Below are 113,203 nucleotides of genomic sequence, written 5' to 3'. Positions count from 1 at the left end.
GTTGTACGACGCGCTGCACGACCCGGACAAGCAGGCCGTGCTGACCGCGCCGACCGACACCGGCAGCAGCGGCTTCACGCACCCGTTCTTCCGCACGCCCCGCAGCAGCGCCGACCTCTACGCCGACCGCGCCGCCATCGCCGAGTGGGCGCGCATGACCTACGGCTGGATGGGCCGCAGCCCCGACTACAAGGCCGCGTTCCTCGGGACCCTGGGCGCCAACGCCGACTTCTACAACCCGTTCGCGGACAACGCGCGGCGCTGGTACCAGGAGTCGCAGGAGAAGGTCCTGTACTGGAACCACGCGATCATCAACCCGCCGGTGGACCGCGACCGCAACCCCGACGAGGTCAGCGACGTGTTCATGCACGTCGAGGAGGAGCGCGACGACGGCCTGATCGTGTCCGGCGCGAAGGTCGTGGCGACCGGTTCGGCGATCACGAACTACAACTTCATCGCGCACTACGGCCTCCCGATCAAGAAGCGCGAGTTCGCGCTGGTGTGCACGGTGCCGATGGGTGCGCCGGGCATGAAGCTGATCTGCCGCAACTCCTACTCCGCCAACGTGGACAAGACCACCGGGCCGTTCGACTACCCGCTGTCGTCGCGGTTCGACGAGAACGACACGATCTTCGTGCTGGACCGCGTGAAGATCCCGTGGGAGAACGTCTTCATCTACGGCGACGCGGAGAAGGCCAGCACCTTCTTCCCCGGATCCGGCTTCCTGCACCGCTTCACGTTCCACGGCGTCACGCGGCTGTCGGTCAAGCTCGACTTCATCGCCGGGCTGCTGCTGAAGGGCGTGGAAGCCACCGGCGTCAAGGACTTCCGCGGCATCCAGACCCGTGTCGGCGAGGTCATCGGGTGGCGCAACCTGTTCCACGCGCTGTCCGAGGCGATGTGCGCCCGTCCCGACGAGTGGGTCGACGGCGCGGTGCTGCCACACCTGGACTTCGGGCTGGCCTACCGGTGGTTCATGACCGTCGGCTACCCGCGGATCCGCGAGATCATCATGCAGGACATGGGTTCCGCGCTGATCTACCTGCCGTCGTCCGCGAAGGACTTCCAGTCCGAGGAGACGCGGCCGTACCTCGACAAGTACGTGCGCGGGTCGAACGGCATGGACGCCGTCGAGCGCGTGAAGCTGATGAAGCTGATCTGGGACTCGATCGGCAGCGAGTTCGGCGGCCGGCACGAGCTGTACGAGCGCAACTACTCCGGCAACCACGAGGGTGTGCGCGCCGAGATGCTGTTCGCCGCGCAGCAGTCCGGCATGGCTGATTCCATGAAGGGCTTCGCCGAGCAGTGCATGGCCGAGTACGACCTGAACGGCTGGACCGTTCCCGACCTCTTCAACCCCGGCGCGACCTCCCTGAACGGAAGGTGAGATGTCCCGATGACCGCAGTCCACTCCCCCACCGCAGCTGACTCCGGCGCTTCCGCCAGCGCCAACTTCCGCTCCACAGCGCGTTCTTCTGTCGACGTCTCCCCTGAGCGGGTGTCCACTGTGGTCACCGCCGTCCTGCAGGGCGTGCACGAGGCCATTCGCGCCCACGACGTCACCTATGCCGAGTTCCAGGCCGCGAAGCAGTGGCTGATGGACCTCGGCGAGGGCGGCGAGTGGCCGTTGTTCCTGGACGTGTTCGTGGAGCACGTCGTCGAGGAGGTCGCCGCCCGCACGCAGGACGGCACCAAGGGCAGCATCCTCGGGCCGTACTACCTGCCGGACCAGGTGGTGCTGCCCTCCGTCGCGACGCTGCCGATGCGTGCCGACGAGCAGGGCGCGCCCCTGGTGTTCTCCGGGCGGGTGGCCGACCTCGCGGGGCAGCCGCTGGCCGGCGCCGAGCTCGACATCTGGCACGCCGACTCCGAGGGCTACTACTCGGGCTTCGCGCCGGACATCCCCGCCGCCAACCTGCGCGCGGTCGTGGTGACCGACGCCGAGGGCCGGTTCGAGATCTCCACCGTGCAGCCGGCGCCGTACCAGATCCCGACCGACGGGCCGACCGGACGGCTGATCGACGCGGCAGGCTGGCACCCGTGGCGGCCCGCGCACCTGCACCTCATCGTGCGGGCTCCCGGGCATCGGCCGATCACGACGCAGCTCTACTTCGCCGGTGGTGAGTACGTCGACAGCGACGTCGCCGAGGCCGTGAAGCCCGAACTCGTGCTCACCCCGGCCGACCAGCGCGTCTCGTACGACTTCGTGCTCGAGCCCGCATGAACGACCTGGTGATCGACGGCGTGGACACCGTCCTGCTCGACGTCCCGCTCGTCCGGCCGCACCGCTTCGCCCGCACCGGGATGGACGCGCAGCCCGTGCTGCTCGTCCACCTCCGGACCGCGGGCGGGGTGGTCGGCCTCGGCGAGGGTGTCGTGCCGGGCGGGCCGTGGTGGGGCGGTGAGTCGGTCGAGACCATGAAGGTGGTCATCGACCAGTACATCGCCCCGCTGCTGCTGGGCCGTCGAGTCGACGACATCGCGGGCATCACGCAGGCTGTGAACGACGTGGTGAACGCCAACCTCTACGCCAAAGCCGCTGTGGAGGTCGCGCTGCACGACGCGTGGGCGCGGTCGTTGGGCGTTCCGGTGCACACGTTGCTCGGCGGGCTCGCGCGCACGTCGATCCCGGTGACGTGGGCGCTGGGCACCGAACCCGCCGCCGTCGTCATCGAGGAGGCGATGGCCAGGCTCGACGCCGGGCACCGCAGCTTCAAGCTCAAGATGGGCGCGCAGGACCCGGCCGACGACGTGCGCCGGGTGTGCGCGATCGCGGAGAAGCTGCAAGGGGTCGCGGGTGTGCGCGTGGACCTGAACGCGCGCTGGGACCGGCTGACCTCGTTGCGGTACCTGCCCGCACTGGCCGCCGCGGGGGTCGAGCTGGTCGAGCAGCCCGTGCCGGGCGCCGAGGTCGAGTGGCTCGCGGAGATCAACCGTTCCCTGCCGATCCCGGTGATGGCGGACGAGTCGCTGCGCACGCCGTCGGACGCGTTGCGGCTGGCCGGTCTGCGGGCGGCGGACGTGTTCTCGCTGAAGACCACGAAGTCCGGCGGACTGCGCGCCACCGCGGCCATCGCTTCGATCGCGGCCGCGGCGGGTATTCCCTGTCACGGCGGCACCTCGATCGAGAGCCCGGTCGGCACGGCGGCGTCGCTGCATCTCGCGTGCGCCTCACCGGCGGTCACGTGGGGCAGCGAGCTGTTCGGGCCGTTGCTCATGCGCGAGGAGCTGCTGGCCACGCCGCTGCGCTACGACGGCGGCGACCTGCACCTGCCCGCCGGACCGGGGCTCGGCATCGAGCTGGACCCCGCGGCCGTCGCGGCCTTCACCAGGAGGTGACCGTGCTCTTCCACGTGCGGATGGACGTTTCCCTGCCCCACGACATGGACCCGCAGCGTCGTGCCGAGTTGGTGCGCGCCGAGAAGGAACGCGCGCTGGAGCTGCAGAAGATGGGCGTGTGGCCGCACCTGTGGCGTGTCGCCGGGCGGTACAGCAACATCAGCGTCTTCGACGTGCCGTCCAACGACGAGCTGCACGCGTTCCTGTCCTCGCTGCCGCTGTGGGAGTTCATGACCGTCGAGGTGACGCCGCTGGCGACGCATCCCTCCGACCTGGCGGCGCAACCATGACCGCCGTCCAGGAAGGTCTGGTGTGGCGGTCGCTCGCCGAGGTGCCGCGCGACTGGCCGGGGTGCGTGGTGACGATCGGGGTGTTCGACGGCGTTCATCGCGGGCACGCGCACCTGATCTCCGCCGCACGGGAGGTGGCCGGGTCGCGGCCGGTGGTGCTGGTGACGTTCGACCCGCACCCCGCGCTGGTGCTCGGGCTGCCCCGCGACACGTCCGCGCTGAGCACGGTCGACCGGCGGGCGGAGCTCGGGCGTTCCCTGGGGGTCGAGGCGACCCTGGTGCTGCCGTTCACGCGCCGGTTCGCCGCGTTGTCCCCCGCGGGGTTCGTGGCGGAGGTGCTGGTCGGGACGTTGCACGCCGAGGCCGTGGTGGTCGGGGCGAACTTCACGTTCGGCCATCGCGGTGCCGGGACCGTGGAGACGCTGCGGGAGCTGGGACTGCCGGCGATCGGCGTGGACCTGGTGGACGGGTGTTCGTCGACTCGGGTGCGGGAGTTGGTGCGGGGCGGGGATGTTCTCGGCGCCGCCGCGGTGCTCGGGCGGCCGCATCGGGTGGAGGGTGTGCTGTCCTCTGGTGTGGCGGTCGTGCCGCCGGGGACCGCGTTGCCGCCGGACGGCGAATACCTCGGCACGCTCGGGGGTGTGGCGGCCCGGTTGGTGGTAGTGGGAGGGTCGGTGCTGGTCCGCGGGCCGGACGGGCCCGCGGTGGTCGAGTTCGTGGACCGGGTGTGAGGGGAGCACGGGTGATCCACTACGCCGTCGACGGCCCGCCGGATGCCGAGGTCCTCGTGCTCGGCCCGTCGCTGGGCACCGATCTCGGGCTGTTCGACGCCCAGGTCGCCGGGCTCGCCGACCGCTGGCGCGTGGTCAGGTTCGACCTGCGCGGCCACGGCGGGTCCCCGGTCGTTCCCGGGCCGTACTCGATCGCGGACCTCGCGTCCGACGTCGTGGAGCTGCTCGATCACCTGGGTGTGCGGCGGTTCCACTACCTCGGGGTGTCGATCGGCGGCGCGATCGGCCAGTGGCTTGCTCTGCATTGGGGCTCAAGGGTGTTAACGCTCACCATCTGCGCCTCTGCCGCGCGGTTCGCCGATCCGCCGCAGTGGCCGGTGCGGGCGGCGACGGTCCGTGCCGAGGGCACCGCGGCGATCGTGTCGTCGCGGACCGGCACCTGGTTCACCGAGGACTTCGCCGCTCGCGAGCCCGCGGAGGCCGAGCGGCTGCTGGACATGCTGCGCGCGACGTCCGCCGAGGGATACGCGGGCTGTTGCGAGGCGATCGGGACGTTCGACGTGCGCTCCGAACTGAGCGCCGTCACCGTGCCGACGCTCGTGCTCGCCGGTGCCGACGACCCCGCGACGCCACCCGAGCTGGTGCGGGAGATCGCGGACGGCATTCCCAGCGCGCGGTTCGAGATCGTCGCCGGCTCCGCACACCTGTTCACCGCCGAACGCCCTGAGATCGTGAACACCGCGGTCGCCGGGCATCTCACGAGGAGAGTTCATGCGTGACGCCGTCATCTGCGAGCCCATCCGCACACCGGTGGGCCGCTACAACGGTGCTGTGAAGGACCGAACAGCCCAGGAGCTCGGCGCGATCGTCGTCCAGGAGCTGATGCGCCGCACCGGTCTCGATCCGTCCTCGGTGGACGATCTGGTTCTCGGCCACTGCTACCCCACCATGGACGCGCCGGCGATCGGCCGGGTCGTGGCGCTGGACGCCGGGCTCGGTGTCGGCGTGCCGGGCGTGCAGCTGGACCGCCGTTGCGGTTCCGGGCTGCAGGCCGTGATCAACGCGGCGATGGCCGTGCAGACCGGCGCACAGGACCTGGTGCTCGCGGGCGGCGTGGAGAGCATGTCGAACGCCGGTGCCGAGGCCCTGGCACGCGGCCGTGTGACGGCGGGCGGGCAGAACTTCCCGGTGCCGGGCGGCATGCTGGAGACCGCGGAGAACCTGCGGCGCGAGTACGGCATCTCGCGCACCGAGCAGGACGAACTGGCGTTGCGCAGCCACGAACGCGCTGTCGCGGCCCAGACCGAGGGCCGGTTCGCCGACGAACTGGTGCCGGTCGGCGAGTTCGCGGCGGACGAGCACCCGCGGCCGGGTTCGACGCTGGAGAAGCTCGCGTCGTTGAAGACCATCATGGACGTCGAGGGCGCCACGGTCACCGCGGGCAACGCGTCCGGCCAGAACGACGGCGCGGCGATCTGCGTCGTCACGCATCCCGAACGGGCCGCCGAGCTGGGCCTGCGTCCGTTGGCGCGCCTGGTGTCCTGGGCCTCGGCAGGGGTCGAGCCGGCGCGGATGGGCATCGGGCCTGTGCCGTCGTCCGCCAGGGCTTTGCAGATCGCCGGCCTCAAGCTCGACGACCTGGACCTGATCGAGCTGAACGAGGCGTTCGCGGCGCAGGTGCTCGCGGTGACGCGCGAGTGGGGCCTGACGGACTTCGACCGTCTGAACGTCAACGGTTCCGGCATCGCGCTGGGCCATCCGGTCGGCGCGACCGGCGCGCGAATCCTCGCGACGATGCTGCGCGAACTGGAGCGCCGCGACGGCCGGTACGCGCTGGAGACGATGTGCATCGGCGGCGGGCAGGGACTCGCGGCGGTCTTCGAGAGGGTGTCATGAACAAGGTCGTGGCCTCCGCGGCCGACGCCGTGTCCGATGTGGACGACGGCGCCACCATCGCGGTCGGCGGCTTCGGGCTCAGCGGCGTGCCGAAGTTCCTGATCAACGCGTTGCTGGACAAGGGGGTCGGCGAGCTCGGCATCGTGTCGAACAACTGCGGCGCGCTCGACCAGGGCCTCGCCGTGCTGCTGTCGGCCGGCCGGATCGCGCGTGTCACCGGTTCGTACATCGGGCAGAACAAGGAGTTCGCCCGCCAGTACCTCGCCGGCGAACTGGAGGTCGAGCTGATCCCCCAGGGCACACTCGCCGAACGGCTGCGCGCCGGAGGTGCCGGCATCCCCGCCTTCTACACGCCCGCCGGCGTCGGCACCCTCGTCGCGGACGGCGGCCTGCCGTGGCGCTACCACCCGGACGGCACGGTCGCGAAGTCCTCGCCGCCCAAGGAGGTCCGCGAGTTCGACGGCCGCGAGTACGTGCTGGAGCAGAGCATCCGCACCGACTTCGCGCTGGTCCGCGCCGCCAAAGCCGACAGGTTCGGGAACCTGGTGTTCTCCAAGTCGTCCCGCAACTTCAACCCCCTGGCCGCGATGGCGGGCCGGGTCACCATCGCCGAGGCCGAGGAACTGGTCGACGCCATCGACCCCGACGAGGTGCACCTGCCCGGCATCTTCGTCCAACGGGTCGTGGCGCTCTCCCCCGCCCAGGCCGCCGACAAGAGCGTGGAGTTCAGGACGGTGAGCGATGCCCTGGAATCGTGACGGGATGGCCGCCCGCGCGGCCCTCGAACTGCGCGACGGCGAGTACGTCAACCTCGGCATCGGCGTGCCGACGCTGATCCCGAACCACCTGCCGCCCGGCGTCGAGGTGGTGCTGGAGTCCGAGAACGGCATCCTCGGCGTCGGCCCCTACCCCACCTCCGACGAGGTCGACCCCGACCTGATCAACGCGGGCAAGGAGACCGTGACCGTGCTGCCGGGGGCGTCGTTCTTCGACTCGTCGCTGTCGTTCGGCATGATCCGCGGCGGTCACGTCGACGTGGCCGTGCTCGGCGCGATGCAGGTCTCGGCCGGTGGTGACCTCGCGAACTGGGCCGTGCCCGGCAAGCTCGTCACCGGCATCGGCGGCGCGATGGACCTCGTGCACGGCGCGCGGCGCGTGATCGTCGTGATGACCCACTCCGCCAAGGACGGCAGCGCGAAGCTCGTCGGGGAGTGCACGCTTCCGTTGACCGGCAAGGCGTGCGTCGACCGCGTGATCACCGACCTGGGTGTGTTCGACGTGACGCCGGACGGCCTGCGGCTCGTCGAACTGGCACCGGACGTGACGTTCGAGAAGGTCCAGGAGCTGACGGGGGCGCCGATTTACCGCTGACCAACCGGTCCGCGCCACCGTGGGGCATGCGCAAAGTGATGTTGATCCTCCCCGCGGTGGCGCTGACCGCGCTCGCCTCCGCCGGCACGGCGCAGGCCGAGCCGGCGCCGGGATGTGCCGGCACCGTGCAGATCGGCTCCACGGGGTACGTGAAGAAGAACGGCACGATCATCGCGTCGGTGAAGCAGTTCAAGGGTTGCGGGAAGAACTGGGCCTACACCTACGTGTGGGACTCCCACGCCGCGCAGCCCGGCAGCTTCAGCTCCAGCGCCGCTATGGTCGTGAACGGGTCACGCGACTACAACAGCAACGTCAACGGCACCAACAAGCAGGACGTCTGGTCCAAGGGCACCAACACGCTCACCAAGTGCACCCGCGCGTACGGCGAGGTGTGGGGCGACGGCAACGTCTACTGGGGGCAGACCGACGAACGCTGCTAAGCCTGTTGCCAGAATTCGTGTTCGAACCCGCTCGGGCCCGGCTTGTCGATGAGGGGAGCCTCCAGGACATGGGGCTGCGGTTGTCGGTGCTGGACACGTCTCCGGTCGTGCAGGGGTCGACGCCGCGCGAGGCGTTGCACGACACCGCTGATCTCGCGGAGCTGGCGGAAGAGCCAGGGTTCCACCGGTACTGGGTACCGGAGCACCACGGCATGCGCAGCCGCCGGGAAGGCAACCGAATCCTGTTGCCCGGCCCCGACGACGCGCACCGCCTCCCCGACGACGGCCGCGTGCTGGCCGGCGGCCCCGAGACGATCACCCGCAAGCTCCAGGCGGTGCTGGACGAGACCGGCACGTCCGAGCTGATGATCACCTCGCCGTTCCACCACCACGCGGACCGCCGCCGCGGCTACGAGCTGATCGCCGCGATCAGTGGCTCGTTGACGCCCGCTGGTGCAGCGGAGCAGTGATCCTCCAGCTGAACTGGGCCCCACCGAGGTGGCGCACCCCCTGACCGGACGGCACCCACTGCCCGTTCTCGTCCAGGTTGAAGCTCTGGATGTTCACGCCCACAACCGCGTTACCGCTGATCCGGGGCCCGCCGCTGGACCCGCCGCCCATGTCGCACGGCACTCCCCAGAGGTTCTCGTCCGTCGTCTGCCCGGGATAGCCGGGGTGGTGGGCGGGCGTGCCCCAGCACTGCGCGAGCCGCTGACCGGTGAACTCCGGCCTGCCCTGGTGACCGGGCTGCCCGGCGGCGCGCGGGTAGCCGTACTCCCGCGCGAACCGGGTGGCGGGCCGGTCGAAGGCGATGTTCTCGCTCACGTCAGAGGGCTTGTCGAGCACCAGGAACGCCTGGTCGTACTCGGACCGCTGGTCGTCGGTGATCCACATCTGGTTCACGATCGCCTTGCGCACCACGAACTGCCCGAACGGCTTGGTGCCGTCACGGAACCCCGGCACGAACAGCAGCTTGGAATGCCACCGAGGGTCCTGGCCGATCAGGTTCGCCGTGTGCACGCAGTGCCCGCCGGTCACCGCGGTGCGCCTGTTGGCGCTCACCACGACCGTCGCCGTGCAACTGGAGTCCTCGCCGTCGCGGTCGACGAAGAACAGGCGCCCGATCGTCCGGCTGTTCGGCGCGGGTGCGCCGGTCGGGTCGTCGACGGCGGGCGTGCCGGGCGGTGCGGACGGCCCGGTCGGCATCGCCGCGATGCGCTGCGGTGTCCAGTAGTCCGCCACGCCGTCGGTGTCGAGGTCGTGCACGACGACGTCGGTGTCGGAAGGAGAAGCCGCCGCCAGGCCCGGCACACCGAGGAGCAGCAGCGCGACCACGCTGAGTATTCGCATGGAGCCGACCGTGGCAGCCGGTTGTGAGGATCTTGTGCGGAACGAGTCCTCATCCCGTGCGGCGCGAATGATCAGGCGGACGCGAGCTCGGTGAGTGCGGCCACGGTGCTGGAGACGATCTTCTCCTGCGCTTCGGCGCGGGAGGTGGTCGGCGTGCCGTCGCCCGGCTGGTCGCCGTAGTCACCGAAGTAGGAGTGGACCGCTCCCGCGACCGGCTCGAACCGGGTGTCCGCCGGCAGCAGGGTCCGCGAGCCGGCGATGTCCTGCGGCGTCGTGAAGCCGTCTCTTTCGCCGTGGATCGACCACGCCCTGAGCCCGCCGCGTTCGGACAGATCGTCGATCGGGTAGGACGCCCACAGCACCAACCCTCGCAGCGACGGGTCCGCGCTCACGTCCCGGCCCGCGGCCACACCACCCAGGGAGTGCCCGCCGGCCGCCCACACCGCCACCTCGGGATGTGCGGCCCGCAGAGGTGCGGTATCGCCGCTCAACAACGCGATGTTCAGCGGTTCCTTCACCACCACCACAAGAAACCCTTGTGCGGCAACGCGACGCAGCAGGGGGAGATAGGCGCGGTAGTCCACTCTGGCGCCAGGGTGGAACACCAGTCCGGCACGCGGGGGTCCGTCCGGTCGCAACACCGTCGCGCCGTCCCCGTCCTGAGTGGCCGCGAACGGCTGCAGGTAGACCAGCGGCGCGAGCAGGACGGCCGCGAGCACCACAGCCAGCCACGACGGCACCCGCCGCCACAGCGCGACCGCGACGCCCACACCCGCGACCACTCCCAGCAGCACCAGATGAACGGGGTGCCCCGCGGTCAACGCCCCCCATCCGGTGATCAGGAGGACGAGTGGAACGCCGACGCTGGCAGCGGCCGCCAGCCATCGCGGCCAGGTCGCATTGTTCAGCACGCTGAACATTATGCCGACGACCGGCACGATCGACAAACGCACCCCGGTCGTTGTGCAGGATCAGGCAGCGGATGCTTGGCTGGGACAGTGCCGAAGAGAAGCGTTTCCGTCACCCGAACCGTGCACGCGCCCGCCGAACGGATCTTCGAACTGCTGACCGACCCGTCCCAGCACCCGCTGATCGACGGCTCCGGCTCCGTCCTCGCGCCACGGCCGGACGCCCCGGGCAAACTCGTGCTCGGCTCCACCTTCGGCATGGACATGAAGATCGGCCTGGCCTACCGGATCGAGAACACCGTCGTCGAGTTCGAGGAGAACCGGCTCATCGCGTGGCGCCACTTCAACGGTCACCGCTGGCGCTGGCAGCTCACGCCACTCGGCGACGACACCACCGAGGTGACCGAGACGTTCGACTGGTCGACCGCCCGCCTGCCGCTGCTGCTCGACCTCTCCCCCGTGCCCCGGCGCAACCGGGCGTCGATGGACCGGTCCCTGGATCGCTTGTCAGCGCTCTTCAGCACGGCCTCCTGACCAGTGCCGCCGGACCTGACCGGGTCCGGCGGCAACGGCGTCCGTGGTCAGCCCACGTACTCGGCGACCACCGCCCGCAGGAGCAACGGACTGGTCCCCGGCAGGTCCGCGTACCCCACGCCGATCACCCGGTTCGTCCCGGGCACGGCAGCGATCGCGTTGTAGGTGGTGCCGAACGACCCCGCGGGAGCAGGTGCCGGAACAGTGGCCCACCCGGTCGGACCGTAGGAACTGAAGGACGCCATCGGGAAACGCCCGATGACCCACGGGACACCGTTCGCCCCCACCGCGACACCGGGGGTGGACGGGGTGCTCAGCCCGCTGACGGTCTGCCAGGTGGTGCCGTCGCCCCGCAGCACCACGTTGCCCGATCCCATCCCGCCGCCGTCGCCCACCGCCCAGATGTCACCGGAAGACGTGCCGTCCAACGACTGCATGGTGAGCTGCTGCTGGTTCAGTCCGATCTGGACCGCCCGCCAGGCCGTGCCGTTCCAGTGGAACAGCAGCGGTCCCGAGTAGCCGTTCCACATGCCGTTGCCGGCCGCCCAGACGTCGTTGGGCGCGAAGGCCTTGACGGCGTTGATGAAGCAGAAGTTCACGAATCCGCCGCCGGCGACGCATTCGGTCGGAGGCTGGTGTTCCTGCCAGGAGGTCCCGTTCCACTCGTGGAACACCGGGGTGTTGCCCTGGTGACCGACGAGCCAGGCGTGTCCGTCCACAACGGACAGATCGCGGATCGACAGCGTGCTCGGGGTGGCGCCCGGCGGGTAGGGAACCTCGGTCCACGTCCTGCCGTTGTAGCGCCACACCAGCGTGACGTTGCCGTCCGAAGACCACGGGGCTCCCGTGACCCAGACGTCCCTGGCGGACGATGCCGCCACGCGCTGGAACGAGACATGTCCCTGCACAGCGGGAAGTGACGTGCGGGACCATCTGCTCCCGTTCCACCGCAACATCATCGGACTGCCGGACGTGCCCTGCTGGTCCGGGTGGTAGCCCTCGAAGCCGACGGCCCAGGCGTTCCTGGAGTCGACCGCGGCGACGTCCCAGAGATTGCTCGTCGCCGTGCTCTGCGGGATCGAGGCCAGGCGCCACGCCGGCGCCGCGGCGGCCGGGCCGGCGGCACCGGCGACGACCACGACCGACAAGGCGACGGCTGACCAGTAACGAACTCTCATAAGTCCCCCAAGCTGTTCGACCTTGAACAGGACCGTGCGCGGCCGATCATTCCCGAGGTCGGCCCGCCCACCAGGGGTTCTCGGCGTCTTGACCTAGTTGAGCGGTGTTCGTGACCCAGACGTCGCAGCCGAGTAACCCGAATGGGATTCAGGTATGCCCTTGTGATCTAGCTCACGGACCAGGTAGAACTGAACGCACGGTTACCGGAAATCACGCCTCACGGATCTCCCTCCCTGCCAACCGAATACTTGTGAGGACCTGTGCGAACCGCAGTCGTCGCCGCCCTGCTCGGACTCGGCGCCTTCGCAGTGGCGGCCGGATTGGTGCTGCAACTGCACGCCCATCCCCTGCTCGCCAAACTGCAGCACGACATCGACACCGTCTCCATCTCCGAGGGAGAAGGGGTCACCGCTGTCGTGTACCCGCCCGGCAGCGCGCCGGAGGTGCGTCACAACCTCAGCCTGACCGCGACCACGCACGTCGAGGGTGACCTCGCCGCGCCGGAGGTCCAGAAGAACGGCGACGTCACCGTGTGGAAGCGGGCGACCATCGTCAAGGAGAACTCCGGCGAGCTCGTGCTCAGCGCCGAGGTCCGCCGGATCTGCCTCGACCGCCGCACCGGTGAGGCGGTCGCGCCCTGCCGCGGCGAGTTCTACGAGACCGAACAGGGCAGGCGGGTCACCGCCGAGGGCAGGCAGTTGTTGCAGCCCGGCCTCAACTTCGTGTTCCCGTTCGGCACCGAGCAGCGCGACCACCGTTGGTACGACACGGTTCTCAAGCGCCCGGTCGACATCCACTTCGCCGGAGAGCAGCTGCTGCAAGGACTTGAGGTGTACCGGTTCGCGCACACGGTCCCGCCGACGGCACTGGACCGGTTCGCGGTGCCGGGTTCGCTGGTCGGCAGACCCGAGCCGTCCGTCGACGTCACCCAGTACTACGGCGTCACCCGCACGCTGCTGGTCGAGCCGAGGACCGGCGCGGTGCTCTCGGTGCGCGAGGACCTCCGGCAGGAGCTGCGCACCGACACGCAGGACGAGGGTGAGGGAACCCCTGTGTTCGCCGGGGAACTGCACCTGACCAACGCCTCGGTCACCGCGAACGTGGACCAGGTCAAGCAGAACCTGCCGCGACTGTTCATGATCACCGCCCTGCCGGTGGCCCTGTGGGTCGGTGGCGCGGTGCTCGTCGCGATCGGGCTCGTCCTGCTGCTCGTGTGGCGGCGCGGGCTCGTCGCCGGGGCGCTCGCGCTGGTGATCGGTGCGTGCCTGGCGGGCACGGTCACCTACGGCGTCACCAACGCGAGCGACCCGGACGACTCGCTCGACCTCAAGAACGTCGTGTCGTCCTCCAACGTCGACTACGGGCTGCGATGAGCACGGCGTTCCTCCTCGATGATCCCGGCGACCCTGAGCAGTTCGCCCTCCGCCTTCGGCACCGCGATCAGGGTGACCGGCAACGGGTTCCCGTCGGCGTCCGAGCCCGCGCGCACGGACACGGCGGGGTAGCCGCTGACCCGCCAGAGCGGGGAGAACGGCGAGGTGGCGCTGTTGCGCACCAGCACGCCTCCCGGCAGCGACATCGTCTCGGCCGGGCCGGTGTGCCCAGGTGTCACCAGCAGGTCGAGGTCGGTGAACATGTGCTTCAGCATCACCCGCTCCGCCGCGCGCATCGACTTGCAGATGCCCCGGAACGGCCATGGCACGAACCGGTCGAGCAGGTCGAGCTCGCGCGGGCCCGCGGCCAGGTGCGGCGCCAGCAGGAGCCTGGACTCGCTGGCGAGCCGCGGGTCGTGGTCGACCACTTCACTGACGTGCATCGACAACAGCGCGGCGACGTCCTCGACGGCCCGGCGCATGGGCGCGCGGGTGCGGGTGGTCATCGCGAGGCCGCGCAACGACACACCGATCCTCAGTGGACGGTTCGCGGGCTCGGCTGCCCACCCGATGCCCCGCACGACGTGCGAGACGTCGGCGACGGTCCTCGCCACCACACCACGTCCGCCGGAGGTCTCGAAGCCGACCACGCCGGCCCCTCCCGCGGGCACGCCGCCGGCGCCGGGGGCACGGCGTGCCAGCACCGCGGACACCACACCGGTGGCGACGGCAACGGCGGTGCCCGACACCTTGGGATCGAGCATTGTGGCCGCGATGCCCTGCGTCGGGTTGCGATGCGTCTCGGCCGCCGACGTCCGCCCGACCACGACGGCTCCCGCCGCCACCAGGGCGTCGAAAGCCGAACGCGGCAGGGAGTCCTCGACCGCCAGGGGCAGTCCCAGCAGGCTTCCGCCCTCACCGCCCGCCAACCGCCGATCGGCCTCTTCCGCACTGCGCCGGGCGGCGGCCAAATCGACATCTGTGAAGACGTGCCTCGACGAGTTCAGCCGCATCTCGGTCGTCGCAAGGAGCTCTGCTGCGGTCGTCGCACCGCGGGCGAGCAGCCGGGCCTGCTCAACTGCTCCGGGATAGCACACAGGGGTTTCTTCCACGTGTCTCTTCCTCCGGCATCGTCGCCGACGAGTAAGGAGCTGCTTCCTTCAGTCGCTACCCGTTGGACAGCAGGGGTTCCGCCGAACGGCTCTGCGCGTCGGCGGCCGAGTAGCTTCTTTCTCCACGCGGACCGATCAAGATGACCTGAGTCACCCCGACCGAAGGGTTGCGCAGAGGTTACTGTCCGGTAGTTTCCACGCCACTGTGACGTCCCTCTCATACGCGGAACACATCCAGAAGGAGGACGAGTGCGACGTGTTGCGAGCCTCGTGCTGGTAGGACTGGGCATCTTCTCGCTGGCGCTCGGAGCAGTCCTGCGCTTCTACGTGTACCCCGAGCTCGCAGTCGTGCCGCTCGACCAGAAGACGGAATCCGTCGCGGAAGGTTCCGCGAAGGTCTTCTACCCCAAGGAACTCGTCGTCAAGGACGCGCGCCTGACGGCAACCCGCAAGGTCGAGAGCAACCTGACCCTGCCGGAGGCCAAGGTCGACGGTGACGTGATGGTGTGGGACCAGGGCCTGGTCGTCACCGACTCCGAGAACCAGCTCGTCTCCGCGTTGAAGCACCGGGTGTGCCTCGACCGGCGGACGAACATGGCCCTCGACAAGTGCACCCAGCAGTACGTGACCGACGCCGAGGGTGACCCCACGACGGCCGACAAGGCGGTGCACCAGGAGGGACTGAACTACAAGTTCCCCTTCGACACCCAGCCGCAGGACTACGAGTACTTCGACACCACCCTGCGCAAGGCGACGACCGCGCGGTACGAGGGAACGGACGAGATCGGCGGCCTCGAGGTCTACAAGTTCGTCCAGAAGATCCCGTCGACCAAGTTCCGCGACCAGGAGGTGCCCGGCACGCTGGTGAACAGCACCGAGGCCTCGGTCAAGGCGGAGCGCCGCTACCAGAACACCCGCACCATGTGGGTCGAGCCGGTCAGCGGCATCATCGTCAAGGGTTCGGAACAGCAGAAGCAGGCTTTGTTCGGGCCCGACGGAAAAGAAGGCACGGTGCTGCTCGACGCCACCTTGACCTTCAACGAGAAAACCGTCAAAGAATCCGTTGAACGCGCCTCCGAGGCACGCGGGAAATTGACGCTCATCAGCAACACCGGTCCGATCGTTCTTCTTTCCGTCGGCCTGGTGCTGCTGCTCGCCGGAATTCTTCTCGGCGTGTTCGGACGGCGGGCTAGGCACGTCGCCTGAGCACGATCACGAAGTTCCACGAGGCGATCTCCCGGACCCCCGGGACACGGGTGATCCACTTCGCCCACCACGGGTGGTACCGGGGGAACGTCTCGACCACGTCGGCGACGGTCTGGCGGTGAACCCACCGCTGGACCGCCCCTACGCTCACCGGGAACAGCGAGGTGCCGAACGAGTTCTTCGGCGGCTTGCCGTTGCGGCGCTCGTAACGGCGTCGCGCGTAGTGGCCGCCGAGGAAGTGCCACGGCGCGGTCTCGTGGCCGCCCCAGGGTGAGAACCACGGCGTGTAGGACATGAAGACGGTGCCTCCAGGCCTGGTCACACGCACCATCTCGGCCAGCATCAGCCACGGGTCGTCGACGTGCTCCAGGACGTTGGACGAGTAGCAGACGTCCACCGAGGCGTCGCGGAACGGCAGCGCCGTGCCGCTCGCGCGGATCATGCCGGGGTCGGGTTCACCGCGGGCGGAGAGCTCGCCGACGTCCGGGTCGAGGCCCACGTAGCGGGCGCCGGCACCGCGGAACGCCTCGGCGAAGTAGCCGGGGCCACCACCGACGTCGAGCACGACGGCCCCGCCCAGGGGCACGTACGACGACACCTGGGCCACCGAGTCGTCCGCCAGGATCCGGTAGAAGTGATCCGGGTCGGACTGCTCTTTCAGAAATGCGCGAAAAAGCCGAACGGAGCGTTCGAGCGTTGGCTTTCGCAACTTTTCAGGGGCCGAAACTGAACCGATCTCGACCATTGCCATCTCCCGCATTCCGTCTACCATGGCTACCTGGCAGTAACCTAGCATCGGGAGAGGCAGATGTCGCGTGGTCCCCATTACCGGCCGAGCATTCTGCTGGTGAATTGGCGCGACACCAGACACCCCGAGGGCGGCGGTTCGGAGCGCTATGTCGAGCGCATCGCCGAGGGTCTCGCGCGGCTCGGCTACCGGGTCTCGATCCAGTGCGCGGGCCACGACCGCGCCCCGTCCGGCGACTGGGTGGCGGGCGTCCGCTTCCGCAGGCGCGGCAACAAGTTCACGGTCTACCTGCACGCCCTGCTGGCGATCCTGCGTTCCGACGCGGACGTCATCGTGGACGTGCAGAACGGAATGCCCTTCTTCAGCCGCCTGGTGGCGCGCTGTCCTGTCCTGGTGCTGGTGCACCACGTGCACCGCGAGCAGTGGCACAGCGCGCTGGGCCCGTTCTTCGGCCGGATCGGCTGGTGGATCGAGTCGTGGCTCGCGCCGCGGCTGTACCGCAAGTGCCGCTACGTCACCGTCTCCAACGTCACGCGGGACGAGCTGGGACTGCTAGGGGTCGAACTGCGCCGCACGGTGGTCGTGCCGAACGGGCTGGATGCGCCTCCCGCCGTCACCGCGCGGCGCACCGAGGCACCCGTCCTCGTCGCGGTGTCCCGGCTGGTTCCGCACAAGCGGCTGGAGCACGCGATCGACCTCGTCGCGCGGCTCCGTCCACAGTGGCCGGACCTGCGGTTGGAACTCGTCGGCGAGGGCCCGTGGAAGGACGTGCTCCAGCAGCACGCTGTCGACCGCGGGGTCCAGGACAGCGTCATCATCCACGGCTGGGTCGACGAGCAGACCAAGCACGAGATCCTTGCCGGGGCATGGGTGCACGTGTGCCCGTCGGTCAAGGAGGGCTGGGGCATCGTGATCATGGAGGCCGCCAGCCACGGCGTACCCACTGTCGCCTACCGCTCGGCGGGTGGCGTGGCCGAGGCGATCGTGGAGCACCGGACGGGTCTGCTGGCGGACGACTTCGACGAGTTCGTGCGGCACACGGACACGCTGCTGCGCGATCTGCCGCTGCGCAAGGAGATGGGCGAGGCGGGCAGGCAGCGCGCCCAGGAGTTCAGTTGGGAGGAGAGCCTCGACGCGTTCGAGAGCGTCCTGCACGGCGCCCTGCGGCTACCGCCGCGCCTCGCGGCCAGTGACGACCGCGTCGCATAACAGGTCGAGCAGCCCTGCGGCCGCGACCGCGTCGAAGTCCTGACGCCGCACGCGCACCGTGACCGTGGTGACCTCCCCTGTCGTCACCACGCCGAACGTGACGCCCGACCGTTCGCTCGCCGCGAGGAAGAAGCGCAGGGCCCTGACCATCCGCCTTGACGACGCCAAGATCCGACATGAGGAACGTCGAGACGGGACGCCAGCAGCACGCCGACGTCCTCCATGGTCGCCCCGGCAGGCAGGCGCAGCCCAGCGGGGCGCTGTCGACCTCGGGGCGTGGATCAGCGCCACCTCGCCGGGAGGCTGACGGCGGCAATAATCTTCGGCGGATTCCCGCCGCCGAGTAAACGCGCGTTAACCCAGGCTGATAATGACGCCGGTTTGCCCATCGGGAACCGGTCCGAAGAAGTAGATCTGCTCCCCTGGCGAATATGTCACGATGGTCAGCATGGGCAAGTCGGGTTGGCCGTAGAAGGAGCAGCTTCGCCCCTTGCCGCAGGGGGGTTTGGGCGGTCGGGTGTATCCCGCGGAGACGGCGGCATTGATCTGCGCCTGGGCAACCTCGTTCTCGAAGCCGGGGCGGAGTGTCATGATCACCAAGCCGACCGGCGAGCTCCCGATCCCGGCCCCGCCGGTGTGCTCCTCCTTGAGCACCACTCCCCGCCTTGCGCCGACGCTGTCCGCCACCTCCGAAAGGCGCAATCGCCGGGCCTTGACTTTGCGGCGTTCGCGAAACCACATCATTCGCCGCCAGCCTCCTGTCACTTTTGATCAGCTGACAAGGTCCTTGCCTACTTCTTGTCCTTCAGCTCTGTCATCCTGTTGCCGAAGCGTCTGGGCAGACGATCGGCTTGGGGGCCGACGGCAAGGCCTCGACGCCTGCCGAGGTGGAGGCTCCGTGCCGCTTCGAGCGCTAGCGCCGCGCCTCGTGACCGCTGAGGACCGCTTCGCACAGCAGGTCCAGCAGTCCCGCGGCGGCGGCCGCGTCGAAGTCACGGCGTCGCACGCGCACCGTGGCCGTGGTGACCTCCCCTGTCGTCACCACGCCGAACGCGACGCCTGACCGGCCGCTCGCCGCAGGGTAGAAGCGCAGGGCGGCAACATTCGCCTTGACGACACCGAGGTTCGACACCAGGAAGGTGCTGCCGAGCCGGGACGCCAGCAGCCGCATCCCCCACTGCGCCACCGGGTTGTGCGCGCTGGGAAAGCCCGCCTCCGGCGCCGCCGCCGTCAGCAGCGCGCGCACGTCGTCCTCGGTGGCCCCGGCCGGCAGGCGCAGTCTCAGCAGCGCGCTGTCCGCCACGGGACGCGGATCCGCGCCACCACGCCAGGAGGCACCGACCGCGGCGACGACACGGCCGTGCGCGGCGCCGCGGGAGGCGTTCCACTTGCGGGTCGTGTCCAGCGCGGCAGAGGTGAGCCTGGCGCTGCCCAGCTTCACGGCGGGCAACGCGCGCGACACCAGGTGGTCGCCGGACTCGGTGCCCTGCAAGGAAGGTTCGATGCGCGTTGGAGGCGTCCACACGGCTTCGCGCACGCGGTCGAGCGCGTTGAGGACGTAGGGGCGATCGGGGCTGCGCAACGCCACGCCGGTCGCCGAGCTGTGCACGGGTTCGCCGAGTGCGATGCCGAGCAACGCGAGCAGGCCGAGCCCGTCGACCGCGCCGTGGTGGGCCGCGATCATCAGCGAGTCACCGGCGATCGCGACCCGGACGAGCGGATCGCCGACCCTGTAGTGACCGTCGGCGAACTCGGCCCGCGCACCGTCCCAGTCGGACGGACGGAGCACGAGCGCGGCCGGTCCGAGATGGGGGAACTCCGTGCAGGCGAACGACATCCGTGCGGCCACCGCCGAGAGGTCCTGCGTCTCGCTCAGGCTCGCCTCCAGCAGGATGCTCCAGGAGGAGGCCGGGTCCCCGGAGAAGGCCACTGTCACCCGGTCAGCGGGAGCCGTAGTCGAGGACGACGGGCTCCTGGGCCTTCTGGCCTTCCTCGATCCGCTGCTCGACGGCCTTGTCGGGGCTGTTCTGCGCGACGACGACCACGCCGACCCCACCCGCGAGCGCGGCTCCGGCAACGATCGCGACCAGCACCGAAACCAGTTCCACGTCTTACTCCTCAGGTCGGGGTGCCGCGAATCTACCGACCGGTAACCGTCTCCACAACAGGCTGGCGCCGATCAGTGACCCAGCCGCGACCCAGGCGAGCACAACGGGTGCAACGGGTGGGCCGTTCGGTTCAGCGGGCACTGCTCCAGGCACCCGGTAGAGCGCCAGTTCGGGCCCGTCGTGGACCTTCTCCAGCCCCGCCAGCAGGTTCTCGTCCACCCGGCCGGGCGTCCCGCGCTCGACCAGCACCCAGCCGATGCCGCTCAGGTCACCTGCGCGCAGCCGGGCCGCCCGCGAGTCCTCCCCCGCCACGACCTTCCCGCCGACCGACAGCGAGTCGTCGACAACGGTCGTGCCAGGCAGGAAGCGCGGCGCGGGGTCGAGCTGGGTGCGCCCGTCGTTCCAGTCGAACCGGCGGAACGCCGACAGCGGGTACACCGCCACGTCACCGGGCTGGTCGACGAGCTTCTCCCGCACCGCGGCCCAGTCCGCCGGGTAGTGCACCGGCTCGAGACGCCCGAACCCGCCCCACGCGAGGTCCGGCAGCACCCCGAGCAGCAGCACGGCCACGAACAGCCGCGCGCGCACCCGTTCCACCGCGGCGGCGAGCCCGATCGCGAACGGCAGCGCGAGCCACGCCACCCACTTCTGGCTGTCGCGCAACAACCCCGCACCGGGCACGTGCTCGATCAACGCCTCCAGCACCGCCACACCGCCCGGCAGCACCGCGAGCAACGCCAGCACCGCGCCGAGCACTCCCAGTCCCGCCAACGGCCACACGGGCATGCGTTTCGACAGCTGCCGCAGACCGAAGGCCGCCGCTCCGAGGAGCAGCACGGTGAGCACGGGCAGCATCGGGTTGGCGCGGCTCACCGGGACGACGTCGGCGTTCCAGATCCCGCCCAGGCCCAGCACGCTCAGCACCGGCCCGCCCCAGTTCTCCGCGCGTGCGCTGAACGCCTCGACACCGGCCGGGTCGGAGAGCCCGTCGTGCAGCAGCGAGGGCACCCACCACGGCGCGTTCAGGACGACGCCGATGCCGAGGACCTGCCACGCCTTGTGCCGCCCGGCGGTGGCCAATGCCGTGCCCAGCGCGAGGATGCCGCCGGGAGCCGAGAGCACGGCGGGCAGGCTGGCGAGCACGAGCCGGGTCCAGGCGTGCGGTTCGCCGGCGCGCATCCTCAGCCCGGCCATCGCGACCCACGGCAGCGCCGCGTAGCCCAGCAGCAGCGTCCAGTGGCCGATGAAGAGCCGTTCGGCGACGTAGGCGTTCCACGAGTACGCCACGGCGGCGACGATCCGCACGCCGGTCTTGTCCGTCGGCACCAGCAGTCCGGCACCCAGAGCGCCCGCGAAGACGATCGCCAGCAGGGCGGCCTTCTGCACCAGCTGACCAGGAACGACCTGGGTCACCAACGCCACCACGGCGTCGACCGGCACGGCCCGCGGCAGCGCGTCCCCGAGCCCGAACGCACCGGCGTTGAGCGGCTGCTCTGGCGTGAACACCATGTCGTAGACGAGGACGTAACCCGGCCACAGCACGGGAGCCAGCGCCGCGAGCGCCAGCAGCGCGCACGTGGCGTAGAGCTTCGGTCCGTTCGGCCGCACTTGCTCCCTCTCCGGTCGAGCCGGGGCTACAGTCGCCGAAACTACCGGCCAGTAGTACTCGCGGGTAGTACCGCGGCAGACCCGGCCACCGGAAGGATCCCGCGTGTCCGCTCCGGCAACGACGACCACCCGCCTGGACGCCCTGCTGATCACGGGGGCGCTGCTGGGCGCCAACGCCGCCAGCTACGTGCTGACCATCGCAGCCGCGCGGGCCCTGACGCCCGCGGTCTTCGGCGAGCTCAGCGCGCTGCTCGCGCTCGTGGTCATCGGGGTGGTGCCGGCGATGAGCCTGCAGACCGTCGCCGCCCTGCGGGTGACGAGCCTCGGCCCGCGGCCGTTGTTCGGGCTGGGCCTGAGCGTGAGCGCGGGCATGACCGTGCTGACCCTGGCGCTCGTGCCGCTGCTCACCCGCCTGCTGCACCTCGACGGGCCGTGGCCGGTCGTGTGGCTCGCGCTGTCGCTGGCCCCGCTGACGGTTCTCGGCGTCCTGCACGGACTCCTGCAGGGAACGCACCGATTCGGCGCCCTGGCGTTGCTGGTGTCGCTGGAAGGGCTCGGCAAGGTCGGCGGCGGCGTGATCGGGTTGTGGCTCTCCCCCTCGTCGACCTCGGTGCTCGCGGGCACGGCCATCGGCTCGTTCCTGGTCGTGCTGACCGGGTGGCGGCTGTGCGGCTCCCCCGCACCGGCACGGCCCGCCGGCGGCGCCGAGGTGATGCACGCGTCCCAGGCGATGCTGGCGCTGGTGCTGCTGGTGAACCTCGACCTCGTGCTCGCCCGGCACCAGCTCGCCGACCAGGCGGGCGGCTACGCCGTGGGGGCGGTCGTCACGAAGATCGCGTACTGGCTGCCGCAGGCCGTGGGCGTGCTCGTGCTGCCCCGCATGGCCGACGCGGACGACCGCCGCCGCATGCTGCCGAAGGCGCTGGCGGTCTGCGCGGGCCTCGACGCGTTCGTGATCGTGGGCTGCGCGCTGTTCGGGCCGTTGGGCGTGTCGCTGATCGGTGGCGCGAACTACCACGGGGACGCAATCCCGTTGTGGCAGTTCGCCCTCGTCGGTTCGTGCCTGGCGCTGGTGCAGCTGCTGCTGTTCTCCCGGATCGCGAGCGGTGACCGGCGGTCCACCCTCGCGGTGTGGATCGCGGTCGCCGCCGAGGTCGCGCTGATCACGTTGTGGCTCAACGGCTCCGTCAGTCAGGTCGTGACGGGTGCGCTGCTCGCGACGGCCGGCCTGGTGGTCGTGGGCACCGTCATCGAGGCCCGCCGGGCCTGATCACGGCCCGATGGTCTCCTGCCGCTGGCCGAACGGCCCGAACGCGGCCGCGACCACCGCCGAGACCGCCACCAGGAACGCGGCCTGCACCAACGGGATGTACGCCCACTCCTGCCCGTGGCCGAGGATCCGGCCGAGTACGGCGACACCCGACCCCAGCGCGACACCGCTCACCGCGATCACCTTCGGCGCCGCCGCCCAGAACTCCCGTGCCAGCAGGCACGCGATCACCGCCACGATCGGCAGCATGCCGCCGAGAACGGCCAGCAGCACCAGCATCGCGACCATCAGCCACCGGCTTGCCGACGGCGCCACGAACGTCACTCGCCGCCGGACGGGGAGCGCGGCGAGCAGGAGGACCGCCAGCACTCCCAGCACGCCGACCAGCAGGCCCGCGCGGTACCGGGTGTCCGGGCCGAACTCCAGCGCGACCACGCCGCCGTCGCCCTCGGGCAGGACGTAGGCCTGCTGCCAGCCGTCGACCCGGACCTTCTCCAGCACCTGCCCGTTCAGGGTCGCCGTCCAGCCGTCGTTGACGTTCTCGGACACCACGAGCAGCGCCTTCGCCCCCGGTGCGACCGTGACCTCCCGTTCGGTGGCGTCCCAGGTGCCGATGGTGACCTCTCGATGCGTCGCAACGGGTTTCGCGAGTTCGAGGTGGGTCACGGACACGTCCTGCACGACGAACGAGTCCGATCGCGACGTGGTCAGCACGTGGTCGCCCGCGGGCAGCTCCAGGGCGGTCGCCAGGTCGTCGTCGCACAACACCGCCTTGAGCGGGCGGTTGGCGACGACGTCCCCGAGCACCCCGGACACCGAGCTGTTGATCTTCTTGCCGTCGACGTCGATGACCGGACCCTTGCCGCACGGCACGGTGAACGGCGTCGTCGCGGGCACCGGCTTCAGCACGCCGTCGAGCGCGGGCACCCGAAGCTCACCGATCTCGGCCGGTCCGGCGCCACCGGACTCGCGCACGACGATCTCGAGCTTCTCGGTGCCCGCCGGTTTGATCGTGACGAGGCCTTCCGGGCCGACGCGCACGACCTCGGTGCCGGCGTCCGTGCGCACTTCCAGCTCGACAGGCGTTCTGGATCCCTTCGCGCCCTCGATCCGGAACTCCGAGAGAGTTCGCTTTCCCTTCCACGCCACCGTCAGCGTCGGCCGCAGGTCCGTCACGTCCGGCACCCACGACGTGCCAAGGTCACCGTCCACAGCGGACAGAGGACCGGCCGCGACGTCGCCCGCGAGCGAGCTCGACCCCGTGATCGTCAGCCCTTCGGGCGCCACCGGGTTCTTCGCACCGGCCGCGGGCACGACGGTGGCGTTCACCGCGAACTTCCCGTCGGCCGAGGTGCGGAACAGCCGCGTGAGCCCGTTGATCTCCTCGCCGAACCGCGACAGCGACGCGTCGCAGCGCACGGTGTCGCCGGTCCGGTAGCAGGCCGGGCGCGACTGGCTGCCTCGGGTGAACGAGAAGCCCGGCTTGGCCGCATCCTCGTCGCGCGGCACGCGCAGGGCCCGCTGCGCGGTCATGCCCGGCACGCTCAGCTCCTTGACGCCGACGTTGCCGTCCTGCCGCTCCGCGGCCACGCCGAGGAACGTGACGCGCACGCTGCCCGTGAGGCCGGGGCGGACGGGGTAGGCGTGCGGGCCGCCGCCGGATGGGACGTCGTGCTCGCTCTCCCCCGCGTCCGTGGTGAGCCTGATCCGGGTGACGGCCCAGCCCACGCGCAGGTCGTCGACCAGGTCGAGCGTCACCTCACCGACCGAGCGCGGGGTGTCGAGGTCGATCTCCAGCCACTGCCCGACGGGCCCGGTGAAGCTCGACGAGTGCCAGGCGGACCCGCCGTCACCGTCCACGGCCGCGAACGGCGAGTTCGCCGGGTCGATCGCCCCCGCCGCGTCGGCGTACGCGGTCGACGTGGACGCCCTCACGGTCCGGATGCCCCGGTACTCGGCGACGGTCTGGTGCTTCACGTCCTGGAACGGCGACACGTCCAGCGCCACACGGCCCTGCCGGGACGCCTCACCCGCGGACATCGTCTGGCTGAGGTTGTCGGTCACCCTGCCGACGTTGCGTTCCTTGCGCCTTAGGCCGTCGGTGACGAGCAGATCCCCGCCGCGCCCTTCCGCGTCACCCGCGAGGATCGCCGGCTGGTCCGCCCTGATCAGTCCCTGGGACAGCAGCGGCAGCAACGACTCCGGGCCGCCGCTCACCGTCGGCACGTTCGCCTCGTCGACCGCGGTGACGACGGGGACGGCCCGTTTCACCTCGAAGATCTCCAGCGCCTGCCCGGTCTCGGCGGCGTCGACCGAGCTGACGAGCCGCTGGTCGCCCATCCGCACCTCGGGCCCGAACTGGGCGACGCGTTCGATGCCGGGCGATCCCTGGAGTGCGTGACGCAGCACGGCCAGCGGCGGCGAACCGGTCGGTTCCCGCGCGATGTCGTTGCGCAGCAACAGGAACCGGTAGCCGCCGCGGGCGAGGAAGTCCGCCAGTCCCGCCGAGCCGCGCCCGTCGGAGAGCGCGTCGTAGACGGCGTCCATGTACCGGGTGTTGCCCTCGGAGCCGAGCGGCACCTGGTTGCGCACCGCCCACGGCGCCTCCGCGAGCGACTGCATCGGCTCGTCGACGGTCCTGCCCCACGTGTACTGGCCGAAACCCGTGGCGGGCAACAACAACGTCCTCGCCCGGCTGTCCTGGGCGGCGAGCCAGCCGGCCGCCTCGCGCCAGTGGTCGGGGACGTCCGACCAGCCCTGGCCCGGCCGCAGGGTCAGCAGCCACGCGGGTGCCGCGACGACCGCGATCAGCACGAGGGCCACGCCGGTGCGGACCCGCCGCCGCCAGTGTTCGGGAGCGGCCTTCATCCCGACCGGGCGGGACAGGTGCAGCCCGTGGACGAACCCCAGCACCAGGCACAGCCGCAGCACGGGTTCGAACTTGTGCACGTTGCGCAGGGGCGCGAGCGGCCCGTCCAGAAGGCCGCGCACCACCTCGGCGAGCGGCGAGTCGAGCGATCCGACGTACCCGACCGTCAGCAGCGTCAGCCCGGCCAGCGTGCCCAGCACCAGGAAACGGCGCTCCGGCAGGCCGAGCCTGGCCAGTCCGACGACCCCGATCAGCGCCACCAGCGCGGTACCGGCCATCAGCACCGGGTTGTCGACCAGGATGAACCCGTTGGGCCACCACGGTTCGCCCTGCAGCACGTAGGCGACCCACTGGTTCGTCCCGCGCAGCACCTGGAACAGCGACATGGGCGCGGTGGTGTTCGCCGCCGACTCGATGTAGTCGAGGAACGGCAGGCTGTACCGCCCGAGCAGCAGCAGCGGGAAGATCCACCACAGCGCGACCGCGATGACGCAGCCGGACCACCACAGCACGAGCTTCACGTGCGCGCGGTTCCACCGGCGCGTCAGCAGCCAGATCCCCGGCAGGACCAGCGACATCACGACCATCGCGCCGTTGATGCCGCCCATCGCCAGCACCGCGAGCGCCGACAGGGCGGCGGCCCGGCGCGGTGACCCGATCCGGTCCGCCAGCACCAGCGGCAGCAGCACCCACGGCAGCATGACGGCGGGCAGCATCTCGGCGGACAGCGGCCCGATCTCGGTCAGCACGCGAGGGGCCAGCGCGTAGGCCAGCGCTCCGGCGTACCTGGTCGGCTCGTGGCCGATGCCGAGCGCGCGGGCCAGCCGCAACACCCCGTAGAACGCGAGGCAGAGCAGGAGCGCACACCAGAGCCGTTGGGTGACCCACACGGGTATGCCCAGGATCTGGCCGGCCGCGAAGAACGGCCCCATCGGGAAGAAGTAGCCGTAAGCCTGGTTCTGCAGCTCGCCGGCCGTGGCCTCGGGGTTCCACAGGTGCAGCGCCCTGGCCAGGAACCCGACCGGGTTGACGGCCAGGTCGAGCTTCGTGTCGAAGGTGGCCGTTCCGAAGCGTTGCGCGAACGACAGCACCGTGAGTGCGATGAGCACCCACGTCGTCGGGTTCCGGTGTGCGATCTTCAGGCTCTTGATGGCGCAGGAAGTTACCACCGGGTAGTGCTCGCGGGCGACTGTCGCTATCTTGGGCGACCACGACCGTTCTGGGGCGTTGCTCAGGCAGGTGGCGATGACATCTTCGACAGCGTTCGAGCAGGCATGGGAGCTGGGTGACCAGGTTCCCGGGTGGTTGACCGTCGACCAGGCCACGATGTTGTGGAGAGCCGCGCTGCGGCTCGGTCCCGGCGCGCGGATCGTGGAGATCGGCAGCCACCAGGGACGATCCACCACGGTGCTGGGCATCGCGGCGCGGTCCGTCGGGGCCACGGTGGTCGCCGTCGACCCGTTCGTCGAGGGCAAGCTCTTCGGCGGCACGCCGACCCGCGTCCGCTTCGAGAAGAACGTCGCCCGCGCGGGCCTGACCGACGTGGTGCGGCTCGAGGCGTCGTACAGCACCGCGTTGCGCCGTCAGTGGGACGAGCGCATCGACCTGCTCTACATCGACGGCAAGCACGACTACTGGACCTACACCGACGACATGCTGTGGTCGGAGAACCTCGTTCCCGGCGGCGAGATCCTGGTGCACGACGCGTTCTCGTCGATCGGGGTCACCAGCGGCATCCTGGTGAAGGTGTTGTGCGGCAAGCGCTACACGTACGTCGACCGGGCAGGCTCCCTGGCGCGCTTCCGTTTGGCCGAGCCGAACTGGGCCGATCGCAGGCGCGTACTCGCCGAGATGCCGTGGTTCCTGCGCAACGTGTGGATCAAGGTCCTGCTGCGTCTGCGGCTGCGGCCGGTTGCGCGGCTGTTCGGCCACGACGGCCCGTACGACCCGTACTGACCTACTGGGGGCGGCAGGCGGGCGGCTGGCAGAGCATGGTGCTCAGGGCCTGCGCGAAGATGTCGCTGATGCCGGCGGGATCGACGGTGGTGAAGGCCCGCCCGCCGGTCGCGTCGGCGATCCGCGTCAGTTCCTCGACGTCGACGTCCGGGCCCATGCCGATCGCGATGACCGGCAACGGCCTGCGCTTGTCCTGCAGCTTGGCCAGCTCGTCCAGCAGCTCGCGCTGACCGATCGAGTCCGGGTCCTCGTTGCGGCCGTCGGTCATGATCGCGACGATGTTGATCCGCCCGAGCTCCCAGTTCTTCCTGGCCTCCCGGTAGGCGGCCAGGGTGGTGTCGTAGAGGCCCGTGGCGCCGTTCGCGGTCGCCCGCGTCGCCCGGACCGCCGCGATGGCCTGGCCGCTCGCGAGGTGGTCCTTGACGGACGCGAACGGGATGATCTCCTTGTAGTCCTTGTCGCCGTCCAGCCTGGTGGAGAACTTCCACAGGCCGATCTGCGTACCAGGCTTGAACAGGCCGAGACCGCGCTCGGCCGCGCCGACCGCCAAGGCCATCCGCGTGGTGCCCGTCCTGGGCACGATCTGGTTCATCGAACCCGACACGTCCAGGACGCCCAGCACCCGCGCGGTCAGCGTGAGGCCGCTCCACAGGCGCAGCGTCTCGTCGACGAAGGCCTGGTCGAGGCCGGGTGCCTGGTCGTCGGGCGCGCGCAGGCCGAACCGGTCGAGGTCGGTCACGGACCGCAGGCGGGACAGGAACTTCTCCGCCCCTGCCCGCTGTGCCTCGCCCGCGTCGGGCAGCACGACGTACGGGAAGTCCAGCGCCGGCACCGGGTTCTCCGGGTTGACCGCTGTCAGCCGGGTCGCGCCGGGCGTGGAGTTGTGCCGTTCTAGTGCCTGTTCGGACGTGGGGAACACGTCCAGCGGCCGGGTGAAGAGGTCCTCGGCCCGTTCGGCGTAGTCACCGGACACGGGCCTGATGGCGGCGACCGTCGCCGACGCGGGGTCCTTCTCCGCCGACGCGAACCCGCGCAGCGCGAGCAGCGCGGACAGGCTGGCCGGGTCCTTGGCCGGGTCGGCGATACCGGCGCGGGCGGTGGCACCGGGCCCGATCAGCTCCCGCCAGTTCCTGCCCTTCGCGGACTCCTTCGCCGCGAGCACGACCGGCGAGCGCGCCACCGAGATCCCTGCCTCGGGCACCCGCCACGCACCGGAGTCCCGCGCCTGCCGCAACCACGTCGTCGACTCGGGCACCCACACCGAGGGCGACACGTCCCCGGCGACGAGCCTGGTCATCGTCTCGCGCGCGGGTTCGGTCCTGACCTCGACGCGGTAGCAGTCGTCTGTTGCGTTCACCTGGTCCGCGACCTCGGTCAGGGCCGGGGCGACCGCGGGCGCCGCGGTCACGAGGACCGTGGCCGGGTCCGTGCAGCGGGCCGCGTTGAGCCGGTCGATGACGACGTCTCCACCGATCCAGGCGACGATCGACAGGACGAGCAGAACCGAGAGCCCGACGACGGGCGCCGTCACCCGCCGTGGTCGCACCATGGCGGACACCTTAGGTCTGCTCGCCTCCCAGCACCATGCCGGTTGTGAGGATTGTGTGCGGAAGGAGTCCTCCTGCCGTGCGGCGGCGGCACGAATGACTATGTTGCGACGCATGGGCATGTGCGTGCTGGTGGCCGAGGACAACGTGATGCAGGCCGACATGCTCGGGCGGTACCTGCGCCAGGAGGGCTACCGGGTGCGGATCGTCCACGATGGAGCCGCCGCGCTCGACGAGGTGCGCCGCGATCCGCCCGACCTGCTGGTCCTCGACGTGATGATGCCGAGGATGGACGGCCTGGAAGTCGTGCGGGCGTTGCGCAACGAGACGGACATCCCGGTGCTGATGCTCACCGCGAAGTCCACAGAGGACGATCTGCTGCACGGGCTCGACCTCGGCGCCGACGACTACGTCACCAAGCCCTACAGCCCGCGCGAGCTCGTGGCGCGCGTGCGCACGTTGCTGCGGCGGGTCCAGCGCACCGCCACGAACGACATCGCGCTCGGCGAGCTCACCGTCGACCCGGACCGCCACGAGGTGCGGGTGCGCGGCGACGTGGCCGAGTGCACCGCGTCGGAGTTCCGGATCCTGCACACGATGGCGGCCAGTCCCGGCCGGGTGTTCAGCCGCGCGCAGCTGCTCAGCGCCGTGCACGGCCTCGACGGGTACATCACCTCCCGCACGATCGACGCGCACGTCATGAACCTGCGCAAGAAGATCGAGGTCCACCCGCGCAAGCCCGCGTACCTGCTGACCGTGCACGGCGTCGGGTACAAGCTGGTGGACGGCTCCGGTGCATAGCGTCCTGGCGCGGCTGCTGGCCGCGTCCGTGCTCGTCGCGCTCTGCTCTATCACCGCGACCGCGTGGCTCGCCGCGCAGAGCACCTCGACGTCGATCAAGCAGGAGCTCGGCAACGCGCTGGCCGGGGACGCCGCCACCTACCGTTCGCTGATCACGTTCGCCGTCGAGCACCGCGACTGGAACGGCGTCTCGCTGCAGCCGGGCAAGGCCCGGTTGATCCTGACCACGGCCGATCGCTTGGTGCTCGCCGACACCGGTACGAACCTCGACCCGAGCCAGCTGCCGGCCGTGCCGTCCGCGGTGATCAACCCGCTGGAGCTCGACCTCGCCCAGGCCCCTGACTCCCCCGCCGACCGGATCGACGCCAGGATCACCGGCCCGTTCGCGCTCACCGAGCGCGAGAAGGGCAGCCTGGCCCAGGACGCGGAGATCTACCGGGCCCGCTGCCTCAGGGCGGGCGAGGCGGCGCAGGCGGAGACGGCGGCGACGACGGCCTGGGGCCGCCCGATCGTGAACGTGGACAGGACCGTCTCCGCCCCGGCAACGGAGTCCTGCAGCGAGATCGAGAACCGGCTGAGCACGCTCACACTGGGCGAGTCCGCCGCGTTCAACGAGCTGGGCCTGCTCGTCGACGACTGCCTGAAGCAGCGCGGCCTGCCTCCCGAGCAGATCAAGATGACCGCGTCCTGGCAGCCCACCGCCACCAACACCGAGTGCCTGCTGAACGCGCGCAGGACCCAGCTGCGGCCTTACGTGGCACCACCCGCGCTCCTGTTCGTCACCGACGCCGCCGGCAAGACCACCCAGGCGACCGTGGTGAGGTTCGACGTCGGCCGCATCGTGCTGGTCGCCGCGATCGTGCTGGTGCTGACCGTCGGCGTCAGCGTGGTGGTCGCGCTGCGGATGACCAGGCCGTTGCGCACGCTCACAGCCGCCGCCGAGCGGTTGCGGCACGGGGACGACGCCCAGGTCGACATCCGGTCGCGCAGCGAGATCGGCCAGCTCGCGCGGGCGTTCAACGACATGGCCGCGCACCGGGCCCGCACCGACGCCCAGCGCAAGGCCATGACCAGCGACATCTCGCACGAGCTGCGCAACCCGCTCGGCACGATCCGCAGCTGGCTGGAGGGCGCCCGCGACGGTGTGGTCGAGCTGGACCGCACCACGCTGACGTCGTTGCTCGACGAGGCCCTGGTGTTGCAGCGCCTCATCGACGACCTGCAGGACCTCGCGCTGGCCGACGCCGGCGAGCTGCGGCTGCATCCCGAGCCCGTAGACCTGCGGGACCTGTTCGACCAGCTCGTCGCCGCGCATCCCGGGCTGGTCGCCGTGGGCGGCGGCGTGGTGACCGCGGATCCGGTGCGGCTGCGGCAGGTCCTCACGAACCTCGTCACCAACGCGTTCCGCTACACGCCTGCGGACGGCACGGTCCGGCTCGTCTCGTCGGGCGGCAGGATCACCGTGAGCGACACCGGCTCCGGCATCTCCGCCGAGGACCTGCCGCACGTGTTCGACAGGTTCTGGCGCGCGGACCGCTCCCGCACGCGCGACACCGGAGGCAGCGGCCTCGGTCTGGCGATCGTGCACGCGATCGTGAGCGCTCACGCAGGCACCATCACCGTGGACAGCGAGGTCGGGCGCGGGACGACGTTCACGATCACGCTGCCGGCACGCTGAGCGCACATCTTCCTCACAACCGCCCGGCAGCATCGCCGCCATGAACCCCAGGCTGGTGATCGGCGCCGCCGTGCTGCTGCTTTCCGCGTGCAGCCAGGCCGCGCCGCCGTCCACGAACGTCGCGTCCCTGCAGTCCTCCGGCGTGGTCGCGCCCTCCTCCTCCACTGCCGCGAAGCCGGACGACGGCGAGCAGCCGCGGTTGCGCATGGACATGACCGAGGAGGAGAAGAAGCGGTTGCACGACGCTCACACCGCCTGCCTGGCCGAGAAGGACCCGGACGCCAAGGGCGAGATCCCCACCCGCAGGCAGTACAGCGAGGAGGCGTGGAAGGCCTGCGCGAAGAAGTGGCCGCTGCCGCCGTGGGAGATGGACTCGAAGAACCCGGCCTTCGCGGACAACTGGCACAAGAACGTCCAGTGCCTCAACAGCCGCGGCATGAAGGTCATCGAGACCGAGCCCGGCAGCTGGACCTACGACGGCGAGCAGACCCTGCCGGAGGACCAGCGCCGCAAGATCGAGGAGGACTGCGAGCAGGAAGTCTTCGGCGGGGGACGTAAGTGAAGCGGTGGATCATCGCCGGTGTCGTCGCGCTAGTCCTGGTCAGCGGAGTGTTAGCGCTCACCTGGACGCGTCGCGCCCCCGCTCAGTCCGCTCCCCCGCCTGCGCCGCAGACCGTTGCCGTGGTGAAGACCGATCTGACCGACGTCCGCGAGTTCAAGGCCACTCTCGGTTTCGGCGCCGCGCAGGAGGTGACCGGACGCCGTCCGGGGACGCTCACCTGGCTCCCGGCCCCTGGCACGGCCGTCGACCGCGGTGCCGCCGTGTACAAAGTGGACAACCGGCCGGTGTGGTTGTTCTTCGGTGACACCCCGTTGTGGCGCAAGCTCGACAAGGCCGGGATCAAGGGCCCGGACGTCAAGATCGTGAAGGACAACCTGGGTGCGCTCGGGTACAAGCTCGGCGGCGCGGCCGACGAGCTGACACAGGCCACGATCGACGCGGTCAAGCGCTGGCAGAAGGCCGAGAAGGTCGAGGAGAGCGGTGTGCTCGACCCCGGTGACGTCGTTGTGCTGTCGGGGAAAGTGCGCGTCGAGACGGTCACCGCGAAGCTGTCGGCGTCCGGCGAGGGTCCGCTGATGAGCGTGACCGCGACGGGCAAGGCCGTCGACGCCTCGATCGACGCGCGGCAGGCCGAAGTGTTCAAAAAGGACCTGAAGGTGACCGTGGTGCTGCCCAACGGCACCGAGACCGCGGGCACCGTGCGGTCGGTGAGCACCGAGGCCAAGTCCGAGAAGAGCAGCAGCGGCGAGGAGACCCCGGTGATCGCCGTGGACATCGGCCTGGACGCGGAGGTCGGCGAGTTCGACTCCGGCCCGGTGCGTCTGCGCGTGACGAGCACCGCACGGCAGGGCGTCCTGGCCGTGCCGGTGACCGCGCTGCTGGCGTTGCGCGAGGGCGGCTACGCCGTGCAGACCGAGGAAGGCGGGCTCGTCGCGGTGAAGACCGGCCTGTTCGCCGGCGGCCTCGTAGAGATCAGCGGCGGTGGCGTCAGCGAGGGCATGCAGGTGGTGACGACGTCATGATCCCGGTCCTCCAGATCGTCAACGCCGTCAAGGAGTACGCGGGCGGCGTGCGCGCTCTCGACGGCGTTTCCCTGACGCTGCACGAGGGTGAGGCCGTCGCGATCGTCGGCCCCTCGGGTTCGGGCAAGTCGACGCTGCTGAACCTGCTCGGCACGCTCGACCGCCCGTCCACCGGCACGGTGATGCTGGACGGCCACGACATCTCGACGCTGTCCGACCGGCAGCTCTCGGCGTTGCGCGGGCGGCGGATCGGGTTCGTGTTCCAGCAGTTCCACCTCGCGGACGGCCTCACGGCCATCGACAACGTGGCAACCGGCCTGCTCTACGCCGGCACCCCGCGCAAGTGGCGCACGGCGATGGCGACCGAGGCGCTGACCCGCGTCGGTCTCGGCCATCGGCTCAGGCACCGGCCGCACGAACTGTCCGGTGGCGAACGCCAGCGCGTCGCCATCGCACGGGCCGTGGTGAACCGCCCCGCGCTGGTCCTGGCCGACGAACCGACCGGAGCCCTGGACACGGCGACCGGAGGCGCGGTGCTGGACCTGCTGCTCGACCTGAACCACGAGGGCACGACGCTCGCCGTGATCACGCACGACCGCGAGGTGGCGGCCCGGTTACCGCGCCAGGTGGAGATCCGCGACGGCCGCATCCGCGCGGAGGTGCCCGCGTGACCCGCGCCAACCCGCGTGACGTCAAACCCACCCGGCTCAGCGTGGCCGACCTCCTGCTGCTCGGCCTGTCCCCGCTCCGGACCAGGCCGATGCGGGCCGTGCTGTCCGCGCTCGGCATCTCCATCGGCATCGCCACCCTCGTCGTGGTCACCGGCATCCCGGCGTCGAGCCGCGCCGCCCTGATGGAGGAGTTCGCCGCGCTGGGCACCAACCTGCTGCGCGCCGAGGCCGCCACCGGCACCGACAACGAGGCCGCCTCACTGCCACCGGACTCCGTCGCGATGGTCGAGCGCATCGACCCGGCCGACCAGGTCAGCGCGGTCGCGAACACGCACGCCGTGATCCGCCGCTCCGACCGCATCCCCGACTCGGAGACGTCCGGGCTGACCGTGCTCGCCACTAAGCTCAACCTCCTCGACACGATCAACGGCCGCGTGCGCACCGGCTCGTTCCTCAACGAGGCCACCGAGAAGTTCCCGGCCGTCGTGCTCGGCGACATCGCCGCCACCCGGCTCGGCATCACCGAGCCGGACGCCCAGATCAGGATCAACGACACGTGGTTCACGGTGATCGGCATCCTCGACCCCCTGCCGCTCGCGCCAGAGCTCGAACGATCGGCGCTGGTCGGCTGGGAGTCGGCGAGGAACCTCGGCTTCGACCAGCGGCCGACCGTGCTCTACCTCCGGGCGCAGGAGCCCGTGATCGACGACGTGCGGGCGGTGCTGCCGCAGACCGTCTACCCGCAGCAGCCGTCCCAGGTGCGGGTCAGCCGCCCGTCCGACGCGCTCACGGCCAAGCGCCTCACCGAGAACACCTTCTCGGCGCTGATGCTGGGTCTGGCCGGAGTGGCGTTGCTGGTCGGCGGCATCGGGGTCGCGAACACGATGGTGATCTCCGTGCTGGAACGCAAGCGCGAGATCGGGCTGCGCCGGGCGCTGGGTGCCCACCGCGGCCAGATCCGCACGCAGTTCCTGACGGAGTCGGTCGTGCTGTGCCTGCTCGGTGGCGTCGCAGGCGTGTTGTTGGGGCTGACAGGAACTGCCGGATACGCGTTCGCGCACAACTGGCCCGCGGTGATCCCCGCCGAGATGGTCCTGGCCGGGCTCGGCGCGGCGGTCGTGACGGGCGTGGTCGCCGGGGTCTATCCGGCGGTGCGGGCGTCGCGGCTCACCCCGACGGAGGCGCTCGCCGCGCCATGAGCCCATCCGACGCATCCGGCCGAGTGGAGGTAGAAAGGCTGTCATGACCTCCACGGCAGACAAAGCCAAGCGCCTTCAGGAACTGCACGCGGCACCGGAGTTGTTGCTCGTCGTCAACGTGTGGGACGCGATCACCGCGAAGGTGGTCGCCGAGACTCCCGGCACCCAGGCGCTCGCCACGCCCAGCCACGGCATCGCGGCCTCCCGCGGCTACCCGGACGGCGAGAAGATCCCCCGCGACGAGATGATCGCCGAGGTCGCGCTGATCGTGCGCGTCGCAGGGGACCTGCCGGTCACCGCCGACCTGGAAGCCGGCTACGGCGACCCCGGCGGCACGATCGCGCGGGCCATCGACGTCGGTGCGGTGGGTGCCAACCTCGAGGACCAGATGAAGCCGCTCGACGAGTCGGTGCGCGCGGTCGAGGCCGCGGTCGCCGCCGCGCAGGCCGCCGGGGTCGACTTCGTGCTCAACGCCCGCACCGACGCGTTCGTCAGGGCGGGCGACCGCGACCCTGAGGACGTGCTGGCCGAGGCGATCGCCCGCGGCCGCGCCTACCTCGACGCGGGGGCCTCGAACGTCTTCGTGCCGGGCAAGCTCGACACCACCCAGGTCGAACGGCTGGTCGAGGCGCTGGGTGAGCGCAAGGTCAACCTGATCGGCGTCCCCGGCTCGATCCCCCTGGCCACGGCGCAGAAGCTCGGCGTCTCGCGCGTGTCCTACGGGCCGTGGAGCCAGAACGTCGCACTCACCGCGCTGGCCCAGCTCGCCGAGGACGTCTACGCGGGCGGCGGACTGCCCGACGGCACCCGCAAGCTGAACTGACAGTCCTATCAGGACGCAATCCGATCAGCCTGTGGCTACGAAGTAGAGGTGTGAAACCGGGAGAGACACGTGCGACCAATCCGCACCTGCTGACCGGTGCTCACGCGCTCGGCGCGCTGACGGCCGCCGAGCGCGCCGAGTTCGAGGCACACCTGGACACGTGCCCTGGTTGCACGGCCGAGATGGCCGGACTGACCGAGACCGCGGCCCGGCTCGGCAGCGCCGTGGACCACGTCGTCCCCACAGCCCTCCGGCCGGAGGTGCTGCACGCGGTCCGGCGCACTCGGCAGGTGCCGCCGACCCCTCAGTTCGAGAGAGGTCCTTCGCGGCGCCAGAGCTTTCGACGCGCTGCGGTGCTCATCTCGGCTGCCTGCGTGGTCGCCGCGGCGGTGGCCGGTGTGCACGGCGCGCTGACCCCGTCGGTGATCACCCCGGTGGCCGCCTCTCCCCACACTCGGATCGGCGATCTGCTGGCAGCGCCTGACCTGCGGATCGTCACGGCAGGAGAGCCGGCGGCCACGGTGGCGATGTCACTCAGCCGCAACGAGATGCTCTTCCTGGCACACGGCCTGCACACGCTGTCGCGCGACCGCGTCTACCAGCTCTGGTTGAACGACGGCCACGGTCCACGATCGGCGGGCATCGCGCGTCCTGCGGACGACGTGACGTCCTTGCTCGTGAGCGGGGTCGAGGGGGTCGGCGAAGCCGTTCTCACCGTCGAGCCGGCGGGCGGTTCCCCGAGCCCGACCGGCCAGCGGGTCCTCACCCTCGCCCTTCGCTGAATCGGACGCAATCCGGTCGGGGCAGCACGCCGAATCCCGCTTGTGACCGATCACATCCTCGTCATCGGCTATGGCGACACGGGACGCAGGGCGGTGAACTCCGTGCTGGCGTCACAGCCGGACGCCCGGCTGACGGTGCTGGACACCGACTTCCTCGCTGTCGCCGAAGCCACGGCCAACGGTGCCACCGCGTTCGTCGGCGACGGGCGGGACAGATGCGCGCTCGACCGGACATCCGCCGACAGCGCCGACCGTGTCATCGTCGCGGTGCCGGACGACCTCAACGCGTTCCTGATCACGAGAGCGGTCCGGCCGTACAACCCCGACACCCTGATCGTGGTCGTCCTGCGCGAGCCGGAGAACCACGCGATCTTCGCGTCCGGCGGGATCGTCACCATCCACATGCGACAGAACACGGACGACCAGCAGACGTGAAAACTCCGGAAACCGCCTGTACAGCGCGGTTCCCGGAGTCGCGGTACTGATGCCCTGGAGATGTCAGGCGGGCATCAGGACCGAGTCGATGAGGTACACGGTCGCGTTGGCGGTCTTCACGCCGCCGCAGATGACATTGGAGTCGTTGACCTTGATGGCGTTGCCGGAGCCGGTGACCTTCACGGTGCCGGTCTGCACGGTCTTCTGGTCGCCGGCGATCTTGTCGGGCGTGATCTGGCCGGGGACGACGTGGTAGGTCAGGATCTTGGTCAGCAGCGCGTCATCGGTCTTGAGCTTCTCGATCGTCGCGGGGTCGATCTTCGCGAACGCCGAGTCGACCGGCGCGAACACGGTGAACTCGGCGCCGTTGAGCGTCGAGACCAGGTTCACCTTCGGGTTGAGCTTGCCGGACACCGCCGCGACCAGGGTCGTGAGCAGCGGGTTGTTGCTCGCGGCGACGGCGACCGGGTCGGCGGCCATGCCGCTCACGGAACCCGAACCGGACGGAACCTGCTTCGCGTAGTCGGCACAACCGGGGCCGACGAGGTCCTTGGCCGGGTCGGCCATCGCGGCCGACGACGGCGCCGACGAGGTGGCGGAGGTCGGTGCGGTGGAGGAGCTGCTGCTCGCCATGTCTCCCGAACCGCACGCCGCGCCGAACAGCGCGAGTGAGGCGGTGCCGATGGCGAGGACGGTGTTGCGGACGGTCTTGTTCATGACGGACATCTCCAAGGTGAACGGGGGTTGTTGCCTGTGATTCGCCGCCCCTAGGAGAACGGATGGGTCTGGTTATCGATCCGTTACAAACCGGTCCCATCGTCCACAGTCGACTGTCACCGCTCACTCCTCCGTGTCACAGGTACTTGTGCCACAAGGGCAATCCGGGATGTGTCCGGCTGCGAAGCACTGACATCGCACACTTCCGTCAATCCGAGTAGGCCCCACATGTTGACCCTCGCACTGATCGGTCTGATCGGCGGCCTGGTCACCGGTATCTCGCCGTGCATCCTTCCCGTCCTTCCCGTCATCTTCTTCTCCGGCGGCACCCAGAGCGCCCGTTCCACGACGCCGGGGTCAGGCGGGGTGGCCGTGGCGACCAAGCCCGCGTCGCGCACCCGGCCCTACCTCGTGATCGCCGGACTCGTCGTCAGCTTCAGCCTCGTCACGCTGTTCGGCTCGCTGCTGCTGACCGTCCTCAACCTGCCGCAGGACGTGCTGCGCTGGGGCGGCATCGTCGTACTCGTCCTGATCGGCATCGGCCTGATCGTGCCGCGCTTCGAGCAGCTGCTGGAGAAGCCGTTCTCCTGGATCCCGCAACGCAACCCGGACGCGACCCGCGGCGGCTTCACCCTCGGCCTGGCGCTGGGCGCCGTCTACGTTCCTTGCGCCGGACCGGTCCTGGCCGCCATCACCGTGGCCGGCTCGACCGGCCGGATCGGCACCGAGACCGTCGTGCTGACGCTCACGTTCGCCGTCGGCGCGGCCATCCCGCTGCTGATCTTCGCGCTCGCCGGCCGCCGCGTCGCCGAACGCGTGCAGTCCTTCCGCAAGCGCCAGCGCGGCATCCGCATCACCGCCGGCGTCGTGATGATCGCGCTCGCGTTCGGCCTGGTGTTCAACCTGCCGCAGCTGCTGCAGCGCGTGATCCCGGACTACACCAGTTCGTTGCAGGACAAGGTGAACAACTCCGAGCAGGTCAAGCGCGCGCTCAACCTCGGCGGCCTGGTCAACGACCAGAACAAGGACCTCGACAAGTGCTCCGACGGCGCCCCGGAGCTGGAGAGCTGCGGCACCGCACCGGACATCACCGGCATCCAGCAGTGGGTCAACTCCCAGCCACTGGAGCTGAAGTCGTTGCAGGGCAAGGTCGTCATGCTCGACTTCTGGGCCTACTCCTGCATCAACTGCCAGCGCTCCATCCCGCACGTCGTCGCCTGGGACAAGGCCTACCGCGACGCCGGCTTGGAAGTAATCGGCGTCCACTCCCCCGAGTACGCGTTCGAGAAGGAAGCGGACAACGTCGAGGCCGCCGCGAAGAACTTCGGCATCACCTACCCGGTCGCCCTGGACAACAACCTCGGCACCTGGACCAACTACCGCAACCGCTACTGGCCCGCGCACTACCTCATCGACGCCCAGGGCACCGTGCGGCACATCAAGTTCGGCGAAGGCGACTACAAGGTCACCGAGAAGCTCATCCGCCAGCTGCTGATCGACGCCAACCCCGAAACGAAACTCCCGGCCGCCACCGAACTGGCCGACGACACCCCGGACAACGCCGACATCACCCGCGAGACCTACCTCGGCTCCACCAAGCGCGTGAACTTCGCCGGCACCGAGCAGTACACCAGCGGCGACAAGTCCTTCCAGTTCCCCGAGAACCAGGCCACCGACACGTTCGCGCTCTCCGGCGCCTGGAAGCTCGACACCCAGTCCATCACCCCCACCGGCGACTCCGGGCAGATCAAGCTCAACTACCGCGCCAAGGAAGTCCGGATGGTCCTGTCCGGCAAGGGAACCGTCACCATCCAGAACGGCGACCAGACCAAGACCATCCAGGTCGACGGCACCCCGAACTCCTACCAGCTCCTGGCCACGACGACGATCCAAAGCGGCTCGCTCACCGCAACGGTCGGCCCCGGCGTCCAGGCCTTCTCCTTCACCTTCGGATGATCAGGAACATCACCATGACACTCGCCGACGTGACCACCGATTCCTTCGACAGCGACGTTCTGGGCGCGGACAAGCCCGTGCTGGTCGACTTCTGGGCGCCCTGGTGCGGCCCGTGCAAGTCGCTGAGCCCGGTCGTCACCGACATCGCCCAGGAACACCAGGACAAGATCTCCGTGGTGAAGGTCGACATCGATGCCCACCCCGACATCGCGGTCCGCTACAGCGTGCTCAGCATCCCCACCCTGATGCTGTTCTCCGGCGGAGAGCCCGTCGCAACTCTCACCGCACCACGCAAGCGCGCCGACATCGTCAAGGCGCTGTCGACCTGGCTCTGAACACCAGCGACCACACCGCGATGGTGCGGACCGGGGTCGTGGGGCCTGGTGAGCCACCTCGGTCATCAGGCGAACGAAAGCGGAATGCCGCCAGAGCTGGGATCTACCAGCCCCAGCGCGATGCCCGCTCGCCCGGTTGGCGCGGGTGTTGTGGTGCCAGGTCGAGAAAGTGGAACGCGGGCAACGGACCGGTGCAGATCGCTGTGACGCCGTCCAGTGCGGCGACAACGTCTCGCACGGCCTCGACCTTGCCGAGCGGAACCAGGTACGCGCGGTGTTCCTCGGTGTGCACAGGCGGGTCGAGCAGTGCCACCGCGAGAGCGATGGCTGACACTGCTGCGAGCATTCCGTCGGCCTGGTTCCGACGCCAGGCCACGATCTGTCTGGCGATCCGTTCGCCCTGTGCGATGGTGGCGGCGAGATCGGTCCCGCCGCCGGTGAAGCCGCTCTCGTTGTGGATGGCGCGTAGTGCGGTGTCCTCGTCGAACACCAGGCGCACATGCATCTCCGCCACACCGTCGAGCTGGTTCAGCCGGTCTCGTACCGTCGGCACGGACAGCGCGTGCACGGCGGCACGGGCGGCGGTCTCGTCCACAGCGGTGGTGCCGATGCGCAGCGGCACCACCGGTCCGTCCGGTAACAGCGCGCACAACCCTGCCAGGTCGTCGACGGCCTCCTGCTCGGTCAGCACGCGGCCATCGGGATGCTCGCTGACGACGACGGCGACGTCCTCCAGCTCGACCAGCCGGAACGACGAACCGTCCGGCAGTCGATGGGTCGCGCGGACGACGGCGTGCAGGTGCAGGCTCACGGTTGGACTTCCTCCGCTGGCACCGGGGTGACCACGGCGGGGGTGACCATGGCAGGGACCGCGGAGGCCAGCAGGCCGTAGGTGCCGCCGATGCCCTGGGAGACGGGCGGCGGTACGACCGCTCCTCGCCGGACCGTCTCCAGGCGGTGCATGGCCTCCAGGTACCGGATGTAGGTGTCGACGCTGGCGATCACGACCTTGATCTCGATGGCCAGGATCTCGATGCCGATCAGCGAGACGCGCACCGACGCGTCGATCACGAGTCCCTTGTCCAGCAGGACGTTCAGCACGTCGGCCAGGCCGCCCGAGTTCTGCGTGGCGGGAGCGGTCACGATGATGTCCTCTCTTCGTGCAGCAGGCTCGCGATGTCGACGGGAAGCCGTACCGCGGAGGTGTCCGGTTCTCCGAGTGCTTCGCGCAGCGCCACGAACTGGCGTTGCAGCGAGACCAGCGCCAGGCCGAGGTTCTCGACCTCCACGTCGGTGAGGGTGCCGGCGTCCACCCGGCGCAGCGCTTGGCGTTCGAGCAGTTCACACACGATCTCCAGGACCGCCACGACGATCCGGCCGAGCCCTTTGCCCGCGTCCTGCGCGCTCACCGGGCGCTGCCCAGGCCGATCAGCAGCAACCGCAGGTCGAGCCGGATCAGCTCGACACCCGCGAGCGTGATGACCACGTCGCCGCGCACGACCGCACCCCGGTGCACGACGCGGTCGAGCAGGTCGACCAAGGTCGTGGTGCTGTGTTCAGGCATCGGCGAACTCCACTCTCGTGAACGAGTACGGCGGCCACGGCCCGGTGATCTCCGCCGACAGCCCCAGTTCCCCGGTCAGCCGGTGGACCTCGGCTCGGAAGTCCTCCTCGCTTCCGGTGTCGACCAGGTACGCCGCCTCGAGGAGCAGATCGCCCGCGAGCTCGCGGAAGGTGCTCTCGGCGGCTCGCCTGGACAGTTCCTGATGCACGACAGCGACGTCACGACGGGCGTTCTCGGCGGCGGCCAGCAGTGCACGCCGCTGCACCAGGTAGGCCGTTCCCGACACCCCGTCCAGGTTCACCGGTTCACGCGCGGCCGCGCGGACCCGCACACCCCACTCCTGCCGTCCCTCCACTCCGTCCAGCCAGGCCAGCGCCTCCACGTGACGGGCACTGAGCAGTTGTACGGCGGCGTCGGCGCCGTCGAGGACGGTGCCGAACCGCAACGGCAACACCGGTTCGTGCCGGAACACGGTGCGCACCACGGCGTCGTGCTCGCGGACCAGCACGGCCAACGGGCTGTCCTCGTCGAGTTCGTCGCAGTCGAGCCCGGTGAACCGGTCGAGGTCCACCTCGGCCACGACCAGAGCCAGGCCCCGATGGCTGATCAGCCAGGCCCCTTCCAGGTCGATCTGGCGGGCCCTGGTGATCGCGTAGGCGTACAGGCCGCGTCTCACGCCCGTTCCTCCCCCAGTGCCCGCTCCAACGCCGCGACGCGGTCGCGCAGGTCGGCGTTCGCCTGGGCCAGCTCGTTCTTCCCGATATCCGGATCCACTGCTTTCGGCGTGAAGAACGGATCGTTCGTCCACCAGTCCATTCCCATTTCACGCGCTGTCTGCGCGGATGCGATGAACAGCCGAACCCGCAGCGTGAGGAGCTCGATGTCCACCACGCACACGGCAATGTCGCCGACGATCACGACGCCTTTGTCGAGAACCCGTTCCAATGTGTCGGCGAGCGAACTGGATGTGTTGTTCACCTCTCGCGACCATCCCGTCACATGTCAGTAGTTCCACGGGTGTAGCGCCTGAGTCGCTCGCAGGCGCACAGCTCACCGGTCGGGTCGACGTCGACGCGATAGGTGGCGATGATGCTGGTGGTGGCGGGGATTCGTTCGAGCTCGACGACGTCGACCAGCACCGACCAGCCGCCATCCGGCAGCGCGCGTATCCCCGAAACAGCTTCCGGCGCCCTGCCGAACAGAGCACCGAACTGCTCAGTCGCAGCGCGAATGGCGAATGGCGCGCTCAACTTCTCAGGTTTGCCAGGTGGATGAGTATCGTTCGATTCTACGCCCACTAGAAACATCTTAGGCATACGGGACCGAGCGTTGCCGGAATTGCCAACAAGAACATTTGACACATTCACTCGCGCTGTCGAACGAGTCGAATACTGGTCCGGCTGTCCCTTGCCTGCTGTGCCGAAAGGCGTCTCACCCGCGTCCGTTGGAACGCACGACAGCGGCCGGCGGGGACGTGGCCGGTCGCGGTCCTGTCCTTGGTGTTCACCGGGAGGAGCAGTGCGGCGGGCGCTGAGGCCGGACCGGCCCGGGTAGTAGTACTGGCTGCCGTCGTCGACCCTGGCCCCTTCCACGGGGCGCTCGCCGCGCCGTGAGAAACAACGCGTGCTCGAATGTCGACTTCCAGAGGTCTCGTTCGTCCTCGGTAAGACGACTGGAGGGCACGCGTGCACTACATGTTCTTGATCTACAACTGCGAGGACCGCCCGCACCCCGGCGACCCGAGGTTCGAGGAGATCCTCACGCGGGTGAACGCGTTCGCCGACGAGTGCCGGCGGCGGGGCGTGTTCGTGTCCGGTGACCCGCTGAAGCCCGTGGCCACCGCGACGACGGTGCGGGTGCGGGACGGCAAGGCGCTGCTCACCGACGGGCCGTTCGCGGAGACGCACGAGCACCTCGGCGGGTACTACCTGCTCGACTGCCGTGATCTCGACGAGGCGCTGGAGCTGGCCGAGATGATCCCGCAGGCGCACTTCGGCGCGACGATCGAGGTGCGGCCCGTCGACCACATCCCCGGCCTGAACCACGGGGTGGCATGAGCGATCTCGCGTCGGCCGCGGTCGAACGGGTGTACCGCGAGCACCGGTCCCGGATGCTCGCGGCGCTGGTGCGGGCGCTGGGCGACTTCGAGCTGGCCGAGGACGCGTTGCAGGAGGCATGTTCGCAGGCGTTGCGGAAATGGCCGCGTTCACAAGTGCCGGACGACCCGTTCGCCTGGCTGCTCACCGTGGCCCGCAACCACGCCCTGGACCGGCTGCGGCACGTTCGGATGACCCGCACGAAGCTGCCCGCGCCCCCGGAGCCGGTCACGATGACGGAGAAACAGCTCGTCGACCTCGGTGACGAGCGCCTGAGCCTGATCTTCACCTGCTGCCACCCGGCACTCGCGGAGGACGCTCGGCTGGCGCTGACACTCCAAGCCGTCGCGGGGTTCACGGCGGCGCAGATCGCCCGCACGTTCCTCGTGGCCGAACCCGCGCTGGCCCAGCGATTGGTCAGGGCCAAGCGCAAGATCCGCGACGCCGGGATCACGTTCGAGGTGCCCGCCGACCACCTGCTGCCCGAACGGCTGCAGGGTGTGCTCGGGGTGCTCTACCTGATCTTCACGCGCGGCTACACGACAGCGGACGCGGCGTTGCGGCTGGAGGCGTTGCGGCTCGGCAAGCTCGTGGCCACGTTGATGCCCGACGAACCGGAGGCGCACGGCCTGGTGGCGTTGATGCTGCTGCACAACTCGCGCAGCGCCGCGCGGCTCACTCCCGACGGTGATCTCGTGCTGTTCGAGGACCAGGATCGGTCGCTGTGGAACACCGATGAGACCTCGGAGGGCATGGCGCTGCTGGACCGCGCGCTGCGGTTCGGCTCGCCCGGCCCGTACGTGCTGCACGCCGTGATCGCCGCGTTGCACGTGCAGGATCCGGTCGACTGGGGGCGGGTGGCCGCCCTGTACGCCGAACTCCTCGCGGTGGCACCGACTTCGGTGGTCGAGCTCAACCACGCCGTCGCCGTCGCGATGGCCGAGGGGCCCGCGGCCGGGCTGGCGTTGATCGACGGGATCACCGGCCTGGACTCCTACCACCTGCTGCACTCCGCCCGTGCCGACCTGCTGCGCCGGCTGGGCCGGCGCGCCGAAGCCGTTGCGGCGTACCGGCTCGCGCACGACCTGGCGGTCAGCCCCGCCGACCGCCGGTTCCTCGCCGGGCGGCTGCGTTCCCTGGAGGTCTCCTGATGCGACTGCGCGTGCTCGACCACGGCCACCGGCTGCCTGCCAGGGCGTTCTTCCGGCTGACGGGGCTGGTGTCGCGCGTCCCGATGTCGGACGTGCCGAAGACCCTGTTGTACCGCCCGGAGTTCTTCGGCGCGGTGTTCCTCGACCTGAGCGCGCAGGCGATGCGCGGGCCGTCGTTCTGGACGGCGGGCGAACGCGAGTACATGGCGCAGCGCACTGCTGAGCGGCTGCGCTGCCCGTATTGCGCCGTCACGCACGCCGAACTGGTCAAGATCGCCGGTGATCCTTCGCCGTTGCGACCGGAACTCGTTGCGGCGCTCGCGTTCCTGGAGGACATGACGCCTCCGCAGGGCGTGCCGCACGAGGCGATGCTGGAAGCGTTGAAGGTCGACCTGGTCTGGCAGGTGGTGAACAGGCTCGCGAACGCGTTCGGGTTCGCGCTGCTGCCGGGCCAGCTGGAGTCGGGCACCCGGTCACTGCACAGGTTCGGCTACCGGTTCCCGCGCTTCCTCACCGGACCGGGCTCCGGCTCCGCCGCCGAACTCCGCCGCGCCGTGCTGGAGGCGCCGGCCCGCACGACGACCGGGCTCCGGCGGGCGGCCGCGGCTGGTGATGCGTGGGGTTCCTACGCGGCAACGGTTCGCACCGCCTCCTACCGCCTCACCGACGAGGACATCAACCGCCTCAGGCAGGACCACACCGAGGACGAGATCTTCGAGGTCACCGTCGCCGCCGCCGTCGGTGCCGCGCTCGACCACCACGACCACGGCTTGAAGGTTCTCGGCCGCTGATGTCGAGTTCCGGCCCGCCCGCTCGTCCTTCGTTCGTCAGCACCGACAACCGAAGGAGCGATCGAGATGTCCGGACAGGTCAACTGGTTCGAGCTGCCCGCCGACGACACGGCGCGGGCACGGGCGTTCTACGCGGGCGTGTTCGGCTGGGAGACCAGCCAGATGGGCGAGGACTACCACTTCGTCACGAACGGCGCGGCCGGCGCGATCGCGGTCAGGGACGCCCAGCTCACCCAGCCGCGGATCTACTTCCACACCACGGACATCGACGCGTCCGTGCGCAAGATCTCCGAGCTGGGCGGCAAGGCCGACGACGTGCAGACGGTGCCGGACGTCGGCCGCATCGCCCACTGCTCGGACGACCAGGGCACGCCGTTCAGCCTGTACGAACCGCGGGGCTGACCCGGGAGGCAGGCGTGCCGGGTCCGTCCGTCCTCTTCGGACTCGGCCGCCGCCGGGTTAACATCATCCCCATGCCAGATGTCGGCGTCCTTTCCGCGCACCTGCTCTCGGGCTTCCAGAAGGAGCTCTTCACCCGCCTCGCCGAGGCGGGCCACGAGCACCTGCGCCCGCGCCACGGCGCCGTCATGGCCTACATCTCCGAGGACGGCACGCGGGCGAGCGAGCTGTCCGAACGTTCCGGCCAGCACAAGCAGGTCGTGGGCACGCTGATCGACGAGCTGGAACGCCTCGGCTACGTCACCCGCCAGCCCGATCCCGCGGACCGGCGCGCGAAGCTGGTCGTACCGACCGAGCTGGGCCTCGACCAGATGGCGCAGGCCCGCAGGATCATCGCCGAGATCGAGGCGCGGCTCGCCGAACTCGTGGGTGGCGCGCGGTTCGCCGAGTTCAAGAAGGTGTTCGGCGAGGTCGCGCGCTCCTACGAACGGGACTAACGGACGGTCTTCAGCATCTCGTCGACGGCGCCGGTGACGATGTCCGGGCGTTCGGTGACGATTCCCTCGTGCGAGGTGTTCTCGGCGACCACGTGCTTCCGGTTCGGTCCGGCCTGCGCGAACCGGGCCTGGCCGTCCCGCCACAGCTGCGCCGCGTCGGGCGAGTCGGCGAACGGGGTCTGGGACGCGACGATCGCGGTCACCGGCACGTCCTTCGGCCAGGCGAGCTTGTGGAAGACGCGGTGGACCTGGGCGTAGTCGGCCATCACGGCCAGCAGCTGCCGGTTCTTCTTGGTCGAGGGCTGGGCATGCAGGGCGGTCTTCTGCTTCTCGATGACCGGTGCGAACGCCGTCAGCATCTCGTCGGTGAAGAAGTCCGGCACGTTCGCGTCGACGAGAACCGCGCCGCGCACCCAGCCGGGGTTCTTGTTCACGAAGTTCGTGGCCACCTCACCCGCGATCGAGTGCGAGACCAGGACAACGTCCTTGGTCACGCCGAGTTCCTTGAGGCCGGCCTCCAGGTCCGACACCGCGTTCTCCACCCGCCACGGTCCCGACACCTCGTCGCTCTCGCCCTCGCCGGCCCGGTCGTAGGTGATGACCTTCGAGCCGGTGGCCTTGGCCAGTCGTGGTGCCAGGTCCTTCCAGTACGACGAGCTGAGGCCGCCGCCCGCGTCCAGGACCAGTGCGGGCAGCTTCCCCTCCGTCACGTGGAAGACCACTTCGTGCTCGGCATTCGTCACCTTGCGAGTGGTGGACTCGGGTGCGCTCGTCGTGCCGGAGGGGGTGCTGCTCGCGGCGTTCGGTGTGGAGCAGGCCGCGAGCGAGACGGCCACCAGGATCGTGGTGGCGGCGATCGCCTTGCGGCGCAAAGGATTCGTGTTGTCGGCCATGGCGAGAACACTAGGAATCCCGCGCCCGTTCGAGGATCCGGTCAACCACCGTTTCGTGGTAGTGGAAACTCCACTGTGCGAAACGCGGCTGTCCGGCGATGATCGGAGCGTGATGACCGACCCCGGTGCGACTCTCCTCGTGCGACTGAGGCAACTGGGCTGGTCACTGGTGCTGCTGCTGGGAGCGGCCGCGGGAGCCTCGCTGGCCACGCTCTGGATCACGTCGACGTCGGTCATCGTGCTCGGGGCCGGAATCCCGCTCACCCTGCTCGCGACGGTCCTGGTCCGCTGGTTCGCCGACCTGCACCGCCAGTGGGCCGGCGACCGTCTCGGCGAACCGGTGCCCCGCTCCTACCTACCGCTCCCACCCACGTGGAGGCGACTGTGGACGATCCTGCGCGATCCGGCGAGCTGGCGGGACTGGGCGTGGCTGGTGGTCAACTCGCTCACCATCTGGGTCACCAGCGGCCTGTCCGTCGTGATCTTCCTGCTCGGTGTGGCCGCTCTGATCTATCCGATCCTCTACGGGCTGACCCCGCCCCAGGTGCTCCGCACACCCCTGGGCGAGGGATTCCGCCTGGACAGCGTCCAGAAGTCGTTCGCCCTGGTCCCGCTCGGCGCGGTGCTGCTCCTGCTCTGGTACGCCACCTCCGCGCCGCTGGCGAACCTGAACGCCCTGGTGATCCGCTCGCTGCTCGGCCCGACCGAACAGGCGCGGCTGCGGGCTCGCGTCGCACACCTGGCCGCCACACGGGCCGAGACCGTCGACGCCCAGGCCGGTGAGCTGCGCCGGATCGAACGGGACCTGCACGACGGCGCGCAGGCCCGTCTGGTCTCACTCGGGATGAGCCTGGGCCTGGCGAAGCAGCTGCTGGACGATGATCCGCAAGCCGTCAGGCAGATGCTGTCCGACGCCCAGACGGTGACCGCCGACGCGCTGACCGAACTGCGCGACCTGGTCCGCGGCATCCATCCGCCGGTGCTGGCGGACCGCGGCCTGGACGGCGCGCTGAGGGCACTGGCCCTGGTCAACCCCATCGAGACCACCGTGGTGACGCGCCTGCCAGGACGACTGCCCGCCCCGGTGGAGTCGGCGGCCTACTTCGCCGTCAGCGAGGCCCTGTCGAACGCCATCAAGCACGCGGGCGCCGGCCACATCCGGATCGAGGTGGAGCTCACCGCGGGAGAGCTGGTGATGCTGGTGTCCGACGACGGGCGCGGCGGCGCGACCGTCGAGGCGGGCACCGGCCTGCGCGGCGTCGCCCGCCGTCTGGCGGCCTTCGACGGCACCCTGACCGTCCACAGCCCGCGTGGAGGTCCCACCGAGATAAGGATGTCGCTGCCGTGCGCATCGTCATAGCCGAGGACCTGGCCCTGCTCCGCGAGGGGCTGATCAGGATCTTCCAGGCCAACGGGTTCGAGGTCCTGGAGGCCGTCGACAACGGCCCCTCGCTCCTCCGTGCCCTGACCGCCCACCGCCCGGACATCGCCATCGTGGACGTCCGCCTGCCCCCGACCTTCACGGACGAGGGCCTGCGCGCCGTGATCGAGGCGCGCGAGGAGGTCCCCGGCCTGCCCGTCATGGTGCTGTCGCAGTACGTCGAACAGTTCTACGCCAGGGAACTCATGGCCGACCGCGCCGGGGCCGTGGGCTACCTGCTCAAGGACAGGGTCATGGTGGTCGACCAGTTCGTCGCCGACGTCCGGAAGGTCGCCGCCGGCGGAACGGTCATGGACCCCGACGTGGTCTCCGCACTGGTGACCCGCCGCTCGGCGGACCCCGACCTGAGGACGCTGTCTCCCCGCGAACAGGAGGTCCTCTCGCTGATGGCCCAGGGCCGTTCCAACGCGGCGATCGCGGCCCGGATGTTCGTCACCGAGAAGACCGTCAGCAAACACACCTTCAGCATCTTCACCAAGCTCCACTTGGAACAGTCGGATGACGACAACCGCCGCGTCCTGGCCGTCCTCGCGTACCTGGAAGGCTGAACCGCACTCAGCCGATCACGATCTCCTCGCGGTGCGCGCTCAGGAAGTCCTTGAGCGTCAACCATCCCGGCACGAGTGCGCGAGTCTGCACGGTGTCGCGGCGCGGCAGGATGTGCGTGTCGAACTCCGCGTAGTACTGGTACATGTTCCCGATCTCCGCAGCCTCGCGGAACCCGAGCGCACGGAAGTCGTCGTGCGACAACGGCTCGTAGGCGACGTCCTCCCCGAGCACCTCGCTGAACGCCTGCGCGACCTCCTGGCCGGTCAGGTGCTCGACGCCGAGCCCGATCGTCTGCCCGATGGTGGCCTCGGGGTGCTTGAGCACGCTCACCACCGCCTTGCCGATGTCCTCGGAGGCGATCCCGGAGATCCGGCTCTCCCCCATCGGCAACGACAGCTTCAGCGACCCGTCGGCCGCGCGGTGCGGCGCCATGCCCTGCAGCAGGTTGTTCCAGTAGAACGACATCCGCACGTACGTCGTCGGCAGCCCCGCCTGCTCGAACAACGCGTCCGCCTCGCCACCCTTCACGTCGAAGTGCGGCACCTTGTACTTCTCGTCGAGCGTCGGCATCCGGTCGTCGTCGAGCGAGATCACCTCGCGGGTGTCCTCCAGCGTCGACCACACGACGTGCTTGAGGCCCTCTGCGGCGGCTACGAGGTTCTGAACCTCTTCCAGTTCCTTGGCCGCGGACATGTGCGTGAAGAACGGCGTCACCAGGTAGGCGCCGTACGCGCCGTCGAACGCCTTCCGCAGGCTCTCCACGTCGTACAGGTCGGCCTGGACGACCTCGGCGCCCAGTTCGGCGAGCTTCCGGGCCGCCGGCGATTCGGGGGTACGGGCGAGAGCGCGCACCGCGAACTCCCCGTCGGCCAGCAGTTCCCTGGCGACCGCGCCGCCTTGCTCGCCAGTCGCCCCCACCACAGCAATGATCTTCTTCTCGCTCATGCGTCCACCATATAGTCACTTTTCAGTGACTATCAAGTCCGGTGACCAAGTCGTTTGGGTGTAACCCGTGCCACACCGCTGGCGATAGGGCTTCCAGTCGCTCAGCGGAGGTATGCGGATGTCGCGCCCGGCCCTGTTCTCGTACGAAGGCGCTCTGCGGGTGCTCGGCAAGTACGACCGACCTTGGCTGGACAAGGCCGACACGTTCCTGGGCGTCAGCATCCTGGTGGGCGGCGCGGTCGAGCCGAGCATCTTCAGCCTGGTGGACCCCAAGAACGAGGCCACGTCCTGTCTGCGCAAGATCCTCGACGGGGTGACCGACAAGCTCACCGGCCTGTCCGGGACTCACCGGCACGAACTGATCGCGGCAGCTCACACGATCATCGTCGTGACCTCGGTCTTCGAGGCGTTCAACGAGAGACTGGGCAAATACTTCGACAAGCTCGAGGTCACTGACAGCGAGAAGTTCCGCATTCTGCACGCGAAACCACCACACGGCCGGAAAGAAATCTCGGCCATACCCGCTCTCACCTCTATCGCCGCACCGATGCCGAGCGCCACCCGTGGCTTCTACGAGAACATCGACGCACGTGGAGCGCTGCGCGAGTTCCTCGCACACGCGATTCTGGACGTGCACAGGTTCCTGAACAAGCTGGCAAACCGACCCGACAAGGCCGACACATCCCTGGGCCCTACCCTTATCAGAGCGCGCGAAATCTATTTTCACCACTATTTAGGGATCGCTGCAGCCATACCCGAATTCAGGATCTGGGCGCTGCTCGGCGAGCACGCAGCAACGCGCGCCAGGTTCGAGCAGGGACATGCCGAGCTCTCGCGGGAACTGACCGCTGCCCGTACGGAGTCCCTGGAGCTGTTCGCTCGACTGATGGCACAGCTCTCGCCTGAGCACTCCGCACCGAGCCAGAAGTTCCGCAAGAGTTTCAAAGACCTCGCCGAGGCGGTTCTCCACAGACCGATCATCGGGTCCAACATCGATCCGTCCTCGGTCGAGGCGGTGTTTCCGACAGTCGAGGACGGCTTCATCGTCCCCGGCTATCGTCTCGCGGTCTACGACGGCGACACCGTGGCGTCATCAGGAGCCTGGTGGAACGAGAGGACCGAGGTTCGCAACGACCTCGACGTGTTCCTGGCGGCTCACCTGGCGGGGCCGGGCAGCACCGCCGGTCCACTGCTCGTCCTCGGCAATCCCGGCGCGGGCAAGTCGCTGTTGATGGAGGTGCTCGCCGCCCGGCTGCCGGAAGATCAGTTCACCGTCGTCCTCGTGCCGCTGCGCAAGGTCAGGGCCGAGGACCGCGTTCACGACCAGATCGAGACGGCACTGCGCCCGGTCCTCGGGAAGGGCGTCGACTGGGAGGAGTTGGCGGAAGCCTGTGGCGACAGCGTTCCCGTGATCCTGCTCGACGGCTTCGACGAGCTGATCCAGGCAAGTGGTGTGCAGCAGTCGACGTATCTCCAGCAGGTCAAGGAGTTCCAGCAGCAGCAAGCCGTGCTGGGCAGGCCGGTCGCCGTCGTGATCACCTCGCGCATGCTCGTCGCGGACCGGGCACGCATCCCCATCGGCGTACCGATCGTGAAGCTGGAGGAGTTCGATGACGGCCGTATCGAACGCTGGCTGAACACTTGGAACACCACGAACATCAACACCCAGGGCTTCCACCTCCTCGACCTCGCAGCGCTGAGCCACCACAAGGAACTGGCTCGGCAACCTCTGCTGCTCTTGATGCTCGCGATCTATGCGGCCGATCCAAGCCAACCGCCGCTCAACGACGAGAACCTGTCGAACTCCGAGTTGTACCGGCGCCTGATCGCCATGTTCGTCGCGCGGCAAGTCGGCCAGAAGGGCCGTGAGCCGCTGGCGCCCGCGCTCGTCGAGCAGGGCTCCGCCGAGAGTGCCTGGCGGCTGGGCATCGCCGCGCTCGCCATGTTCAACCGCGGCCATCAGTACGTCACGGCGACCGAGCTGAACGACGATCTCGCTGTGTTCGCGCCAAAACAGTCAACGAGGTCGAGCACGACCTTCGACATTCCCATCGACGACGCCGACCGCACTGTGGAGAATTTCTTCTTCATCCACTCCCCCGCGCGCAACGACGGAGCCACAGCCGAACTGCGCACGTATGAGTTCCTGCACTCAACCTTTGGCGAGTACCTCATCGCCGAAGTGACTATAAAGCTGTTGCGTCAGCTGGCCGCCGCTCAGGCACTGCCCACCGCCAACCCGTACCAGCTCTCCGCTCCGCCGGACGACTCGCTGTTGTACGCCCTGATCTCACATCAGGCGTTCATCAAACGAAAGCCGATCATCGAGTTCGCGCGCGGCTTGTTCAGCACCCTGCCGGACGGCGAGCGGGACTGCGTGCTCCGAACGCTCGACGACCTGATTCAAGCCTGCCAGCACCGCCCTCCGAACGACCCCTATCTGGCTTACCGCCCGGCCGCCTCCACGATCATCACCCGCATCGCCCGTTACTCCGCCAACCTTGTCTGTCTTCGCGTGCTGCTGGACGAGGATGTGCCGACATCGATCGCCGATCTGTTCGGTCAGGACCACGACAGCCCGTTGGCGGGCTGGCGAGCGACTGTCCATCTGTGGAAGTCCGGACTGGACGAGGAAAGCTGGAACGAGGTGATCAGCAGGCTCACTCTGTTGGAGGCCGATGCATGGTTCATCGTTCGAGAGCGCGATGACAGCACACCTGCCGTGCAAGAGGCACGGTTGCTAGGCGACCCCGCGCTGGAAATGGCCTTGCACGCCGGCGAGCTGTTCATAAGCTCCGACGCCACCACCAATCGCCAGGAACAGAGTCTCGTCACGCCACTCGTCCACCTGTTGCTCAGTGCCTCTGCATGCAGAGGCACTGAGCGGACCGTTCCCGATCCCGTGCGCACCCTTTACGGGATCCTCGACAGTCTGGACACCGGTACCCGGATGAACATCAACACGGCAAACCTCCTGGCGCTCGCGCTGTCCAGAGACGCGTCGAAGCTCCCCCGCGAAGTCGTCGAACGCGCATTAGGACATCTGGTGCCCCGAACTAAGGAGGAGATCGACACAGCCGCGCTCACCGGAACCGAACTGGTGTCGATCTTGTGCGCCCATCCGGACCTCGTCGACTCCAGCAGAGTGTCGCCGGACCTGCTGTCCCGGATGTTCGCGCAGTGGAGCGGGGCGGCGATGAACTCGGTGATCCTGGTATGGGCGACCTCGAACTCCTCGGACAGTCGGGTGAATGACGCGTTCCGGGACTTTGCACGGGTGGTTGAACAAACCGCCGCGCCGTACATCGGACGAGCCATGACCACCTACTTGCCCATAGAAGCCTTCGAATACCTGGCCGAACCGCGCACGGTCGAACCTGCGATCAACGAGTCCCTGCTCAACACGCTCAATACGAACGTCGCTGCAGCAGCCGATGAGGTGAGCCCGCCGACCATCCTCAGGTTGATCGAAAGATTTTCGGACGCGGTACCCGAAAGTCGGACAGCGGAGTTCGTTTCGCGCTACCTGGAGGGCCGCACGCTGGAAGTCAGCGCGGACGAGCAGGCTGCGATGGAGCGGTTGCGGGAACTGGCCGGCTAGGCGTCGAAGCGCTGACGAGCGCCCTCGATCTCGGTGAGATAGCGGCTGGTCCAGTTACACATCGCGTCCACCGTCGCCCGCAACGCCTGCCCCGGCTCGGTGAGCGTGTAGTCGACCCGCGGCGGCACGGTCGGGTGCACGACCCGCAGCACGAGCCCGTTGCGCTCCAGCAACCGCAGGTTCTGGGTCAGCATCTTGTGACTGATCCCGTCCACCTCGGTCTTGAGCTCCGTGAACCGCTTCGTCGTGTCACCGATGGTCTCGACGATCAACAGCGCCCACTTGTTAGCGATGTCGGAGAAGATCTCGCGCGCAAGAGAATCCGCACGGGCCAGATCGCCGCTGAGCTGCTTGCTCACCTTCAGGTGCCCCACTCTCGAAAAAGTGCGTTCTTCCAGGTCAGCCTTCACTCTCCTACGGTGACCGAGTAACCACAAGAGAGCATTCAGGAGAACCCGAAATGGCCGTCACGCTCATCAACCCCGACGCGCTGCCGCAGATCGACGTCTACCACCACGTGGCCGTCGCGAGCGGGGCGAAGACGATCTACCTGGCCGGGCAGGTCGCCTGGGACGCCGAGCCCGACCTCGCCCTGCAGACCGAGCAGGCCTATGTGAACGTTCACACCGCACTCAAGGCGGCGGGAGCGAGCTTCAAGGACCTGGTCAGGGTCCGGGTGTACGTCGTCGGCTGGACGCCCGACAAGATGCCGGAGCTCCTCAAGGGCATCGAGAACGCCATGGCCAGGGTCGGCGAGAAGGCGACGCCGCCGGCCACGTTGATCGGGGTGGCGACACTGGACGTGCCGGAGCACCTGGTCGAGGTCGAGGCGACCGCCGTGGTCGACTGATTTACCGGCGGCTAACCGGGAACGCGCAGGCTCCCGCCGAACGAGGAGGAGCACCCATGCGCAAGATCCTGGCCACGGCGGCGATCGCGGCAGCAGTCGCCACCGTGCTGACCGGCACCGCCCAGGCCGAGACCAACCGGGCCTGTCCCAGCGCCGACCAGATCGGGTCGACCGCCTACGTGAAGAACGGCAGCACGACGGTCGCGTCGGTCAAGCAGTACGCGGGCTGTGGCAAGAACTACTCCTACGTGTACGTGTGGGATTCGTGGATCTCCAGTCACGGCAGGGACTTCGTGCTTCGCACGTACGTGCAGACGCGGCCGAACAACTCGAACGGCTACAAGACCGGCGCGCGTGGGCAGCAGGAGTTGTGGTCGGGCGGGGCCGACACGCTCGACGTGTGCACGCGCGCTCACGGTGAGGTCGACGGGAGCAGCTACTTCCTGTTCGCCAAGACCAGCGAGCGCTGCTAGGCGGAACGGAACTCCGCCAGGCCGTCGATGACCTCGACGGCAGCGGTGGTGCGCCCGGCCGGACTGTGCCGGTCGGGCCCGTACTCCGGCAGCCGGGTCTTGCCGACGCGCAGACTCGTGTCGTAGGCCCGGACGTGCTGCACGCATTGGCATTCGCCCGCCAGCCGAACAGAGCAGGTGAAGGCGGCGCGCAGCCGGTCGACGTCGGCCGTGGGAAGCACCGAGGACCAGACCATCACCTCGTCGTCCTCGCCGAACACCACGAAACCGTCGTAGCTGAAGGAACGCAGCTCGCCGACCGAGCACGCGCGGCAGTACAACACGCGCGTGTAGTCGTGCGAGCGTTCGAAAGGCCCGCGTTCGCGGATGTTGACGACGAGGTCCTGCTGGCCCGAGCAGATCAGGCAGAGGTCCGACCAGCTGCTCATCGGCGCATGCTGATCAGCAACGCGAGCGCCGCCGACAACGCGATGAGAGCGCCCACAACCAGTTGGTTGAGCCAAACGGTCGCAGCGCCGCCGTCCCCTCGCATCAACGCGACGACGATCAGCCACCCGGCCAGGCCGATCGTGATCGGCCGCAGCAGCGGCACGTCCAGCGGCGCCATCGCGCGCACCATGCCGAGCAGCATGATCACGACGGCCAGTCCCATGGACACCCAGTACGGGCGGAAGGCGTGCGTCGACGCGCTGAAGTGCAGGACCGGCGGTGCGGCGATCAGCCACACTCCCGCCAGGAAGGCGGTGACACCGGCCCTGCTCTCGACGGTTCGTCCGTGAAGATCCCCCACGCGAGTAATTCTCACCTCTCGATGTCTCCGTGGGAACACCTACTATTCGTTCCGGTACGCCTTCATGCCGCGCAGCAACAGATAGGTGTCCTGCAGTTGCGCGGAGTCGCCAAGACCGCGGTAGATGCCCCACTTCGGATGCGCCTGGTCACCGCCCAGCCACGTGTCGAAGCCGGACCGCGACGCGTTGACCACGGTCGTGCCGCCGTCCTTGAGCGAGTAGCGCAGGCTGCCGGAGTCGGCGACCTTGATCTCGATCTCGACGTCGATCCACTTGTTGCGCAACGGCGCCAGCGGCGTGCTGCCGAGCTTCGCCTGGCCCGCGCCGAACAGTCTCATCTCGACGGTCTCCAGGGAACCCGAGCGGAACAACGACATCGTGACCACGGGCGAGTCCACGCCGGTGTGCTTGACCTGGAAGATGTGCGAGAAGCTGGTGGTGCCCTTCAACGACGACGGGATGTACATCTGGTAGTTGAAGCGCCAGGTCTCGCCCTTCTTCATGTCGTGACGGGTGCTGCCGGTCTGGATGGCGCGCACCTCGTTGCGCTGCCGGTCGGAACCGTCCCGATCGGACTTGTGCATCACGAACCGGTACTGGTCGCTCTCGGCGAAGATGTGCGTGGCGGAGGGATGCGAGTCCGAGCGGTCGTCCTCGATGCCGACGAACGCCTTCAGCCCCGCCGAGCCGGGGTTCGGGGCCCACTTCTGCACGAACGCCATAGCACCCACATCAGCAGACGCCACACCCGCGACCAGTGGCGTGGCCGCGATGGCGAGCGCACCTCGCATCGCGGTGCGGCGGTTGAACAACTCCATCGGTGTTCCTCCTCGAACCAGGGCGGCGATTCGAGGCAGCGGTACGAGCACCTTGCCACACTTGTGGAGGAACGGTGCAGATCCGGTGAAGGTGTTGCCGGAAACGAAATTCCGAAGGTTGACCGGGCCTAGCGTTCACATCCATGGACACCGTGGACGTGCTCGTCGTCGGCGCCGGGCTGGCCGGGCTGAACACCGCGCGCCTGCTCGCTGAGGCAGGTCTCGACGTGGCCGTGTGCGAACGCAGGACGTCGCTCGAGACCGGCATACGCACGACCGGGATCTTCGTGCGGCGCACCCTGGAGGACTACGAGCTCCCCCACCTGGGCCCGGCGGTCCGGCGCGTGCTGCTCTACCCGCCGTCGCACAAGGAACCGGTCGAACTCGTGAGCGCTCACGACGAGTTCCGGGTCGGCGACATGGAGGGCATCTACGCCACGGCCGTGCAGGACGCCGAACGCGCGGGTGCGCACGTTCACCTGAACTCGAGCTATCCGGTGAGGTCCACGAGGGCCCGCTTCACGATCGGCGCGGACGGCGCCCGTTCCACGGTCGCGAAGACCCTCGGCCTCGACGTCAACCGGCAGCTGATCACCGGCATCGAGGAGGTCTACCCGGTCCGCACCGGCTCGACGCCGACGTTCCACTGCGTCGTCGACCCGCGGCTGGCGCCCGGCTACATCGCCTGGGTCATCGACGACGGCGAGCACGCGCACGTCGGCCTGGCCGGCCGCGCCGACCGGTTCAGCGCACCGCTTCCCCAGCTGCTGCAACGCTTCCGCGACAGCTTTCCCACGCCGGAGCCCACCGGGCCGGTGAAGCGCCGCGGCGGGCCGATCCCCGTCGGTGGGCTGCTGCGCAGGATCGTGTCGCCGCAGGGGCTGCTGGTCGGTGACGCGGCGGGCGCGGTCTCGCCGCTCACGGCGGGCGGGCTTGATCCGTGCATGCGGATGTCCGAGCTCGCGGCGTCGGTCACGTTCGACTTTCTGCGCAGTGGCAACCGGTATGTGTTGGAGCACTACGACGGCGCGGCGATGCGCCGTCGCTACCTGCTGCGGTCCCAGTTGCGGCGCGGGCTGTCGCTGGTTCGGGGGCCGGGGCTGGCCGAGTTGGCGTTCACGGCGCTGCGCACGCCGCCGGGGAAGGCCGTGGCCAAGCGGATCCTGTTCAACTAGAGCGCAGGAGTCCGTCGGCGACGAGAGCCATCAGCACGTCTGCGCGCCCAGCCGGGTCGGGCAGAGACTCGACCGCCAGCGACAACCCGTTCGCGAGCTGCAGCACGTCGTCGACGGTGACGCCGGGGCTGACCGAACCCTCTGCGTGGGCGCGGTCGAGAAGCTGCTGTGCGGCAGCCCGGATCGTGGTGTGGGGCGAGAACTCCGGATCGGGTTCGTAGCCCGTCAGCGCCGGCCCCAGCCCCCGTGCGGTGGCCGCGTGCGTCACCACGGCACGCAGCCAGGTCACCAGGGCCTCCCCCGCGTTCGTGGCCGTCTGCAGGTCCTCCGCTCGATCGCGCAACGCCTGCACGCGCTCGCGGAGCACCGCTTCCAGCAGTTCGGCGCGGCGCGGGAAGTGCCGGTGCAGGGTCGCCGATCCGACTCCGGCACGGCGGGCGATCTCCTCCAGGGACGCGCCGGCTCCGGACTCGGCGATCACCGCACCCGCCGCGGCCACCAGCCGGTCGCGGTTGCGCTGCGCGTCGGCCCGCCGGACCGACGAGTTCTCTCCCATGGGTTCGACACCTGGTTGCTAAGTGGGGTGGGTCCCCCATATCGTACCGGACCACAAGTGGGGTGGTCCCTCCACTTAGGTTGCCGGACAGGTGGAGAAGAATGAAGATCGGATTAGCCGTCGGTGATGTGCGCGGTCCCGCGACCTTGGACGCGATCACCGGCCAGGTGCGAGTGGCGGCCGACGCAGGGTTCGGCACGGCATGGGCGAGTCAGGCGCTGGGCTGGGACGCGCTGACCACCATCGCGGTGGCCGGTGCCGCCGCCGACATCGCCGTGGGCACGGCCGTGGTTCCCATTCCCCAGCGGCACCCGTTGGTGCTGGCCGGGCAGGCGCTGACGGTGCAGGCCGCCGTGGCGGGACGCCTGACGCTGGGCGTGGGCGCAGGTGTCGCCGCGATGGTGTCGGGGATGTTCGGGCTGCCCACCGACCGGCCCGTACAACGCATGCGCGACTACCTGACGGTGCTCGGCCCGCTACTGCGAGGGGAAAGTGTCGACCACCGCGGAGAAACGCTCACCGCGATGGGGGCGGTGAACGTCCCAGGTGTGCCGGCGCCGTCAGTGATCGTGGCGGCGATGGGCCCGCGCATGCTGCGACTGGCGGGCGAGCTCGCCGACGGGACCGTGACCTGGATGACGGGGCCAAAAGCCTTGGGAGAGCACGTTGTTCCCGTCATCACCAAGGCCGCGGCAGACGCCGGAAGGCCGGCGCCGCGAGTCGTCGCCGGCCTGCTCGTCTGCGTCACCGGCACGGCCGACGACGTCCGCGCCCGGATCGCCGAGCAGTTCGCGCTCGCCGGCCAGGTGCCCGAGTACCGCGCGATGCTCGACCGCGAAGGCGTGGCCGGACCGCAGGACGTCGCGGTCGTCGGCACGGAAACCGAGGTGGCACAGGCACTCTCCCGGCTCCGGGACGCCGGGGTCACCGAGTTCATGGCCGCACCGTACGGAGACGCCGACGAACAGGACCGCACCATCGACCTGCTGGCCGACCTGGCTCACTGAGGCTGTTCGGCCGCCCGCTTCAGCGCCGCGTTCTCGGCCTGCATCCCGTCCTTCATCGCCTTGCCGATGAACAGGTCCGCTCCCCCGGACAGCACACCGTCCACCAGCAACTCGTTGGTCACCAACACCGTGCCGTCGGCCTGCGTTGTGAGCGTGCGACAACGCTGGCCGTAGACGAACCACGCGTTCCAGCCCGCGTCCTTCCAGCAGAACCGCTGCCCGGGAACCCCGTTGAGCACGGTGTGCTTCGCGGCCATCTTCACCGACCCGAGGAGCACGTCCACACGAACCTCATCGCCCGGCGCGGTACCGCCCGCCGCCTTGACGACCCACGGGTTCCAGCGCGCGTAGCCGGAGAAGTCCGTGATGAGCCCGTAGACGCGCTCCTGGGGCGCCGAGATGACGGTCTCGGCGCGGTAGACCACCGAGTGCGAGCCAGGCTCCCTGGGATCGAGCGGAGAGCCGCTCGCCAGCATCGCGAGCACCAGACCGGCTGCCAACACGTGACCACCTCGACGTAGAGATCCACCGGGACGCAGACGTGAAGAAAATACGCGTTCGCGTCCCGGTGGACATCGGCCGATCAGGCGGTCAGCGATCTCACGGCCTGTCACCTCCGGGTGGCGGCGTCTTGGACGTGGTGGTGGTCGTCGTCGCGCCGCACGTGGTCCCTGGGGCGCATCCCGCAGGCGGCGTGGTCGTCGTCGTGAGCGGCGGCGTGGTCGTCGAAGTGGTGCCGTTCGGCGGGTTGGTGGTGGTGGCCGGGTTGGTGGTGGTCTGCGAACTGGACGGCGGGTCGGACTTGCGCGGCTCGAAGTTGCCGAGCGGGTTCGGCTTCGGGAACTTCTCCGCCTGGACGCCCTCCAGAGCACCGTCCATGAACTTCTTCCACATCTGACCGGGCAGGCCACTGCCGAAGATGGCCTTGCCCTCCTTGTTCTTGATGGCCACGTTGCCCTGGTCCTTGCCGACCCACACGGAGGTGGACAGCTGCGGCGTGTAGCCGACCATCCAGGCCTTCGAGTTCTGGTCGAGGCTGCCGGGGAGCTCGTGCGTACCGGTCTTGCCCGCGCAGTCGCGGTTACCCGCGCACCCGATGCCGGAAGAGGCCGGGATGACCTTGAGCGTCTCGGTGACGTTGTCCGCGATGTCGCGGCTCTTCTCCTCGACCGGGTCGAACGCCGGCACCGGCTGGTCGACGTGCTGGTAGAGGACGTCACCGGTCGGGCCGGTGATCTTCGTGACGAAGAACGGGGCCCGGTACACGCCGCGGGCCGCGAAGGTCGCGAACGCCGAGGCCATGTCGAACGGCCGCACCTGCGCGTTGTCTGCGCCGATGGCGATACCCGCGTTCGGGGCCCCGCCTCCTTCACCGACCAGCGTCTGCTTGTCCTGACCGCCGATCCGCACGGTCTTCGGGATACCCGCCGCGTGGGCCGCGTCCGCCACGGCCTTCGTGCCCGTGCCTTGAGGACCCGCCACCATCTCGTAGAAGACGGTGTTGAGCGATTCCTTCATGGCCTGCTTGACCGGACACTGCTTGCCGCACGTGGTGCTGCCGGCGTTGCGGATCTCGACACCACCGATCTTGCGAGGCGTGGCGTCGTAGGTGTCGCCGATGCCCTTGCCCCGCTTCAGGTCCGCCACCAGGTCGAACGGCTTGAACGACGAGCCGGCCTCCTGGATCGTCCCCTTGGCGTAGTCGATGCCCTTCAGACCGTCCTTACCCGGGTAATAGGCCTTGACCGCGCCGGACTGCGGTTCGATCGCGCTGAGCGACGTCCGCAGTTCGGCGTCCTGGCCCTCCATCACGGAGTTCACGGCGTCGACCGCGGCCTTCTGCATCTTCGAGTCGATCGTCGTGGTGACGGTGACGCCGACCTTCTGCGCCTTCTCCATCGTCATGCCGACGAGCTCGCCGTCGATCTCGTCCTGCACCTGCTGGCTCACGCGCGCCAGCGGGCCGTCCAAACTCACGGGTTGCGTCTGCTCCAACGGCAACGGCGTCGGATACTGGCGCGCGTCGTAGTCCGCCTGGGAGATCCACTGCTTCTGCAGCATCTGGCCCATCACGAACTCCCAGCGCTTCTTGGCGTGGTCGGCCTTCTCCGACCACGACGGGAGCTGGATCATGCCCGCGATGAAAGCGGCCTCGGACGGCGTGAGGTCCTTCATCTGCTTGTTGTAGTAGACCTGCGCCGCGGCCTTCATGCCGTTCGCGCCACGACCGAAGTACACCGTGTTCATGTACGCGGTGAGGATCGTGTCGTGGTCCGACTCGTTGCTCATCTTGTACGCCTGGACGAGCTCCAGGAACTTGCGGGTCAGCGTCGCGTCCTCTTTGCCCGTCGCCTTCTTGATGTACTGCTGCGTCAGACCCGAGCCACCGGAGCTACCACCCGTCGCCTGGATCCACACCGCGCGGACGATCGCCTTGGCGTCGAAGCCGGGGTTCTCGTAGAAATCCGCATCCTCCGCGGCCATGACGGCCTTCTTGACGGTGTCCGGGAGCTCCTCGTACGTCAGCAACGTGCGGTTCTGGCCCGGTGAGGTGATCTTGCCCATCTCGGAGCCGTCCGAGTAGAGCAGGGTGATCGTCTTGTCCTGGTCGGCCGCGATCTCGTTCGGACGCGGCCATTCCACGAGCGGGTACGCGACCGCGACGGCGATCACCGGACCCAGGATGATCAGGCCGATCGCGACGAACGCACCGATCCGGACGCGCTTCCAGATCCTCTTCTTGCGCAGACGACGCTCGTCGTCCTCGCTGAGCTCCGGCTCGTCGTACTCGTCGTCGTAGTACTCGTCGTCCGGTTCGCGGTGCGTCATCAGTTCCGGCTCGCGCTGCGGTGGCTGGTTCGCCTGCGGGATCCGCGCTGTGCGCTCATTGCCGTTGGATGGTGTGTTCGACCCCATCTCCGGAGGACGCGCGAAAGATCAGGCGGTTCCACACAGGACGATCTTCGTCGCGGAACGCCTCCGGGACGTGAACGCGGCGGCGTGCGCGTTCACGTCCCGGCGGGCATCAGGCCGTCAGGAGCGTCAGCCCGTACGTGCGAAGGATCTCGTTGACGGGCTGGAACCAGGTGCGGCCACCGCTGGAGCAGTTGCCGTAGCCGCCGGACGTCACGCCCTGCGCCTGGTCACCGGTGATGAACGAGCCGCCGGAGTCGCCGGGCTCGGCGCACACCGAGGTGCCGACCATCTCGTAGACCGCGCCCTGCTGGTAGTTCACGGTCTCGTTGCGGCCCTGCACCACGCCGCAGTGCCAGTGCGTGGTCGAGCCCGAACGGCACACCGAGGTGCCGGGCGGGGCCTCCCACGAACCGCGGACCAGCGCGTCGCTCACCTGGCCCCAGCCGAGCACGACCGGCACGTTCCACCAGCCGCCGCCGGTGCGCACCCAGCCGTAGTCGTTGGTGGGGAACGAGGAGCCGACGAACTCGCCCTGCCAGGAACGGTCCCAGCCGTAGACGTTCCAGGCGCCGACGTTGCAGTGCCCGGCGGTGACGTAACCGCCGTGCACCGAGAAGCCGATCGAGCAGCGGACGTTGCCCGTGTAGAACGGGTCGCCGCCCACGGTGCCGGCCGCGAAGGGCTCCGGCCGCTGGACACCGTCGGTGTTGACGACAACGTCCTTGGGCAGGCCCGAGACGTCGGCGCCGGGCACGGCGTCGACGACCACGGCGCCGCGCTGGACGTCGACCCGCCACCCGGCGACGTCCTTCGGCACCGATCCGGCCTTCGACAGTCTGTCCATGCCGGACTTCACGGCGTTGAGCGAGGCGAGGGTCTTGGTGCGCAGCACCGGTTCGGCGCCCGCGGCCTTGACCGCCTCGACTCGCGCCGGGTCGGTCACCGCCACCTTCAGCTTGCCGTCGGCGTACCAGCTGCCGCCGAACGCGTCGGCAGCGGCCTGCTCGGCGGCCGGTGCGATCTTCAGCGCGACCTTCTCGGCGCGGATGCGGGTCAGCGCCTGCGCCTGGGTGATCCCGAAGTCGCGGCTCATCGCGTCGACGACGTCCGCCGACGCCGTCATCGCAGGGATGGTGATCGTGCTCAGCACGATCGCGGACACGGAGACTATTCGTAGCAGCACGTTCTCTCCTACGGGGTCCAAGGTGAGCTCACGGCCCAGCTCACGTCCTGGTTGTACGAGGCAGGGTTGTCGTACGTGTGTGCGCCGCCGTTCGAGGCGACCCAGACCTCCTCCGAGTAGTGCCGGATGTTGGTGCCGAGCTCGTTGACCGATTCGAGCCGGACGCCGCCGGTGCCCTGTTGCGCGCAGAACGTCGCGTCGCGGCGGAACAGGTCGGTGTTGTCGTTGGTGCCGAGGCGGACGCGGAAGTCCGCGTGCCGCAGGAACTGTCCGGGGATGTTGCGGGACTCGAACGAGTAGCAGGTCGGCTCGGCGAGTCCGCGCCGGACGACGAACGTCGCGTCCGCCTTGGTCAGCGCATCACTCGCGCTGGTCACGACGTCCGTGCGCGCCAACGACTCCCGGTGCCGCAGGTAGCGGTCCGTGAAGCCGGGTGAGGTCACGCGGAACGAGCGGGCCTGGTCCAGCGGCAGTTCCGCGCCGCTGCGCCACAGCCCCGTGCCGATCGCCCACGTGGTGTCGGCGGCGAAGGAGTTCGCGGTGTCCCAAGGGTTCGGGCCACCGGAACGGGCCAGGTACACGCCCTCGTTGTAGTGCCGCACGAACGAGCCGCGCACGTTGTACGACTCCAGCGCCGTGCCGCCGGCACCTTCGCGGGCGCAGAACGTGGCATCGGCCGCGATCGTGCCGTTGTTCACGTCGGTGCGGATGCGTCCGTTGCTGTGCCTGAGGAACTGGCCGGGGAAGTTCCGCGACTCGAACGACAGGCAGGCGGCGTCGGCGAGTCCGGGACGCGGGTGGAACGTGGCGTCCAGCTTGCCCAGGTCCGTGCTGATCACGTCGGTGCGCGCCAGCGAGTCCTGATGCCGCAGATAACGGTTGGTGTAGCCGGAAGTGGTGACGCGCAACGACACCACGTCGTCCGGACTGACGGCCGTACCGCGGGCCACCGCGAGAACACCGAGGTTGACCGCCCGCACCCGCGACTCGGTCATCTTGAGGATGCGCCGGTCGTAGGTGTAGAAGCCGTTGACCTCGTTCTCCACGTCGTACGGCTCGGTGTAGACCATCGCCGACAACCCGCGCGTGTGCACGAGCCGCTGGACCTGCTTGATGACCTCCTCGTAGCGCTTGGTCAGCGAGACCTCGTCCGGATACAGGGCTCCGTAAGCGAATCCGGCGCCCGGCTGGTACTCGTGCCCGACGACCCTGCGGCCGAGCCCGCCGAACTCGCCGAGCATCGCAACCCGGTTGGCGTCGGGCTGCCGGGTGTTGGCCGAGATCTGGTAGTGGTGGTCGTCGATCACGTCACCGTTGCCGGGATCGGGATCCGAGACGCAGCAGTTGGACCCCGAGTTGTGGTTGATCAGGCGGGTGTTGTCGATCGAGCGGATCAGGTTCACGATCCGGCCCGCGTCGTACTCGCCCCAGCCCTCGTTGAACGGCACCCACTGCACGATCGACGTGATGCCCTTGAGCTGGTCGATCATCCGGCGCAGCTCGGACTCGTAGTTGGCGTGCGAGTTCGGCGCCTCGTCGATCGCGTCGACGGCGGGCATGTCCTGCCAGACCATCAGGCCGAGCCGGTCCGCGTGGTAGAACCAGCGCGCCGGTTCGACCTTGATGTGCTTGCGGACCATGTTGAACCCCAACGCCTTCTGGCGTTCGAGGTCGAAGCGCAGCGCCTCGTCGGTCGGCGCGGTGTAGATGCCGTCCGGCCAGTAGCCCTGGTCCAGCGTGCCGCTCTGGAAGACGAACTTCCCGTTCAGCAACGGCCGCATGACGCCACCGACCATCGCCTTGCCGAGCGAGCGCATGCCGAAGTAGCCCGTCACGACGTCCCCGCCGGCCAGCGTCACGCGCAGGTCGTAGAGGAACGGGTCGTCGGGCGACCACAGCCTGGCGTTCGGCACCGGTACGCGCAGAGAGGCGCCGGTCGTGCCGGTCTGCCTGCCGACGACCTGCCCGCCGCTGAGCACCTCCGCGGTGACCGACTGGCCCGCGGTGCCCTGCACGACCAGGTCGAGCGCGCCCGCGCCGACGTTCGGCGTGGTGTCGAGACGCGTGATGTTCGCGGCCCGCACCGGTTCCAGCCACACCGTCTGCCAGATGCCGGACGCGGCGGTGTAGAAGATCCCGCTCGGGTCACGGCGCTGCTTGCCGATCGGGTAACGGCTGCCGTCGACCGTGGAGGTGACGCCGACGATGATCTCGTTCGTCCCGGTGGTGAGCGCCGAGGTGATGTCGAACGAGAACGCGTCGAAGCCGCCGGTGTGGGTGCCGATCTGCCTGCCGTTGACCCAGACCCTCGTCTCCCAGGTCACGGCCCCGAAGTTGAGCCTGACCTGGCGACCGTTCCACGCAGACGGAACGGTGAAGGCGCGGCGGTAGAACATGTTGTCCTCGTGCCGCTTGATCCCCGACAGGGCGGACTCGATCGGGTACGGCACGAGGACACCCTCGGCCAGCGGGCGGCCGATGGGCGGGCTGTTCAGGTTCGGTGCCCCGGAGAACTCCCAGACACCGTTGAGGTTCTGCCACTCGGTGCGCACCAGCTGCGGTCGCGGGTACTCGGGCAGGGCGTTCGTCGGCGACACCTGGGAGGTCCAGGGTGTCGAGAGCGGAGGGACTTTCGGCACCCACTCCGCCGCGTGCGCTGTTGGTGTCAAGAACGTTGCTGTGATCAGGATCGAGACCAATACGCCCAGGACGCGTCTGGTCATGGCTCTCCTATCTTCGCAATATTCGCTGCAGGACGACGACGATGAGCAAGAACACGCCGCTGACCACCGACTGGTAGTTGCTGTCGAGCGTGCCGATCTGGTTGATGACGTTCTGGATGACCTTGATCAGGCCGACGCCGATGACGGTGCCGAGGATCGTGCCCATGCCACCGGTCAGCAGGGTTCCGCCGATGACGACGACCGAGATGGCGTCCAGTTCGAGTCCGACGCCGATGACCGTGACACCCGACTGCAGATAAGCGGCGGTCAGGGCGCCGGCGAGACCCGCCAGCGTGCCGCTCATCGTGTAGACGAGGATCTTGGTCCTGGCGACGGGAACGCCCAGCAGGACCGCCGACTGCTCGGCACCACCGGTCGCGAACACGTTCTGGCCGAAGCTCGTGCGGTTCAGGATCATCCCGCCCAGGACGGCGAGCACGGCCGCGACGAAGATCGGGTAGCCGAAGCCGAGGACGGTGCCGCGGCCCAGTTCGACGAACGCGCTGTCCTGCGGGATCTTGTAGGTGTTGGCGCCCTCGTCGGTGATCGCGAGCAGGAGCCCGCGGGCGAACAGCAGCGATGCCAGTGTGACGATGAACGGCGCCATGTTCGTGCGGGCGATGAGCAGCCCGTTGACCAGGCCGATCAGCCCGCAGACCACCAGCGGCAGCGCCAGCGCCGCGAGGAACCCGTACTGCGAGCCCCAGGCCGCCAGCACGCCGCCGAGCGCGTAGAGCGAGCCGACGGACAGGTCGATGCCGCCCGTGATGATCACGAACGTCATGCCGATCGCGATCACCGCCAGGAACGAGCCCTGCAGGGCGAGGTCGCGCAGGTTGTCGAGGCTGCCGAAGCGCGGGAAGACCAGCCAGGACACCGCGACCATCAGCACGAGCGCGACGGCGGCGCCCTGGCGTTGCAGGACCTTGGTCCGCGCGGCCGCCCTGGGGACGGAGGGAGTGGTCGTGGTGATCATCGGCGCTCCCGTGCCACGTACACGGCGGCGATGATGATCGCGGCCTGGATCATCTGCGCGATCGAGTCCGGCAGGTTGTGCTTGATCAGGGTGGCCCTGACGAGCTGCATCAGGATCACGCCGAACACCGTGCCGAGCACCCGGACCTTGCCGCCGGTGAGCGGGGTCCCGCCGACGACCACCGCGGTGATCGCGGACAGTTCCATCAGCAGGCCCATGTCTGCGGGGTCGCTGGCGGAGAGCCGGGACGTGGCCAGCACGCCCGCGATCGCCGCGAGCACGCCGCAGATCGCGTAGACGCCGACCAGCACCCGGTTGACCGGCAGCCCCGCCAGCGTGGCCGCCTTGCGGTTGCCGCCGACGGCGACGAGCTGGCGGCCGAACGTCGTGCGGTTGGTCAGGCCGGCGATGACGAGTGCCAGCAGGCCCGCGATCAGCACGCTGATCGGGACTCCGGCCACGTCGCCGGTGCCGAGCTCCAGGAACGCCTGGTCGTGCAGCTGCACGAGCTGGCCGTCGGCGATCACCAGCGCCAGGCCGCGCCCGCCCACCAGCAACGCGAGGGTGGCGACGATCGGCTGGATGCCGACCTTGGCGACGAGGAACCCGTTGAACGCTCCGGCGAGCAGGCCTACGACGAGCGCCATCGTGATCGCCATCAGCGGGCCGGCGCCGAGGTAGAGCGGGATGATCGCGGCGGCCAGCGCCATGACCGCGCCGACGCTCAGGTCGACGCCTTCGGTGCCGATCACCAGCGCCATGCCCAGCGCGACGATCAGCACGGGCGCGGCCTGCACGAGCTGGGTCGTGAAGTTGCCCAGCGTCAGGAAGTTGGCCGTGAACAGGACGTTGAACAGCAGCAGCACGCCAACGGCGACGTAAACACCGTTGTCCTGCAACCAGCGCGTTCTCGCGGCCGCGGTGCTAGTTGCTGTTCTGGTGGCTGACCGCGTGGTCGTCTGAGCCATCCCTCACCTCCGCGGCAATGGCGCTGAGCACGTGTTCACGGGTGAGCTGGTCACCTTCCAGTTCGCCGGCGACCGATCCGTCGCGCAGCACGATGAGCCGGTCCGCTCCGTCGAGCAACTCGTCCAGCTCGGAGCTGATCAGCAGCACCGCCAGGCCTTCCCGCGCGAGCTCGTCGATCAGCGCCTGCACCTCGGCCTTGGCGCCGACGTCGATGCCGCGCGTCGGTTCGTCGAGCAGGAGGATCTTGGGTTCGGTGCACAACCACCTGGCCAGCAGCACCTTCTGCTGGTTGCCGCCGGACAGCTCCGCGACCTTCTGCTCGGGGCTGGACACCTTGATGCGCAAACGTTTGATGAACGTGTCCACGATCCGGTCCTGTTTGGACCTGCTGGTCACGCCGAAGCGGCTGAGCCTCGGCAGCGCGGCCAGCACGATGTTCTCGCGCACGGACAGGTTCGGGATGATCCCCTCGGTCTTGCGGTCCTCCGCGAGCATGCTGATGCCCGCCCTGGTGGCCGCCTTCACGTTGCGCGACACGGGTTTCCCCGCGACGAGCACCGTGCCCTGGTCGAGCGGGAGCGCACCGATGATCGCTTTCGCGGTCTCGGTGCGGCCCGACCCGAGCAGGCCGGCGAGGCCGACGACCTCGCCGGGCCGGATCGAGACGCTGACGCCGTTGATGCGCGGCTTGCTGGTCAGGTTCTGCGCCTCGAGGACCGGCTGGGTGTCGGCGTGGTGACCCTCGCCGAACGCCGTGGTGCCGTGTTTCTCGATCTCCTTGACCGACCTGCCGAGCATCAGCGAGACCAGCTCGATGCGCGGGAGCTCCTTGAGCGGACCGCTGTGGACGTTCCGCCCGTCCCTGAGGACCGTGACCGTGTCGCAGATCCGGTACAGCTCGTCCATGCGGTGACTGACGTAGATGATCGAGATGCCCGCCTCGTGGAGCTTGCTCACGACGCCGAGCAGCGTCTCGACCTCGCGCGGCTCCAGCGACGACGTGGGTTCGTCCATGATCACGACGTCCGCGTCCGCGTCGACGGCCCTGGCGAGCGCGACCATCTGCTGCTCGCCGACCGCGAGCGTCCCGAGTGGACTGCGCACGTCCGCCGTGATGCCGTAGCCCCGCAGGAGCTCCGAGGCCGCGGCGTCGCGGCGGGCGCGGTCGATCAGGCCGAACCGGTTGCGCGGCTCGCGGCCCAGGAACAGGTTGGCGGCCACGCTCATCAGCGGAACGAGGTTCACCTCCTGGTAGATCGTGGAGATGTGGCCGTTGCGCTGGATCCGGCCGGCATCCGGGGTGTGGATGCCGGTCAGGACCTTGATGAGCGTCGACTTGCCGGCGCCGTTCTCCCCCACCAGCGCGTGGATCTCGCCGCGCTGGAGCGTGAAGTCGACGTCGCCGAGCGCCTGGACGCCGGCGAACGTCTTCGTCACGCCGGCGACCTCGATGACGGGATCAGTAGGCATTGCCGAGCTTCTGCGCCGCGTTCGTCGTGTCGTACTCGTCGTCGGAGATCACGATGTTCTGCGGGATCTCGTCGCCCTTGCCGAACTTCTCCAGCGTGTCGAACGCGAGCGGGCCGAAGCGCGGGTTGGACTCGACGACCGCGGTGTAGCTGCCGTCCGCGATCAGCTGCACGGCGTTGCGCGTGCCGTCGATGGAGACGACCTTGACGTCCTTGCCCGGCACCTTGTTCGCGGCCTTGAGCGCGGTGACGGCGCCGACGCCCATCTCGTCGTTCTCGGCGTAGACGGCGGTGATGTCCGGGTTGCTCTGGATGAGCTGCTCCATCACGGCCTGGCCCTTGGACCTGTCGAACTCGCCGGTCTGCTCGGCGACGACGGTGAGGCCGGGCGTGCCGGCGATGCCGTCCTTGAAGCCCTTGGTCCGGTCGACCGTGACGTTGTTGCCCGACGCGCCGAGCAGGATCGCGACCTTGCCGGTGCCGCCGGTCGCCTTGATCATCTGCTGGGCGGCGCGTTCGCCCTGCTTGACGAAGTCTGAACCGATGAAGGTCAGGTAGTCGGTGCAGGGCTGCGAGGTGACCTTGCGGTCGATCGTCACGACCGGCACCTTCTTGGCCTTGGCCGCGTCGAACGCGGGCTGCAGGCCGTCGGAGTTGAGCGGCGCCACGATCAGCAGCTGCGCCCCGCGGTCGATCAACGACTTGATGTCGCTGATCTGCTTGTTCAGGTCGCTCTGCGCGTTCGTGTACAGCAGCTCGGCACCCCGTTTGGCCGCCTCGTCCCTGATCGACTGCGTCTCGGCGGTGCGGAACGGGTTCGCTTCCTTCTCCGACTGGGAGAAGCCGACCTTGGCACCCTTCAGGTCGACCTGCGGGTACCCCGTCTTGCTCCGCGCACAGCCGGGACCAGCGCTTTGGTTCTGCGCGGCAGAGGCGGCCGGTCCCTCACTGGACGCGGTCGTGGGCGTTTCTCTGCTGGTGCACCCCGTCACGAGCAAGGCGGTGACGGCGATGAGCAACATGCGAGACATCGTTGGCTCCTACACGGCGGGCTGTGCGTGGACGCGCTCTCAGGCGCTAGATTTGCATCGTTGTTCCAACGTTGTAAAGACCTGAGACGGTCCCGGTATCTTTTTCCCGGAATCTCCTGGAGGAACAGTTGGCCACGCTCAAGGACGTAGCCCGCCTGGCGGGCGTCTCGGTCAAGACGGTGTCGAACGTGGTCAACGGCTACTCGTTCGTCAAACCGGACAACCGCCGCCGGGTCGAGGAGGCGCTCGAGTCGACGGGCTACCGCCCCAACCTCGGCGCGCGCAACCTGCGCAGGGGCCGCACCGGCTTCATCGCGCTGGTCCTGCCCGAGCTCTCGATCCCCTACTTCGCCGAGCTCGCGGGCCTCGTGATCGCCGCCGCCCAGGAACACGAGTGGAACGTGCTCATCGAGCAGACGTTCGGCACCCTGGCCGGCGAGCGTTCAGCGCTGGCGTCGCTGGGCCCGCACCTGGTCGACGCCGCGATCCTCAGCCCGGAGGCGTTGCAGGTCGACGACTTCCAGCTGTCGGTGCCCGCGGTCCTGCTGGGTGAGCACGCGGTCGACGTGCCGATCTCCCGGGTGGGCATCGACAACGTGGCGGCCGCGCAGGCCGCTGTCCGGCACCTGATCTCGCTGGGTCGTACTCGGATCGCCGCGATCGGTGCGCACCCTCACCGCGGTACCGCTGCTCTGCGGCTGGAGGGGTACCGGGCTGCTTTGGCCGAGGCCTCGTTGCCGTTCGTGGATGAGCTGGTCGTGCCGGCGTTGAACTACCACCGCGCGGATGGTGCGGCCGCCATGAAGTCGTTGCTGGATCTGCGGAATCCGCCGGATGCCGTGTTCTGCTTCAACGATCTGCTGGCCATCGGTGCCATGCGGGCTGCTGCTGAGCGGTTTGTTCGGGTGCCGTCGGATCTGGCCGTGGTGGGGTTCGACAACAACGAGGAGAGTGTTTACAGCTCGCCGTCGCTGACTTCGGTGGCGCCGGACAAGGGGGCTATCGCCCGGGCCGCGGTCGACCTGTTGCACCGGCGGGCTGAGTCGCGGGACTCGGCGTTGGAGGACGTGGAGACGCCGTTCTCGTTGCAGGTCAGGGAGAGCACGGTGGCCCGGTGACGTTCGGCCCGAACCACGTCGTCTTCGCGGGCTACGAGTTCCCGTGGGCCAGCGTGTACCCCGACGGCGTCCTGCCCGCTTCTGCCGTCCGGGACGCGTCCACGACGTTAGATCCGCCGGAGATCCGCACCGCGGCGGGCGAGACCTTGTTCCTGTCGCGGGACGACTCGGCCGGGCTGGCCGAGTTCTGCGAGCGCCACGGGATACCGGTGGTGGGGCGCCTCGACGTGTGGGGGAACCTGTTCGAGCCGTTCCTCGACACGTCGTTCGACGCCGCGCACACCGCGGCCACCGATGCCCGGCTGCACGCCGTGGGGCTCTCGCAGGCCTCGATCGACTCCATTCGTGCGCGGCTCACGCCTTTGATGCGTGCCTACAACTTCGACAGCATGTTGTGGGACTGGACCCATCTTGGGCTGTACGACCTGCTTCGGGCGTTGAACGGGACGCTGGTCCCACCCTCGCTGCCCGCGACTCTGGGTGATCCGTTCGAGCTCTACCGGTGGGCGATGGAGATCGCGGACTACGGGCGGGTGTAGGCGTCGTAGGTCCGCTGGTCGAACAGCACGAACCTGATCAGGTCGACGGGCGCGTCCTCGATGGCGGCGTGGGCGATCCTGGCCGCGTCTTCGACCGGCCAGCGGTAGATGCCGGTCGAGATCGCGGGGAACGCGATCGTGTGCGCGCCCAGCTCCGCTGCCACCCGGAGTGCGTTGCGGTGGCAGTCGGCCAGGAGTTCGGAGCGGTCTTCGGTGGCCGACCAGACCGGGCCGACGGTGTGCAACACCCACCGCGCACGAAGCCGGCCCGCGGTGGTGGCGACGGCCTGGCCGGTCTTGAGGCCGCCGCCGTAGTGGCCTGCTCGCAGCTTGCGGCAGTCGGCGAGGATCTCCGGGCCACCCTTGCGGTGGATCGCGCCGTCCACTCCCCCGCCTCCCAGCAGGGAGGAGTTGGCGGCGTTCACGATCACGTCGACTTCCTGCTCGGTGATGTCGCCGAGGGCGTATTCGATGGTGGCCACGTCGCCGATTGGATCACGACAACGGGCAGGTGGCCACGTCATTCGGCCGCGGCAACGTCGCCGACCGAGGCGGCTCCACCCCGTCCAGCCACCGCTCCAACGCCACGAACGCCGCCCGATGGCAGGGCGCAAGGGGCCGCAACCGATCCGGATAGGCGTCCACGAGCCCATCCACGTGCGTGCCCTGCTCCACCCGGTAGTACCGGTGCAGCCGATCAGGCGTCATACCCGCGTACACGTCCGAGTTCTGACCGATGGGCAGCAGCACGTCGTAGGTCCCGTGCACCGTCAGCAATGGCCGCTTCACCTTGCCGGTCAACGAAACCCGGGACACCGCAGGCCCGGCGACACGACGGCGCTCGGCGTAGGAGTAGTCGGCGTCGCAGGAAGCCGTGCCGGGAGCGCAGAACGGCACACCGGCCTCCAAGGCCCCGTCGAACCCGGGATCGAACTCCTCGCGGTAGATCCGCTGGGTCAGGTCCCAGTAGTAGCGGTAGTGGTAGTCCCACAGGAACTCCGTGCCCGCCGGGAAGCCCGCCGCGACCATCGCCTCGTGCGCACCGGGTTCGCCTGCCAGGTAGGCCGGGTAGGCGCGCAGCACGGGTGGCAGGAACGTCAGCGGGTTCGGGCCCGCGACCGTCCACAGTGTCCCCTCCCAGTCGACGCCGCCGTCGTAGAGGTGCGGGCGGTTCTCCAGCTGCCAGCGGACCAGGTAGCCGCCGTTGGAGATGCCGGTGGCGATCGTGCGGCGCGGGGTTCGGCCGTAGCGTTGGGAGACAACGGACTTCGCCGCGATGGTGAGCTGGGTGAAGCGGTGGTTCCACTCCTCCATCGCGCGGCCGTCGCGGTAGAACTGCGCTCCTGTGTTGCCCTTGTCGGTCGAGGCGAAGGCGTAGCCGCGGGAGAGGACCCAGTCGGAGATCGCGCGGTCGTTGGCGTACTGCTCGCGGACGCCCGGTGCGCCGGTCACGACCAGGCCGCCGTTCCAGCGATCGGGAAGTCTGACCACGAACTGGGAGTCGTGCCAGCCGTGGTTGGTGTTGGTGCGCGAGGTGTCCGGGAAGTAGCCGTCGATCTGGATGCCCGGGACCGCGGCGGGGACGGGCAGGGCGGCGCTCGTGAGGCCCGCCCAGTCGGCCGGGTCGGTGTGGCCGGTGGCCACCAGGCCGGTGGTGGTGAGGTCGGCGAGGCGGGCGAGTTGCTGGTGTTCGGCGCCGGGGACCGTCATCGCGGACGTCGGCGGGGTCAGCGCGAGAACCAGCACCAGCGGAAGCAACATAGCTGGTCAAGCTAGTTGTGGCGGTGCCTCGGCGACATGGTTGCCTCCCACACAAGGCCTGCTTTGAAGGTGGTGAAGCCGAACAGGTCCAGCACACGGCGGACCTGGGGCTGGGCGCCGCGCAGGTTGAACGACTTCCCGTTGTAGTGGGCGGCGCACAGCAGGAGCAGGAGGGTGCGCAGGCCGCTCGCGGACAGGAACGTCACCTCCGCCAGGTCGACGGAGACGCGGTCGGTGGTGGTGTCGGTGAGGCTGGGCAGCACGGCGGCGAACAGCAGGTCGCAGGTCGTCATGTCCATCTCGCCCTGGCAGGTGGCCACGAAGCGGGTGCCGGAGCGTTGCGTCCGCACGGCGAACGGGCTGGTCTCACAGGCGGTCATCGCCCCACTCCACCGCACTGCCGGGGCCGAACGATAGCAGCGGGAACGAAGTCACGGCCGGCAAAACGAAGCCCTCAACGTGACCGCAAGGTTTGCGAAGGCGAGACCCCGTAGGCGGCTCGGTAGTGCGCGGCGAAGACGCTCGGGCGGGCATATCCCCAACGCGCTGCGATCACCGTGACGGACCCGTTGCCCGCCTTCAGGTCCTCGTGAGCGCACGAGAGTCGCACGCCCCGGAGGTAGGTCATCGGTGTCGTGGCGAGATGACGGCGGAAAGCGAGCTGCAACGCCCTGACGGACACACGGGCCGCGCGCGCTATGTCGGCGGCGGAGATGTCCTTCTCGGCGTTGTCCTCGATGAACGTGACCGCACGGCGCAGGCTTCTCGGGTGCGCGTCACGGCTGTCGGCAGACGTCGGTGCGGTGTGTGTGGTGTTCGGGAACGCGGCGAGGGTGGTGGTCACCAGCAGACGGATCGCGTTCGCTGTTACCAGCGCGTTGTCCTCGAACTGCGGAAGCACCTCGTCGCGCAGATGCACGCAGGTGGACCACCACACCGCCGCGCTCTCGGGCGAGACCGGCCGGAAACCGTCGAACCGAACGCCGTCGACCACCTCGTCGATCACGAACTGGGGCAGCGTGACCGTCGACAACCGCGGGTCGGCGATCGCACCGATGAAGGGGCTTTCGGGCGGTGCGCTCAGAAACACCTCGCCGGGCAGCCAGAAGCGGTCCTCGCCGCCCGAGCTGTAGTAGACGACCCCGGCGCCGCTGTGGCCGAACACGTAGTTGCGCATCGGGTCGACGCTGACTTCGAGAGAGATGTGCCCGTGCAGCTCGTCGAACCGAATGGCCCCTTGTATCCGCGACGACATCCGCATGTGCGGGTGCTCGCTACCGGCGTTGAGACGCATCTGGCCGTAAGCCGCGTTCAACACCTCATGCGCCGCTTCCAAGTCCGCCACTTCGACGACCTGTTCCACTTGCTGCACGATCCTCGTCCGTCCTGGCGGTGTCCATCGCCAAGACGGTTGCTTCCGCTCACCTGATGGGCGGGCGGAAGCAACGGTCGCCGTTAGACCCTGACGAGTGAGGCCAGCGCGGTCTGCCCCTTCTGGTTCGGGTGGAACACGGCCTCCGGCCCCTCCTGACCCGGCGCCAGCGCATCGAACCCACGCAGGAACGGCGTGCCCGACTCGCACAGGGCGTGGCCCTCGAACGTGCCGGGACGGGAGAACGGGCTGGCGTAGGTGGCGTTGACGCCGCGGTAGGCCGCCCTGGCCACGGCGGCGCGGAGGGTGGCGTCGATGCCGTCGGCCACCTGGTTGCCCTGGCTGCGTTCCGCGGTGGTGAGGATGCCCTCGCCGCAGATCGGGTCGAGGGCGACGCCCTCCGGGTTGTCCGAGGTGGACACCTGGCGGCCGTAGCCGACGACGACGATCCGCGCGTGCGGGCTGCGCTTGCGGATCTCGGTGAGGAGACCCGTGACGTTGGTGCCCATCTGGGGCAGCTTGGCCAGGATCGCTTCCGTTGGGGCGCCGGTGCAGTCCGCCTGGATGCAGATGCCGCCGTACGTGGCGTAGTCGATGTCGTTGGTGCCCACGGTGAGCAGCACCAGGTCGGTGTCGCGCTTCAGGGCGTCCAGCTGGGCCGGGCGGTCCTTGAAGGGGACGGAGAAGTCCGCGGTGGCGGCGCCGCTGCAGCTCGCGTTCGTGAACTCGCCGAGTTTGCCGGCGGTGCGGAGGCGGGCGGCCACCTGTTCGCCGTAGGAGTTGGTGCTTCGCCAGCAGTTGCCGGCGGTTCCGTCCTGGTAGGACCCCGCGCCGGTGCCCGAGGCGTAGGAGTCGCCCAGCACCACCAGCGAGGTGGAGTAGGTCGCGCTGGCTGTAGGAGCGATCCCCAGAGCAGCCAGAACGGCCGTGAGTACAACAATCGTTCTTTTCACCGGACCCCCGATGTCGATGTCGTTGCGTCCGCAATAGTGCCCGAACTCCACCGTCGTGCGCCGCCAAACGAGATGCGGGGACGGCGTCGAGCAAGAACATCGGCACAGTTGGCCTAGGAGGCCAGGACGTCGGCGATCTCCTCCAGCAGCGCGGTCTTGCGTTTGCCCGGCAGGAACGAGGTCAGCACGGCGTTTTCGGCCAACTTCGCGACCTCCGCGCGATCGAGGTCGAGTGCGGTGGCGACGGCCAGGTACTCGCCCTCCAAAGTGGCGCCGAAGAACGGCGGGTCGTCGGTGTTCAGGGTCACGACCACGCCGGCGTCGAGCATCTGCCGCACGGGGTGTGCGTCGATCGAGGGAACCTGTTGCGTGCGGACGTTGGACGTCGGGCACACCTCCAGCGGAATCCCCTTGAGCACCAGGTGTTCCAGCAACGCGGGGTCCTCGACGCAGCTCGTGCCGTGCCCGATCCGCTCGGCCCTGAGGTCCCGCAGCGCCGACCAGATGGTCTCCGGGCCGGTGGTCTCCCCCGCGTGCGGGACGCTGTGCAGGCCCGCTTCCCTTGCCGTGTCGAAGAAAGGTGCGAACTGCGCGCGGCCGATGCCCTCCTCGGGGCCGGCCAGTCCGAAGGAGACCAGGCCGTCCGGGCGTTCGGACAACGTGAACGCCAGCGTCTCGCGGCCCGCGACCAGGCCCTTCTCACCGGGGATGTCGAAGCACCAGGCCAGGTCGACGCCCAGTGCCGACGCCTCGGCGCGACCGGACGCCAGGCCTGCCAGCAGGTCGTCGCCGGACATGCCGTCGGTCATGTGGTTGTACGGCGTCACGGTGACCTCGGCGTACCTGACGTTCTGCCGGGCCAGTTCGCGGGCCAGGCCGACGACGAGGGTGTGGATGTCGTCGCGGCCCCTCAGCATCGACTGGACCGCCCAGTAGACCTTCAGGAAGTGGTCGAAGTCGCGGAACGTGTAGAAGCGCTCCAGTTCGGCGCGCTCGACGGGCACTCCGGCCTCGGGGTGACGGCGGGCGAGCTCCAGGACGGTGTCGACGCCGGCCGAGCCGACGAGGTGGACGTGCAACTCGACCTTGGGCAGCGCGTGGATGAACGAACGCATGGCGAAGCTCCCTGTGCGAGGCAAAGGTGAAAGGGGTGGCGGAGAACGCGGGGCGACTCAGGGAGCGAGGTCGCCACGTTCGGTGTCAGCGCCGTAGAGCGGCAGCTTGAATTCCGGCACGATTTTCAACGTAGCAGCTAACGTGGGGATCGTGACAGGTGAGGACGTGCTCGGCATCCTGACTGCGCTCGACGGCCTCGACGTCTGCGTCGGCGGTGGGTGGGGCGTCGACGCGCTGGCGGGCAGGCAGACGCGTCCGCACGGCGACCTCGACCTCATGCACCGCGCGGAGCAGGAGCCGCAGGTCCTCGAAGCCCTGGCAGCGCAAGGGTTCGAGGAGACGCTGTCGTGGCGGCCGGTGCGGTTCGTGCTCACGGACCACAATGGCCGCGAGATCGACCTGCATCCGTTGCGCTACCAGGAGGACGGCAGCGCCGAGCAGTCCTCGCTGACGCCGGGCGAGCCGTTCCGCTACCCCGCCAGATGCTTCGTCACAGGCACGATCCTCGGCACAAGGGTCCGGTGCCTGTCGGCTGAGCAGCAGCTGTTCTTCCACCAGGGGTACGAGCCGCGCGAACGGGATCTGCACGATCTGGCGTTGCTGCGGACGATGAGCTGAAAAACCGGTTGGATGCCTGGCTAGCGTGGGACGGGTGAAGGGATTCAACCCGAGCTTCAGTCCCGAAACGGCAAGCACCTACGACAACGCGCCCCGCGGCGATGAGGACGACACAGTCCGGTTCCTCGCCGGGTTCGGCAAGTCCGCCCTGGAGTTCGCGGTCGGCACCGGCCGCATCGCGCTGCCACTGGCACAGGCAGGTGTCGCAGTGGACGGCATCGAGCTGTCGCCGCACATGGTGGCGCGCATGCGCGAGAAACCCGGTGGCGACGACATCCCCGTCACCATGGGAGACATGTCCCGGACGGGCACCGGCCGCACGTACGACTTGGTGTACCTCGTCTACAACACGATCACGAACCTGCTCACCCAGGACGACCAGGTCCGCTGCTTCGAGAACGCGGCACGCCACCTCACGCGGGACGGCGTGTTCGTGATCGAGTGCGGCGTGCCGAGCTGGGCGGCGCGGGCGCGCAACCAGTTCATCGACGTGGAGGCCGTGGAGGTCGACCGCGTCGAGCTCGACGTCAACCGCTACGACCCGGTCACCCAGATGCTCGACGAGAACCACGTGCGCATCGGCGTGGACGGCATCCGGTTCGGCGCGATCCGGCAACGGCTGTCGTACCCGAGCGAGTTCGATCTCATGGCACGGATCGCCGGGCTGCGGCTGCGCGCACGCCACAGCGGCTGGAACGGCGAGCCGTTCGTCGCGGCCAGCACGCGGCACGTGAGCGTGTACGAAAGAGCCGCGTAACGTTCTTCGCCGGCGACCGAGTTCCTCTGTGTCCACTCAGGCGGCACAGAGGAGGCGACGATGATCGCAGTCGTTCCGGTGCGGTACACGGCCACGGACAGCGTCTGGTCGCGCGAGCAGTTCGAGAACTGGATGCGGCCGGGTGTCCCCCACAGCCTCGGTGACTTCTGGTGGCGGTCCACGCGCGGGCTCTTCGACGTGAGCAGCCAGGTGTACGACCCGGTCGAGATCCCCAACCCCGTTCCGGTGTCGGACAACGCCAAGCGGGCCAGTCTGCACGAGGCCGTGGTGAAGGCCGCCACGCAGGTCGACTGGGCGCACACCGACGTCCTGCTGATCTGGCTCGCCCAGCCGACCGGCTGGTGGGGCGGCGGCGAGGTGGACGTGCCCGTTCCCGGTGGCACGAAACGGATCCGGGTGACCGTGGTCGACTCGGTCACGCCGTTCGACGTGGCGTGCCAGGAACTGGGCCACGGCTACGGGCTCCACCACGAGCTCGACGCCCAGGGCAGGGAGTACGCCTCGCCGTACTCCGTGATGAGCGCCCGCGGTTACGGCCCGACCGCGCCGGGGTGGCAGAGCTGGGTCCGCACGTCGACGGCGCTGCCCGACGGCGGCCCGAACATGCAGTTCCCGCACGTGGGCGTGCCGGCCAACCTCATCGTCGGGCCCATGCTGCCGGGCGCGCACCTGTACTCCGACCAGCGGTTCCGCGACAGTTCGTCGGTGGTGCACGTCCGCGACCTGCCGCTGAAGACGCGGTTGTACACGCCCGACTACCGGTCGCAGGGCTCGGGCAGACCCGTGCTGATCGCCGTGCCGTCCCAGCGACGCGACGGGCGGACGTTCCTCGTGGAGCTGCGCCGCGCGACGACCGGGTCCTACGACCAGGCGATCGGGGTCGAGGGACTGGTCGTGCACTCGCTCAACCCCGACGGCGTGGTGCGCTACGACGGGGTCGCCGACCTGTCTCTCACCGACTGGGCCTGTTCCGCCGGCGACTTCTCGTTGCGGCGCACCACCGTGGGCGAGGACTTCGCCGACGTGGAGGTGCGCGCGGGGTCGGTGGTCTCGTTCCCGATCCGGGGAGTGCTGCTGGCAGGCGGGTTCCGCACGCAACGCCAGCTCAACACCATGTCCCGCGAGGACATGCGCAACACGCTGATCGTCGTCATGGCGTCGCTGAGCAAGCAGAACGACTACCAGCGCTACGACAACGACACCCTGGCCGGCATGGGCGCCGTGATGGTCTTCCTGCGCCGCAACGGCTTGCGCGACGACGCCGCGCTCAAGTCGATTACTTCGGACGACCAGCGCAACGTGATGATCGTCGAGCTCGGCGCGCAGACCGGTGCCGGGCAGGCGTTGCAGGGCTTCACGAACCTGCAGCTGGCCCAGATCGCGCTGGGCAGCGACCTCGCCACCCGCGGCAGACGGCCGGGCTCGACATCGTTCTACGGCAGGGGTGTGCTGCTGGCGGGCAGGTTCCGCAGCCAGCACCAGCTCAACACCATGTCCCGCGACGACATGCGCAACACGCTGATCGTCGTGATGACGTCGTTGAGCAACCAGACGAACTACCAGGCCTACAGCGACCCGGAGCTGGCGGGCGTCGGCGCGGTCATGGTGTTCCTGCGGGAGGCCGGGATCCGCGACGACGCGGCGCTCAAGAAGATGTCGGCGGACGACCAGCGCAACGTGGCGATCGTCGAGCTGGCCGAGCAGACCAAGCGCAACCTGCAGGGCCTGAGCAACCTCGACCTGGCGCTGACCGCGTTAGGAGTTGAACGCTTCTAGCGCCTCGGCCTTGATCTGCTCGAACTGCGCCGCCATGGCCTCGGACAGGGCCTGGGCGCCGGACAGCGGGCGCACCATCACGGTGAACTCGTCGATGAGGCCGTCGGCGTCGAGGTGCAGGAAGTCGCAACCCTGGATCTCCTTGCCGCCGACCTCGGTCCGGAACACCAGCGCGTGGTTCTGGCCGTCGATGATCTCGCGTTCGTAGCGGAAGTTCTCGAACACCCGCATCACGCCGCGCAGGATCGCCGCGGTGATCGGCTTGCCGGGGTACGGCGCGAACGCGACGGGGCTGGTGAACACGACGTTGTCGGCCAGGCACGCCGCCATCGCCTCGGTGTCGCGTGCCTCGACCGCCTTGCGGAATGCGTTCACGGTGAACCCTCGCATACTCAACTTGTTGACTAGGTCGATGCACCGTAACCTGGGAGTATGTCGCTGCGCAACGCCGTGATGGCCACCCTGCTCGACGGGGAGTCCTCCGGCTACGACCTGGCCAAGGCGTTCGACGCGTCCGTCGCGAACTTCTGGATCTGCACGCCGCAGCAGCTCTACCGGGAGCTCGACCGGATGGAGACCGACGGGCTGATCACGGCGAGGACGGTCGAGCAGGAACGCCGGCCGAACAAGCGGCTGTTCTCGCTGACGGCCAGAGGGCGCGAGGAGCTGACGAGGTTCACCGCCGCGCAGCACAAGCCGACCGCGATCCGGGACGAGCTGCTGGTCGCCGTGCTGGCGGCGGACTCCGGTGACGTCGAGGCGGTCAAGGCCTCGATCCGCGAACGCAAGCAGTGGGCGGAGGCGAAGATCGCGCGCTACGAACGGCTCAGGGCCAAGCTGCTCGGCGGACTGGACGAGGAGGAGTTCCTGGCCACGGCGGACCGGGTCGGGCCGTACCTGACCTTGTTGCGCGGCTTGTCCTTCGAACGGGACAACGTGCGGTGGTGTGCCAGGAGCCTCACCGTGCTGGAGCGGCGTGGTGCCCGGCTCGACGCGCCCACGTGGGGTTGAATCGGGTCCATGAACGGCATCTCGGTCTTGCAGGAGGCACTCAGCGCACCCGCGGCAGAGGCGCGCCACCGGTTCGCGGGGCGGCTCAACGGTTATCTCGACGGCTCCGACGTCGTGCACGCCGTGCGGTTGCAGGGCTGGCTCGGCCTGGAGGTGCCCGGTCCCGGCTGCCACGTCGGCACGGGCAGCTGGGACTTCACCCGCTTCAAGGCGACGACGTCACCGGTGACGTGCGGGCGGTGCCGTTCGGCCGGGCTGCTCACCAGCTCGTTCACCGGCGGCCCTCACCAGCAGACCCTGGACCTGGAAGGGATCTAGCCCAACGCGCCGCGGTTGCGCAGGCCCATCCCGGTCAGCGCGGACATGCCGAGGCGCTCGTAGTACGGCCGCAGCGAGTCGTCGCACGTGAGGTCCACCGAGTACAGGTGCGCGGCCTCGGCCACGATCCGCCGCATCAGCTCCGTGCCGATGCCCTGCCCCTGGAACTCCGGCCGTACCTCCAGCCACGGGACGAACGCCGTCAGGACACCGTCGCTGATCATGTTCACGAACCCGGCGACAACGCCCTGTGAGCGCGCGATCACCACGCGATAGCTCCCGTGCAGCACGGCGAGGTGCTGGGCGGGCGTCGGTGGCGCAGGCCAGTCCACGAAGAAACCGGCGAGATCGGCTTCGGTGAGGCCGCTGAGATCTGCGCTGTACGAAATCACTGTTGCATTGAACCAATTCCCCCCATCTTGCGTAGGGCTGGTTTCGACCAATTCGGACGCTAAGCTGCTGGTCGTGACCCTGCCGACTGCTCCGCTGCGCCGTGCGCGCTGTGCTGCCGTCGGCATCGTCAACGGCACGCTCGCCGTACTCGCGCACTCCAGTGCGGACGGTCAGCTACCCGACGCGGGACTGCTCTTCTCGCTGGTCGCGCTGCTGACGTGGGCGACGACCGGGTTCGCCCGGCATGAACTGACGTGGCAGCGGCTGCTCCTGCTGATCGGCGGCGGGCAGCTCGCGATGCACGTGCTGGTGTCGCTCGCCGCGTTCCGGCACGCGCACGAGGCCGAGCCGTCGCGCATGATCGCCTCGCACCTCGTGGCCACCGCGGTGGTGGTCGTCGTGCTCGCCGCCGCCGAACGGTCGGTCCTCACGCTCGCCCGCGCGGTCAAGGCAACCCTCCCCCGCAGGTTCTCCGTCCTGCCCGCCACCGCTCCCCTGGTCGTCGCCACGCCCTCGCTCGCGCCGACCGCGATCGTCTTCCTGGACGTGCTGTCGTGGCGCGGTCCTCCGGCTGAACAGGTCTGAGTCCCCCTCACAGGTCCGCTCACCGAGCGGTCCTGCCCCTGTTCACGCCCATTTGGAGCGCCATGACCACCACAGCAGCTCCGTCACGCACATCGTTCGCGTGGCGGGGACTCTTCCTGCGCCTGCACTTCTACGCCGGCGTGCTCGTTGCCCCGTTCATCCTCGTCGCCTCGCTGACCGGCGTGCTCTACGCCCTGACGCCGCAGCTGGAGTCGTGGATCTACGCCGACCAGCTCAGCGTTCCCGCCACCTCGCAACAACTTCCGCTGTCCAAGCAGGTCGACGCCGCGCTCGCGACCTCACCGCAGGGTTCGCTCGTCGCGGTCCGGCCGGCGCCGGAACCCGGTGACACGACGAGGGTTCTGTTCTCCGAGGAGGGACTGGGCGAGTCCGAACGCCGTGCGGTCTTCGTCGATCCCGGCACCGGACGCGTCACCGGCGATCTCGTCGTCTACGGGTCGAGCGGCGTGCTGCCCCTGCGCACGACGCTGGACCAGTTGCACCGCAACCTGATGCTCGGTGAACCCGGCCGCCTCTACAGCGAGCTCGCCGCCTCGTGGTTGTGGGTCGTCGCGCTGGGCGGCCTGGTCCTGTGGATCTCCAGGGCGCGCAACAGCAAGCGCATCAAGACGCACGGCCTGATCGGCGTGTGGGTGCTCGCCGGCGCGTTGTTCCTGTCCGCCACGGGTCTCACGTGGTCGGCCTACGCGGGTGAGAACGTCGCCATGCTGCGCACCGCGGTGGGCTGGTCCACCCCGACACTGGAGATGCCCGGCGCAGGCGAGAGCCACGGCGACCACGGTTCGAGCACGTCGTCCGCCGGCGGTCACAGCGAGATCGACACGGTGGTCGACGCCGCGAAGGCTTCGGGCATCGACGCGAAGGGCGTCGAGGTCAGCCTGCCGCTCACCCCCGACGGCGCCTGGAAGGTCGCCGAGATCGAGAAGGGCCTGCCCACGCAGAACGACAGCGTCGCGGTCCACGGCGGCGAGGTGGTCAGCTCGCTCAAGTTCGCCGACTTCCCGCTGGGCGCGAAGCTGACGAGATGGGGCATCGACGCGCACATGGGCGTGTTGTTCGGGTGGCCCAACCAGTTGTTGCTGCTCGCCATCGGCGGCGGACTGGTCGCGTTGGTCGTGCTCGGTTACCGCATGTGGTGGAAGCGCAGGCCCACGAGCGGCTTCGGCCGTCCCACGCCGCGCGGCCAGTGGCGCAAGGCCCCACCCGGCGCGTTGGCCGGGCTCGGTCTCGCGACGCTGCTCGCCGGGTGGTTCGTGCCGCTGTTCGGGATCAGTCTCGTGGCCTTTTTGGTCATCGACGTGCTGCTCGGCAGGCGCGCGAAAACGGCCTGACGCAACGGATCGGTGGTGGCTCGCAGTGCGTCGCCACCACCGTCCTTTGTGGACAAGGCTTGCCTGATCTGGACATTTACGGCATATTTACGGGCAGGTGAGCCGGGAAGTCTGGTCGGCCCGCACGTCACACCAGGTGGCGGCGGAGAGCTGACGAGGGGTGCCCGAATGACTCTCATCCCCCACGCCATTCCCCTGATCAACGATCCCCAGGTCGTGCACGCGCTGGCCGCGCGCTGGCGCCGCACCAGGACGTTGCTGCTGCTCTCCGCCGGTGTCCTGCCCGTCGCGATCGGCGTCGTGTGCGTCGTGCTCGCCGGGATGACCTCGGCTGGGCAGCGGATCATGCCGTGGTGGTCGGCGATCCCGGCCGTCGCCGCGGCGGCGTGCGCGTGGGCGTTGCTGACGTGGTTGCGGCGCAACGGGTTGAGCGACCCGCACTCGTGGCTGCCCGCCACCACCCTGATGACCTCGGCGCAGCTCGTGCTCGGGGTGCTGCCGGGCTCGGGCATCGCGTTGCGGCTCAGCCCTGGGGCGGCGATCGCGGTGAAGGCGTTGTGCGCGGCCGGGGTGCTCGGCGCGGGGTCCGCGAGCGCACTGGCCCGGCTGGCCCATCGCTCACTGCTCTCGGCGCCGGTCCTGGAGCTCGGCTCGACGGCGTTCCCGCTGGTGCTGGTCGGCGGCGGGACGCGGGTGGTGATCGGGACCGACCGCGTCGACTGGACCACGCGGCAGGGTTCCCGGGTCGACGCCGGGGTCTCGTTCGCCCGCATCCTGCGCGTATCGGCGCACGCGCACGCGATCGCACTGCACACCGCATCCGGTTCGTGGACGGTTCCCGTGTCGGATCCCGCGACCGCGCAGGCGTTGCTGCGCCGCCGGATCACGTGGTGGGAGGAGCGCCGGGACGCTGCCGCCGAACGCGAGCAGCGCCGCTACCTCGACCTGGTCTCACTGCTCGCGGCGGTCAGCGGCGAGGCCACGCGCGGCGGCATCAGCGTCACGGTCGACTCGAACGGCCTCACCACTGGCATCATGCTCAGCCGCGAGGTCCGCGAGCTCGAACCCGAGGTGCTCGCGGCCCAGCTGATGGCGTGCGTGCAGAAGGCTCGGGCGGACGCGCGCAAACAGGTGCAGGACCTGGTCATCGAGCACTCCGACGACCACATGGTGAAAGCCAGCCACTAGTCGCTTGTCCCGTGCCCGTCGTCCTGCCTACGTTCGGCCTGAAGGATTTCGGGAGATGGGGGACGACTTGCGCAGACGTGACTTCTTCGCAGCGGCGGCCGGGGTGGCCGCTGTCGTGGCCAATCCCGCGAGCGCGCTCGCGGCCACCGAACAGAGGCCGGGCGCCTCGCACCTGCCGGACCTGAACCTCGGCGACTTCCCCGTCGTGGCAAGGGTTCGGGCTCGCAACGCACTGGAACACCTCAAGGTGCTCAGCGACAAGATCGGGCCGCGCATCGGTGGCACCGCGTCGGAGCACCGGGCGCGCGACTACCTCGTCCGCGAGCTCAAGTCGTTGCGCTATCAGGTGACGACGCAGCCGTTCACCGTGCCGGACAAGTACCTCGCCGACGTCAACGGCAAGTGGCAGGCGGGCGCCTCCCGCTTCGGCACGCTCGGCGTCACCGTGAAGGCCCCGTTCGTCGAGGTCGTCGACGGCCAGCTGCCCGACCTGACCGGCAGGATCGCGTTCTACGTCAACGCCCCCACCGGTTCCGCGCACGTGCACGCGGCGATCGAACGCGGCGCGGTGGCGGTGGTCCTCGGCCGGATCTCCGCGACGGCCAGCAAGTCCAGCGCCTTCTCCCCCACGCTCGACCGCGACGTCGCCGTACCGGTGATCGGCCTGGCCCAGGTGCACACCGAGAAGCTGCGCGCGCAGGGCTCCGGCGAGCTGACGATCAGCACCGTCCACCACCCGAACCTCACGTCCTACAACGTGATCGCGGACCGGCCGGCGACGTTCCCGTGGCGTGACAACGGGGTCGTGATGGTCACCGCGCACTACGACACCGTGCCGGGCTCGCCGGGTGCCAACGACGACGGCAGCGGCACGGTGCTGTGCCTGGAGCTGGCGCGCGTGCTGCGGCATCTGCCGACGAACAAGGCGCTGCGGTTCGCGTTGTGGGGCTCGGAGGAGCAGGGGCTGCTCGGGTCGCGGCACTACGTCTCGCAGCTGCCGCCGGAGGAGCTCGCACGGATCAAGGGCGTGTTCCAGAACGACATGGTCGCCACCAGCCATGACCCGGCCACGGCGTACTGGCTGCTGTCCGTGGACGGCGCCGTCAACGCGACGACGGCCAACGTTCGTGCCGCGGCACAACGGCTCGGCTACGACCCGCGGGTGCACGGACCGGTGGCGCGCGGGTCGAGCGACCACGTGCCGTTCCACGAGAAGGGCCTGGCGTCGGCGAACTTCAGCTGGCGCGGCGAGGGCGGGCCGGCGCAGCTGGAGCCGATCTACCACACGCCGGAGGACACGATCCGCGACAACATCAGCCTGGAGCGGTTGCAGGTGTCGCTGGAGCTGATCGGGGCGGCGGCCTACAAGCTGGCCAGCGGCGCGGCCTGAAACGTTGCCGCGCGAATTCGCGGTCAGACGGGCGCATCGTGGTGCCGAGCGTGAATTCACCGCCACCGTTTCAGGTCGCGCCGCTAGTCAGCGGTAACGACCAGCTCGCTCAGCTTGCGGTCGGCCAGCCACGTGGCGAACTGGTCCGCGGGCAGCGGTTTGCTCAGGCAGTACCCCTGCACGATGTCGCAGCCCAGGGCGGCGAGGACGGACCACGTCTCCTCGTCCTCGACGCCCTCGGCCACGACCTCCAGCTCCAGGTTGTGCGCGAGTCCCAGCAACGAACGGGTGATCGCGCCGCTGGAGGAGTCCGAGCGCATGTTCGTGGTGAACGAGCGGTCGATCTTCATCTCGTGCACCGGCATCGTGCGCAGGTAGGCGATGGACGAGTAGCCGGTGCCGAAGTCGTCGATGGACAGCCGCACGCCCAGTTCCCGCAGCCGCGTCAGCACGTCGGTCGCGCGGTGCGGGTCGGCGATGATCGCGCTCTCGGTGATCTCCAGGGTCAGCACGGAGGCCGGGCGGCCGTGCCGTTGCAGGGAGGCGGCGACCTGCTCGGGGAAGGTCATGTCGTGCAGGCACTGCGCGCCGACGTTGACCGAGATCGGCATGTCCCAGCCGGCGAGGTGCCAGGTGTGGCACTGGGCCAGCGCGTGGTCGAGCACGTACTGCGTGAGCGGCTCGATCAGGCCGGTCTCCTCGGCCGCCGGGATGAACCTGTCCGGCCCGAGCAGGCCCAGGCGCGGGTGCTGCCAGCGGCACAGGACCTCGGCGCCGCAGACCTGTCCCGTGCGCAGGTCGGCCTTCGGCTGGTAGTGCAGGACGAGCTCGCCCTGGTCGATGGCGCGGCGCAGGTCGCTGATCACCGTGAGCTGGGCGGCGTGGTGCTCGTCGAGGCCCGGTTCGTAGACGGACGTGCCCAGGCGGGCGCGCTTGGCCGTGTACATCGCGATGTCCGCGTGCTTGAGCAGTTCGTGCGCGTCGCCCGAGTCCGTCGGGTACAGCGCGACGCCGATGCTGCAGCCCACGTCGACGGAGAGCCCGTCCAGGTCGACGGCCTCGGCCAGGGCGCGGTGCACTCGTTCGGCGACGATCAGGGCGTTCGCGGAGGTGTTCACCGACGGCAGCAGGACCGCGAACTCGTCGCCGCCGAGCCTGGCCACGGTGTCGACCTCGCGGACGGCGCCGGTCAGCCGGTTCGCGACCAGCTGCAGGAGGCGGTCGCCGAACGCGTGGCCGAGGGTGTCGTTGATCGGCTTGAAGCGATTGAGGTCGATCAGGAACAGGCCGAGCGGGTCGCCGGTCTGGTTGCTGTGGCGGATGGCCTGCTGGGTGCGCTGGGTCAGCAGCGTGCGGTTGGCGAGGCCGGTCAGTGCGTCGTGCATCGCCTCGTGCTCGCTCTTGGCGGCCTGGCGGAGGATCTTGCGGCGGTGGCCGAGCAGCACGACGCCGCACAGTCCCACCAGTCCTAAGTCGACGATGAACGCGATGAGGGCGGCGAGGCGGAGGTTGCTGTTGCGCAGCTCCGCGGTGCGCAGGTACTCGGTCGTCTCCAGGCGCTTGAGCTGCACGACCGTGGAGAGCTGTTTGCGCAGCGACACCAGTGTCAGCTCGGCCTGGTCGGCCTTCTGCAGGGCGACGGTGCGGTCGCCGGACGCGACGGTCTCGCGCAGCAGGCCGCTGTAGTCGCCGTAGAGGTCGCTGACGATCGTGGCGGCGCGGACGTCGGCCGGTCCGCCGTGCTCACGCAGCCAGCGCAGGCTCTCGTCGGCGGCACCGGCGGCGGTCGCGACGGGCTGGCTCATCACCGGTGTGCCGGACCGGACGTAGTCGGTGAGGGCGTGGTCGGCGACGTCGACGTTCTGCACGACGACACCCCAGCGGTCGCTGATCTCGTTGAGCCCGTGCAGGTGCGTGGCGGCGTGCTGCATGCTCAGGCTGGTCCAGAGCGCGAGACCGGCCAGCGCGGCGAGACCTGCCGTCAGGCTGGCGACGGTCGCCTGCACGGTCGTGCGGGCCTCGACCCAGTTGGACAACATGTACTGCGCCTCACCTCGCGTCCTTGCGAAGGTGCTATTGGTACGCAGCCAAAGGATCGCACGCAAGCCGACACCTCGTGCCGGTCTGCACTAGCCTTCTCGCCTTCTACCGGCCGACTGACAGGGACTCCCCGTGGTTCGCTTCACCCGCACCGCCCTACCTGCTGTTTTGCTCGTGCTGGCGGGGTCGGCCGGGTGTGGCACACCACAGACGTCCGATGACCCTCCCACCATCGGTTTCGTGTCGCAGAACACCAGCCGCGACTTCTCCCGGGAGATGAGCGAGGGCTTCCGGGCGGGCGCGGCCATCGCCGGCGGGGTGCGGACCGAGACGACCGGACCGGAGACGCACGACGGCCTCAAGCAGGCCGAGCTGCTGCGCGACCTCGCGACGCGGGCGAAGGGCGGCATCGGGCTGTCCGCGGTGGCACCGGAGCTGGTGGCCGAACCGATGGCGCAGGTGGCGGGCGAGGGCGTGCCGGTGATCGCGGTCGCGGGCGGCCAGGTCGCGCCGGGCAGCGGGGTGAGGCTGCTGATCGAGAACGACAACTACGAGCTCGGCCGCCTGCTCGCCGACGCGACCGCGGAACGGCTGCCGCCCGGCAGCGCGGGCAAGGTCGTCATCGGCAGCAACTCCCCCGCGATGCCCGCACTGGACCAGCGCGCGCTGGGGCTGCGCGAACGGCTCGCGGAACGGCTGCCGAAGCTGCAGGTCATCGGCCCGCTCGACACCGGCCGCGACCTGACCACGAACCTAGCCACGTGGCAGCGGCTCGCCGACGCCAACGCGGACGCCGTGGCGTTGCTGGGCGCGGGGGACGTGGACGCGATCAACCTCGCCGCCGTGCACGCCGCGAAGAACGCGACGTGGCTGGCCGCGGCGTTCAGCATCGACCCGAAGGCGCTGCAGGGCGTCAAGGACGGGCACCTGTTCGCGACGGTGTCGGCCGAGCACTTCCTCAAGGGCGCCGTGGCCGGGTGGCTGCTGGCCGAGCAGGCGGCGCGGGGCAGGACGCTGCCGGAGGGCTGGCTGGTCGCGCCGGGACTGCTGGTGCAGGCGTCGAACGTCGACGAGATCCTTCGCCGGCAGGCCGACGAGGCGAGCCGTCTGGCCTCGGCACGGCCCCAGCTCGACGCCTTCGTCGCGGACGCCGGCAAGCACCTGCGTTCTCTCGACCAGGCGAAGTGATTCCCTGCGAGCATGGCGGTTCCCTCTCTTGGAGGCCGCATGATCAACCGAAGGACACTCGCGAAATCCCTTGGCGCGGCGATGGTCGTGCCCGCCGTCTTCTCCGTTCCCGCCGCCGCTGAGGACACCCGCCGCGGCCGGTACCTGATCCGCGACGGCGCCGTCGTCACCGTCGACAGGGCTCTCGGGGTGCTGCCGCGGGCGGACGTGCTGATCGACGACGGCGAGATCATCGGGGTCGGGCGTGACCTGGGCGCGCGGGGCACGCGGGTCGTGGACGCGACCGGCATGATCGTCCTGCCCGGCTTCGTGAACACACACCACCACATGTGGAGCGCGCTGGGCCGGAACTTCGTGGCCGACGGCTTCCCGTACTTCGCGGCGAAGCGGGCGACGTCCACGCTGTACGAGGCGGAGGACGTCCGCCGCAGCGTCCTGCTCGGGCTCGCCGAGCTGGCGAACGCGGGCGTGACGACCGTGCACAACTGGTCCAACAACACCCGCTCCCCCGCGCACGCCGACGCCGAGCTGCGCGCTCACCGAGACGGACTGCTGCGCGCCCGGTTCTCCTACGGTCACGTCGACCAGATGCCGCGCGACGTGCCGATGGACCTGACGGACGTCGATCGCGTGCGGCAGCAGTACTTCGCGGGCGGCACGGCGTTCGGCGGGCTGGTGCACCTGGGCGTGTGTTTACGCGGGCTGTCGCAGAGCACGGAGCCTGCGTTCCTCGCGGACATGGAGGCGGTGGTGGCACGCGGTCTGCCGGTCGCGATCCACGCCGGGCAGGCGCCGCCGCGAACCGTGGACGCCGCGGACTACGAGCGACGGGGCTGGCTCGGCCCGAAGACGTTGCTGTGCCACTACGTCACGGCGCTGGACAGCGACATGGAGATCATGGCGCGGACCGGCACGCCGCTGTCGTGGTCGCCGCACTCGGAGTTCCGGCTCGGCACGGCGGGCGATCCGCGCGACGCGCTGCTGCGGTTCCGCAGGGCCGGGGTGCCGGTGTCGCTGTCCTCGGACGCCACGTCCATCGCGCCGTCGGACATGTTCGAGGCGATGCGGCTCGTCTGGAACACCGGGATCCCCTGGTCCGGCACGCCTTCCGCCGGGCTGCCCGAGGTCGGGTTCCGCGACGTGCTGGAGATGGCGACCCTGAACGGCGCCCGCGCGCTGGGGCTGGGCGATGTCACGGGGTCGATCACCGTCGGCAAGCGCGCGGACGTGATCCTGGTGCGTGCCAACGACGTCAACCTGGCGCCGGGCGGGTTGTTCGAGACCACGCTGGTGCAGGCGGCGACCGCTGCCAACGTTGACACGGTGTTCTCGGACGGGCGGATCATCAAGCGCGGCGGGCGTTTGGTGGCCTATGACGTAGAACGGATCGTGGGGGACGCGCGGGCTTCGTCGCTGCGCATCCGCACGGCCGCCGGTGGGATCCTCACGCCCCCGAGCTGATGTCGAGCACCGCCTTGGCGAACGCTTCGGGCGCCTCCTGCGGCACGTTGTGCCCGATGCCGTCGAGGATCCGGTGCTCGTAGCGGCCGCTGAACTGCTTGCGGTACGCCATGCCGTCCTTGTTCGGCCCGTCGAAGTCGCTGGCGATGGTGATCGCCGGAACGCTGATCACCGGCCTGGCCTGCAGCTTGCGCTCGAGCCCGTCGTAGCGGTGCTCGCCCTGCGCGAGCTGCAGGCGCCAGCGGTAGTTGTGGATGACGATCGCGACGTGGTCGGGGTTCTTCCAGGCCGTGGCGCTCTGGGCATAGGTGGCCTCGTCGAAGTTCCACAGGGGCGAGGCGATCTTCCAGATGAGCTTGTTGAACTCGTAGGAGTTCTGCTCGTAGCCCCTCACGCCGCGGTCGGTCGCGAAGTAGTACTGGTACCACCAGCCGAGTTCCGCCTGCGGGGACAGCGGTTCCTGGTTCTGCTGGAGGTTGACGACGAGGTAGCCGCTGACCGACACGAGCGCCTTGACCCGCTCCGGCCACAGCGCCGCGACGATGCACTCCGTCCGCGCGCCCCAGTCGAACCCCGCCACCGTCGCCTTGCGGATCTTCAGGGCGTCCATGAACGCGATGACGTCGCTGCCCAGCGCGGACTGCTGGCCGTTGCGCTTCGTGTGCGCGTGCAGGAACCGGGTGGGGCCGTAGCCGCGCAGGTACGGGATGAGGACGCGGTGGCCTTGTGCGGCCAGGGCCGGTGCCACGTCGGCGTAGCTGTGGATGTCGTACGGCCAGCCGTGCAGCAGGATCGTGACCGGGCCGTCCGCCGGGCCCATCTCCGCGTAACCGATGTCGAGCAGACCCGCCCTGATCTGCTTGACCGGGCCCCAGGTGGGCTGGGAGGCGTGGGCGGTCGCGGTGGTGACGAGGGGTGCCGCGAGGCCGGCCACGGCCACTGCCTGGGAGAACTGTCGCCTGCTGATCATGGCGTCGACGGTAGGGGCGGCGGCCGGGGGCTCGCGAGCGTCAGGTGACGGTGCCGGAGTACGTCACCAGTGCCTGCTTCAGCTCGGCGCGTGCGGTGACCCCGAGCTTCGGGAAGATCCGGTGCAGGTGCGTGCTGACCGTCCGGTGCGACAGGTGCAGCCGCTCGCCGATCTCCTTGTTGGTCAGCCCGTCCGCGGCCATCCGCGCGATGGTCAGCTCGTGCTCGGTCAGGTCGCCGGTGCCGCCCCGCGACTCGCCGGACGCCCGCAGCTCCTCGCGGGCCCGCCCCGCCCAGTCCCTGGTCCCGAACGCCTCGAACGCCTCCGCGGCCGCCTTGAGGTGCGGCCGGGCCTGGGCCGCCCGGCGCTGCCTGCGCAGCCACGCCCCGAACGCCAGCTGCACGCGGGCGCGGTCCCACGGCGAGCTCCCGGCGTCGAGCGCCGCCTCGAACAACGCCTCGGCCTCCTCGTCCGCCGCGAGGAGTGCCCGCGCGTACCTCAGACCGGAGGCCAGGGCGGGCGAGGCGGTGGCGGTGTCGAGCTCCTCCACGATCTTGCGGGCCTCGTCGGCGTGACCGCTGCGGGTCGCGGCCTCGACCAGCTCGGGCAGCACGTACCGGCGCAACGCGAGCTGGTAGGCGGGATCGACCGGGTCGTGGACGCGGCGGACGGCGGCGAACGCGTCGGCGTAGCGGCCCTCGCCGAGCGCGGCCAGGCTTCTGGCGAGTTGGACGGTGGCGAGCACGGGGCGTGCGCCCGCGGCGAGGCCGATCCGTTCGGCCTCGGCGGCCAGTTCTGCGGAGCGTTCGTGCTCGCCGCGCAGGGCGGCGATCTCGGCCTGGACGGCGGCGGCCAGCCCGCGCATGTACGGCTGGCAGGTCTCCTCGGCGAGGCGGGCCGCCTCCTCGGCGACGGGTGCGGCGGCGGCGATGTCGCCCAGGCGGGTCCGGCTCCACGCCTCGACGGCGAGGGCGCGGGCGAGGAGTCCGAACTGGCCCTGCGCGCGGAAACCTCCTTGCGCGGCAAGGGAGAACCGCACGGAGTCGGTGAACGCGCCGACCTGGAGGGCGGCGCTGCCGAGCAGCCGGAGGGTGGCGGAGTCGCACTCGTCGCGGGCCTCGCGCAGCCCGGCCACCACCGCGTCCCCCTGCTGCACCGGGCACACGTAGGCCGTCATCGCGAGCATGCGCGGGTCGCGCGGGTCGATCGGCAGCCTGCGCGCGACCGCCGCGATCCGTTCCCGCACGGCCGCCCCCGGCTCCACCCAGAAGCACCGCATCGCGACGCTCCAGAAGATCCGCAGGCCCAGCTCGACGTCCCCGCCGGCCACCACGGACTCGGCCAGCCCGACCAGGTCACCCGGCCCTGCCACACCTTCGCCCACGCCGTCGTCGAACGCCGTGGGCAGCCATGTCACGAGCGCGCGCTCCCGTGCCGTGAGGTCGAGTCCGCGCACGTCGAGCAGGATGCGTTCGACGTCGTCACGGCGCCCTGCCTCCGCCGCCAGTTCGGCCGCCCGCAGCAGCCGCCGGGCACGTTCGCCGGCCTCGCCCAATGCCGCGGCCCGTTCCAGAGCGCTCACCGCGGACGCCGCGCCACCGCGTTGGAGTGCGCGATCGGCGGTCTTCTCCAGCAGGCAGGCCACGTTCTCGTCGGTGCCCGTCGCGGCACCGGCCAGGTGCCACGCCCTGCGGTCGGCCTCGCCGGTCGCGAAGGCGAGACGGCGGTGGACCTCCTGCCGTTCCGCGACACCGGCCGCGCGCACGATCGCCGACCTGATCAACGGGTGCCGGAACGCGCCGTCCCGGTCGGCCAGCCTGGCCTCGACCGCGGGCGCGAGGTCTGCGTCGGACCCACCACCGAGGGCCAGCACGAGCAACGCCTCCCGCACCTCGGCGGGCAACGCGGAGGCACGCGCGGCGAACGTCTCCTCCAGCGAGTCGCCGCCGAACGGGAGCTCGGTGAGCGCCAGCGGGTTCCCGGCCGCCTGCGCGAGCACCCACGACCGGCGTTCGGCGTCCAGCTCGGGCGCCACGGCGTCGAGCACCGCGACGGACTCCGCCGGCGCCAGCGGCTCCAGGGAAAGCGCCGGAACGCCCGCGAACACCGGCGTCTGCGCGGTCACGACCAGCGCGGCGCTCCTGAGGCGGCGGGCCACGAACCCGAGGACGTCCAGGCTCGCCCGGTCCAGCCAGTGCGCGTCGTCGACCAGGACGACGGGCCGTGCGGCGCTCAGCAGCTCCAGCGCGGCGAGCCCGACGAGGTGCACGGGTGGCGCCGGGCCGTCGGAGAGTCCGAGGACGACCTCCAGCGCCCCGCGCCGCACACCGGGCAAAGCGGTCAGGTCGAGGAACGGGTGCAGCACCTGGTGCAGTCCGGCGTAGGGCAGGTCCTGCTCGGCCTCGACACCGGCGACCAGGTGGCCGTCGAGGCGGCTGAGCAGCGCGGACTTGCCGACGCCCTGCTCACCGACGATCTGCAGCGCACCGCCGGAGTCCACCAGCGCGGCCAGCCGCTCCCGTTCCCGATCCCGCCCGACCAGCGACACCCGCCGACACCCCGTTCGTTGATCCGTATGGACCAGGGTGTCAGAAAGTCCAGACCGCCCGCTTGCCCGGACCCACGACCAGTGTGGACGTGCCGAGCTGCTCGACGTGCCGTGCGACCGGGCGGTTCAGCTCGAACTCGACGCGCTGGAGCCCGATCCGCCCGATCGGCGCCTCGTCGAACCGCATCGTGGTGCCGCCGCGCGACGCCACGACCGAGCCGTCGCCGGTGCGCAGCGAGAACCCACCCGCCCGCAGCAACGGCACGGTGGCCGCGAGGTCCGCTGGGGTGACGGCGAGGTGGATGAGCGAGATGTCGCGCATCGCCTTGTGCTTGTACGCGTCCGGCAGGTACCGCTTGCGCGTCACGTCGCCGGGGAACTTCGCGGGCCCGACCTTGCCGCGCGGGTCGTCGAGGTACTCGTCGCGGTACTCCATGGCCCAGGCGCCGAACCGCTCGTACCTCTCGACCAGGAACAGCGAGTCGAACCAGGGCACGGGCTTGCCGTCGCCGAAGTCGCGGGTCTGCGTGAAGTCGATCGGCTTCTGCCCCGCCGCGCGCAGCCGGGTCTTGAGCTTCTCGATGTCGCCGTCGTGCTCGGTGGACAGTCCCAGGCCGGCGGACCCGGCCTCACCGTCCTGGCCGGGCACGTCGCCGAGCCCGAAGATCTCCAGGTAGGTCTCGTGGCCGCGCAGGTACCGGCCAGTCCAGGTCCTGCCGCCCGCGCCGGTCGTGGTGCGGACCTCGAAGTCCGCGAAGTCCCTGAGATAACGCGAGTGCTCGACCGCGTCCGCGGTGGCCCGGTCGAGCGTTCCCCATGCGTGGTTGTAGTACAGCAACTGCCGCTCTCCCGCCTGCGCCGGTCCCGCTCCCGACGCCACCAGAACTGCGGCCAAGATCAAGCAAGACACCCGTCGGATCCCCATACATTTCATCGTAAAACGGACACGCTCAAGCCAGACTCGAGCCAGACGAGGGGACCCTTGTGTTCGACACCGCCAGGTGGACGGTTCTAGCCCCGTTGCTGCAGGCCGTCACCGCCGGCCGCGACCTGCTGGACGACACGATCCGCAGGCTCACCCCCGCCGCCGTCGCCGCGGAGGTCCTGCGCGAGACCGGCGAGCACGACGTCCGCCTGGACCTCACGTTCGACGGCCGCACGACCAGCCACCTGTGCACCGACGCGGACGTGGTGGTGACGCTGGACCTGGCCGACGCCGTGCGGGGTCTCTACGGCACCGAAGACCGCCCGTGGCCGAGCCTTGCCGTCACGACCCCGGACCCCGATCTGGACGAGCGCGGGATCGCCGGGTGGTTCCAGGACCGCAAGGGCGTCGCGGAGTCCGTGCAGGAGCTGCTGTCCGCGCTCAAGCCCGCCCGGCGGGACCTGGGCGAGCTGGCCGTGGAGCACGGGTCGGACAAGTGGGGCGACCTGCACTGGTACACGCAGCACTACGAACGCCACTTCGCCCGCCTGCGCACCGAACCCGTGCGCGTGCTGGAGATCGGCATCGGCGGCTACGACGACCCCGACCGCGGCGGTGGCTCGTTGCGGATGTGGCAGCGGTACTTCCAGCGCGGACTCGTGCACGGCCTCGACATCGCGCGCAAGAACGTGACCGGGCCGCGGATCATGACCGTGCTGGGCGACCAGTCCGACGCCGCGTTCCTCGACCGGCTGGGGCGCGAGCTCGGGCCGTTCGACGTGGTCATCGACGACGGCAGCCACGTCAACGAGCACGTGCGGACCTCGTTCCACGCGCTGTTCCCGCACGTCCGGACGGGTGGGCTCTACGTGGTGGAGGACCTGCAGACCGCGTACTGGCCGAGCTGGGGCGGCCATCCCGAGGCGACCGCGGGCACGTCGATGGGGATGCTCAAGTCCTTTGTGGACGGGCTGAACCAGGCGGAGGTGCGCGATCCGCGCGGCGAGGGCTCCTACCTGGAGCGCAACATCAGCGGGATCTCGTTCCACCACAACATCGCGTTCGTCGAGAAAGGACTGAACGCCGAGCAGGGCGGGCCCGCGTTCATGCGGACCCTGTCCTAGGCGCTGTCCTGCTCAGCACGGCCATCCGGTCCCAGGCGGGCGACGAGGCACCGGCCGCCGCCATGGCCAGCGCGGCGATCTCCGGGTCCGCCATCGGCATGGGCGGCCTGGTGACCAGCCAGGCCGCGGCCCGCCGGGCCAGCGCGGGCAGCCGCGGATCCTCGGCCGGGAGCCCGAACACCTCGTCGTAGGCCAGGTAGATCTGCCGGAACTCGGGATCACCGAGCGAGTCGGTCTTGTCCGCGAGCCAGACCGCCGCCTCGTCCGGCGCGACGGCCTGCATGAGCACCCAGACCTCGCGTTCCATCCGGACGCCCCGCTCGCTGACTCCCAGCTCCCGCAACAGGTCCAGCATCGCGCCGGCCTCCGGGCTCACGAACAGCGCGGTGCCCGCCCGCAGCCGCACGACCCGTTCGCGAGCCTGCCGGATCTCCTCTTCCCTGCGGCGCAACGCCTCGTCGATCTCCGTGATCGACGAGGCGAACTCCTCCTCGCCCGCGGCGAGCAGCTCCTTCACTCGGGCGAGCGGCACACCGGCCTCGGCGAGCGTGCGGATCTTGACCAGGTCGACCGCGTCCTGGGTGGTGTAGCGCCGGTAGCCGGAGTGGTCGCGCTCGGGTTCGGGCAGCAGCCCCACCTTGTGGTAGTGCCGCACCGCCTTGACGGTCACGCCCGCGTACCTGGCGAGCCGGCCGATCGTGATCATCGCGGCATCATCGCACCCGGCCGAACATCCGACCGGCGAGATCGACACCGACGACCACGCCCTTGGCGTCGCGCGTGAAGAACCCGCGCTGCCCGGCGAACGCGCCGTCCGTGATCATGTACTCGTCGCGCGGCAGCAGCCCCATCGGGAACGGCGCGTGGTCGGCCGGCAGGTCCATCTCGGCGGACTGCCGGATCTCCGGCCGGATCAGCACCTCCAGCACGAGCCCGGTGCCGGTGTCGTCGATGGTCATGACCATCGCGTCGTTGTCGTACCCGCCCGCGACCTCTGCGGCCTTCGAGGCGTTGTACGGCAACGGTTCCGGGTCGCGGTCGAGCACGCCCGCGCAGTGCTCCAGCGCCTGCCGCACGACGGCCTGGTTGAACGGGATGCCGTCCGGCCCCTGGTTGGCGACCGACACCACGGCGAAGCCGCGTTCGGGAACGATCAGCAGCTCGGCGAACTGCCCGTTGGACGAGCCGCCGTGCCCGATGGCCCCGACGCCGTCGATCTCGCGCAGGAACCAGCCGACACCGATGGCGTCACCGAGGTTGCTGCCGCGCAACAACGCCGTCGGCCGGCGCATCTCGGCGAAGTCGATCCCGTCCCCGTCGGAGAGGTGGAAACGGGCCCACGCCAGGAGATCCGCGACCGAGGCCGCGATGCCGCCGCCGGGGTTGTTGGCGCGCCAGTGCCGCCACGGCCGGACGACCTCGCCCCTCTCGTGCCCGACGGCGAACCGGCGGGTCATCACCGCGTCCCGGTCGAAGTGGGTGTTGCCGAGACCCAGCGGTTCCAGCAGCAACGCCGTCATCGCCTGCTCGTAGGTCTGGCCGGTGACGTTCTCGATGATCCGCCCGGCCAGGTTGAAGCCGGACTGGCTGTAGGACGGCCGCTCGCCCACCGCCCCGATGAGCTTCAGCGTGGCGAGCTCGTCCACGTGGCGGCGCAACGCGTCGTCGCCCTCGCCGGTGTCCACCAGGGTGCCCCAGTCGAGCCCGGAGGTGTGGTTGAGCAGCTGGCGGACGGTGAACTCGCGGTCGTCGGCCAACCGCAGCTCCGGCACGTGCTCGCGCACCGGGGCGTCCAGCGACACCCTGCCCTGCGACACCAGCCGCATGATCGCGGTGGCGGTGTAGGTCTTGGTGATCGAGCCGAGCAGGAAGAGCGTGTCCTCGTTGACCGGCAAGGGGTTCTCGACGCTGGTGACGCCGTGACAGAAGAAGTGCTCCCGGCCGTCGTGGAAGACGCCTGCGGCGGCGCCGGGGATGGCGAATCGGGCGGCGGTGCGGGCGAGGAAGTCGTTGTCCATGCCCGTACCCTCGAACCTTGACCCAAGGGCAAGGTCAACCCCGAGTTCGCCATCCCAGGCGCACCTGGGCTACGGGATCCAGTGGTTGCCGGAGACCGTGATCATCACCTGCAGCTGGATGCTCGCGCCGAAGTACGTGTCCGTGGCGATCGGCGTGTTCACCATCTTCGTCCACAACGCGTCCAGCCAGGCCTGACTGCCCGGATCCGTCGTCGCCGCGACCGCGAACGGCGCCACGAACGCCGCGTCGGAGCCGCTGTCGATCTGCGTGCCGTTGAGCTGGTAGCCGACCGCGATCTTGGCAGGGTCGCCGCCGGTCTTGCCCTTGATCCACGAGTTCATCTTGCGGGCGGCGGCCAGCGACTTGGCGTCACCGGTGAGGGCGGCGTCCGCGCCGATGCGCCACGGGTCGCGGCACGCGTTGTACCAGTACTTGCCGTCGGTCGCGGCCTCCTCCAGCAGCTCGCCGACCGCGGGCTTGGCCGTGGAGTTGGTGTCCTGCACGAAGTCCGGCAGCAGGCCGGTGCTCGCCGCGTACTTGGACTGCAGCGTGGCGATCAGGTCCTGGTGCTTGGCGCGGATCGTGTCCCAGGCCGAGTCGCCGGTGGCGTTGCGGAACGCGCGGAAGTGGTCGGCCATCCAGTCGGAGGAGCGGGAGCCGTAGTACTTCCTGCTGTCGTCCGGGCCGGACCAGTCGCCCATCAGCAGCAGGTTCGTGCTGGGGTTGACCAGGCTCTTCTTGATCGCGTTGACGTTCTTCACGGCGAGCTGCCTGTAGTTGTACGTGCCGCTGCTACCCCACTGCTTGTCGGCGAGCAGCAGGCCGTAGGCGGTGTCCATGTCGCCGTCGGTCGCGCTGTCGCTGCCGTTGACGCTCTTGCAGGCGGTGTCCTGCTCGGCGGCCAGCAGGTCGGGGTTGTTGACCGACGGGTGCGCGAGCTTGTACTTCAGCAGGCCGTCGAAGATCTTCTTGGCGTCCGGGTCGGCGCCCGCCATCTGCGCGGTGATCACCATGCCGTAGCCCTGCGCCTCGGCCACGTACGGGAACTTCGCGTCCGGCGAGATGACCTGGTACCAGCCGTTGCCGCAGTTCTGCTTGACGAACGCGGCCTTCCAGCGCTGGTAGTGGTCGACGATCTTCGCGTCCAAAGTGGACGTGCTGCCGGACGGCCGGAGGATGCCCGGCGCGTACGGGGTCTGCCTGCTGCCGAACGGGTAGCCGAGGCCGCTCGGCGGAGTGGTCGTGGTGGTGGTCGTCGTGGTCGTCGGCGGGGTGCCGCCGCCCACGCCGTAGACCTCGAACTCCCACAACGAGTAGCCGTACGCGGTGCCACGGGCCGTGCCGTAAACCCGCACATATCGACCGGAACCGGACAACGTCAGGTCGTCGGTGCCGCCGTCGCCGGTGCTGGTCGAGTACACGTCGGACCAGGTGGAGCCGTCAGGAGAGGTCTGCACGCGGTACGACTTGGCGTACGCGGCCTCCCAGCTCAGCTTCACCCGGCTGATCGTGTGCGCCGAGCCGAGGTCGACCCGCAGCCACTCAGGGTCGTGCCCCTCCACCGAGGCCCAGCGGGTCGACGTGCTGCCGTCGACCGCCTTGGCCGCCTCGAATCCCGGCCCCTCGACGGAGGAGGCCGTCACCGCCTTGCCGCGGGAGACCAGTGGGTCCGCCGCCGATGCAATGGTCGTTCCCGCGATGAGGAGGCCGAGCACGAGCCCGGCCGCCCCCATCGCTGTCGTTCTGCCGCCCACGACCGCCTCCAGCAATTGGTTAACAAAGCTGTCAATGCGAGTGGTTGGCGACGCTATGCAGGTCAGACCCCGTCAACAAGAGGTGCAGACCTTTGTTGCTCGATCGAACAGTGCTGGTCAGGGCACCCAGTGGTTGCCGGTGACCGTGATCATCACCTGCAGCTGGATGCTCGCGGAGAAGTAGCTGCTGCCGTCGACCGGCGTGCGCAGCATCTTGTTCCACAGCGCGTCCAGCCACGCCTGGCTGCCCGGATCGGTCGCGGCCACGACCGCGAACGGCGCGAAGAACGCGGCGGCGCTGCCACCGGAGATCTGCGTGCCGTTGAGCTGGTAGCCGATCGCGATGTTGTCGGGGTTGTTGCCCGCCTTGGCCTTCACCCACGTGTTGAGCTTGCGGGAGGCCGTGAGCGACTGCGAGTCACCGCTGGTCACCGCGTCCGCGCCGATGCGCCACGGCACGCGGCAGGCGTTCCAGTAGTACTTGCCGTCGTTCGCGCTCTCCAGCACCTGCCCGGCCGGCGGTCGCGCGGAGGAGTTCGTGTTCTCCACGAAGTCCGGCAGCAGACCGGTGTTCGGCGCGTAGTTCTGCTGCAGCTGCCCGATCAGGTTCTGGTGCGCGGCGCGGATCGTGTCCCACGCCCCGTCCCCCGTCGCCTTCCGGAACGCCCGGAAGTGGTCGACCATCCAGTCCGACGACCGCGAGAGGTAGTAGTACTGGTCGCCCGCGCTGGACCAGTCGCCCAGCTTGAGCAGGTTCGTCGACGGGTTGACCTCGCTGGCCTTGATCGCGTTGATGTGCCGGATCGCCAGCTGCCTGTAGTTGTACGTCCCGGCGCTGCCCCACTGCCGGTCGGCGAGCAGCAGCCCGTAGGCCACGTCCATGTCGCCGTCCGTGGCGCCGTCACCGCCGTTGACGCTGCGGCAGTTCACGTCCTGCTCGGCCGCGAGGAGATCGGGGTTGATCGAGGACGGGTGGTCGATCTTCCACTTGACCAGGCCGTCGAAGATCTTCCTCGCATCCGGGTCGGCGCCCGCCATCGTGGCGGCGACGACCATGCCGTAGCCCTGCGCCTCGGCGACGTACGGGTGGTCGGCATCAGGCGAGATCACCTGGTACCAGCCGTTGCCGCAGTTCTGCCGCACGAACGCGGACTTCCAGCGCTGGTAGTAGTCCACCACCGCGGCGTCCAAAGTGGACGTCGCACCGGACGGGCGCAACGTGCCCGCCGCGTACGAGGTCTGGCGGCTGCCGAACGCGTAGCCGAGACCGTTCGAGGGCGGGGTCGTCGTCGTAGTCGTTGTCGGCGGGGTGCCGCCGGCCACGCCGTAGACCTCGACCTCCCACAGCGAGTAACCCCACGCCGTACCGCGCGCCGTGCCGAGAACCCGCACGTACCGCCCGGCACCGGACACGGTCAGGTCGTCGACCCCGCCGTCACCGGCGCTGGTCGAGAACACGTCCGTCCACGCCGAACCCTCCGGAGAGGTCTGCACGCGGTAACCCCTGGCGTACGCGGCCTCCCAGTTCAGCCTCACCCGGCTGACCGTGTGCGCGGAACCGAGGTCGACCCGCAGCCACTCGGAGTCACTGCCCTCCGCCGACGCCCACCGGGTCGTCGTGCTGCCGTCGACGGCCTTCGCCGCCTCCAGCCCGGCGGCCTCGACCGAGGACGCCGTGACCGCCTTGCCCTGGGACACCAGGGGGTCCGCGGCCGTCGCGCTGGTCGTCCCCGCCACCAGGAGACCAGCCACGAGCCCGCAGGCACCGACCGCCGCCACCACCGATCGTCTGTCCACAACACCTCCAGTCAATTGGTTAACAAACCTGCCTAAAGGGGCAATCGCGGCGACCTTAGGCGGGTTCGTCGACTTCGGACAAGAGGTGCGGACCAGTCATCAAGACAAAACAGGACAGAAATCGGTTGCAGGTCCTACTGCCAGACCTTCCGGACGGCCTCCGCGATCGAGACGGCCTGCGCGTACCCGGCCTCAGCAGCGGGTTTGCGCCGAGCCGGGTCCAGCAGGTTCGTACCGATGGCGGTCAGCGCGGCGCTGTCCGGGCTGATCACGATCGACGGCACCCCGAGCTTCGCGGCCTGCGCACCGGGCGTCGCGGCCGCACTGGCCGCCCGCGTGATCGGCGCGATCACCACGACCCGCTCGTAGCCGGCCGCGAGGTCCACGTTGGCCACGGACCGCATGCCACCGTCCATGTACCGGCTGCCGTTGATGGTCACCGGCGGCCACACCAGCGGGACCGCGCAGCTCGACGCCACCGCGTTCACCAGCGGCACCCCGCTGTCCCGGTCGAACGCCACGAACCTCCCGTCCGCCACGTCGACGGCGGTGACCTTCAGCGCGCGCTCCGGCCAGTCCTTAGTGGACAGTCGGCTGTCGAACACCGCGAGCCGCGACTCCTCCGACGGCGTGCGGGCCTTCAGCGCGGCCCGTCCGAGCCGGGCCCGCTTCTGCGCGGGCGACCCCGGCATCACGTAGGAAAGCGCGTACCTGACGACCATCCACGAGGTGAGACGGGCGGGAATCTCCCCGTCCGGAGGCGACAACTGGCCCGCGTACAGGTCAGCGAGCACACCGCCGCCCGCGAGCTCGGTGGCCACCACCGACCCGGCGGAGGTCCCCACGAACAGGTCGGCGTCGGTCAGGTCGACGCCCTGTTCGGCAAGTCCGTGCAGAATCCCGGTCTCCCAGGCGATTCCGGTGACACCACCGCCACCCAGCACCAATGCTCGTTCTCCGGTCACATGGGCCATCCTATGGAGTGAGACGAGTTCCTGGTGCATGAGCTAGGTTGGTAGCCTTTAAGCTGAAACCGAGAAGCGCTGCAACGGGCCGTTCGCCTGCCACGCTCGGTTCCGTTCCACCACGAACAAGGGCGCTTCCGGACTTTTCGGGAGCGCGCGTGAGTGGACTCAAATCCTTGCTGGACCAGCGGATCGCGGTGCTGGACGGCGCCTGGGGCACGATGTTCCAGCAGGCCAAGCTCTCCCCGGCCGACTACTACGGCGACGAGTACTCCGGTCACGTCCCCGACGTGGCCGGCGACCCGGACCTGCTCAACCTCACCCGCCCCGACCTGGTGCTCGACGTGCACCGGCAGTACCTCGCGGCGGGCGCGGACATCACGACCACCAACACCTTCACCGCCACCTCGATCGGCCAGGCCGACTACGGGCTGGAGAGCCGCGTCCGCGAGATGAACATCGCCGGCGCCCGGCTCGCCCGTCAGGCCGCGGACGAGTTCGGCGGACGGTTCGTCGCCGGCTCGGTCGGGCCGCTCAACGTCACGCTGTCGCTGTCGCCCAAGGTCGAGGACCCCGCGTACCGCGCCGTCACGTTCGAGCAGGTCAAGGCCTCCTACGCGGAGCAGATCTCGGCACTGCGCGAGGGCGGCGTCGACCTGCTGCTGATCGAGACGATCTTCGACACGCTCAACTGCAAGGCCGCCATCGCCGCGGCCCGCGAGGTCGCGCCCGAGCTGCCGCTGTGGATCTCGGTGACGATCGTCGACCTGTCCGGCCGCACGCTGTCGGGCCAGACCGTCGAGGCGTTCTGGGACTCGATCGCGCACGCGGAGCCGCTGGTCGTCGGCGTGAACTGCTCGCTGGGCGCGGAGGAGATGCGCCCGCACGTCACCGACCTGGCCCGGCTCGCGAACACCTACGTCGCCTGCCACCCCAACGCAGGCCTGCCCAACGCGTTCGGCGGCTACGACCAGACCCCGGACGAGACGGCCGCCCTGCTCGAGGACTTCGCGGGCAACGGCATCGTCAACGTCGTCGGCGGCTGCTGCGGCACCTCCCCCGCGCACATCAAGGCCATCGCGGACGCGGTCAAGGGCAAGGCCAGCCGCGAGGTCGTCCAGCCGCGCCACACCACCCGCTACAGCGGCCTGGAGACGTTCGAGATCGGCCCCGACACCGGGTTCGTGATGATCGGTGAGCGAACCAACGTCACCGGCTCCGCGAAGTTCCGCAGGCTGATCGAGGCCGACGACCACAACGCCGCCCTCACCGTGGCGCTGGACCAGGTGCGCGGCGGCGCGAACCTGCTCGACGTCAACATGGACGCCGACCTGCTCGACGGCGAGCAGGCGATGACGACGTTCCTGAACCTCATCGCGACCGAGCCGGAGATCGCCCGCATCCCGGTGATGATCGACAGCTCCCGGTGGACCGTGCTCGAGGCAGGGCTGCGGTGCGTGCAGGGCAAGGGCGTGGTCAACTCGATCAGCCTCAAGGAGGGCGAGGAGCCCTTCCTGCGGCAGGCCCGCACGATCCGCGACTACGGCGCCGGTGTCGTCGTGATGGCGTTCGACGAGCTGGGCCAGGCCGACACGACCGACCGCAAGGTCGAGATCTGCGGCCGCGCCTACGACCTGCTGACGCAGAAGGCCGGCTTCCCGGCAGAGGACATCATCTTCGACCCGAACGTGCTCGCGGTCGCGACCGGCATCGAGGAGCACAACGGCTACGCGCGGGCGTTCATCGACGCGCTGCCCCGGATCAAGGAGCGCTGTCCCGGCGTCCGCATCAGCGGCGGCATCTCGAACCTGTCGTTCTCCTTCCGCGGCAACGACGTCGTCCGCGAGGCCATGCACTCGGCGTTCCTGTTCCACGCGGTCAAGGCCGGCCTGGACATGGGCATCGTCAACGCGGGCCAGCTCGTCGTCTACCAGGACATCAAGCCCGACCTGCTGGAACTGGTCGAGGACGTCATCTTCAACCGCCGCGAGGACGCGACGGACCGCCTCGTCACGCACGCCGAGACCGTCAAGGGCCCCGGCCAGAAGCGCGTCGTCGACCTGTCGTGGCGCGAGGCCCCGGTCGGCAAGCGCCTGGAGCACGCGATCCTGCACGGCGTCGTCGACTTCATCGAGGAGGACACCGAGGAGGCCCGCGCCGCGCTGCCGCGTCCGCTGGACGTCATCGAGGGTCCGCTGATGGACGGCATGAAGATCGTCGGCGACCTGTTCGGCGCGGGCAAGATGTTCCTGCCCCAGGTCGTGAAGAGCGCCCGCGTGATGAAGCGCGCGGTCGCGTACCTGGAGCCGTTCATGGACGCCGAGCCCAAGGCCACGGCCGGCGGCAACGGCAAGGTCGTGCTCGCCACGGTCAAGGGCGACGTCCACGACATCGGCAAGAACATCGTCGGCGTCGTGCTGGGCTGCAACAACTACGAGGTGATCGACCTCGGCGTGATGGTGCCCGCCGCGAAGATCCTCGACACGGCGATCAAGGAGAACGCCGACGTCATCGGCCTGTCCGGGCTGATCACGCCGTCGCTGGACGAGATGGTCTCGGTCGCCGAGGAGATGCAGCGCCGCGGCATGAAGCTGCCGCTGCTGATCGGCGGCGCGACGACCTCGAAGCAGCACAACGCCGTGAAGATCGCCCCGGTCTACGACGAGCCGGTCGTGCACGTGCTCGACGCCTCCCGCGTCGTCGGCGTCGTCTCCGACCTGCTCGACGACCGCCGCGCCCACGACCTGAACATCTCCAACCGCGCCGAGCAGGCCCGGTTGCGCGAACAGCACGAGAACCGCAAGTCGGTGCCTTTGCTCAAGGTCGACGAAGCGCGCGCGAATCGCGAAGAGGTCGATTTCTCCGATCTGCCGACGCCGGAATTCACCGGAACCCGGCTGATGACGCCTTCTCTCGGTGAACTGCGCGAGTTCATCGACTGGACGTTCCTGTTCCTCGCCTGGGAGCTCAAAGGCAAGTTCCCGGCGATCCTCGAACAGCCGGTGGCGCGCGAACTCTACGACGACGCACTCGCGTTGCTGGACGAAATCGTCGAAGGCGAATTGTTCGAGGCGAAGGGCGTCTACGGCTACTGGCCCGCGCATTCCGAGGGCGACGACATCCTGCTCGACAACGGCGTGCGCATCCCGATGCTGCGCCAGCAGACCAAGAAGCCGTTGTCCCGCCCGAACCGCTGCCTCTCCGACTACGTGGCCCCCGAGGGCGACCACATCGGCGGGTTCGCGGTGACGATCCTGGGCGCCGGCAAGCTCGCCGCGAAGTACGAGGCCCAGAACGACGACTACCGCGCCATCATGGTGAAGGCGCTGGCGGACCGTCTCGCCGAGGCGTTCGCCGAGTGGATCCACCTGCGGGCGCGCCGCGACTGGTTCGAGCCGGACGCCCAGCCGGAGCTCGCTGACCTGCACGCGGAGAAGTTCCGCGGCATCCGGCCCGCACTGGGTTATCCCGCCTGCCCCGACCACACGGTGAAGCGCGAACTGTTCGACCTGCTGCGCGCGGAGGAGCAGATCGGGATCTCGCTCACTGAATCGTTCGCGATGAACCCGGCGGCGAGCGTGAGCGGCCTGATCTTCCAGCACCCCGGCGCGAAGTACTTCACGGTGGGGCGGCTGGGCCGCGACCAGGTGCAGGACTACGCGACGCGGTACGGCAAGCCGCTCGCGGAAGTGGAGCAGTGGCTGCGGCCGAACCTCGGTTACGAACCTGCCTGAGGGTTCCGGAACGTGAAAGCGCTTGCCGGTTTGGCACCAATAGATTTGGCATCCTCCTCGCCCTGAAGGACGAGGATCCCCTCCACGCCGCGCGCTGGCCGCGCGGCGTCCAGGTGGGTTACCGCTTCCCTGCGCGCCGCCGGCACGAGTGCCGGTCTTACGTGCGCTCCACGGTCGTTGAAGTCCGCCTGCCCGGCGGCCTTGATGTTCTTGGCGGCGTTGACGTCCCGGTCGTGCCCTGCTCCGCAGGGACAGGTCCACGACCGGACGTCGAGTGCCATCCTGTCGTTGACGCGCCCGCAGTCGGAGCACGTCCGGGTGGAGGGGAAGAACCGGTCCACCTGGACGAAGGTGCGCCCGTACCGGGCTGCCTTGTACTCCAGCATCCTGACGAAGCCGGACCACCCGGCGTCGTGCACGGATCTGGCGAGTCTGGTCCGGCCGAGACCGACGACGCACAGGTCCTCGAGGTACACCGCTTGGTTGTCGCGGATGATCCTCGTGGACAGCGTGTGCTGCCAATCCCGCCGGGTGTCGGCCACTCGCGCGTGAGCGCGGGCGACCTTGACCACGGCCTTCTTACGACGGTTGCTGCCTTTCGTCTTGCGGGACAGGGCTTGTTGCAGCCGCTTGAGCTTGCGGGCCGCTCGGCGCAGGAACTTCGGGGCGGCGATCTTCGTGCCGTCGGAGAGCACCGCGAAGTGGGTCAGCCCCAGGTCGATGCCGACCTCGGACCCCGTCGCCGGCAGGGTCTCGTCGTCCCCCGTCTGAACGACGAACGACGCGAAGTAGCGGCCTGCGGCGTCCTTGACGAGGGTCACCGACGACGGGTCCGAGGGCAGGGGCCTCGACCAGCGGACTTCCACGTCGCCGATCTTCGGCAGCCGCAGGTGTCCGTTGTCCAGGATCTTGAACCGCGAGTTCCTCGTGAACCGCACGGCCTGCCGGTTGTCCTTGCGGGAACGGAACCGGGGCGCGGCGACCTTGCGGCCCTTGCGTTTGCCGGTGACCGAGGCGAAGTAGTTGCGGTACGCGGTGTTCAGATCGGCCAACGCCTGCTGCAGCACCACCGCCGACACCTCACCCAGCCACACCCGTTGCGGGGTCTGCTTGGCCTCCGTGATCAGCCTGCGGGACAGTTCCCCGTCCGAGATGTACTTCTCGCCCGCCTCCCGGGCCTGCTGACGCAGCCTGAGCCCGTCGTTGAACACCACCCGCGCACACCCGAACGCCCTGGCCAGTTCTCTCTGCTGGCCAGGCGCCGGATAAGCGCGGAAGTTGTAACGGAGCTGCACGATTACGAGGGTAGCCAAGCGAATTCCGCGACAAGGGGCCCACACAAGTGGCTCCGCAATCCACCCCGCCGTCGAAGGCGGAACATTGGCCCCCTTCCGGTAGCATCGGCCGCTCTGGAGATCAATCACCCGTAGGTCGAGCGAGCCCGAGGTCATCCATGCGAGCTGCGGCACTGGTGCTGGGTCTGGTGCTGTTGTCAGGCTGCGGTGGTGCCGCCCAGTCCGTCGCCCTGCCGCACGTCGGTTTCGTGGTCAAGCGCACCGGCGGTTCCTTCGCGCAGGAGATGACCAGCGGCTTTCACGAGGGCGTCGGCAGGATCGGCGGGGTGAGCGCGACCGTGACCGGTCCTCCCGGACAGGACGGGCACAAGGAAGTCGAGTTGTTCCGGGATTTGACGATGGCGGCAAAAGGCGGAATCGCGGTGGCGACGTCGGAGCCCGCGCTGATGGCGCCGTCCATCGGTGAGGCGCTCTCCCAGCACGTCGCCGTGGTGGGTGTGGACATGCGGCTCACCGCGAGTTCCGGGGTGAAACTGCACATCGGTAACGACAACTACGAACTCGGCGAAAAGCTGGCTGACGAGTTGATGCGCCGATTGCCCCCAGAAGCGACAGGGACAGTGGTGCTGGGGAACACGGCACCGGGACTCGCCGGGTTCGACGACCGGGCCGATGGAATCCGGGGGCGGTTCGCCGAAAAGCTACCGGGGGTAGTGGTGCTGGGGCCGTTCGACACGCAACGTGACGACGCCGCGAATCGCGACGCGTGGAAACGTCTCGTGGCAGCGAATCCGGACGCCCTCGCGTTCGTTGGTACGGGCGACTGCGACGGAGTGAGCCTCGCGGCGCTGAAAACGGAGAAGTCGGCGAGGTGGCTGGTGGGCGGGTTCGGGGTCGACCCGAGAACGTTGCAGGCGGTGAGGGACGGCGCGATGGTCGCGTCGATCTCGCCGGAGCACTACCTCAAGGGCGCCGTGGCGGGCTGGCTGCTCGCGCGGCACGCGAAGGGCGGCGCGGCGCTGCCGCAGGGCTGGATCGAGACGCCGGGGCTCACGGTGACCACCGCGAACCTGGACCAGGTCCTGCACCGGCAGGAGTCCGAGAGGGCGCGCAAGGAGTTCTTCCAGCCTCAGATCGACAGCTTCGTCGAGGATCCGGCGAGCTGGGTGCGACCGTTGGAGCAGGCACGGTGAGCTTTTGGGAAGGCCGCGCCACCGCGAGGGTGGCGACGGTGGGGCTGACGTTCGGACTGCTGGTCCTCGCGGGGCTGGCGCTGTGGAGCAGTGTCAGCGCGCAGGCCACGACCGCGCACGTGCGGCAGCTCAACGCGACCAGCGAGCGGTGGGCCCGCGTGCTGGAGCACATCAACATCGCCGACAACGCCCTGCGCGACCTCCAGGTGGCGCGGACCGAGCAGACCGTCGAGCCGCTGGAGAACTCCCTCGGCTCCGCCCGCACCGAGCTGGAGTGGTTGCGCACCAACGGCACGCCGTCCGACGCCGCCGAGGCGTCGCGGCTGCTGCCGTTGTACGACCAGACCGCGGACATCCTGCGCAAGGTGATCGCCACGTCCGATCCGCTGCAGGCGGACCAGGCCGGTTTGGCGCACTCGTCGTTGCGGCGCCAGATCTCCTCGACGATCGGCACCAAGCGCCTCGACACCACCGAGTACCTGCGGGTGGCCGACGAGAAGAACGCGCGGTTGCGGGTCGCCCAGATCGTGGCGTTCGTGCTGGACGCGTTCCTGGTGGCGCTGTTCGGCGGGGTGCTGCTGGGGTACCGGCGCAAGATACTGCGCCAGGCGGCCAAGAACGAGCACGAGGCGCACCACGACGCCCTGACCGGGCTGGCCAACCGGACGCTGCTCGCGCGGCGGATGGACGTGGCCGTGGACAAGGCGCGCAAGAAGGACGAGCCGCTGGCGTTGCTGATCGTGGACCTGGACAGGTTCAAGGAGGTCAACGACTCGCTCGGGCACCACACCGGCGACCTGTTGCTGCGCCAGGTGGCGAACCGCCTGTCGTGGGCGGTGCGCGACACGGACCTGGTGGCACGGCTGGGCGGCGACGAGTTCGCGGTGCTGCTGCCCGGTGTCGGCTCGGCGGAGAACGCGAGCATGGTCGGGGAGAAGATCCTCCAGGCCCTGGCCATGCCGGTGACGCTGGAGGGCCTGGAACTGGAGATAGCGGCCAGCGTCGGCGTGGCGCTGTGCCCGGCGGACTCGGGTGACGGCCACGAGCTGCTGCGGCACGCGGACATCGCGATGTACGCGGCGAAGCGCGAGAAGTCCGGTGTGGCCGTGTACGACGCCCGCCTGCACGAACGCGGCGCGGCGCACCTGACCGCGGTGACGGAGCTGCGGCACGCGATCGACCGCGGCGAGCTGTTCCTGCACTACCAGCCCAAGGCGCTGGCCGACACGGGCGCGGTGTGCGGTGTCGAGGCACTGGCCCGCTGGCAGCACCCGACGCGCGGTCTCGTGCGTCCCGACGAGTTCATCCCGATCGCCGAGGAGAACGGGCTCATCGAGCCGCTGACCCGGTACGTGATCGACGCCGCGCTGCGCCAGTGCCGCACGTGGCAGGACGCGGGCTGGGAGGTGCCGGTGTCGGTGAACGTGGGCGCGGCCTGCCTGCACCACACCGAGTTCCCCGGCGACGTGGCCGACCTGATCAAGCGCCACGGACTGCCCGCGCGGCTGCTGACGCTGGAGATCACCGAGTCCGCGATCATCTCGGACCCGGACCGCGCGGTGGAGGTGTTGCGCGGCCTGACCGAGCTGGGCGTGCGGCTGTCCATCGACGACTTCGGCACCGGCTACTCGTCCATCTCCTACCTGCGCAGCATGCGGGTGCACGAGATGAAGCTCGACCGGTCGTTCGTCACGCACATGTGCACGGACGCCGGTGACAGCGCGATCGTGCACGCCCTGGTGGCCCTGGCCCAGAACTTCGGGCTGCAGGCCGTCGCCGAGGGCGTGGAGGACCAGGACACCTGGACGGCGCTGGCCAAGGCCGGGTGTGACGTGGTGCAGGGGTATTTCCTCAGCGAGCCGTTGCCCGCCGAGGAGATCGTCGCCTGGCTGGGAGATCGGGCGGCGGCTCACGCGTAGGACTCGGTGTCCCGCCACTGGTTGATGAACGGCTGCATGAAGTCGACCATGGCGGGCAGCTGGTCCGCGACCGACAGGTAGGCGATCACCCGGATCGCGCCGACGGCGTTGACGAACCTGAGCACCTCCTTGTCGAGCGTGCGCAGGCCGTTCTTGGTGGCACCGCGGTCGTAGGCGGCTTCGAGCTCCAGGCCGAGGCCGCCCAGGTCCCACTCGACCGGTCCGTACGTGATCAGCTCGAAGTCGGAGAACAACGGGCCGTTCGTGCTCGCGAAGATGTTCGCGGGCGGCGAGTCGCCGTGGACGGGCTGCAGGTCGATACCGGGGAACTTCTTCTCGAACTCGGCCTGCGAGCTGACGATCGGCTCCAGGACGTCCCATTCGGCGCGGGCCCGGCGGAGATCCTCGGCGGTGACGATGTCCAGACCTTCGAGCCTTTCGAGGCCCTCCCTGACGAACCGCGGTTCGGCCGACGACAGGAAGTCCAGTTCGCCGGGATAGTCCCTGAGCGCCTTGTGCAGGTCGGCGGTGAGCTCGGAGTTCTTGACGTAGTCGGGTTCCTGGGACTTGTCCTCGTCGGTGAACGGCCAGAACGTCATGGAGAAGCCGTCCTTCTGGACGGGCCTGCGGTCGACGAGCGGGCTGGGCGGGATCACCGGGGTGCCCTGGTCGTGCAGCCACTGCGCCACGTCGAGCTCCTGTTGTTGGCGCCGGGCAAGGCTTTCGAGCGTCGTGGTGTGCGGCAGGACGGTCGGGATGCGGGCCACGACCGGTGAGGGCGCGAGGTGCACGACGACCGAGAAGAGTTCGTAGAGGACCTTGCCCTCGGTGATCTCCAGGCCGAGCTCGCGACCTGCTGCCACAGCGGCCTGGGTGGCCGCCTCGGTGCGGCCGGCGATGTCCTCTGGGGAGGCGAAGGCTGTCATCGCACGATCGTGCCACGACGCCTGGGTGGGGCGCAGATCATTTACCGTGGGCCACAGGCGTCCGGTCCCACTTCGGCACCAGCCCCGCGAGCGCGCCCCCTGCGGTGACCACGCAGGCGACCACCACTGCGGCGGACAGCGACAGCGTTTGCGCGAGCAGCGGCCCCACCAGCGCGCCGATCAACGTC

Annotated in this window: 112 protein-coding genes and 1 riboswitch (2 of these 113 cut by a window edge); of the genes, 57 read left to right on the top strand and 55 right to left on the bottom strand. The window is 69.4% G+C overall.

Annotation, left to right across the window (positions count from 1 at the left end; all coding sequences use genetic code 11):
- From ACSHWB_RS30785 to ACSHWB_RS30735, 11 genes are all read left to right on the top strand, one after another.
- Positions 1-1,387, top strand: the 3' portion of a protein-coding gene (locus ACSHWB_RS30785) for a 4-hydroxyphenylacetate 3-hydroxylase family protein (protein WP_439656773.1). Its footprint begins 158 nt before the window's first position; 1,387 of the gene's 1,545 nt are visible here — the last part of the coding sequence; its start codon lies beyond the left edge, outside the window; it ends in the stop codon at positions 1,385-1,387.
- Positions 1,388-1,396: 9 nt separating this feature from the next.
- Complete coding sequence (gene catA / locus ACSHWB_RS30780; protein WP_439656772.1) at positions 1,397-2,224, top strand: catechol 1,2-dioxygenase; 828 nt, start codon at positions 1,397-1,399, stop codon at positions 2,222-2,224.
- Positions 2,221-3,339, top strand: coding sequence for a muconate/chloromuconate family cycloisomerase (locus ACSHWB_RS30775; protein WP_439656771.1), 1,119 nt, complete (start codon positions 2,221-2,223; stop codon positions 3,337-3,339). The genes catA and ACSHWB_RS30775 overlap by 4 nt, the downstream gene beginning before the upstream one ends.
- Positions 3,340-3,341: 2 nt before the next feature.
- Positions 3,342-3,629 (top strand): muconolactone Delta-isomerase, encoded by a 288-nt coding sequence (catC, locus tag ACSHWB_RS30770; protein ID WP_439656770.1) that lies wholly within the window; start codon positions 3,342-3,344, stop codon positions 3,627-3,629.
- On the top strand, positions 3,626-4,360 hold the full coding sequence (locus tag ACSHWB_RS30765) for an adenylyltransferase/cytidyltransferase family protein (protein WP_439656769.1): 735 nt from the start codon (positions 3,626-3,628) through the stop codon (positions 4,358-4,360). The genes catC and ACSHWB_RS30765 overlap by 4 nt, the downstream gene beginning before the upstream one ends.
- A gap of 11 nt (positions 4,361-4,371) precedes the next feature.
- Positions 4,372-5,139 (top strand): 3-oxoadipate enol-lactonase, encoded by a 768-nt coding sequence (gene pcaD / locus ACSHWB_RS30760; protein WP_439656768.1) that lies wholly within the window; start codon positions 4,372-4,374, stop codon positions 5,137-5,139.
- Positions 5,132-6,256, top strand: coding sequence for an acetyl-CoA C-acetyltransferase (locus ACSHWB_RS30755; RefSeq protein ID WP_439656767.1), 1,125 nt, complete (start codon positions 5,132-5,134; stop codon positions 6,254-6,256). The genes pcaD and ACSHWB_RS30755 overlap by 8 nt, the downstream gene beginning before the upstream one ends.
- On the top strand, positions 6,253-7,014 hold the full coding sequence (locus ACSHWB_RS30750) for a CoA transferase subunit A (RefSeq protein WP_439656766.1): 762 nt from the start codon (positions 6,253-6,255) through the stop codon (positions 7,012-7,014). Before ACSHWB_RS30755 ends, ACSHWB_RS30750 begins: the two co-directional genes overlap by 4 nt.
- Positions 6,998-7,627, top strand: coding sequence for a CoA transferase subunit B (locus ACSHWB_RS30745; protein ID WP_439656765.1), 630 nt, complete (start codon positions 6,998-7,000; stop codon positions 7,625-7,627). The genes ACSHWB_RS30750 and ACSHWB_RS30745 overlap by 17 nt, the downstream gene beginning before the upstream one ends.
- Before the next feature lie 26 nt (positions 7,628-7,653).
- A complete protein-coding gene (locus tag ACSHWB_RS30740; RefSeq protein ID WP_439656764.1) occupies positions 7,654-8,067 on the top strand; it encodes a hypothetical protein in 414 nt (137 codons plus the stop codon).
- Between the two features lie 68 nt (positions 8,068-8,135).
- The gene (locus ACSHWB_RS30735; protein WP_439656763.1) at positions 8,136-8,537 is read left to right on the top strand and encodes an LLM class flavin-dependent oxidoreductase; all 402 of its coding nucleotides are present in this window, start codon (positions 8,136-8,138) and stop codon (positions 8,535-8,537) included.
- Here ACSHWB_RS30735 and ACSHWB_RS30730 read toward each other — a convergent pair.
- Positions 8,497-9,417, bottom strand: coding sequence for a trypsin-like serine peptidase (locus ACSHWB_RS30730; protein ID WP_439656762.1), 921 nt, complete (start codon positions 9,415-9,417; stop codon positions 8,497-8,499). The genes ACSHWB_RS30735 and ACSHWB_RS30730 overlap by 41 nt on opposite strands.
- Before the next feature lie 71 nt (positions 9,418-9,488).
- Positions 9,489-10,328 (bottom strand): alpha/beta hydrolase, encoded by an 840-nt coding sequence (locus tag ACSHWB_RS30725; protein WP_439656761.1) that lies wholly within the window; start codon positions 10,326-10,328, stop codon positions 9,489-9,491.
- Positions 10,329-10,415: 87 nt separating this feature from the next.
- On the opposite strand from ACSHWB_RS30725, the gene ACSHWB_RS30720 reads away from it, so the two are divergent.
- On the top strand, positions 10,416-10,859 hold the full coding sequence (locus ACSHWB_RS30720) for an SRPBCC family protein (protein WP_439656760.1): 444 nt from the start codon (positions 10,416-10,418) through the stop codon (positions 10,857-10,859).
- 47 nt (positions 10,860-10,906) lie between these two features.
- On the opposite strand, the gene ACSHWB_RS30715 is transcribed toward ACSHWB_RS30720, so the two are convergent.
- Positions 10,907-12,037 carry a hypothetical protein gene (locus tag ACSHWB_RS30715; RefSeq protein ID WP_439656759.1) on the bottom strand — a complete coding sequence of 377 codons (1,131 nt, stop codon included), beginning with the start codon at positions 12,035-12,037 and terminating at the stop codon, positions 10,907-10,909.
- A 261-nt stretch (positions 12,038-12,298) separates the two neighbouring features.
- Here ACSHWB_RS30715 and ACSHWB_RS30710 point away from each other — a divergent pair, with 261 nt between their 5' ends.
- Positions 12,299-13,411: a DUF3068 domain-containing protein gene (locus ACSHWB_RS30710; protein WP_439656758.1), complete on the top strand. Its 1,113-nt coding sequence runs from the start codon at positions 12,299-12,301 to the stop codon at positions 13,409-13,411.
- Here the strand turns inward: ACSHWB_RS30710 and ACSHWB_RS30705 are convergent.
- Positions 13,396-14,523, bottom strand: a complete 1,128-nt coding sequence (locus tag ACSHWB_RS30705; protein WP_439656757.1) for a hypothetical protein — start codon at positions 14,521-14,523, stop codon at positions 13,396-13,398. The genes ACSHWB_RS30710 and ACSHWB_RS30705 overlap by 16 nt on opposite strands.
- 249 nt (positions 14,524-14,772) lie before the next feature.
- On the opposite strand from ACSHWB_RS30705, the gene ACSHWB_RS30700 reads away from it, so the two are divergent.
- Positions 14,773-15,729: a DUF3068 domain-containing protein gene (locus ACSHWB_RS30700; RefSeq protein ID WP_439656756.1), complete on the top strand. Its 957-nt coding sequence runs from the start codon at positions 14,773-14,775 to the stop codon at positions 15,727-15,729.
- Here the strand turns inward: ACSHWB_RS30700 and ACSHWB_RS30695 are convergent.
- Positions 15,713-16,438 (bottom strand): class I SAM-dependent methyltransferase, encoded by a 726-nt coding sequence (locus ACSHWB_RS30695; RefSeq protein WP_439656755.1) that lies wholly within the window; start codon positions 16,436-16,438, stop codon positions 15,713-15,715. The two genes, ACSHWB_RS30700 and ACSHWB_RS30695, sit on opposite strands and share 17 nt — an antisense overlap.
- A gap of 138 nt (positions 16,439-16,576) precedes the next feature.
- Between ACSHWB_RS30695 and ACSHWB_RS30690 the strand changes: the two genes are divergently transcribed.
- Positions 16,577-17,686 (top strand): glycosyltransferase family 4 protein, encoded by a 1,110-nt coding sequence (locus ACSHWB_RS30690; protein WP_439656754.1) that lies wholly within the window; start codon positions 16,577-16,579, stop codon positions 17,684-17,686.
- Here the strand turns inward: ACSHWB_RS30690 and ACSHWB_RS30685 are convergent.
- The 5 genes from ACSHWB_RS30685 to ACSHWB_RS30665 all read right to left on the bottom strand — a co-directional run bounded on the left by ACSHWB_RS30685 (position 17,645) and on the right by ACSHWB_RS30665 (position 21,402).
- The gene (locus ACSHWB_RS30685) at positions 17,645-17,836 is read right to left on the bottom strand and encodes a hypothetical protein (RefSeq protein ID WP_439656753.1); all 192 of its coding nucleotides are present in this window, start codon (positions 17,834-17,836) and stop codon (positions 17,645-17,647) included. The genes ACSHWB_RS30690 and ACSHWB_RS30685 overlap by 42 nt on opposite strands.
- A gap of 204 nt (positions 17,837-18,040) precedes the next feature.
- A complete protein-coding gene (locus tag ACSHWB_RS30680) occupies positions 18,041-18,430 on the bottom strand; it encodes a hypothetical protein (protein WP_439656752.1) in 390 nt (129 codons plus the stop codon).
- A 169-nt stretch (positions 18,431-18,599) separates the two neighbouring features.
- Positions 18,600-19,622: a hypothetical protein gene (locus ACSHWB_RS30675; protein ID WP_439656751.1), complete on the bottom strand. Its 1,023-nt coding sequence runs from the start codon at positions 19,620-19,622 to the stop codon at positions 18,600-18,602.
- 4 nt (positions 19,623-19,626) lie between these two features.
- Entirely contained in the window at positions 19,627-19,794 is a 168-nt protein-coding gene (locus tag ACSHWB_RS30670) for a hypothetical protein (protein WP_439656750.1), read from the bottom strand.
- 3 nt (positions 19,795-19,797) lie between these two features.
- Complete coding sequence (locus ACSHWB_RS30665) at positions 19,798-21,402, bottom strand: hypothetical protein (protein ID WP_439656749.1); 1,605 nt, start codon at positions 21,400-21,402, stop codon at positions 19,798-19,800.
- Positions 21,403-21,505: 103 nt separating this feature from the next.
- Between ACSHWB_RS30665 and ACSHWB_RS30660 the strand changes: the two genes are divergently transcribed.
- A complete protein-coding gene (locus tag ACSHWB_RS30660) occupies positions 21,506-22,672 on the top strand; it encodes a lipopolysaccharide biosynthesis protein (protein WP_439656748.1) in 1,167 nt (388 codons plus the stop codon).
- On the opposite strand, the gene ACSHWB_RS30655 is transcribed toward ACSHWB_RS30660, so the two are convergent.
- Positions 22,673-26,710: an alpha-(1->3)-arabinofuranosyltransferase gene (locus ACSHWB_RS30655; RefSeq protein WP_439656747.1), complete on the bottom strand. Its 4,038-nt coding sequence runs from the start codon at positions 26,708-26,710 to the stop codon at positions 22,673-22,675. It abuts the gene before it with no gap.
- A 76-nt stretch (positions 26,711-26,786) separates the two neighbouring features.
- Between ACSHWB_RS30655 and ACSHWB_RS30650 the strand changes: the two genes are divergently transcribed.
- Positions 26,787-27,497, top strand: a complete 711-nt coding sequence (locus tag ACSHWB_RS30650; RefSeq protein ID WP_439656746.1) for a class I SAM-dependent methyltransferase — start codon at positions 26,787-26,789, stop codon at positions 27,495-27,497.
- Position 27,498: 1 nt separating this feature from the next.
- Here the strand turns inward: ACSHWB_RS30650 and ACSHWB_RS30645 are convergent, their stop codons facing one another.
- Positions 27,499-29,046 carry a substrate-binding domain-containing protein gene (locus ACSHWB_RS30645; protein ID WP_439656745.1) on the bottom strand — a complete coding sequence of 516 codons (1,548 nt, stop codon included), beginning with the start codon at positions 29,044-29,046 and terminating at the stop codon, positions 27,499-27,501.
- Positions 29,047-29,164: 118 nt separating this feature from the next.
- On the opposite strand from ACSHWB_RS30645, the gene ACSHWB_RS30640 reads away from it, so the two are divergent.
- Genes ACSHWB_RS30640 through ACSHWB_RS30600 form a run of 9 tightly spaced genes read left to right on the top strand, consistent with a single transcriptional unit; the run spans position 29,165 to position 37,017 of the window.
- Positions 29,165-29,845 (top strand): response regulator transcription factor, encoded by a 681-nt coding sequence (locus ACSHWB_RS30640; protein WP_439664697.1) that lies wholly within the window; start codon positions 29,165-29,167, stop codon positions 29,843-29,845.
- Positions 29,838-31,523 (top strand): sensor histidine kinase, encoded by a 1,686-nt coding sequence (locus ACSHWB_RS30635; protein WP_439656744.1) that lies wholly within the window; start codon positions 29,838-29,840, stop codon positions 31,521-31,523. Before ACSHWB_RS30640 ends, ACSHWB_RS30635 begins: the two co-directional genes overlap by 8 nt.
- Before the next feature lie 40 nt (positions 31,524-31,563).
- Positions 31,564-32,085, top strand: a complete 522-nt coding sequence (locus tag ACSHWB_RS30630; RefSeq protein ID WP_439656743.1) for a hypothetical protein — start codon at positions 31,564-31,566, stop codon at positions 32,083-32,085.
- Positions 32,082-33,107: a peptidoglycan-binding protein gene (locus ACSHWB_RS30625; protein WP_439656742.1), complete on the top strand. Its 1,026-nt coding sequence runs from the start codon at positions 32,082-32,084 to the stop codon at positions 33,105-33,107. Before ACSHWB_RS30630 ends, ACSHWB_RS30625 begins: the two co-directional genes overlap by 4 nt.
- Positions 33,104-33,778, top strand: coding sequence for an ABC transporter ATP-binding protein (locus tag ACSHWB_RS30620; RefSeq protein ID WP_439656741.1), 675 nt, complete (start codon positions 33,104-33,106; stop codon positions 33,776-33,778). Before ACSHWB_RS30625 ends, ACSHWB_RS30620 begins: the two co-directional genes overlap by 4 nt.
- Complete coding sequence (locus tag ACSHWB_RS30615; RefSeq protein ID WP_439656740.1) at positions 33,775-34,977, top strand: ABC transporter permease; 1,203 nt, start codon at positions 33,775-33,777, stop codon at positions 34,975-34,977. Before ACSHWB_RS30620 ends, ACSHWB_RS30615 begins: the two co-directional genes overlap by 4 nt.
- A gap of 43 nt (positions 34,978-35,020) precedes the next feature.
- On the top strand, positions 35,021-35,800 hold the full coding sequence (locus tag ACSHWB_RS30610; protein WP_439656739.1) for an isocitrate lyase/PEP mutase family protein: 780 nt from the start codon (positions 35,021-35,023) through the stop codon (positions 35,798-35,800).
- A 50-nt stretch (positions 35,801-35,850) separates the two neighbouring features.
- Complete coding sequence (locus ACSHWB_RS30605; RefSeq protein ID WP_439656738.1) at positions 35,851-36,582, top strand: anti-sigma factor; 732 nt, start codon at positions 35,851-35,853, stop codon at positions 36,580-36,582.
- A gap of 42 nt (positions 36,583-36,624) precedes the next feature.
- Entirely contained in the window at positions 36,625-37,017 is a 393-nt protein-coding gene (locus ACSHWB_RS30600) for an NAD-binding protein (protein ID WP_439656737.1), read from the top strand.
- Positions 37,018-37,080: 63 nt separating this feature from the next.
- On the opposite strand, the gene ACSHWB_RS30595 is transcribed toward ACSHWB_RS30600, so the two are convergent.
- A complete protein-coding gene (locus ACSHWB_RS30595; protein ID WP_439656736.1) occupies positions 37,081-37,734 on the bottom strand; it encodes a fasciclin domain-containing protein in 654 nt (217 codons plus the stop codon).
- A 228-nt stretch (positions 37,735-37,962) separates the two neighbouring features.
- On the opposite strand from ACSHWB_RS30595, the gene ACSHWB_RS30590 reads away from it, so the two are divergent.
- A complete protein-coding gene (locus ACSHWB_RS30590; RefSeq protein ID WP_439656735.1) occupies positions 37,963-39,690 on the top strand; it encodes a cytochrome c biogenesis protein DipZ in 1,728 nt (575 codons plus the stop codon).
- A 29-nt stretch (positions 39,691-39,719) separates the two neighbouring features.
- Positions 39,720-40,025 (top strand): thioredoxin, encoded by a 306-nt coding sequence (trxA, locus tag ACSHWB_RS30585; RefSeq protein WP_439656734.1) that lies wholly within the window; start codon positions 39,720-39,722, stop codon positions 40,023-40,025.
- A gap of 103 nt (positions 40,026-40,128) precedes the next feature.
- Here the strand turns inward: trxA and ACSHWB_RS30580 are convergent, their stop codons facing one another.
- The 7 genes from ACSHWB_RS30580 to ACSHWB_RS30550 are packed head-to-tail and all read right to left on the bottom strand — an operon-like array spanning position 40,129 to position 42,896.
- On the bottom strand, positions 40,129-40,836 hold the full coding sequence (locus tag ACSHWB_RS30580; protein ID WP_439656733.1) for a GvpL/GvpF family gas vesicle protein: 708 nt from the start codon (positions 40,834-40,836) through the stop codon (positions 40,129-40,131).
- Positions 40,833-41,168 (bottom strand): gas vesicle protein GvpJ, encoded by a 336-nt coding sequence (gene gvpJ, locus ACSHWB_RS30575; protein ID WP_439656732.1) that lies wholly within the window; start codon positions 41,166-41,168, stop codon positions 40,833-40,835. The genes ACSHWB_RS30580 and gvpJ (ACSHWB_RS30575) overlap by 4 nt, the downstream gene beginning before the upstream one ends.
- The gene (locus ACSHWB_RS30570; RefSeq protein ID WP_439656731.1) at positions 41,165-41,434 is read right to left on the bottom strand and encodes a gas vesicle protein K; all 270 of its coding nucleotides are present in this window, start codon (positions 41,432-41,434) and stop codon (positions 41,165-41,167) included. The genes gvpJ (ACSHWB_RS30575) and ACSHWB_RS30570 overlap by 4 nt, the downstream gene beginning before the upstream one ends.
- Entirely contained in the window at positions 41,431-41,589 is a 159-nt protein-coding gene (gene gvpJ / locus ACSHWB_RS30565) for a gas vesicle protein GvpJ (RefSeq protein ID WP_439656730.1), read from the bottom strand. Before gvpJ (ACSHWB_RS30565) ends, ACSHWB_RS30570 begins: the two co-directional genes overlap by 4 nt.
- A complete protein-coding gene (locus ACSHWB_RS30560; RefSeq protein ID WP_439656729.1) occupies positions 41,582-42,265 on the bottom strand; it encodes a GvpL/GvpF family gas vesicle protein in 684 nt (227 codons plus the stop codon). Before ACSHWB_RS30560 ends, gvpJ (ACSHWB_RS30565) begins: the two co-directional genes overlap by 8 nt.
- Positions 42,262-42,567, bottom strand: coding sequence for a gas vesicle protein (locus ACSHWB_RS30555; protein WP_439656728.1), 306 nt, complete (start codon positions 42,565-42,567; stop codon positions 42,262-42,264). The genes ACSHWB_RS30560 and ACSHWB_RS30555 overlap by 4 nt, the downstream gene beginning before the upstream one ends.
- A gap of 17 nt (positions 42,568-42,584) precedes the next feature.
- Entirely contained in the window at positions 42,585-42,896 is a 312-nt protein-coding gene (locus ACSHWB_RS30550; RefSeq protein WP_439656727.1) for a gas vesicle protein, read from the bottom strand.
- 387 nt (positions 42,897-43,283) lie between these two features.
- On the opposite strand from ACSHWB_RS30550, the gene ACSHWB_RS30545 reads away from it, so the two are divergent.
- From ACSHWB_RS30545 to ACSHWB_RS30525, 5 genes are all read left to right on the top strand, one after another.
- On the top strand, positions 43,284-43,646 hold the full coding sequence (locus tag ACSHWB_RS30545) for a YciI family protein (protein WP_439664696.1): 363 nt from the start codon (positions 43,284-43,286) through the stop codon (positions 43,644-43,646).
- Positions 43,643-44,836, top strand: coding sequence for an RNA polymerase sigma factor (locus ACSHWB_RS30540; protein WP_439656726.1), 1,194 nt, complete (start codon positions 43,643-43,645; stop codon positions 44,834-44,836). Before ACSHWB_RS30545 ends, ACSHWB_RS30540 begins: the two co-directional genes overlap by 4 nt.
- A complete protein-coding gene (locus ACSHWB_RS30535; protein ID WP_439656725.1) occupies positions 44,836-45,627 on the top strand; it encodes a hypothetical protein in 792 nt (263 codons plus the stop codon). Before ACSHWB_RS30540 ends, ACSHWB_RS30535 begins: the two co-directional genes overlap by 1 nt.
- A gap of 66 nt (positions 45,628-45,693) precedes the next feature.
- Positions 45,694-46,029 carry a VOC family protein gene (locus ACSHWB_RS30530; RefSeq protein WP_439656724.1) on the top strand — a complete coding sequence of 112 codons (336 nt, stop codon included), beginning with the start codon at positions 45,694-45,696 and terminating at the stop codon, positions 46,027-46,029.
- A 71-nt stretch (positions 46,030-46,100) separates the two neighbouring features.
- Positions 46,101-46,523 carry a MarR family winged helix-turn-helix transcriptional regulator gene (locus ACSHWB_RS30525; protein WP_439656723.1) on the top strand — a complete coding sequence of 141 codons (423 nt, stop codon included), beginning with the start codon at positions 46,101-46,103 and terminating at the stop codon, positions 46,521-46,523.
- On the opposite strand, the gene ACSHWB_RS30520 is transcribed toward ACSHWB_RS30525, so the two are convergent.
- Positions 46,520-47,416 (bottom strand): alpha/beta fold hydrolase, encoded by an 897-nt coding sequence (locus ACSHWB_RS30520; protein ID WP_439656722.1) that lies wholly within the window; start codon positions 47,414-47,416, stop codon positions 46,520-46,522. The two genes, ACSHWB_RS30525 and ACSHWB_RS30520, sit on opposite strands and share 4 nt — an antisense overlap.
- A 112-nt stretch (positions 47,417-47,528) precedes the next feature.
- On the opposite strand from ACSHWB_RS30520, the gene ACSHWB_RS30515 reads away from it, so the two are divergent.
- Positions 47,529-48,776: a sensor histidine kinase gene (locus tag ACSHWB_RS30515; RefSeq protein WP_439664695.1), complete on the top strand. Its 1,248-nt coding sequence runs from the start codon at positions 47,529-47,531 to the stop codon at positions 48,774-48,776.
- Entirely contained in the window at positions 48,761-49,405 is a 645-nt protein-coding gene (locus ACSHWB_RS30510; RefSeq protein ID WP_439656721.1) for a response regulator, read from the top strand. The genes ACSHWB_RS30515 and ACSHWB_RS30510 overlap by 16 nt, the downstream gene beginning before the upstream one ends.
- Positions 49,406-49,412: 7 nt before the next feature.
- Here ACSHWB_RS30510 and ACSHWB_RS30505 read toward each other — a convergent pair whose 3' ends face one another.
- Positions 49,413-50,351 (bottom strand): NmrA/HSCARG family protein, encoded by a 939-nt coding sequence (locus ACSHWB_RS30505; RefSeq protein ID WP_439656720.1) that lies wholly within the window; start codon positions 50,349-50,351, stop codon positions 49,413-49,415.
- Positions 50,352-50,469: 118 nt separating this feature from the next.
- Between ACSHWB_RS30505 and ACSHWB_RS30500 the strand changes: the two genes are divergently transcribed.
- Positions 50,470-53,952: an NACHT domain-containing protein gene (locus ACSHWB_RS30500; RefSeq protein WP_439656719.1), complete on the top strand. Its 3,483-nt coding sequence runs from the start codon at positions 50,470-50,472 to the stop codon at positions 53,950-53,952.
- Here ACSHWB_RS30500 and ACSHWB_RS30495 read toward each other — a convergent pair.
- The gene (locus ACSHWB_RS30495) at positions 53,949-54,326 is read right to left on the bottom strand and encodes a winged helix-turn-helix transcriptional regulator (RefSeq protein WP_439656718.1); all 378 of its coding nucleotides are present in this window, start codon (positions 54,324-54,326) and stop codon (positions 53,949-53,951) included. The two genes, ACSHWB_RS30500 and ACSHWB_RS30495, sit on opposite strands and share 4 nt — an antisense overlap.
- A gap of 86 nt (positions 54,327-54,412) precedes the next feature.
- Between ACSHWB_RS30495 and ACSHWB_RS30490 the strand changes: the two genes are divergently transcribed.
- Positions 54,413-54,802, top strand: a complete 390-nt coding sequence (locus ACSHWB_RS30490) for a RidA family protein (protein ID WP_439656717.1) — start codon at positions 54,413-54,415, stop codon at positions 54,800-54,802.
- Between the two features lie 56 nt (positions 54,803-54,858).
- The gene (locus tag ACSHWB_RS30485) at positions 54,859-55,275 is read left to right on the top strand and encodes a hypothetical protein (RefSeq protein WP_439656716.1); all 417 of its coding nucleotides are present in this window, start codon (positions 54,859-54,861) and stop codon (positions 55,273-55,275) included.
- Here ACSHWB_RS30485 and ACSHWB_RS30480 read toward each other — a convergent pair.
- Genes ACSHWB_RS30480 through ACSHWB_RS30470 form a run of 3 tightly spaced genes read right to left on the bottom strand, consistent with a single transcriptional unit; the run spans position 55,272 to position 56,884 of the window.
- Complete coding sequence (locus ACSHWB_RS30480; protein WP_439656715.1) at positions 55,272-55,703, bottom strand: hypothetical protein; 432 nt, start codon at positions 55,701-55,703, stop codon at positions 55,272-55,274. The two genes, ACSHWB_RS30485 and ACSHWB_RS30480, sit on opposite strands and share 4 nt — an antisense overlap.
- Positions 55,700-56,065, bottom strand: coding sequence for an SPW repeat domain-containing protein (locus tag ACSHWB_RS30475; RefSeq protein ID WP_439656714.1), 366 nt, complete (start codon positions 56,063-56,065; stop codon positions 55,700-55,702). The genes ACSHWB_RS30480 and ACSHWB_RS30475 overlap by 4 nt, the downstream gene beginning before the upstream one ends.
- A gap of 42 nt (positions 56,066-56,107) precedes the next feature.
- Positions 56,108-56,884, bottom strand: coding sequence for a Tat pathway signal sequence domain protein (locus tag ACSHWB_RS30470; RefSeq protein ID WP_439656713.1), 777 nt, complete (start codon positions 56,882-56,884; stop codon positions 56,108-56,110).
- A gap of 143 nt (positions 56,885-57,027) precedes the next feature.
- On the opposite strand from ACSHWB_RS30470, the gene ACSHWB_RS30465 reads away from it, so the two are divergent.
- On the top strand, positions 57,028-58,059 hold the full coding sequence (locus tag ACSHWB_RS30465) for an FAD-dependent oxidoreductase (protein ID WP_439656712.1): 1,032 nt from the start codon (positions 57,028-57,030) through the stop codon (positions 58,057-58,059).
- Here ACSHWB_RS30465 and ACSHWB_RS30460 read toward each other — a convergent pair.
- Positions 58,052-58,615: a TetR/AcrR family transcriptional regulator gene (locus ACSHWB_RS30460; protein ID WP_439656711.1), complete on the bottom strand. Its 564-nt coding sequence runs from the start codon at positions 58,613-58,615 to the stop codon at positions 58,052-58,054. The genes ACSHWB_RS30465 and ACSHWB_RS30460 overlap by 8 nt on opposite strands.
- Positions 58,616-58,716: 101 nt before the next feature.
- On the opposite strand from ACSHWB_RS30460, the gene ACSHWB_RS30455 reads away from it, so the two are divergent.
- Positions 58,717-59,622, top strand: coding sequence for a TIGR03564 family F420-dependent LLM class oxidoreductase (locus tag ACSHWB_RS30455; RefSeq protein WP_439656710.1), 906 nt, complete (start codon positions 58,717-58,719; stop codon positions 59,620-59,622).
- Here ACSHWB_RS30455 and ACSHWB_RS30450 read toward each other — a convergent pair.
- From ACSHWB_RS30450 to ACSHWB_RS30415, 8 genes are all read right to left on the bottom strand, one after another.
- Entirely contained in the window at positions 59,616-60,125 is a 510-nt protein-coding gene (locus ACSHWB_RS30450) for an SRPBCC domain-containing protein (RefSeq protein ID WP_439656709.1), read from the bottom strand. The genes ACSHWB_RS30455 and ACSHWB_RS30450 overlap by 7 nt on opposite strands.
- Before the next feature lie 97 nt (positions 60,126-60,222).
- Complete coding sequence (locus ACSHWB_RS30445) at positions 60,223-62,538, bottom strand: transglycosylase domain-containing protein (protein WP_439656708.1); 2,316 nt, start codon at positions 62,536-62,538, stop codon at positions 60,223-60,225.
- A 109-nt stretch (positions 62,539-62,647) separates the two neighbouring features.
- Positions 62,648-63,661: a S1 family peptidase gene (locus tag ACSHWB_RS30440; RefSeq protein WP_439664694.1), complete on the bottom strand. Its 1,014-nt coding sequence runs from the start codon at positions 63,659-63,661 to the stop codon at positions 62,648-62,650.
- A gap of 68 nt (positions 63,662-63,729) precedes the next feature.
- The gene (locus ACSHWB_RS30435) at positions 63,730-66,444 is read right to left on the bottom strand and encodes an AbfB domain-containing protein (RefSeq protein ID WP_439656707.1); all 2,715 of its coding nucleotides are present in this window, start codon (positions 66,442-66,444) and stop codon (positions 63,730-63,732) included.
- A gap of 7 nt (positions 66,445-66,451) precedes the next feature.
- On the bottom strand, positions 66,452-67,420 hold the full coding sequence (locus ACSHWB_RS30430; RefSeq protein WP_439656706.1) for an ABC transporter permease: 969 nt from the start codon (positions 67,418-67,420) through the stop codon (positions 66,452-66,454).
- Positions 67,417-68,388 (bottom strand): ABC transporter permease, encoded by a 972-nt coding sequence (locus ACSHWB_RS30425; RefSeq protein WP_439656705.1) that lies wholly within the window; start codon positions 68,386-68,388, stop codon positions 67,417-67,419. Before ACSHWB_RS30425 ends, ACSHWB_RS30430 begins: the two co-directional genes overlap by 4 nt.
- Positions 68,345-69,859 carry a sugar ABC transporter ATP-binding protein gene (locus ACSHWB_RS30420; RefSeq protein ID WP_439656704.1) on the bottom strand — a complete coding sequence of 505 codons (1,515 nt, stop codon included), beginning with the start codon at positions 69,857-69,859 and terminating at the stop codon, positions 68,345-68,347. The genes ACSHWB_RS30425 and ACSHWB_RS30420 overlap by 44 nt, the downstream gene beginning before the upstream one ends.
- Complete coding sequence (locus ACSHWB_RS30415) at positions 69,849-70,889, bottom strand: ABC transporter substrate-binding protein (protein WP_439656703.1); 1,041 nt, start codon at positions 70,887-70,889, stop codon at positions 69,849-69,851. The genes ACSHWB_RS30420 and ACSHWB_RS30415 overlap by 11 nt, the downstream gene beginning before the upstream one ends.
- Before the next feature lie 128 nt (positions 70,890-71,017).
- Between ACSHWB_RS30415 and ACSHWB_RS30410 the strand changes: the two genes are divergently transcribed.
- Both ACSHWB_RS30410 and ACSHWB_RS30405 read left to right on the top strand, forming a co-directional pair.
- Positions 71,018-72,007: a LacI family DNA-binding transcriptional regulator gene (locus ACSHWB_RS30410; RefSeq protein WP_439656702.1), complete on the top strand. Its 990-nt coding sequence runs from the start codon at positions 71,018-71,020 to the stop codon at positions 72,005-72,007.
- Positions 72,004-72,546 (top strand): hypothetical protein, encoded by a 543-nt coding sequence (locus tag ACSHWB_RS30405; RefSeq protein ID WP_439656701.1) that lies wholly within the window; start codon positions 72,004-72,006, stop codon positions 72,544-72,546. The genes ACSHWB_RS30410 and ACSHWB_RS30405 overlap by 4 nt, the downstream gene beginning before the upstream one ends.
- Here ACSHWB_RS30405 and ACSHWB_RS30400 read toward each other — a convergent pair.
- The 6 genes from ACSHWB_RS30400 to add all read right to left on the bottom strand — a co-directional run bounded on the left by ACSHWB_RS30400 (position 72,531) and on the right by add (position 77,747).
- Positions 72,531-73,070 carry an O-acetyl-ADP-ribose deacetylase gene (locus tag ACSHWB_RS30400; protein ID WP_439656700.1) on the bottom strand — a complete coding sequence of 180 codons (540 nt, stop codon included), beginning with the start codon at positions 73,068-73,070 and terminating at the stop codon, positions 72,531-72,533. The genes ACSHWB_RS30405 and ACSHWB_RS30400 overlap by 16 nt on opposite strands.
- Positions 73,042-74,307 carry a tannase/feruloyl esterase family alpha/beta hydrolase gene (locus ACSHWB_RS30395; protein ID WP_439656699.1) on the bottom strand — a complete coding sequence of 422 codons (1,266 nt, stop codon included), beginning with the start codon at positions 74,305-74,307 and terminating at the stop codon, positions 73,042-73,044. The genes ACSHWB_RS30400 and ACSHWB_RS30395 overlap by 29 nt, the downstream gene beginning before the upstream one ends.
- A gap of 11 nt (positions 74,308-74,318) precedes the next feature.
- Positions 74,319-74,687 carry an STAS domain-containing protein gene (locus tag ACSHWB_RS30390; protein WP_439656698.1) on the bottom strand — a complete coding sequence of 123 codons (369 nt, stop codon included), beginning with the start codon at positions 74,685-74,687 and terminating at the stop codon, positions 74,319-74,321.
- Positions 74,688-74,761: 74 nt separating this feature from the next.
- The gene (locus ACSHWB_RS30385) at positions 74,762-75,679 is read right to left on the bottom strand and encodes a helix-turn-helix transcriptional regulator (protein WP_439656697.1); all 918 of its coding nucleotides are present in this window, start codon (positions 75,677-75,679) and stop codon (positions 74,762-74,764) included.
- An 83-nt stretch (positions 75,680-75,762) separates the two neighbouring features.
- Positions 75,763-76,632, bottom strand: coding sequence for an SGNH/GDSL hydrolase family protein (locus ACSHWB_RS30380; protein ID WP_439656696.1), 870 nt, complete (start codon positions 76,630-76,632; stop codon positions 75,763-75,765).
- A 113-nt stretch (positions 76,633-76,745) separates the two neighbouring features.
- Positions 76,746-77,747 (bottom strand): adenosine deaminase, encoded by a 1,002-nt coding sequence (gene add / locus ACSHWB_RS30375; RefSeq protein WP_439656695.1) that lies wholly within the window; start codon positions 77,745-77,747, stop codon positions 76,746-76,748.
- Positions 77,748-77,898: 151 nt separating this feature from the next.
- Here add and ACSHWB_RS30370 point away from each other — a divergent pair, with 151 nt between their 5' ends.
- Genes ACSHWB_RS30370 through ACSHWB_RS30360 form a run of 3 tightly spaced genes read left to right on the top strand, consistent with a single transcriptional unit; the run spans position 77,899 to position 80,920 of the window.
- Positions 77,899-78,366 (top strand): nucleotidyltransferase domain-containing protein, encoded by a 468-nt coding sequence (locus tag ACSHWB_RS30370; protein ID WP_439656694.1) that lies wholly within the window; start codon positions 77,899-77,901, stop codon positions 78,364-78,366.
- A 34-nt stretch (positions 78,367-78,400) separates the two neighbouring features.
- Positions 78,401-79,123 (top strand): class I SAM-dependent DNA methyltransferase, encoded by a 723-nt coding sequence (locus tag ACSHWB_RS30365; protein WP_439656693.1) that lies wholly within the window; start codon positions 78,401-78,403, stop codon positions 79,121-79,123.
- Positions 79,124-79,183: 60 nt separating this feature from the next.
- Positions 79,184-80,920, top strand: coding sequence for a hypothetical protein (locus ACSHWB_RS30360; protein ID WP_439656692.1), 1,737 nt, complete (start codon positions 79,184-79,186; stop codon positions 80,918-80,920).
- On the opposite strand, the gene ACSHWB_RS30355 is transcribed toward ACSHWB_RS30360, so the two are convergent.
- Entirely contained in the window at positions 80,900-81,295 is a 396-nt protein-coding gene (locus ACSHWB_RS30355; RefSeq protein ID WP_439656691.1) for a nuclear transport factor 2 family protein, read from the bottom strand. The two genes, ACSHWB_RS30360 and ACSHWB_RS30355, sit on opposite strands and share 21 nt — an antisense overlap.
- Positions 81,296-81,352: 57 nt before the next feature.
- On the opposite strand from ACSHWB_RS30355, the gene ACSHWB_RS30350 reads away from it, so the two are divergent.
- Positions 81,353-81,931, top strand: coding sequence for a PadR family transcriptional regulator (locus ACSHWB_RS30350; protein ID WP_439656690.1), 579 nt, complete (start codon positions 81,353-81,355; stop codon positions 81,929-81,931).
- 9 nt (positions 81,932-81,940) lie between these two features.
- Positions 81,941-82,249 (top strand): hypothetical protein, encoded by a 309-nt coding sequence (locus ACSHWB_RS30345; protein WP_319981020.1) that lies wholly within the window; start codon positions 81,941-81,943, stop codon positions 82,247-82,249.
- Here ACSHWB_RS30345 and ACSHWB_RS30340 read toward each other — a convergent pair.
- Positions 82,246-82,641 carry a GNAT family N-acetyltransferase gene (locus tag ACSHWB_RS30340; protein ID WP_439656689.1) on the bottom strand — a complete coding sequence of 132 codons (396 nt, stop codon included), beginning with the start codon at positions 82,639-82,641 and terminating at the stop codon, positions 82,246-82,248. The genes ACSHWB_RS30345 and ACSHWB_RS30340 overlap by 4 nt on opposite strands.
- Positions 82,642-82,714: 73 nt before the next feature.
- Here ACSHWB_RS30340 and ACSHWB_RS30335 point away from each other — a divergent pair, with 73 nt between their 5' ends.
- From ACSHWB_RS30335 to ACSHWB_RS30320, 4 genes are all read left to right on the top strand, one after another.
- Positions 82,715-83,227, top strand: coding sequence for a hypothetical protein (locus ACSHWB_RS30335; protein ID WP_439656688.1), 513 nt, complete (start codon positions 82,715-82,717; stop codon positions 83,225-83,227).
- 62 nt (positions 83,228-83,289) lie between these two features.
- Positions 83,290-84,579 (top strand): PepSY-associated TM helix domain-containing protein, encoded by a 1,290-nt coding sequence (locus ACSHWB_RS30330; protein ID WP_439656687.1) that lies wholly within the window; start codon positions 83,290-83,292, stop codon positions 84,577-84,579.
- A 168-nt stretch (positions 84,580-84,747) separates the two neighbouring features.
- Positions 84,748-85,767 (top strand): YbaB/EbfC family nucleoid-associated protein, encoded by a 1,020-nt coding sequence (locus ACSHWB_RS30325; protein WP_439656686.1) that lies wholly within the window; start codon positions 84,748-84,750, stop codon positions 85,765-85,767.
- 55 nt (positions 85,768-85,822) lie between these two features.
- Positions 85,823-87,157 carry a M28 family peptidase gene (locus ACSHWB_RS30320; RefSeq protein WP_439656685.1) on the top strand — a complete coding sequence of 445 codons (1,335 nt, stop codon included), beginning with the start codon at positions 85,823-85,825 and terminating at the stop codon, positions 87,155-87,157.
- An 83-nt stretch (positions 87,158-87,240) separates the two neighbouring features.
- On the opposite strand, the gene ACSHWB_RS30315 is transcribed toward ACSHWB_RS30320, so the two are convergent.
- Positions 87,241-89,196: a putative bifunctional diguanylate cyclase/phosphodiesterase gene (locus ACSHWB_RS30315; protein ID WP_439656684.1), complete on the bottom strand. Its 1,956-nt coding sequence runs from the start codon at positions 89,194-89,196 to the stop codon at positions 87,241-87,243.
- Positions 89,197-89,437: 241 nt separating this feature from the next.
- Between ACSHWB_RS30315 and ACSHWB_RS30310 the strand changes: the two genes are divergently transcribed.
- A complete protein-coding gene (locus ACSHWB_RS30310) occupies positions 89,438-90,385 on the top strand; it encodes a substrate-binding domain-containing protein (protein WP_439656683.1) in 948 nt (315 codons plus the stop codon).
- A 39-nt stretch (positions 90,386-90,424) separates the two neighbouring features.
- Positions 90,425-91,846: an amidohydrolase family protein gene (locus ACSHWB_RS30305; protein ID WP_439656682.1), complete on the top strand. Its 1,422-nt coding sequence runs from the start codon at positions 90,425-90,427 to the stop codon at positions 91,844-91,846.
- Here the strand turns inward: ACSHWB_RS30305 and ACSHWB_RS30300 are convergent.
- From ACSHWB_RS30300 to ACSHWB_RS30290, 3 genes are read right to left on the bottom strand one after another with little or no spacing between them, the layout of a single operon-like run.
- Positions 91,830-92,816, bottom strand: a complete 987-nt coding sequence (locus tag ACSHWB_RS30300; protein WP_439656681.1) for an alpha/beta fold hydrolase — start codon at positions 92,814-92,816, stop codon at positions 91,830-91,832. The two genes, ACSHWB_RS30305 and ACSHWB_RS30300, sit on opposite strands and share 17 nt — an antisense overlap.
- A 40-nt stretch (positions 92,817-92,856) precedes the next feature.
- Positions 92,857-95,364, bottom strand: a complete 2,508-nt coding sequence (locus ACSHWB_RS30295; RefSeq protein ID WP_439656680.1) for a LuxR C-terminal-related transcriptional regulator — start codon at positions 95,362-95,364, stop codon at positions 92,857-92,859.
- A 40-nt stretch (positions 95,365-95,404) separates the two neighbouring features.
- Positions 95,405-96,274, bottom strand: coding sequence for a DUF5829 family protein (locus ACSHWB_RS30290; protein ID WP_439656679.1), 870 nt, complete (start codon positions 96,272-96,274; stop codon positions 95,405-95,407).
- 74 nt (positions 96,275-96,348) lie between these two features.
- Here ACSHWB_RS30290 and ACSHWB_RS30285 point away from each other — a divergent pair, with 74 nt between their 5' ends.
- Positions 96,349-97,413 carry a class I SAM-dependent methyltransferase gene (locus ACSHWB_RS30285; RefSeq protein WP_439656678.1) on the top strand — a complete coding sequence of 355 codons (1,065 nt, stop codon included), beginning with the start codon at positions 96,349-96,351 and terminating at the stop codon, positions 97,411-97,413.
- On the opposite strand, the gene ACSHWB_RS30280 is transcribed toward ACSHWB_RS30285, so the two are convergent.
- The 5 genes from ACSHWB_RS30280 to ACSHWB_RS30260 all read right to left on the bottom strand — a co-directional run bounded on the left by ACSHWB_RS30280 (position 97,394) and on the right by ACSHWB_RS30260 (position 103,948).
- The gene (locus tag ACSHWB_RS30280; RefSeq protein WP_439656677.1) at positions 97,394-98,119 is read right to left on the bottom strand and encodes a MerR family transcriptional regulator; all 726 of its coding nucleotides are present in this window, start codon (positions 98,117-98,119) and stop codon (positions 97,394-97,396) included. The two genes, ACSHWB_RS30285 and ACSHWB_RS30280, sit on opposite strands and share 20 nt — an antisense overlap.
- Before the next feature lie 7 nt (positions 98,120-98,126).
- Positions 98,127-99,431: a serine hydrolase domain-containing protein gene (locus tag ACSHWB_RS30275; protein WP_439656676.1), complete on the bottom strand. Its 1,305-nt coding sequence runs from the start codon at positions 99,429-99,431 to the stop codon at positions 98,127-98,129.
- 69 nt (positions 99,432-99,500) lie between these two features.
- Positions 99,501-101,186, bottom strand: a complete 1,686-nt coding sequence (locus ACSHWB_RS30270; RefSeq protein WP_439656675.1) for a glycosyl hydrolase family 8 — start codon at positions 101,184-101,186, stop codon at positions 99,501-99,503.
- A gap of 117 nt (positions 101,187-101,303) precedes the next feature.
- Entirely contained in the window at positions 101,304-102,983 is a 1,680-nt protein-coding gene (locus ACSHWB_RS30265; RefSeq protein WP_439656674.1) for a glycosyl hydrolase family 8, read from the bottom strand.
- A gap of 134 nt (positions 102,984-103,117) precedes the next feature.
- Complete coding sequence (locus ACSHWB_RS30260) at positions 103,118-103,948, bottom strand: patatin-like phospholipase family protein (RefSeq protein WP_439656673.1); 831 nt, start codon at positions 103,946-103,948, stop codon at positions 103,118-103,120.
- A 64-nt stretch (positions 103,949-104,012) separates the two neighbouring features.
- A riboswitch (S-adenosyl-L-homocysteine riboswitch) is annotated at positions 104,013-104,092 on the top strand.
- A 14-nt stretch (positions 104,093-104,106) separates the two neighbouring features.
- Here ACSHWB_RS30260 and metH point away from each other — a divergent pair.
- Positions 104,107-107,682 (top strand): methionine synthase, encoded by a 3,576-nt coding sequence (metH, locus tag ACSHWB_RS30255; protein ID WP_439656672.1) that lies wholly within the window; start codon positions 104,107-104,109, stop codon positions 107,680-107,682.
- On the opposite strand, the gene ACSHWB_RS30250 is transcribed toward metH, so the two are convergent.
- Positions 107,667-108,977 (bottom strand): RNA-guided endonuclease InsQ/TnpB family protein, encoded by a 1,311-nt coding sequence (locus ACSHWB_RS30250; protein WP_439656671.1) that lies wholly within the window; start codon positions 108,975-108,977, stop codon positions 107,667-107,669. The two genes, metH and ACSHWB_RS30250, sit on opposite strands and share 16 nt — an antisense overlap.
- Positions 108,978-109,135: 158 nt before the next feature.
- On the opposite strand from ACSHWB_RS30250, the gene ACSHWB_RS30245 reads away from it, so the two are divergent.
- Both ACSHWB_RS30245 and ACSHWB_RS30240 read left to right on the top strand, forming a co-directional pair.
- Positions 109,136-110,170 (top strand): sugar ABC transporter substrate-binding protein, encoded by a 1,035-nt coding sequence (locus ACSHWB_RS30245; protein ID WP_439656670.1) that lies wholly within the window; start codon positions 109,136-109,138, stop codon positions 110,168-110,170.
- Positions 110,167-112,089: a putative bifunctional diguanylate cyclase/phosphodiesterase gene (locus ACSHWB_RS30240; protein WP_439656669.1), complete on the top strand. Its 1,923-nt coding sequence runs from the start codon at positions 110,167-110,169 to the stop codon at positions 112,087-112,089. Before ACSHWB_RS30245 ends, ACSHWB_RS30240 begins: the two co-directional genes overlap by 4 nt.
- On the opposite strand, the gene ACSHWB_RS30235 is transcribed toward ACSHWB_RS30240, so the two are convergent.
- Together ACSHWB_RS30235 and ACSHWB_RS30230 are read right to left on the bottom strand one after the other, a co-directional pair.
- On the bottom strand, positions 112,080-113,015 hold the full coding sequence (locus ACSHWB_RS30235; protein WP_439656668.1) for a phosphotransferase: 936 nt from the start codon (positions 113,013-113,015) through the stop codon (positions 112,080-112,082). The genes ACSHWB_RS30240 and ACSHWB_RS30235 overlap by 10 nt on opposite strands.
- A 37-nt stretch (positions 113,016-113,052) precedes the next feature.
- Positions 113,053-113,203, bottom strand: partial view of an MFS transporter gene (locus ACSHWB_RS30230; RefSeq protein WP_439656667.1) — the 3' portion only. The gene runs 1,040 nt beyond the window's last position; the window shows 151 of its 1,191 coding nt (coding positions 1,041-1,191); its start codon lies off the right edge, out of view — the gene reads right to left on this strand; its stop codon occupies positions 113,053-113,055.

This window comes from Lentzea sp. HUAS TT2 (genome assembly GCF_051853195.1).
GTDB lineage: Bacteria > Actinomycetota > Actinomycetes > Mycobacteriales > Pseudonocardiaceae > Lentzea.
The sequence above is the reverse complement of the archived record's forward strand: the minus strand, read 5'-3'. Positions and strand labels throughout refer to the sequence as shown.

Bases quoted from the DNA above. Each gene is read 5' to 3' on its own strand.
- catA (WP_439656772.1), top strand. From the start codon at position 1,397: ATGACCGCAGTCCACTCCCCCACCGCAGCTGACTCCGGCGCTTCCGCC.
- ACSHWB_RS30775 (WP_439656771.1), top strand. From the start codon at position 2,221: ATGAACGACCTGGTGATCGACGGCGTGGACACCGTCCTGCTCGACGTC.
- ACSHWB_RS30765 (WP_439656769.1), top strand. From the start codon at position 3,626: ATGACCGCCGTCCAGGAAGGTCTGGTGTGGCGGTCGCTCGCCGAGGTG.
- ACSHWB_RS30755 (WP_439656767.1), top strand. From the start codon at position 5,132: ATGCGTGACGCCGTCATCTGCGAGCCCATCCGCACACCGGTGGGCCGC.
- ACSHWB_RS30750 (WP_439656766.1), top strand. From the start codon at position 6,253: ATGAACAAGGTCGTGGCCTCCGCGGCCGACGCCGTGTCCGATGTGGAC.
- ACSHWB_RS30745 (WP_439656765.1), top strand. From the start codon at position 6,998: ATGCCCTGGAATCGTGACGGGATGGCCGCCCGCGCGGCCCTCGAACTG.
- ACSHWB_RS30740 (WP_439656764.1), top strand. From the start codon at position 7,654: ATGCGCAAAGTGATGTTGATCCTCCCCGCGGTGGCGCTGACCGCGCTC.
- ACSHWB_RS30735 (WP_439656763.1), top strand. From the start codon at position 8,136: ATGGGGCTGCGGTTGTCGGTGCTGGACACGTCTCCGGTCGTGCAGGGG.
- ACSHWB_RS30730 (WP_439656762.1), bottom strand. From the start codon at position 9,417: ATGCGAATACTCAGCGTGGTCGCGCTGCTGCTCCTCGGTGTGCCGGGC.
- ACSHWB_RS30715 (WP_439656759.1), bottom strand. From the start codon at position 12,037: ATGAGAGTTCGTTACTGGTCAGCCGTCGCCTTGTCGGTCGTGGTCGTC.
- ACSHWB_RS30685 (WP_439656753.1), bottom strand. From the start codon at position 17,836: ATGGTCAGGGCCCTGCGCTTCTTCCTCGCGGCGAGCGAACGGTCGGGC.
- ACSHWB_RS30680 (WP_439656752.1), bottom strand. From the start codon at position 18,430: ATGATGTGGTTTCGCGAACGCCGCAAAGTCAAGGCCCGGCGATTGCGC.
- ACSHWB_RS30650 (WP_439656746.1), top strand. From the start codon at position 26,787: ATGACATCTTCGACAGCGTTCGAGCAGGCATGGGAGCTGGGTGACCAG.
- ACSHWB_RS30645 (WP_439656745.1), bottom strand. From the start codon at position 29,046: ATGGTGCGACCACGGCGGGTGACGGCGCCCGTCGTCGGGCTCTCGGTT.
- ACSHWB_RS30640 (WP_439664697.1), top strand. From the start codon at position 29,165: ATGTGCGTGCTGGTGGCCGAGGACAACGTGATGCAGGCCGACATGCTC.
- ACSHWB_RS30630 (WP_439656743.1), top strand. From the start codon at position 31,564: ATGAACCCCAGGCTGGTGATCGGCGCCGCCGTGCTGCTGCTTTCCGCG.
- ACSHWB_RS30620 (WP_439656741.1), top strand. From the start codon at position 33,104: ATGATCCCGGTCCTCCAGATCGTCAACGCCGTCAAGGAGTACGCGGGC.
- ACSHWB_RS30610 (WP_439656739.1), top strand. From the start codon at position 35,021: ATGACCTCCACGGCAGACAAAGCCAAGCGCCTTCAGGAACTGCACGCG.
- ACSHWB_RS30595 (WP_439656736.1), bottom strand. From the start codon at position 37,734: ATGAACAAGACCGTCCGCAACACCGTCCTCGCCATCGGCACCGCCTCA.
- ACSHWB_RS30590 (WP_439656735.1), top strand. From the start codon at position 37,963: ATGTTGACCCTCGCACTGATCGGTCTGATCGGCGGCCTGGTCACCGGT.
- gvpJ (WP_439656730.1), bottom strand. From the start codon at position 41,589: ATGCCTGAACACAGCACCACGACCTTGGTCGACCTGCTCGACCGCGTC.
- ACSHWB_RS30550 (WP_439656727.1), bottom strand. From the start codon at position 42,896: ATGTTTCTAGTGGGCGTAGAATCGAACGATACTCATCCACCTGGCAAA.
- ACSHWB_RS30545 (WP_439664696.1), top strand. From the start codon at position 43,284: ATGTTCTTGATCTACAACTGCGAGGACCGCCCGCACCCCGGCGACCCG.
- ACSHWB_RS30540 (WP_439656726.1), top strand. From the start codon at position 43,643: ATGAGCGATCTCGCGTCGGCCGCGGTCGAACGGGTGTACCGCGAGCAC.
- ACSHWB_RS30535 (WP_439656725.1), top strand. From the start codon at position 44,836: ATGCGACTGCGCGTGCTCGACCACGGCCACCGGCTGCCTGCCAGGGCG.
- ACSHWB_RS30530 (WP_439656724.1), top strand. From the start codon at position 45,694: ATGTCCGGACAGGTCAACTGGTTCGAGCTGCCCGCCGACGACACGGCG.
- ACSHWB_RS30525 (WP_439656723.1), top strand. From the start codon at position 46,101: ATGCCAGATGTCGGCGTCCTTTCCGCGCACCTGCTCTCGGGCTTCCAG.
- ACSHWB_RS30520 (WP_439656722.1), bottom strand. From the start codon at position 47,416: ATGGCCGACAACACGAATCCTTTGCGCCGCAAGGCGATCGCCGCCACC.
- ACSHWB_RS30515 (WP_439664695.1), top strand. From the start codon at position 47,529: ATGACCGACCCCGGTGCGACTCTCCTCGTGCGACTGAGGCAACTGGGC.
- ACSHWB_RS30505 (WP_439656720.1), bottom strand. From the start codon at position 50,351: ATGAGCGAGAAGAAGATCATTGCTGTGGTGGGGGCGACTGGCGAGCAA.
- ACSHWB_RS30500 (WP_439656719.1), top strand. From the start codon at position 50,470: ATGTCGCGCCCGGCCCTGTTCTCGTACGAAGGCGCTCTGCGGGTGCTC.
- ACSHWB_RS30490 (WP_439656717.1), top strand. From the start codon at position 54,413: ATGGCCGTCACGCTCATCAACCCCGACGCGCTGCCGCAGATCGACGTC.
- ACSHWB_RS30485 (WP_439656716.1), top strand. From the start codon at position 54,859: ATGCGCAAGATCCTGGCCACGGCGGCGATCGCGGCAGCAGTCGCCACC.
- ACSHWB_RS30480 (WP_439656715.1), bottom strand. From the start codon at position 55,703: ATGAGCAGCTGGTCGGACCTCTGCCTGATCTGCTCGGGCCAGCAGGAC.
- ACSHWB_RS30470 (WP_439656713.1), bottom strand. From the start codon at position 56,884: ATGGAGTTGTTCAACCGCCGCACCGCGATGCGAGGTGCGCTCGCCATC.
- ACSHWB_RS30465 (WP_439656712.1), top strand. From the start codon at position 57,028: ATGGACACCGTGGACGTGCTCGTCGTCGGCGCCGGGCTGGCCGGGCTG.
- ACSHWB_RS30460 (WP_439656711.1), bottom strand. From the start codon at position 58,615: ATGGGAGAGAACTCGTCGGTCCGGCGGGCCGACGCGCAGCGCAACCGC.
- ACSHWB_RS30455 (WP_439656710.1), top strand. From the start codon at position 58,717: ATGAAGATCGGATTAGCCGTCGGTGATGTGCGCGGTCCCGCGACCTTG.
- ACSHWB_RS30445 (WP_439656708.1), bottom strand. From the start codon at position 62,538: ATGGGGTCGAACACACCATCCAACGGCAATGAGCGCACAGCGCGGATC.
- ACSHWB_RS30440 (WP_439664694.1), bottom strand. From the start codon at position 63,661: ATGACGGCGTCGGCGGACGTCGTCGACGCGATGAGCCGCGACTTCGGG.
- ACSHWB_RS30435 (WP_439656707.1), bottom strand. From the start codon at position 66,444: ATGACCAGACGCGTCCTGGGCGTATTGGTCTCGATCCTGATCACAGCA.
- ACSHWB_RS30430 (WP_439656706.1), bottom strand. From the start codon at position 67,420: ATGATCACCACGACCACTCCCTCCGTCCCCAGGGCGGCCGCGCGGACC.
- ACSHWB_RS30425 (WP_439656705.1), bottom strand. From the start codon at position 68,388: ATGGCTCAGACGACCACGCGGTCAGCCACCAGAACAGCAACTAGCACC.
- ACSHWB_RS30420 (WP_439656704.1), bottom strand. From the start codon at position 69,859: ATGCCTACTGATCCCGTCATCGAGGTCGCCGGCGTGACGAAGACGTTC.
- ACSHWB_RS30415 (WP_439656703.1), bottom strand. From the start codon at position 70,889: ATGTCTCGCATGTTGCTCATCGCCGTCACCGCCTTGCTCGTGACGGGG.
- ACSHWB_RS30400 (WP_439656700.1), bottom strand. From the start codon at position 73,070: ATGACGTGGCCACCTGCCCGTTGTCGTGATCCAATCGGCGACGTGGCC.
- ACSHWB_RS30395 (WP_439656699.1), bottom strand. From the start codon at position 74,307: ATGTTGCTTCCGCTGGTGCTGGTTCTCGCGCTGACCCCGCCGACGTCC.
- ACSHWB_RS30390 (WP_439656698.1), bottom strand. From the start codon at position 74,687: ATGACCGCCTGTGAGACCAGCCCGTTCGCCGTGCGGACGCAACGCTCC.
- add (WP_439656695.1), bottom strand. From the start codon at position 77,747: ATGCGTTCGTTCATCCACGCGCTGCCCAAGGTCGAGTTGCACGTCCAC.
- ACSHWB_RS30360 (WP_439656692.1), top strand. From the start codon at position 79,184: ATGATCGCAGTCGTTCCGGTGCGGTACACGGCCACGGACAGCGTCTGG.
- ACSHWB_RS30350 (WP_439656690.1), top strand. From the start codon at position 81,353: ATGTCGCTGCGCAACGCCGTGATGGCCACCCTGCTCGACGGGGAGTCC.
- ACSHWB_RS30345 (WP_319981020.1), top strand. From the start codon at position 81,941: ATGAACGGCATCTCGGTCTTGCAGGAGGCACTCAGCGCACCCGCGGCA.
- ACSHWB_RS30330 (WP_439656687.1), top strand. From the start codon at position 83,290: ATGACCACCACAGCAGCTCCGTCACGCACATCGTTCGCGTGGCGGGGA.
- ACSHWB_RS30325 (WP_439656686.1), top strand. From the start codon at position 84,748: ATGACTCTCATCCCCCACGCCATTCCCCTGATCAACGATCCCCAGGTC.
- ACSHWB_RS30320 (WP_439656685.1), top strand. From the start codon at position 85,823: ATGGGGGACGACTTGCGCAGACGTGACTTCTTCGCAGCGGCGGCCGGG.
- ACSHWB_RS30315 (WP_439656684.1), bottom strand. From the start codon at position 89,196: ATGTTGTCCAACTGGGTCGAGGCCCGCACGACCGTGCAGGCGACCGTC.
- ACSHWB_RS30305 (WP_439656682.1), top strand. From the start codon at position 90,425: ATGATCAACCGAAGGACACTCGCGAAATCCCTTGGCGCGGCGATGGTC.
- ACSHWB_RS30300 (WP_439656681.1), bottom strand. From the start codon at position 92,816: ATGATCAGCAGGCGACAGTTCTCCCAGGCAGTGGCCGTGGCCGGCCTC.
- ACSHWB_RS30280 (WP_439656677.1), bottom strand. From the start codon at position 98,119: ATGATCACGATCGGCCGGCTCGCCAGGTACGCGGGCGTGACCGTCAAG.
- ACSHWB_RS30275 (WP_439656676.1), bottom strand. From the start codon at position 99,431: ATGGACAACGACTTCCTCGCCCGCACCGCCGCCCGATTCGCCATCCCC.
- ACSHWB_RS30245 (WP_439656670.1), top strand. From the start codon at position 109,136: ATGCGAGCTGCGGCACTGGTGCTGGGTCTGGTGCTGTTGTCAGGCTGC.
- ACSHWB_RS30235 (WP_439656668.1), bottom strand. From the start codon at position 113,015: ATGACAGCCTTCGCCTCCCCAGAGGACATCGCCGGCCGCACCGAGGCG.